This window comes from Pseudomonas sp. SWI7 (genome assembly GCF_006351945.1).
Classification (GTDB): domain Bacteria; phylum Pseudomonadota; class Gammaproteobacteria; order Pseudomonadales; family Pseudomonadaceae; genus Aquipseudomonas; species Aquipseudomonas fulva.
This window is the reverse complement of the sequence record NZ_CP040930.1, coordinates 3487353-3601035: the sequence shown is the minus strand read 5'-3', so window position 1 is coordinate 3601035 and position 113683 is coordinate 3487353. Positions and strand designations below refer to the sequence as shown.

98 protein-coding genes, 3 tRNA genes and 4 pseudogenes (2 of these 105 only partly in view) are annotated in these 113683 nt (G+C 61.5%); 41 read left to right on the top strand and 64 right to left on the bottom strand.

Annotation, left to right across the window (positions count from 1 at the left end; translation table 11 throughout):
* Positions 1–683, bottom strand: partial view of a dipeptidase gene (locus FH041_RS16495; RefSeq protein WP_104925694.1) — the start only. 1048 nt of this gene lie to the left of the window's left edge; only the first 683 of its 1731 coding nucleotides appear in the window; it begins with the start codon at positions 681–683; its stop codon lies off the left edge, out of view.
* Positions 684–838: 155 nt separating this feature from the next.
* Positions 839–915: transfer RNA gene (locus FH041_RS16490), tRNA-Arg, on the bottom strand.
* Between the two features lie 317 nt (positions 916–1232).
* Here FH041_RS16490 and gabD point away from each other — a divergent pair.
* Together gabD and gabT are read left to right on the top strand one after the other, a co-directional pair.
* Positions 1233–2675: an NADP-dependent succinate-semialdehyde dehydrogenase gene (gene gabD, locus FH041_RS16485; RefSeq protein ID WP_023535744.1), complete on the top strand. Its 1443-nt coding sequence runs from the start codon at positions 1233–1235 to the stop codon at positions 2673–2675.
* Between the two features lie 182 nt (positions 2676–2857).
* The gene (gene gabT, locus FH041_RS16480) at positions 2858–4135 is read left to right on the top strand and encodes a 4-aminobutyrate--2-oxoglutarate transaminase (protein WP_023535755.1); all 1278 of its coding nucleotides are present in this window, start codon (positions 2858–2860) and stop codon (positions 4133–4135) included.
* Positions 4136–4210: 75 nt separating this feature from the next.
* On the opposite strand, the gene FH041_RS16475 is transcribed toward gabT, so the two are convergent.
* Together FH041_RS16475 and desA are read right to left on the bottom strand one after the other, a co-directional pair.
* The gene (locus FH041_RS16475; protein WP_027914149.1) at positions 4211–5197 is read right to left on the bottom strand and encodes a sensor domain-containing diguanylate cyclase; all 987 of its coding nucleotides are present in this window, start codon (positions 5195–5197) and stop codon (positions 4211–4213) included.
* Between the two features lie 128 nt (positions 5198–5325).
* A complete protein-coding gene (gene desA / locus FH041_RS16470) occupies positions 5326–6510 on the bottom strand; it encodes a delta-9 fatty acid desaturase DesA (RefSeq protein ID WP_058604697.1) in 1185 nt (394 codons plus the stop codon).
* A 208-nt stretch (positions 6511–6718) separates the two neighbouring features.
* Here desA and dibA point away from each other — a divergent pair, with 208 nt between their 5' ends.
* Positions 6719–8614 carry a phosphodiesterase DibA gene (gene dibA / locus FH041_RS16465; RefSeq protein WP_104925695.1) on the top strand — a complete coding sequence of 632 codons (1896 nt, stop codon included), beginning with the start codon at positions 6719–6721 and terminating at the stop codon, positions 8612–8614.
* 38 nt (positions 8615–8652) lie between these two features.
* On the opposite strand, the gene FH041_RS16460 is transcribed toward dibA, so the two are convergent.
* The 9 genes from FH041_RS16460 to tcyJ all read right to left on the bottom strand — a co-directional run bounded on the left by FH041_RS16460 (position 8653) and on the right by tcyJ (position 17558).
* Positions 8653–9297 carry a methionine ABC transporter permease gene (locus tag FH041_RS16460; protein ID WP_027914146.1) on the bottom strand — a complete coding sequence of 215 codons (645 nt, stop codon included), beginning with the start codon at positions 9295–9297 and terminating at the stop codon, positions 8653–8655.
* A complete protein-coding gene (locus FH041_RS16455) occupies positions 9287–10393 on the bottom strand; it encodes a methionine ABC transporter ATP-binding protein (RefSeq protein WP_104925696.1) in 1107 nt (368 codons plus the stop codon). Before FH041_RS16455 ends, FH041_RS16460 begins: the two co-directional genes overlap by 11 nt.
* A 5-nt stretch (positions 10394–10398) precedes the next feature.
* Positions 10399–11196, bottom strand: coding sequence for a MetQ/NlpA family ABC transporter substrate-binding protein (locus FH041_RS16450; protein ID WP_027914144.1), 798 nt, complete (start codon positions 11194–11196; stop codon positions 10399–10401).
* On the bottom strand, positions 11189–12580 hold the full coding sequence (locus tag FH041_RS16445) for an LLM class flavin-dependent oxidoreductase (protein WP_049696781.1): 1392 nt from the start codon (positions 12578–12580) through the stop codon (positions 11189–11191). Before FH041_RS16445 ends, FH041_RS16450 begins: the two co-directional genes overlap by 8 nt.
* Positions 12580–13761 (bottom strand): SfnB family sulfur acquisition oxidoreductase, encoded by a 1182-nt coding sequence (locus FH041_RS16440; RefSeq protein WP_049696780.1) that lies wholly within the window; start codon positions 13759–13761, stop codon positions 12580–12582. The genes FH041_RS16445 and FH041_RS16440 overlap by 1 nt, the downstream gene beginning before the upstream one ends.
* Positions 13762–13810: 49 nt before the next feature.
* The gene (locus tag FH041_RS16435; protein WP_027914141.1) at positions 13811–15052 is read right to left on the bottom strand and encodes an SfnB family sulfur acquisition oxidoreductase; all 1242 of its coding nucleotides are present in this window, start codon (positions 15050–15052) and stop codon (positions 13811–13813) included.
* A gap of 285 nt (positions 15053–15337) precedes the next feature.
* Entirely contained in the window at positions 15338–16096 is a 759-nt protein-coding gene (gene tcyN, locus FH041_RS16430; protein ID WP_027914140.1) for an L-cystine ABC transporter ATP-binding protein TcyN, read from the bottom strand.
* A gap of 2 nt (positions 16097–16098) precedes the next feature.
* Positions 16099–16767: a cystine ABC transporter permease gene (tcyL, locus tag FH041_RS16425; protein ID WP_027914139.1), complete on the bottom strand. Its 669-nt coding sequence runs from the start codon at positions 16765–16767 to the stop codon at positions 16099–16101.
* The gene (gene tcyJ, locus FH041_RS16420) at positions 16764–17558 is read right to left on the bottom strand and encodes a cystine ABC transporter substrate-binding protein (protein ID WP_023535740.1); all 795 of its coding nucleotides are present in this window, start codon (positions 17556–17558) and stop codon (positions 16764–16766) included. The genes tcyL and tcyJ overlap by 4 nt, the downstream gene beginning before the upstream one ends.
* 274 nt (positions 17559–17832) lie before the next feature.
* Here tcyJ and epsC point away from each other — a divergent pair, with 274 nt between their 5' ends.
* Positions 17833–18765 carry a serine O-acetyltransferase EpsC gene (epsC, locus tag FH041_RS16415; protein WP_027914137.1) on the top strand — a complete coding sequence of 311 codons (933 nt, stop codon included), beginning with the start codon at positions 17833–17835 and terminating at the stop codon, positions 18763–18765.
* A 306-nt stretch (positions 18766–19071) separates the two neighbouring features.
* The gene (gene betT, locus FH041_RS16410; RefSeq protein WP_165919275.1) at positions 19072–21033 is read left to right on the top strand and encodes a choline transporter BetT; all 1962 of its coding nucleotides are present in this window, start codon (positions 19072–19074) and stop codon (positions 21031–21033) included.
* Between the two features lie 80 nt (positions 21034–21113).
* On the opposite strand, the gene tauD is transcribed toward betT, so the two are convergent.
* The 4 genes and pseudogenes from tauD to tauA all read right to left on the bottom strand — a co-directional run bounded on the left by tauD (position 21114) and on the right by tauA (position 24615).
* Positions 21114–21947, bottom strand: a complete 834-nt coding sequence (gene tauD, locus FH041_RS16405) for a taurine dioxygenase (protein ID WP_140174878.1) — start codon at positions 21945–21947, stop codon at positions 21114–21116.
* A 48-nt stretch (positions 21948–21995) separates the two neighbouring features.
* Positions 21996–22834 (bottom strand): annotated as a pseudogene (gene tauC, locus FH041_RS16400) (taurine ABC transporter permease TauC).
* Positions 22831–23616, bottom strand: a complete 786-nt coding sequence (gene tauB, locus FH041_RS16395; RefSeq protein WP_028688184.1) for a taurine ABC transporter ATP-binding subunit — start codon at positions 23614–23616, stop codon at positions 22831–22833. Before tauB ends, tauC begins: the two are co-directional and overlap by 4 nt.
* A gap of 27 nt (positions 23617–23643) precedes the next feature.
* Positions 23644–24615, bottom strand: a complete 972-nt coding sequence (gene tauA / locus FH041_RS16390; RefSeq protein ID WP_028688183.1) for a taurine ABC transporter substrate-binding protein — start codon at positions 24613–24615, stop codon at positions 23644–23646.
* A gap of 491 nt (positions 24616–25106) precedes the next feature.
* Here tauA and FH041_RS16385 point away from each other — a divergent pair, with 491 nt between their 5' ends.
* The 8 genes from FH041_RS16385 (at position 25107) to FH041_RS16350 (ending at position 32140) form a co-directional block, all read left to right on the top strand.
* Positions 25107–26441, top strand: a complete 1335-nt coding sequence (locus FH041_RS16385) for an OprD family porin (protein ID WP_027914131.1) — start codon at positions 25107–25109, stop codon at positions 26439–26441.
* 161 nt (positions 26442–26602) lie between these two features.
* Complete coding sequence (locus tag FH041_RS16380) at positions 26603–27244, top strand: peroxiredoxin (RefSeq protein ID WP_049696777.1); 642 nt, start codon at positions 26603–26605, stop codon at positions 27242–27244.
* A 180-nt stretch (positions 27245–27424) separates the two neighbouring features.
* On the top strand, positions 27425–28018 hold the full coding sequence (ssuE, locus tag FH041_RS16375; protein WP_023535782.1) for an NADPH-dependent FMN reductase: 594 nt from the start codon (positions 27425–27427) through the stop codon (positions 28016–28018).
* An 84-nt stretch (positions 28019–28102) separates the two neighbouring features.
* Positions 28103–29068, top strand: coding sequence for a sulfonate ABC transporter substrate-binding protein (locus tag FH041_RS16370; protein ID WP_027914129.1), 966 nt, complete (start codon positions 28103–28105; stop codon positions 29066–29068).
* A 57-nt stretch (positions 29069–29125) separates the two neighbouring features.
* Positions 29126–30274, top strand: a complete 1149-nt coding sequence (gene ssuD / locus FH041_RS16365) for an FMNH2-dependent alkanesulfonate monooxygenase (protein ID WP_027914128.1) — start codon at positions 29126–29128, stop codon at positions 30272–30274.
* 10 nt (positions 30275–30284) lie between these two features.
* Positions 30285–31082, top strand: coding sequence for an aliphatic sulfonate ABC transporter permease SsuC (gene ssuC, locus FH041_RS16360; protein WP_027914127.1), 798 nt, complete (start codon positions 30285–30287; stop codon positions 31080–31082).
* A complete protein-coding gene (gene ssuB, locus FH041_RS16355; RefSeq protein ID WP_140174876.1) occupies positions 31079–31891 on the top strand; it encodes an aliphatic sulfonates ABC transporter ATP-binding protein in 813 nt (270 codons plus the stop codon). Before ssuC ends, ssuB begins: the two co-directional genes overlap by 4 nt.
* 33 nt (positions 31892–31924) lie before the next feature.
* Entirely contained in the window at positions 31925–32140 is a 216-nt protein-coding gene (locus FH041_RS16350) for a molybdopterin-binding protein (protein WP_003255829.1), read from the top strand.
* Between the two features lie 27 nt (positions 32141–32167).
* Here the strand turns inward: FH041_RS16350 and FH041_RS16345 are convergent, their stop codons facing one another.
* From FH041_RS16345 to FH041_RS16330, 4 genes are all read right to left on the bottom strand, one after another.
* Positions 32168–32800 carry a TetR/AcrR family transcriptional regulator gene (locus FH041_RS16345; protein WP_027914125.1) on the bottom strand — a complete coding sequence of 211 codons (633 nt, stop codon included), beginning with the start codon at positions 32798–32800 and terminating at the stop codon, positions 32168–32170.
* On the bottom strand, positions 32800–34377 hold the full coding sequence (gene gshA / locus FH041_RS16340; RefSeq protein ID WP_219858127.1) for a glutamate--cysteine ligase: 1578 nt from the start codon (positions 34375–34377) through the stop codon (positions 32800–32802). Before gshA ends, FH041_RS16345 begins: the two co-directional genes overlap by 1 nt.
* Before the next feature lie 154 nt (positions 34378–34531).
* A complete protein-coding gene (locus tag FH041_RS16335) occupies positions 34532–34915 on the bottom strand; it encodes a PaaI family thioesterase (RefSeq protein WP_033694972.1) in 384 nt (127 codons plus the stop codon).
* Positions 34915–37239 carry a Tex family protein gene (locus FH041_RS16330; RefSeq protein ID WP_027914122.1) on the bottom strand — a complete coding sequence of 775 codons (2325 nt, stop codon included), beginning with the start codon at positions 37237–37239 and terminating at the stop codon, positions 34915–34917. The genes FH041_RS16335 and FH041_RS16330 overlap by 1 nt, the downstream gene beginning before the upstream one ends.
* 216 nt (positions 37240–37455) lie before the next feature.
* Between FH041_RS16330 and ompR the strand changes: the two genes are divergently transcribed.
* Positions 37456–38196, top strand: coding sequence for a two-component system response regulator OmpR (gene ompR, locus FH041_RS16325; protein ID WP_027914121.1), 741 nt, complete (start codon positions 37456–37458; stop codon positions 38194–38196).
* Between the two features lie 13 nt (positions 38197–38209).
* Positions 38210–39523 carry an ATP-binding protein gene (locus tag FH041_RS16320; protein WP_027914120.1) on the top strand — a complete coding sequence of 438 codons (1314 nt, stop codon included), beginning with the start codon at positions 38210–38212 and terminating at the stop codon, positions 39521–39523.
* A gap of 83 nt (positions 39524–39606) precedes the next feature.
* Here FH041_RS16320 and rimK read toward each other — a convergent pair whose 3' ends face one another.
* Entirely contained in the window at positions 39607–40512 is a 906-nt protein-coding gene (rimK, locus tag FH041_RS16315; RefSeq protein ID WP_027914119.1) for a 30S ribosomal protein S6--L-glutamate ligase, read from the bottom strand.
* Positions 40509–40925, bottom strand: coding sequence for an ATP-dependent zinc protease (locus FH041_RS16310; protein ID WP_230396037.1), 417 nt, complete (start codon positions 40923–40925; stop codon positions 40509–40511). The genes rimK and FH041_RS16310 overlap by 4 nt, the downstream gene beginning before the upstream one ends.
* 175 nt (positions 40926–41100) lie before the next feature.
* Here FH041_RS16310 and FH041_RS16305 point away from each other — a divergent pair, with 175 nt between their 5' ends.
* On the top strand, positions 41101–41502 hold the full coding sequence (locus tag FH041_RS16305) for an RNA-binding S4 domain-containing protein (protein WP_027914118.1): 402 nt from the start codon (positions 41101–41103) through the stop codon (positions 41500–41502).
* A 25-nt stretch (positions 41503–41527) separates the two neighbouring features.
* Here the strand turns inward: FH041_RS16305 and FH041_RS16300 are convergent, their stop codons facing one another.
* Complete coding sequence (locus FH041_RS16300) at positions 41528–42322, bottom strand: phosphatase PAP2 family protein (protein WP_027914117.1); 795 nt, start codon at positions 42320–42322, stop codon at positions 41528–41530.
* Between the two features lie 105 nt (positions 42323–42427).
* On the opposite strand from FH041_RS16300, the gene hslO reads away from it, so the two are divergent.
* The 3 genes from hslO to FH041_RS16280 all read left to right on the top strand — a co-directional run bounded on the left by hslO (position 42428) and on the right by FH041_RS16280 (position 45621).
* On the top strand, positions 42428–43327 hold the full coding sequence (gene hslO / locus FH041_RS16295) for an Hsp33 family molecular chaperone HslO (RefSeq protein WP_027914116.1): 900 nt from the start codon (positions 42428–42430) through the stop codon (positions 43325–43327).
* A gap of 179 nt (positions 43328–43506) precedes the next feature.
* Complete coding sequence (locus FH041_RS16285) at positions 43507–45048, top strand: phosphoenolpyruvate carboxykinase (RefSeq protein ID WP_023535742.1); 1542 nt, start codon at positions 43507–43509, stop codon at positions 45046–45048.
* A 135-nt stretch (positions 45049–45183) separates the two neighbouring features.
* On the top strand, positions 45184–45621 hold the full coding sequence (locus FH041_RS16280) for a thioesterase family protein (RefSeq protein WP_104925699.1): 438 nt from the start codon (positions 45184–45186) through the stop codon (positions 45619–45621).
* 229 nt (positions 45622–45850) lie between these two features.
* On the opposite strand, the gene FH041_RS16275 is transcribed toward FH041_RS16280, so the two are convergent.
* The 3 genes from FH041_RS16275 to fdhD form a co-directional block, all read right to left on the bottom strand.
* The gene (locus tag FH041_RS16275) at positions 45851–46330 is read right to left on the bottom strand and encodes a glycine zipper domain-containing protein (protein ID WP_027914113.1); all 480 of its coding nucleotides are present in this window, start codon (positions 46328–46330) and stop codon (positions 45851–45853) included.
* 195 nt (positions 46331–46525) lie between these two features.
* A complete protein-coding gene (locus FH041_RS16270; RefSeq protein ID WP_028688177.1) occupies positions 46526–48871 on the bottom strand; it encodes an FdhF/YdeP family oxidoreductase in 2346 nt (781 codons plus the stop codon).
* Between the two features lie 5 nt (positions 48872–48876).
* A complete protein-coding gene (gene fdhD, locus FH041_RS16265) occupies positions 48877–49707 on the bottom strand; it encodes a formate dehydrogenase accessory sulfurtransferase FdhD (protein ID WP_049696771.1) in 831 nt (276 codons plus the stop codon).
* A gap of 192 nt (positions 49708–49899) precedes the next feature.
* On the opposite strand from fdhD, the gene lysM reads away from it, so the two are divergent.
* A complete protein-coding gene (gene lysM, locus FH041_RS16260) occupies positions 49900–50340 on the top strand; it encodes a peptidoglycan-binding protein LysM (protein WP_027914110.1) in 441 nt (146 codons plus the stop codon).
* Positions 50341–50399: 59 nt separating this feature from the next.
* Here lysM and yrfG read toward each other — a convergent pair whose 3' ends face one another.
* On the bottom strand, positions 50400–51062 hold the full coding sequence (gene yrfG, locus FH041_RS16255; RefSeq protein WP_140174874.1) for a GMP/IMP nucleotidase: 663 nt from the start codon (positions 51060–51062) through the stop codon (positions 50400–50402).
* 63 nt (positions 51063–51125) lie between these two features.
* Between yrfG and nudE the strand changes: the two genes are divergently transcribed.
* The gene (gene nudE / locus FH041_RS16250) at positions 51126–51692 is read left to right on the top strand and encodes an ADP compounds hydrolase NudE (protein ID WP_023535727.1); all 567 of its coding nucleotides are present in this window, start codon (positions 51126–51128) and stop codon (positions 51690–51692) included.
* Complete coding sequence (cysQ, locus tag FH041_RS16245; protein WP_111475932.1) at positions 51689–52507, top strand: 3'(2'),5'-bisphosphate nucleotidase CysQ; 819 nt, start codon at positions 51689–51691, stop codon at positions 52505–52507. Before nudE ends, cysQ begins: the two co-directional genes overlap by 4 nt.
* Positions 52508–52639: 132 nt before the next feature.
* On the opposite strand, the gene FH041_RS16240 is transcribed toward cysQ, so the two are convergent.
* Genes FH041_RS16240 through rfbC form a run of 4 tightly spaced genes read right to left on the bottom strand, consistent with a single transcriptional unit; the run spans position 52640 to position 56897 of the window.
* Positions 52640–53095, bottom strand: coding sequence for a YiiD C-terminal domain-containing protein (locus tag FH041_RS16240; RefSeq protein ID WP_027914106.1), 456 nt, complete (start codon positions 53093–53095; stop codon positions 52640–52642).
* Positions 53095–54498 (bottom strand): sigma-54 dependent transcriptional regulator, encoded by a 1404-nt coding sequence (locus tag FH041_RS16235; protein WP_140174872.1) that lies wholly within the window; start codon positions 54496–54498, stop codon positions 53095–53097. The genes FH041_RS16240 and FH041_RS16235 overlap by 1 nt, the downstream gene beginning before the upstream one ends.
* On the bottom strand, positions 54495–56309 hold the full coding sequence (locus tag FH041_RS16230; RefSeq protein ID WP_140174870.1) for an ATP-binding protein: 1815 nt from the start codon (positions 56307–56309) through the stop codon (positions 54495–54497). The genes FH041_RS16235 and FH041_RS16230 overlap by 4 nt, the downstream gene beginning before the upstream one ends.
* Before the next feature lie 42 nt (positions 56310–56351).
* On the bottom strand, positions 56352–56897 hold the full coding sequence (rfbC, locus tag FH041_RS16225) for a dTDP-4-dehydrorhamnose 3,5-epimerase (RefSeq protein WP_023535751.1): 546 nt from the start codon (positions 56895–56897) through the stop codon (positions 56352–56354).
* A gap of 267 nt (positions 56898–57164) precedes the next feature.
* Between rfbC and aguA the strand changes: the two genes are divergently transcribed.
* Positions 57165–58271 (top strand): agmatine deiminase, encoded by a 1107-nt coding sequence (aguA, locus tag FH041_RS16220; protein WP_027914102.1) that lies wholly within the window; start codon positions 57165–57167, stop codon positions 58269–58271.
* A 449-nt stretch (positions 58272–58720) separates the two neighbouring features.
* Here the strand turns inward: aguA and FH041_RS16210 are convergent, their stop codons facing one another.
* Complete coding sequence (locus tag FH041_RS16210) at positions 58721–60823, bottom strand: TonB-dependent siderophore receptor (protein ID WP_140174868.1); 2103 nt, start codon at positions 60821–60823, stop codon at positions 58721–58723.
* A 459-nt stretch (positions 60824–61282) separates the two neighbouring features.
* On the opposite strand from FH041_RS16210, the gene FH041_RS16205 reads away from it, so the two are divergent.
* Positions 61283–62602: an OprD family porin gene (locus FH041_RS16205; RefSeq protein ID WP_059183459.1), complete on the top strand. Its 1320-nt coding sequence runs from the start codon at positions 61283–61285 to the stop codon at positions 62600–62602.
* 69 nt (positions 62603–62671) lie between these two features.
* Here FH041_RS16205 and FH041_RS16200 read toward each other — a convergent pair whose 3' ends face one another.
* Positions 62672–64039 (bottom strand): ATP-binding protein, encoded by a 1368-nt coding sequence (locus FH041_RS16200; RefSeq protein WP_140174866.1) that lies wholly within the window; start codon positions 64037–64039, stop codon positions 62672–62674.
* Position 64040: 1 nt separating this feature from the next.
* Entirely contained in the window at positions 64041–64763 is a 723-nt protein-coding gene (locus tag FH041_RS16195; RefSeq protein ID WP_027914099.1) for a response regulator, read from the bottom strand.
* 140 nt (positions 64764–64903) lie between these two features.
* Between FH041_RS16195 and FH041_RS16190 the strand changes: the two genes are divergently transcribed.
* Positions 64904–67201 (top strand): TonB-dependent siderophore receptor, encoded by a 2298-nt coding sequence (locus FH041_RS16190; RefSeq protein WP_028688169.1) that lies wholly within the window; start codon positions 64904–64906, stop codon positions 67199–67201.
* A gap of 72 nt (positions 67202–67273) precedes the next feature.
* On the opposite strand, the gene FH041_RS16185 is transcribed toward FH041_RS16190, so the two are convergent.
* A complete protein-coding gene (locus tag FH041_RS16185) occupies positions 67274–67480 on the bottom strand; it encodes a DUF3079 domain-containing protein (RefSeq protein ID WP_140174864.1) in 207 nt (68 codons plus the stop codon).
* A 337-nt stretch (positions 67481–67817) separates the two neighbouring features.
* Here FH041_RS16185 and FH041_RS16180 point away from each other — a divergent pair, with 337 nt between their 5' ends.
* The 4 genes from FH041_RS16180 to FH041_RS16165 all read left to right on the top strand — a co-directional run bounded on the left by FH041_RS16180 (position 67818) and on the right by FH041_RS16165 (position 70727).
* Complete coding sequence (locus FH041_RS16180) at positions 67818–68630, top strand: alpha/beta fold hydrolase (protein ID WP_140174862.1); 813 nt, start codon at positions 67818–67820, stop codon at positions 68628–68630.
* A complete protein-coding gene (locus FH041_RS16175; RefSeq protein WP_110607259.1) occupies positions 68623–69780 on the top strand; it encodes a HAMP domain-containing sensor histidine kinase in 1158 nt (385 codons plus the stop codon). Before FH041_RS16180 ends, FH041_RS16175 begins: the two co-directional genes overlap by 8 nt.
* Before the next feature lie 418 nt (positions 69781–70198).
* Complete coding sequence (locus tag FH041_RS16170) at positions 70199–70438, top strand: type II toxin-antitoxin system RelB/DinJ family antitoxin (RefSeq protein ID WP_028688166.1); 240 nt, start codon at positions 70199–70201, stop codon at positions 70436–70438.
* Positions 70428–70727 (top strand): type II toxin-antitoxin system RelE/ParE family toxin, encoded by a 300-nt coding sequence (locus FH041_RS16165; RefSeq protein ID WP_028688165.1) that lies wholly within the window; start codon positions 70428–70430, stop codon positions 70725–70727. Before FH041_RS16170 ends, FH041_RS16165 begins: the two co-directional genes overlap by 11 nt.
* A gap of 298 nt (positions 70728–71025) precedes the next feature.
* Here FH041_RS16165 and FH041_RS16160 read toward each other — a convergent pair whose 3' ends face one another.
* From FH041_RS16160 to FH041_RS16140, 5 genes and pseudogenes are all read right to left on the bottom strand, one after another.
* A complete protein-coding gene (locus FH041_RS16160; RefSeq protein ID WP_140175143.1) occupies positions 71026–71472 on the bottom strand; it encodes a type II toxin-antitoxin system HicB family antitoxin in 447 nt (148 codons plus the stop codon).
* A gap of 87 nt (positions 71473–71559) precedes the next feature.
* Positions 71560–71625, bottom strand: a pseudogene (locus FH041_RS23300) (type II toxin-antitoxin system HicA family toxin); the annotation flags it as partial.
* 702 nt (positions 71626–72327) lie between these two features.
* Positions 72328–72528 (bottom strand): annotated as a pseudogene (locus FH041_RS23025) (integrase); the annotation flags it as partial.
* Between the two features lie 408 nt (positions 72529–72936).
* Entirely contained in the window at positions 72937–74082 is a 1146-nt protein-coding gene (locus FH041_RS16145) for a PIN domain-containing protein (protein ID WP_140174860.1), read from the bottom strand.
* A gap of 108 nt (positions 74083–74190) precedes the next feature.
* Entirely contained in the window at positions 74191–74526 is a 336-nt protein-coding gene (locus FH041_RS16140) for a hypothetical protein (RefSeq protein ID WP_306674836.1), read from the bottom strand.
* On the opposite strand from FH041_RS16140, the pseudogene FH041_RS16135 reads away from it, so the two are divergent.
* Both FH041_RS16135 and FH041_RS16130 read left to right on the top strand, forming a co-directional pair.
* A pseudogene (locus FH041_RS16135) lies at positions 74519–74695 on the top strand (hypothetical protein); the annotation flags it as partial. The gene FH041_RS16140 and the pseudogene FH041_RS16135 sit on opposite strands and share 8 nt — an antisense overlap.
* Entirely contained in the window at positions 74695–75735 is a 1041-nt protein-coding gene (locus FH041_RS16130; protein ID WP_140174858.1) for a phage portal protein, read from the top strand. The pseudogene FH041_RS16135 and the gene FH041_RS16130, both read left to right, overlap by 1 nt.
* Before the next feature lie 80 nt (positions 75736–75815).
* On the opposite strand, the gene FH041_RS16125 is transcribed toward FH041_RS16130, so the two are convergent.
* From FH041_RS16125 to FH041_RS16105, 5 genes are all read right to left on the bottom strand, one after another.
* Positions 75816–77036: a HEPN/Toprim-associated domain-containing protein gene (locus FH041_RS16125; RefSeq protein WP_140174856.1), complete on the bottom strand. Its 1221-nt coding sequence runs from the start codon at positions 77034–77036 to the stop codon at positions 75816–75818.
* Between the two features lie 78 nt (positions 77037–77114).
* Positions 77115–77375: a hypothetical protein gene (locus tag FH041_RS16120; protein WP_140174854.1), complete on the bottom strand. Its 261-nt coding sequence runs from the start codon at positions 77373–77375 to the stop codon at positions 77115–77117.
* Positions 77376–77970: 595 nt separating this feature from the next.
* Positions 77971–78261, bottom strand: a complete 291-nt coding sequence (locus tag FH041_RS23295; protein WP_350025597.1) for a DUF4145 domain-containing protein — start codon at positions 78259–78261, stop codon at positions 77971–77973.
* A 388-nt stretch (positions 78262–78649) separates the two neighbouring features.
* Positions 78650–78725, bottom strand: a tRNA-Thr gene (locus FH041_RS16110).
* 98 nt (positions 78726–78823) lie between these two features.
* A complete protein-coding gene (locus FH041_RS16105) occupies positions 78824–79072 on the bottom strand; it encodes a hypothetical protein (RefSeq protein ID WP_023535804.1) in 249 nt (82 codons plus the stop codon).
* Between the two features lie 673 nt (positions 79073–79745).
* On the opposite strand from FH041_RS16105, the gene FH041_RS16100 reads away from it, so the two are divergent.
* Positions 79746–80021, top strand: coding sequence for a DUF3077 domain-containing protein (locus tag FH041_RS16100; RefSeq protein ID WP_027914094.1), 276 nt, complete (start codon positions 79746–79748; stop codon positions 80019–80021).
* Between the two features lie 421 nt (positions 80022–80442).
* Here FH041_RS16100 and FH041_RS16095 read toward each other — a convergent pair whose 3' ends face one another.
* The 5 genes from FH041_RS16095 to FH041_RS16075 all read right to left on the bottom strand — a co-directional run bounded on the left by FH041_RS16095 (position 80443) and on the right by FH041_RS16075 (position 84723).
* Complete coding sequence (locus FH041_RS16095) at positions 80443–81648, bottom strand: methyltransferase (RefSeq protein WP_140174850.1); 1206 nt, start codon at positions 81646–81648, stop codon at positions 80443–80445.
* Positions 81649–81749: 101 nt separating this feature from the next.
* Entirely contained in the window at positions 81750–82439 is a 690-nt protein-coding gene (locus FH041_RS16090) for an ABC transporter permease (protein WP_023535781.1), read from the bottom strand.
* On the bottom strand, positions 82436–83131 hold the full coding sequence (locus tag FH041_RS16085) for an ABC transporter permease (protein ID WP_023535794.1): 696 nt from the start codon (positions 83129–83131) through the stop codon (positions 82436–82438). Before FH041_RS16085 ends, FH041_RS16090 begins: the two co-directional genes overlap by 4 nt.
* A 54-nt stretch (positions 83132–83185) precedes the next feature.
* Positions 83186–83938, bottom strand: coding sequence for an ABC transporter substrate-binding protein (locus tag FH041_RS16080; RefSeq protein WP_128611008.1), 753 nt, complete (start codon positions 83936–83938; stop codon positions 83186–83188).
* 11 nt (positions 83939–83949) lie between these two features.
* On the bottom strand, positions 83950–84723 hold the full coding sequence (locus tag FH041_RS16075; RefSeq protein WP_023535748.1) for an ABC transporter ATP-binding protein: 774 nt from the start codon (positions 84721–84723) through the stop codon (positions 83950–83952).
* A 638-nt stretch (positions 84724–85361) separates the two neighbouring features.
* On the opposite strand from FH041_RS16075, the gene gabP reads away from it, so the two are divergent.
* A complete protein-coding gene (gene gabP / locus FH041_RS16070; RefSeq protein ID WP_023535725.1) occupies positions 85362–86747 on the top strand; it encodes a GABA permease in 1386 nt (461 codons plus the stop codon).
* Positions 86748–86890: 143 nt separating this feature from the next.
* Here gabP and FH041_RS16065 read toward each other — a convergent pair whose 3' ends face one another.
* From FH041_RS16065 to FH041_RS16040, 6 genes are all read right to left on the bottom strand, one after another.
* Complete coding sequence (locus FH041_RS16065; protein WP_027914092.1) at positions 86891–87334, bottom strand: hypothetical protein; 444 nt, start codon at positions 87332–87334, stop codon at positions 86891–86893.
* A gap of 87 nt (positions 87335–87421) precedes the next feature.
* On the bottom strand, positions 87422–88402 hold the full coding sequence (gene ppk2 / locus FH041_RS16060) for a polyphosphate kinase 2 (protein WP_028687282.1): 981 nt from the start codon (positions 88400–88402) through the stop codon (positions 87422–87424).
* A 224-nt stretch (positions 88403–88626) separates the two neighbouring features.
* Positions 88627–88702 (bottom strand) — tRNA-Phe (locus tag FH041_RS16055).
* Positions 88703–88793: 91 nt separating this feature from the next.
* Positions 88794–89066 carry an oxidative damage protection protein gene (locus FH041_RS16050; protein WP_027914090.1) on the bottom strand — a complete coding sequence of 91 codons (273 nt, stop codon included), beginning with the start codon at positions 89064–89066 and terminating at the stop codon, positions 88794–88796.
* The gene (gene mutY, locus FH041_RS16045; protein WP_027914089.1) at positions 89066–90130 is read right to left on the bottom strand and encodes an A/G-specific adenine glycosylase; all 1065 of its coding nucleotides are present in this window, start codon (positions 90128–90130) and stop codon (positions 89066–89068) included. Before mutY ends, FH041_RS16050 begins: the two co-directional genes overlap by 1 nt.
* The gene (locus FH041_RS16040) at positions 90127–92382 is read right to left on the bottom strand and encodes an AsmA family protein (RefSeq protein WP_049696744.1); all 2256 of its coding nucleotides are present in this window, start codon (positions 92380–92382) and stop codon (positions 90127–90129) included. The genes mutY and FH041_RS16040 overlap by 4 nt, the downstream gene beginning before the upstream one ends.
* A 285-nt stretch (positions 92383–92667) precedes the next feature.
* Between FH041_RS16040 and FH041_RS16035 the strand changes: the two genes are divergently transcribed.
* The 6 genes from FH041_RS16035 (at position 92668) to hisF (ending at position 97708) form a co-directional block, all read left to right on the top strand.
* On the top strand, positions 92668–94329 hold the full coding sequence (locus FH041_RS16035) for an OFA family MFS transporter (protein WP_049696743.1): 1662 nt from the start codon (positions 92668–92670) through the stop codon (positions 94327–94329).
* A 260-nt stretch (positions 94330–94589) separates the two neighbouring features.
* Complete coding sequence (gene hisB / locus FH041_RS16030) at positions 94590–95183, top strand: imidazoleglycerol-phosphate dehydratase HisB (RefSeq protein ID WP_023532883.1); 594 nt, start codon at positions 94590–94592, stop codon at positions 95181–95183.
* Entirely contained in the window at positions 95184–95822 is a 639-nt protein-coding gene (gene hisH, locus FH041_RS16025; RefSeq protein ID WP_028687279.1) for an imidazole glycerol phosphate synthase subunit HisH, read from the top strand. It begins immediately after the preceding gene.
* Positions 95823–96083: a DUF2164 domain-containing protein gene (locus tag FH041_RS16020; protein ID WP_027914086.1), complete on the top strand. Its 261-nt coding sequence runs from the start codon at positions 95823–95825 to the stop codon at positions 96081–96083.
* Between the two features lie 27 nt (positions 96084–96110).
* Positions 96111–96860, top strand: coding sequence for a 1-(5-phosphoribosyl)-5-[(5-phosphoribosylamino)methylideneamino]imidazole-4-carboxamide isomerase (hisA, locus tag FH041_RS16015; protein WP_023533011.1), 750 nt, complete (start codon positions 96111–96113; stop codon positions 96858–96860).
* Positions 96861–96937: 77 nt separating this feature from the next.
* A complete protein-coding gene (gene hisF / locus FH041_RS16010; RefSeq protein ID WP_027914085.1) occupies positions 96938–97708 on the top strand; it encodes an imidazole glycerol phosphate synthase subunit HisF in 771 nt (256 codons plus the stop codon).
* A 40-nt stretch (positions 97709–97748) separates the two neighbouring features.
* Here hisF and betA read toward each other — a convergent pair whose 3' ends face one another.
* The 3 genes from betA to betI all read right to left on the bottom strand — a co-directional run bounded on the left by betA (position 97749) and on the right by betI (position 101751).
* Positions 97749–99440: a choline dehydrogenase gene (gene betA, locus FH041_RS16005; protein ID WP_023532909.1), complete on the bottom strand. Its 1692-nt coding sequence runs from the start codon at positions 99438–99440 to the stop codon at positions 97749–97751.
* Positions 99441–99586: 146 nt separating this feature from the next.
* Positions 99587–101059, bottom strand: a complete 1473-nt coding sequence (gene betB, locus FH041_RS16000; RefSeq protein WP_023532870.1) for a betaine-aldehyde dehydrogenase — start codon at positions 101057–101059, stop codon at positions 99587–99589.
* A gap of 38 nt (positions 101060–101097) precedes the next feature.
* Complete coding sequence (gene betI, locus FH041_RS15995) at positions 101098–101751, bottom strand: transcriptional regulator BetI (protein WP_027914083.1); 654 nt, start codon at positions 101749–101751, stop codon at positions 101098–101100.
* Positions 101752–102304: 553 nt separating this feature from the next.
* On the opposite strand from betI, the gene FH041_RS15990 reads away from it, so the two are divergent.
* The gene (locus FH041_RS15990; RefSeq protein WP_373682152.1) at positions 102305–104230 is read left to right on the top strand and encodes a BCCT family transporter; all 1926 of its coding nucleotides are present in this window, start codon (positions 102305–102307) and stop codon (positions 104228–104230) included.
* Between the two features lie 184 nt (positions 104231–104414).
* Entirely contained in the window at positions 104415–108968 is a 4554-nt protein-coding gene (locus FH041_RS15985) for a dermonecrotic toxin domain-containing protein (RefSeq protein ID WP_140174848.1), read from the top strand.
* Between the two features lie 128 nt (positions 108969–109096).
* Here the strand turns inward: FH041_RS15985 and FH041_RS15980 are convergent, their stop codons facing one another.
* From FH041_RS15980 to gpmI, 4 genes are all read right to left on the bottom strand, one after another.
* Positions 109097–109864 carry a divergent polysaccharide deacetylase family protein gene (locus FH041_RS15980; protein WP_027914080.1) on the bottom strand — a complete coding sequence of 256 codons (768 nt, stop codon included), beginning with the start codon at positions 109862–109864 and terminating at the stop codon, positions 109097–109099.
* Between the two features lie 7 nt (positions 109865–109871).
* Positions 109872–111188 carry a S41 family peptidase gene (locus tag FH041_RS15975; protein WP_023533072.1) on the bottom strand — a complete coding sequence of 439 codons (1317 nt, stop codon included), beginning with the start codon at positions 111186–111188 and terminating at the stop codon, positions 109872–109874.
* A 76-nt stretch (positions 111189–111264) separates the two neighbouring features.
* A complete protein-coding gene (locus FH041_RS15970; RefSeq protein WP_028687277.1) occupies positions 111265–112566 on the bottom strand; it encodes a murein hydrolase activator EnvC in 1302 nt (433 codons plus the stop codon).
* 120 nt (positions 112567–112686) lie between these two features.
* Positions 112687–113683, bottom strand: the 3' portion of a protein-coding gene (gene gpmI / locus FH041_RS15965; RefSeq protein WP_027914078.1) for a 2,3-bisphosphoglycerate-independent phosphoglycerate mutase. 539 nt of this gene lie beyond the right edge of the window; the window shows 997 of its 1536 coding nt (coding positions 540–1536); the start codon falls outside the window, past its right edge — the gene reads right to left on this strand; it ends in the stop codon at positions 112687–112689.

Below are 113683 nucleotides of genomic sequence, written 5' to 3'. Positions count from 1 at the left end.
AGGTTTTCATCCTTGGCGACCTTCAGGGCATACAGCGCTACGACGATGCCATTCTTGTCGTCCTCGGTACCACGGCCGTACATGCGATCACCGACCAGGGTGACCTTGAACGGGTCCAGGCGCGTGCCGTCGGCCAGCTTCCAGTTTTCCGGTGTGACAGGGACCACGTCGGCATGGGCATGGATACCGACCACTTCCTTGCCGCTTCCCAGGGAGATTTCGTAGACACGGTTGTCGACGTTGCGAAAAGCCAGGCCAAACCCGTCGGCCAGTGCCTTGATCTTGTCGGCGATCTTCAGGAACTCGGGGTTTTCATGCTGAGGCGTGCCCTCGACGGTGACCGTGGGAATGGCCACCAGTTCGCGCAGGGTCTGGGTGGCAGCCTTGCCGTACTTGATGCGGGTGTAGAGCCCGAGCAGGCGATTGATCTCGTTCTGCTGCTCGGCGCCCAGCGGCTTACCGGCCAGGTAGGTGTCCAAGGTGGTGCCCAGGTCATCGGCCTGGGCCAGTTCGCTGCCTTTGAGCTTGCCGAGAAACTGCTTGAAGTCATGCGGATCGCTGCCGTCGAACGCCTTGACGATCGCCGCAGACTGCTGCTGGGTGAGGTTGGCCTGGGCAGGCAATGCGAACAAGCCGATGCTGGCTGCCAGCAGGGAAACAGAGGTGAGCTTTTTCAGATGCATGAGTGTACGCATTCCTTCGCCAATCATTGATGAGGCCCCGTCGTGCGGGAAGGCCTTCACGCTAACACCAATGACCTGTGGTACGGCAGTACCAGGCGTGTGACATGGCGCACAAACGAAAAAGCCCCAGGCGTTGGCCTGGGGCTTTTCATGTATGGCGCACTCGGCGGGATTCGAACCCACGACCCCTGCCTTCGGAGGGCAGTACTCTATCCAGCTGAGCTACGAGTGCAACGCGCACGCATGATACCTATCTCGTTCGTCTGCGTCCATCGCCTTGATCTGTAGCCCTTTTTACCAGTTGCCATGTTCGCCTCCATGGCGGTTCTGCCTGGGGCTACTCTTTCGGTTCGTGCTCGCCTTGGGTAGCCAGGGCCCATCACGCCCTACCAGCGAGCCGATTTCAGATAAGGTGTTCAACCGCTCGTTCTTTTTTTCGAACAGCCTATTGTCCAACACCCCAGCAGACGCTTAGCATTCGTTTGAGATTTCAAACGCTCGGAGCCCTGCGCTGGGCGCTTTCAACAATCAACAATTCGGGAAGCCGACATGCAGCTCAAAGACGCTCAGTTGTTCCGCCAGCAAGCCTTCATCAACGGTGAATGGCTGGATGCGGACAGCGGCCAGACTATCAATGTGACCAACCCTGCCACGGGCGAAGTCATTGGTACCGTGCCGAAGATGGGTACTGCGGAAACCCGCCGCGCCATCGAGGCAGCCGACAAGGCCCTGCCGGCCTGGCGTGCCCTGACCGCCAAGGAGCGCTCGACCAAGCTGCGTCGCTGGTTCGAACTGATGATCGAAAACCAGGACGACCTCGCTCGCCTGATGACCACCGAACAAGGCAAGCCGCTGGCCGAAGCCAAGGGCGAAATCGCCTATGCCGCCTCCTTCATCGAGTGGTTTGCCGAAGAAGCCAAGCGCGTCTATGGCGACACCATCCCAGGCCACCAGCCTGACAAGCGTCTGATCGTCATCAAGCAGCCGATTGGCGTCACCGCGGCCATCACCCCGTGGAACTTCCCAGCGGCCATGATCACCCGTAAAGCCGGGCCGGCCCTGGCTGCTGGCTGCACCATGGTGCTCAAGCCTGCCTCGCAAACCCCGTACTCCGCCCTGGCGCTGGTCGAACTGGCCAACCGTGCCGGTATTCCGGCAGGCGTGCTGAGCGTGGTTACCGGCAGCGCAGGCGAAGTCGGTGGCGAACTGACCGGCAACGCCCTGGTGCGCAAACTCTCCTTCACAGGCTCTACCGAAATCGGTCGCCAGCTGATGCAGGAATGCGCCAAGGACATCAAGAAAGTATCCCTGGAGCTGGGTGGTAACGCCCCGTTCATCGTGTTCGACGACGCCGACCTGGACAAGGCAGTCGAAGGCGCGATCATCTCCAAGTACCGTAACAACGGCCAGACCTGCGTCTGCGCCAACCGCATCTACGTGCAAGACGGCGTCTATGACGCGTTCGCGCAGAAGCTGGCCGCCGCTGTGGCCAAGCTCAAGATCGGTAACGGCCTCGAAGACGGCACCACCACTGGCCCGCTGATCGACGGCAAGGCCGTGGCCAAGGTGCAGGAGCACATCGAAGACGCGGTGAGCAAAGGCGCCAAGGTCCTGTCCGGCGGCAAGCTGATCGAAGGCAACTTCTTCGAGCCGACCATTCTGGTCGACGTGCCCAAGACCGCTGCCGTTGCCAAGGAAGAAACCTTTGGCCCGTTGGCGCCGCTGTTCCGCTTCAAAGACGAAGCCGAAGTCATCGCCATGTCCAACGACACCGAGTTCGGCCTGGCGTCCTACTTCTACGCCCGCGACATGAGCCGTGTGTTCCGTGTCGCCGAAGCGCTGGAATACGGCATGGTAGGCATCAACACCGGCCTGATTTCCAACGAAGTGGCGCCATTTGGCGGTATCAAGGCTTCTGGCCTGGGCCGCGAAGGCTCCAAGTACGGTATCGAGGATTACCTCGAAATCAAATACCTGTGCATCAGCGTCTGATCGCACGGTAAAGGCTTTACCTCTGCCAGCGGGGCGCGAGAGCGACGTCCCGCTGGCCTTTTTTACATTGCAGCACCTGGTGGCCAGGGCGTTCGCGGCAGTCGATCAACGAATACTGACTGCGGGCAACCCCAGCTACCCCCGAATAAAAGCGCCATGTTCAACGGCGCAATGAGGGCATTATGAGCAAGACCAACGAATCCTTGATGCAACGCCGTGTCGCCGCTGTCCCACGTGGCGTCGGCCAGATCCACCCGATTTTCGTTGAATCGGCCAAGAACTCCACCGTCATCGACGTCGAAGGCCGCGAACTGATCGACTTCGCTGGTGGTATCGCCGTGCTGAACACCGGCCACCTGCACCCAAAAGTGGTTGCAGCGGTGCAAGAGCAGCTCACCAAGGTCAGCCACACCTGCTTCCAGGTACTGGCGTATGAGCCCTACGTAGAGCTGTGCGAAAAGATCAACAAGCTGGTGCCAGGTGACTTCGACAAGAAGACCCTGCTGGTATCCACTGGCTCCGAAGCGGTCGAGAACGCCGTCAAGATCGCCCGTGCTGCAACCGGCCGCGCCGGCGTGATCGCCTTCACCGGCGGCTACCACGGCCGTACCATGATGACCCTGGGCCTGACTGGTAAAGTCGTGCCGTACTCTGCAGGCATGGGCCTGATGCCAGGTGGTGTCTTCCGTGCACTGTTCCCGAGCGAGCTGCACGGTGTCAGCGTCGACGATGCCATCGCTTCGGTCGAGCGCATCTTCAAGAACGACGCCGAGCCACGTGACATCGCCGCCATCATCCTCGAGCCCGTACAAGGCGAAGGCGGCTTCCTGCCAGCGCCAAAAGAGCTGATGAAGCGTCTGCGTGCCCTGTGTGACCAGCACGGTATCCTGCTGATCGCCGACGAAGTGCAGACCGGTGCAGGTCGTACTGGCACCTTCTTCGCCATGGAGCAGATGGGCGTTGCGCCTGACCTGACGACCTTCGCCAAGTCCATCGCCGGCGGCTTCCCGCTGGCCGGTGTGTGCGGCAAGGCCGAATACATGGACGCCATTGCACCGGGCGGTCTGGGCGGCACCTATGCCGGTTCGCCAATCGCCTGTGCTGCGGCCCTGGCCGTCATCGATGTCTTCGAAGAAGAGAACCTGCTGGACCGCAGCAAGGCCGTGGGCGAGCGCCTGACCGCCGGTCTGCGTGAGATCCAGCAGAAGCACCCGATCATCGGTGACGTGCGTGGCCTGGGTTCGATGATTGCCGTCGAAGTTTTCGAGAAAGGCACTCATACCCCTAACGCTGCAGCTGTCGCCCAAGTCGTTGCCAAGGCGCGCGACAAGGGTCTGATCCTGCTGTCCTGCGGTACCTACGGCAACGTCCTGCGTATTCTGGTGCCGCTGACCGCCGAAGACGCTCTGTTGGACAAGGGCCTGGCCATCATCGAAGAGTGCTTCGCTGAACTCGCTTGATGTAGCTGGCTTAAAAAAAACCCGCTTCGGCGGGTTTTTTCATGTCAGCAATTTACCGACGGTGGGCGCCGATGCTCATCCCTGAACGATCTGGTTCTTGCCCTGGCGCTTCGCTTGATACATGGCTGCGTCGGCACGGGCATACAAGCTGTTCAGGGTGTCGTCGTCCTCCATCAAACCCGTCAGGCCCTGGCTCACCGTCACGCTGTAGGTCTGGCCCTCCTGGCCGAAACTCAGCCGCTGCACCTCCCGCTGCAACCGTTCGGCGATCTGTTCTGCCACTTTGGCCGTGCAGCCTGGGAATACTGCGGCAAATTCTTCGCCCCCGATGCGGCCGAACAGATCACCTCGACGCAGTACCGTCCTGCCGCTGTGGGCAATGCGCTGCAGCACTTGGTCACCTTCCTGGTGGCCGTAGCTGTCATTGATGTTCTTGAAATCGTCGATGTCCAGAAGCAGGAAAGTCAGCGGTGTACCGTCCTCCCGTGCCTTGTCGAAGGCCTGCTTGGCACATTCGAAGAAGTGGCGGCGGTTACTGCTCTGGGTCAGGACATCGGTGGTGGCCAGACGCTGAAGCTCGCCTTCGAGGCGTTTCTTGTCGGTGATGTCTTCGGCGATGCCGACGATGGTCACCCGATCGCTACCTGGCTGCTGGCTGACGTAGCACTTGTCGCTCAGCCAGCGCAGCTCGCCATCGCCGTTGAGGATGCGGTATTCGCGGTGTTCCACGGAGCCTGTGGACAGTACCTGGGCCAGGCTCTGTTCGGCAAATTCAAGATCATCCGGATAGATGCTGTCGCGCCATACGTTGAAATCGGCCATGACCCGGCTGACAGGGCGACCAAAGATGCGCTCGAACGCAGGGCTTACGTACAGCACTTGCCGCGTTTCCCAATCGAAGGCCCACAGTACGGCGTTGACACTTTCAAGCAACGAACTGAATAGCTGCTCACGTTCGCTGAGTCGGGCGACTTCGCCTTGGGCATGCATCAGTGCCAGCAGGGTTTGGGCAGCGTCGGGGGGAGGAGTACCGGTCAGAATCTTGGGATTGTTCTTGGCCATGTGCACAGCGCGCGCTCGACGGGTAAAGGTGCGGCCACCTTCCGGCCGATGTGGGCAGTTCGAGTCGAAACAGAGGGTTGAAGTTCCTGAGCTTACGCCCCAGAACGGGGCGTATCGATCAACGGAGGTCAGGCAGCGGTCGGGCGCAGGGAATAGGTTTTCAACTGCGAAGCAAAGTCGCGCAGGGCGTGGATGCCACTGGTCTCGGCCTCGTGTACCCAATCCTTCATGGCGGCAAGCATGTCGTGGCCATTGGCGCTGGTCCGCGCCCAGATCTGCTGCAGGGCCAGGCGCTTCTCGTAAATGGTCTTCAATGCCTGGCTGTGCGCCAGCATGGACTCGATACGGACATGGTGGCGATCCTCCAGCAAGCTGGTTTCACGGGACAGCAGGCGTTTGGCGCGGCGGAAGTGGTGGCTGACCGAGGCATCGACGCGGTCCAGTTCCTGTTTGACCAGCGGGCCGATCACAAGCTTGCGGTACTGGGCCATGATCTGGAAGCGGTTGTTCAGGATGGCCATGGCGGTGTCCATGTCCAGGCTGGCCTTGCCGGCAACGCGGTGGGCGATGGGGGCCACGCGCTGGACCTTGGCCAGGCGCAGCAGGCAGAACAGGCGAATCCACGCCCAGCCCATGTCGAATTCCCAGCGCCTGACCGAAAGCTTGGCCGAGTTGGGGTAGGTGTGATGATTGTTGTGCAGCTCTTCGCCCCCAATGACGATGCCCCAAGGCACCAGGTTGGTCGCCGCGTCGCGGCATTCGAAATTGCGATAGCCCACGGCGTGGCCCAGGCCATTGACCACCCCGGCTGCCCAAAAGGGAATCCACATCATCTGCACGGCCCAGATCGTGATGCCGGCGGTGCCGAACAGCAGCAGGTCGATAAGCGCCATCAGCACGATACCGCCCAGCTTGTAGCGGGAGTAGAGGTTGCGTTCGACCCAGTCGTCCGGGCAGTTCTTGCCGTAGATGCGCAAGGTCTCGGGGTTGCGCGCCTCTTCGCGATAGAGCTCGGCCCCTTTGCGCAGCACCGTACTCAAGCCCTTGTAGACTGGGCTGTGCGGGTCGTCCGGGGTTTCGCACTTGGCGTGGTGCTTGCGATGGACAGCGGTCCATTCACGGGTGTTCTGCGCCGTGGTGAGCCACAGCCAGAAGCGGAAGAAATGCTTGAGCCCGGTGTTGAGCTCCAGCGCACGATGCGCGGAATAGCGATGCAGGTAGACCGTGACGCTGACAATGGTCACATGGGTCATCAACAAAGTGATGCCGACCAGTTGCCAGGCCGACAAGTCGAGCAGGCCGTTGTACCACATAGGCAGAGATACCCTCGAGATTCAGGGGAAAGGTGCGATTATCCCTGGGTCGGGAAATAAAACCAGTCAAAGCTGACCACGCCATGTTTCAGCCGGGCGTCGGTGCCCGGCATACCTTGATGCGCGGCCTTTGCGAAGCGCTAACCGCACGTCGGGCAGCAGAAGCTTTATAATCCCCCAACATTTTTCATGGGCAATTGCACCCGACATGTCTGTTTCCGTTCGCGACGCTTTGCGCATGGCAGCGCTTTATGTGGTGCTCTCGATCCTCTGGCTGGTGCTGGCCGAGGTGGTGCTGCAGAGCATGACTGATGACTCCCTGGCCCTGACCGTGGGGCGTCAGATCAACATCGTGGTCTGGGTGTTGCTCAGTGCCTTGCTGATCTATGTGTCACGCGTGCGGCTGTTGAACTTCATCGGCGCCGGTGCGCGCCTGCGCGGGGAGGACCGTGAGCGCCTGCGCATGGCCGCTGCGGTGTTCGACTGCACCCTGGAAGGCGTCCTTGTGACCGACCGGCAGGGGGTGATCGTGCACGTCAACCGCGCGTTCATGCGCATCACCGGCTATCAGCAGGATGAGGTCATTGGCCAGCGCCCCAGCAAATTCAAGTCGGGGCGTCATGGCGCCGCGTTCTACCAGCAAATCTACGCGGCCCTGACCGAGACGGGGGAGTGGAGCGGCGAGATCTGGAACCGCCGTAAAAGCGGTGAAATCTATCCTCAATGGCAAACCATCCGCGCCATTTGCGATGACGAAGGCGAACTGAGCCATTACGTGGCGGTATTCAGTGACATCAGTGCCATCAAGCATTCGGAGCAGGAGCTGGCCTATCTGGCCCACCATGATCCCCTGACCGACCTGCCCAATCGCCTGTTGTTCACCGACCGGGTCCAGCAGGCGTTGGCAGCGGCCCAGGCCAAGAAGCGCGGTTGTGCGCTGCTGCTTCTGGACCTCGATCATTTCCAAAGCATCAACGACGGGCTCGGCCATACGATTGGCGATCAGCTGCTCAAGCTGGTGGGCGTGCGCCTGGGTGAAGTCGTGAGCAGCGGGGTTACCCTGGCGCGCCTGGGCGGCGACGAGTTCGGCGTCCTGGCCGAGCACTGCCAGGATCTGGGGCAGGCAGCAAAACTGGCCCAGCGCATCATCGAACGCATGCGCGAGCCCTTCCTCTTCGAGGGTCATCGCCTGTTCATCAGTGTCAGCGCAGGCATCAGCCTGTTCCCAAGCGACGCCCTGAGTGCCGAGCAGTTGCTACGCAATGCCGATTCGGCGCTGTACAAGGCCAAGACCAACGGCCGCGCCTGTTATGCCCTGTACACCGAAGAGCTGACCGCGCACGCCCAGTTGCGTGTGGAAACGGCGGGAGAACTGCGCCGCGCCCTCGAGCAGGACGAGCTGCGCGTGTTCTACCAGCCCGTGCATGACCTGGCCTCGGGCAGTCAGGTGGGGGTCGAGGCACTGGTCCGCTGGCAGCATCCCCAGCGGGGCCTGGTGCCCCCCGGTGAGTTCATCCCGATTGCCGAACGCACCGGGCTGATTGCCGAAATCGATGCCTGGGTGCTACGCCAGGCGTGCCTGCAGATGGTGCGCTGGCAGCGAGAAGGCCGCCTCCTGGCATTCGTGGCCGTGAACATCTCGAGCCGGCTGTTTGGCCAGCATGAGCTGTACCGGCAGGTGGCCGATGTGCTGCACGAAACAGGCCTGGCGCCAGCGCTGCTTGAACTGGAGGTGACGGAAAGTGCGGTGATGGAAGATCCGGAAGTGGCCCTGGAGCAGCTTCACCGTCTGCGCGAGCTGGGTGTGACCTTGGCCATCGATGATTTCGGCACCGGCTATTCCTCGCTGTTACGCCTCAAGCGCATGCCCGTGCAAAAGCTCAAGATCGACCAGGGTTTCGTGGCCGGGCTGCCGTGCGATGAAGATGATGTCGCGATCGTGCGGGTAATCATCGCCCTGGCCCGCAGCATGGGCATGCAAGTGCATGCCGAAGGCATCGAGCAGCAGGAGCAGGCCAGCTTCCTGCTGCAGGAGCAGTGCCAGCTGGGGCAGGGCTATTGGTTCGGCCGGCCGGTCGCCGCAGAACACCTGCGCTGGGAATAAGGCCAGGGGCTGGCTTGGCGCCAGCCCGCACCCTGCGCTCATCGCTTGTTCAACCCTCGGGCCAGCCGGTCGCCACCCAGCTGGATCAGTGCCACCAGGGCCACTAGCATGGCGATCACCGTTAGCATGATCTGGCTGTCGAAGCGCTGGTACCCATAGCGGTAGGCGATGTCACCCAACCCTCCGGCACCGATGGCGCCTGCCATGGCGGATGAATTGATCAGCGTCACCAAGGTGATGGTGAAGCCGCCGACGATGCCCGGCAGGGCTTCTGGCAGCAGCACGTGCCAGACGATGTGCCAGCGTCGGCATCCCATGGCTTGGGCCGCCTCCACCAGGCCATGGTCGACCTCACGCAGGCTGACTTCGGCGATGCGAGCGAAAAAGGGCGTAGCTGCGATGGTAAGGGGCACGATGGCCGCCCAGACCCCATAGGTAGTGCCGACCACCCACCGCGTGAAGGGGATCAGGGCAACCATCAGGATCAGAAACGGCACCGAGCGGAACAGGTTGACGAAGGCGGCCAGCACCCTGTTGAGCAGCGGTGCTGCATAGATGCCGCCCCTGTCGCTGGTCACCAGCATGACGGCCATCGGTACGCCCACCAGCAAGGCGATCAGCGAAGAAACGCCGACCATCAACAGCGTGTCGAGCAAACCCTCCAGTAGACGATCAACCCACATGGCCCAGCACCTCCACGTCTTCGGCCCAGCGCCGAGTGCGCTCCAGGAGGCGGCTGGCGTCATGGGGCGAGTGCTGCACCGAAACGATCAGTTGCGCCAGTGTACGCGCGCCGATGGACTGCACACCCCCTTGCAGCAGCCGCACACGTCCGCCCAACTCGGCGAACAACGCCGTCAGATCGGGCTCGCCGAACGCTGTCAGCTTCAGCACGATAGCGCTGTCGGGGCTCGATGGGGCAGCCTTGATGTCCGCGGTCAGGGCTTCTGGCAACGTGGGTTGCAGCGGCGCCAGCAACGTGCGCGTAGTAGCGTGCCGCGCCGCGCCGAACACCTGCCAGACCTCTCCCTGCTCGACCAATTGGCCACGCTCCAGTACCGCAACCCGGTGGCAGGTGTCGCGCACCACGGCCATTTCATGGGTGATCAGCACGATGGTCAGGCCCAGGCGTTGGTTGATGTCGCGTAGCAGCCCCAGAATCGAGGCGGTCGTCTCCGGGTCCAGCGCCGAGGTCGCTTCGTCGCACAGCAGGATGCTTGGGTCGTGCACCAGGGCGCGGGCAATGCCCACGCGCTGCTTCTGGCCGCCGGACAGCTGCGCAGGATAGACGTCGTGCTTGTCCTCGAGGCCAACCAGTTGCAGCAGCTCGCGTACCTTGCGCTGGCGCTGCGCCTTGGCAACGCCGGCCACTTTCAGGGGCAGTTCGACGTTCTGCCACACGGTCTTGGCTGACATCAGGTTGAAGTGCTGGAAAATCATGCCGATGTTTCGGCGCAACGCCACCAGTGCCTCCTCGTCGTAGCGGGCAATGTCCGCCTGGTCGATCAGCACCCGGCCCTGCGTAGGCTGCTCCAACCGGTTGATGACGCGCAACAGCGAGGACTTACCCGCCCCGCTGCGGCCGATGATGCCGAAGATTTCACCGCGCCGGATGTTCAGGTCGATGCCTTGCAACGCCGGCTGGCTCTGACCTGGATACGTCTTGCCCAACCCGATGAACCGCACATGGGCTTGGCTGACGTCGGGGCGCAGGTTCACGTGTTCAGCCTGACGCGGTGGGGCAGGGGATTCGAGTGCTCGTGCAGTGGACTGGCTCATCGCTGTCACTCCCAACCGGCCTGGTAGAGCGTGCCATGAGCCTTGTCCAAGGCCGCGCGCACGGCCGGCGAGTGCTGGTAGATGTCGACGAACTTGGCCAGGCGAAGGTCATTCCTGCTCTGTGGGCGAATGACGAACTGAATCACGTATTCCTTGTTCTCCAGACCATCGAAAAGCAGGGCCGAGGTGGCGTCAAAACTGTTGGCCAGCCGAATGTAGGCGGGGTAGCCCTGCACCAGGTCCGCGTCGTCATACGCCCGTACCAACTGGACCGCTTCGACCTGAATGATCTTGAGCTTCTTCGGGTTGGCCGTGATGTCCTGTTCTGTGGCCTTGTAGCCCACGCCAGGTTTCAGCGTGATCAAGCCGGCCTTGGCCAGCAGTTGCAGGCCTCGCCCGCTGTTGATCGGGTCGTTGGCGATTGCGACGCTCGCCCCTTCGGGCAGGTCGGCGAAGCTTTTGTAGCGCTTGGAATACAGGCCCACGTTGTTGATGATGCCTGGGGCGTAGGGCACCAGATCGAAACCGGCAGCAGCCTTGGCGTTTTCCAGAAAGGGAATGTGCTGGAAGTAGTTCACGTCGATGTCGCCACTGTTGAGGCTGACATTGGGCGCTATCCAGTCGCTGAATTCGATGAGCTTCACCTCGAGCCCCTGCTTGTGCGCCTCTTCGACGGCGGCTTCCAGCGGGATGGCGAAGGCTGACGTGGTGCCGATCTTCAGCGGCTGATCGGCCAGGGCTGCGCTCGAGAAGCCCAAGGCAATAACGACGGCCGCAACGGGACGAATTAGTTTTTCAAGCATGGTGCAGGGCTCCGGTGAAAGCGGGGGCAGGCGCAAAGCGGTAGGCCGAGCCAGGATGGTCGGCTGGCAGGTAGGGATGGTCGGTTGCGAACAGCTTTTCGCGCAGCGTGCCGCCGGCGTAGGCGGTCTTGTAGCGGCCGCGCGCCTGTAGCTGCGGAATCACCAGGTCGATGAAGTCCTCGAAGCTTTCCGGTGTAACGGTGCGGGTCAGGTTGAAGCCGTCCAGGCCGGTTTCATCGGCCCACGCAATCAGCTCATCAGCCACTTGCGCGGGGTCGCCGATCAAGGTGACGTAGCGGCCACCCAAGGCGTGCTGTTGCAGCAGGCGACGTCGGGTCCAGGCGTTGTCCTGTAGCTGGCGGGTAGCCGACTGGATGGCGTTGCCTTGGCTAAAGGCAATCGGCTCGTCCAGATCAAAGGCCGCAAAGTCGATGCCAGTGGAGGCAGCGAAATGCGCGACGCCGGCTTCGGGGCTGGCATGGCGCAGGTATTCAGCGTGCTTGGCCAGGGCTTGTTGCTCGGTGGGCGCCACGATCACCGTGATGCCCATGAAGACCTTGACTGCCATTGGGTCGCGACCCGCAGCTCTGGCAGCGGCGCGCACCTTGTCCACCTGGGCGCGGGTTGAAGCCTTGTCCTGGCCGCTGATGAACACACACTCGGCATGGTTGCCCGCAAACGTCAGCCCGCGCGGCGAGCTGCCAGCCTGAAACAGCACCGGTGTCCGTTGTGGCGACGGTTCGCACAGGTGGTAGCCCTCGACATGGTAGAACTCCCCGTGGTGGCGAACCTTGCGCACTTTGTCGGGGCGCGCGTAGATGCGCTGGCCGCGGTCAGCCAGCACGGCATCGTCGGCCCAACTGCCCTCAAGCAGCTGGTACAGCACCTTGAGGTATTCATCGGCCTGGTCGTAGCGACGGTCATGCTCGGGCTGCTGGGTCAGGCCCATGGCGCGCGCAGCGCTGTCCAGATAACCGGTGACGATGTTCCAGCCGACTCGCCCATTGCTCAGGTGATCCAGGGTCGAGAGGCGGCGAGCGAAGAGATAAGGCGCTTCATACGTGAGGTTGGCCGTGAGGCCGAAACCGAGGTTGCGGGTAACGGCGGCCATGGCGGACACCAGCAGCAGAGGGTCGTTGACCGGCAACTGGATGGATTCCTTCAACGGCACCTCTAGCGACTGGCCGTAGACATCGTAGGTGCCGACGATGTCGGCAATGAACAATCCGTCGAACAGGCCCCGCTCCAGCAGGCGCGCCAGGTCGGTCCAGTATTCGAGGGTCTTGTACTGGGTCGAAGTATCGCGCGGGTGCGTCCACAGGCCATGGTTGATATGCCCCACGCAGTTCATGTTGAAGGCATTGAGCAGGATCTGCCGGGCCATCAGAGGGTCCCCCGGCGCGGTGGGTTTTGCTCGTTGAGGTAGTAGTTGCCGATGGCGTGGTACTTCCAGCGCACTGGGTCGTGCAATGTGTGCACCCGGGCATTGCGCCAGTGGCGGTCGAGGTTGTGTTCGGCCAGCGTGGCTTGACTGCCACCGAGCTCAAACAGCGTGGTGCCGGCGGACAGGGCGATTTCGGTGCTGATGGCCCGTGCCTCTGCCACGGCAATGGACGCTGCGGCTACGGTTTCGGCCGTGCTGTCGTCACGCGCGCTGTCTAGGTAATGGCCTGCGCGTTCGAGCAAGGCTTCGGCAGCGTGCAGGCGGATGGCGAGTTGGCCGAAGTGCTTGACGGTCAGCGGATCGTCGCTCGCCTGCTCGACGCCTGAATCCACCCATGGCCGGCTGCGGGTCCGCACGAAATGCAAGGCGTCCTCATAGGCTGCACGGGCGATGCCGGTATCGATGGCCGCATGAAGAATTTGCGCCAGCGGGCCTACCGGGGTAGGGCGCTCGAACACGCTCTGAAACGGTACGACGTCCTGTGCGCTGACAGGCACGTTATCGAACACCACCGAGCCGCTGCCGGTGGTGCGCTGGCCGAAGCCACTCCAGTCGTCGATCACTTGCAGGCCGGGGCTGTCGGCAGGCACGAATGCCAGGTGCTGGACGCCTTGGTCATCGACCACCGAGGTGGGTATGCGCTGGGCGTATAGCGCACCCGTGGCGTAGAACTTGCGGCCATTGATGCGAAAGCCTTCGCCTTCGCGGCTCAGCCGTGTGGTGCGGTCATTGGCTGTTTTGGTGCCCAGTTCTGCCAGGGCATTGCCAAACCGCCGACCTGCCAGCACCTCGGCGTACAGACGCTGCTGCTGCTCGGGCGTACCGTTTACTCGTAGCACTTCCAAGGCATAGAAATGGTTTTGCGGAATCTGCCCGAGCGAGCCGTCGGCCTGCGCGATGAGGGCGATGACCTTGGCCAGGGTGACGTTGGATACGCCCGCCCCGCCGTAGGCCTTGGGGACGCTGATACCCCACAGGCCCGAGCGTGTGAACAGCGCCAGCTCAGGGTGTGGCAGACGCCGTTCACGGTCGCGCGCCGCGCTGTCGGGGCGTAGCTGTCGGGCGATGTCCAAGGCAACGGCCAGGGCTTCGCCGTCGCTGGTAATGATGCGTGTGGTCATGGTGTGTCTCCGGTGCCCCGGGCCGCGCAGCGGCCCAGGAGGCTACCAATCAGATCCAGGAATGCCGCGCGGGCAGGGTGCCGTTGAGGTGGTACGCGCCAACCGCGTGGTATTTCCAGCGCACCGGGTCGTGCAGCGTGTGCACGCGTGCGTTGCGCCAGTGGCGGTCGAGGTTGAACTCGGCCAGGGTGGCGCGGCTGCCGGCGAGTTCGAACAGTTTCTCGCTGGCCTGCAGGGCAATCTCGGTGGTCAGTACCTTGGCCTCGGCCACCGCAATCGACGCGCGGGCGGCCGACTCGGCATCCACCGTGCCGGCGTTGACCTCGTCCAGCACCTGCCCGGCCCGGCGCAGCAGCGCCTCGGCGGCATGCAGTTCAAGCTTCAGGCGGCCGATGTCTGCAATGACATAGAGGTCGTCGCTGGCGCGGTCTACCTGGGCTTCGATCCAAGGGCGCGACTTTGTGCGCACGAAAGCAATGGCGTCATCGATGGCGGCCTCGGCAATGCCTGCGTCAATGGCCGCCTGGATGAGCTGCGAGGCGGCGCCCTGGGTATTGGGTACCTCCCGCTGGCGCCAGTTGTCGATGACCAGATCTGCTTCTACCGGAACGTCATCGAGCAGTACCGTGCCGCTGGCCGTGGTGCGCTGACCGAAACCCGACCAATCGTCGACGATGCGTAGCCCGGGTGTGCCGCGGCGCACGAAAGCCAGGCGCTGGCGACCTTCCTCATCCAGCGCCTTGACCGCCACCCAGTGGGCGAACAACGCCCCGGTGGAATAGAACTTCTCACCACTGATGCGATAGCCGTCACCTGCGCGGTCGATGCGTGCCTTGAGGGTAAGGGTGTCCTTGGTTCCGCGCTCCGGGCCCGCATTGCCGATGCGCCAGCCGTCCAACACGCTGCGAAACAGCACCGCCTGTTGCGCCGGCGTGGCTGTCAGACGCAGCAGTTGCAGCATGCCGAACTGGTTCTGCGGGATCTGCCCCAGTGCGGGGTCGGCAGCGCTGATCAGGCGGAACACTTCGGCCACGGTTTCAAACGATACCTCGGGGCCGCCGTAGGCCTTGGGAACGCTGATGCTTCCCAAGCCACTGCGGGTGAACAGTTCGATCTCGGCCCAGGGCAGTTCGCGTTGCTGATCCCGACGGGCAGCGTGTTCGCGCGCGACAGCGGCGACTTCACGCGCAGCCTGCAGCGCTTGGGCATCGCTGCGCAGGACCTTGGCTGGCAGCACGGGCGGTGCGCTGTCGAGCACGCTGCGGGGGGGAATAAGGGCTTGGCTGGACATCAGTGCCGCTCCTTGGCTGCACGCAATGCCCTGGCGTTATGCACTGGGGTGATGGTGATCCTGACCATTGCTGACCTCACATGTGGGTTATGCCGCTACAGCTGATCGCGACAGACGTATGCTGGTCCGGTGGTCCGGTATATATACCGTAAAGGTTTATAAAATATTTATGAACTAACGGTTTGGAATATATATAGAAGCGTGTCGCCTGCCACCAGGCGACATGGATTCAGGCGTGAGCTCAGTGACGGCTGTGCTTTTACAATGCGGGCTGGCTTTGCCGGCTTACTCAGAAGCAGCCGTGCCCAGAAACTTGCGCAGAAACTGCCGCGTGCGCTCCTGTTGCGGCGCCGCGAACAAGGCTTTGGCCTCACCTTGCTCCACGATCACACCCTTGTCGAAGAAGATGACCCGGTTGGCCACGTCGCGAGCGAAGCTCATTTCATGGGTAACGATGATCATGGTGCGTTTTTCTTCCGCCAGGCTGCGAATGGTCGCCAGTACCTCGCCTACCAGCTCCGGGTCCAGGGCCGAGGTGGGTTCATCGAACAGAATCACCTCCGGCTCCATGGCCAAGGCACGGGCAATGGCCACCCGCTGCTGCTGGCCCCCGGACAGGCGACGCGGGTAGGCGTCTTCCTTGCCTGCCAGGCCCACCTTGGCCAATAGACGCCGGCCAAGGTCCACCGCTTGGTCGCGCGGTGTTTTCTTGACGATCACCGGCCCTTCGATGACGTTCTCCAAGGCCGTGCGGTGGGGAAACAGGTTGAAGTTCTGGAACACGAAGCCTGCCTGTTGGCGCAGGCGACGTATCGCGCTGTGTTGCGGGCCGAGGGGCCGGTCGGCATCGATGCTGATGGCGCCGATCTTGATCTGCCCGGCATCGGGCGTTTCCAGCAGGTTCAAGCACCGCAGGAAGGTGGTCTTGCCCGACCCGCTAGGGCCGATGATCGCCACCACTTCACCTGGCTGCACCGTCACATCGATGCCATCGAGCACGGTCAGGCCCTTGAAGCGTTTGGTCAGGCCTTTGACTTCGATCATGCTCAGTGCTCCTGGTCGTGTTGGTTGACCCGCGCTTCCATGCGGTTCTGGAAGTGGGCCAGGATGCTGCACAGCACCCAGTAGACCACGGCCACTGCCACGTACATGGTGAACACCTCGAAGGTACGTGCCGTGATCAACTGGGCCTGACGGAACAGCTCCGGCACCTGGATGGTGGCGGCCAGCGCAGTGTCCTTGACCAGCGAGATGAAGCTGTTGCCCAACGGCGGCAACGCCGTGCGCAGCGCCTGGGGCAGGATCGCCCGGCGCATGGCCTGCACGCGGGTCATGCCGATGCTGGCTGCTGCTTCCCACTGCCCACGGTCGATGGAAGCGATCGCGGCGCGCAGGATCTCGCAGATGTAGGCGGCCATGTTCAATGACAGCCCGATCAGCGAGGCGGGGATCGGGTCGAGCTCGATACCGATCTGGGGCATGCCGAAGTAGATGACGAACAGCTGCACCAGTAGGGGCGTGCCACGGAAGAACGATACGTATATCCGTGCCAGCCAGTTGAGCGGCAGCACTTTGGACAAACGCATCAACGCCAGGGCAAAGCCCAGCACCAATCCGAAGAACATGCCCCCTACGCTGAGCAGCACGGTGTAACCCGCACCCTTGAGCAGAAAGGGTGCGGAGTCGGCGACCAGTTGCAGGCTTTCAGCGATCATCGGGTGACGTCAGCACCGAAGTACTTTTCGGACAGCTTGGTCAGCGTCCCGTCCGCCTTGAGCTTGTCGATGGCCTTGTTGATGGCGTCCAGCAGTTCAGGTTCGCCCTTGCGCATGGCAACCCCGCTCTCCAGTCGCGAGAACGCATCGCCCGCCAGTTGCGTATCCTTGGCTTTCTGCGCGTATTCAAGTGCAGCCAGGCGATCGATCAGGATGGCATCGATGCGGCCGTTGCGCAGGTCGGCAAACTTGCTGGGGTCGTCTTCATAGGTACGCACTTCGGCCTTGGGCACATCCTGTTTGACCCATTGCTCGTAGTTGGTACCCAGGCCTACACCGACTTTCTTGCCTGCCAGGTCCTGAGCGCCCTTGATGCCGAGCTGGTCAGCCTTCTTCTTCAGCACCAGCGCCTGGATACCCGAGACGGTATAGGGTTCGGAGAAATCGTATTTCTTCTTGCGCTCCTCGGAAATCGTGACCTGGTTGACGACGATGTCCAGCCGCTTGGATTCCAGCGCAGCCAGGATACCGTCCCATTTGGTCGGCTGGATCTTGGCCTTTACGCCGAGCTCCTTGGCCAGCAATTCGGACAGCTCCACTTCGAAGCCGGTCAGCTTGCCGTTTTCATCCTGGAAGCTGAAGGGTGGGTATGTGCCTTCAAGGCCGACGTTGATCACGCCTTTTTCCTGGATGGTCTTCAACTCTTCGCCGGCAAAGGCCTGGCCAAGCAGGCCTGTGCCCAGCAGCAGGGCCAGGCTGGCATTGAGTAGCGGTTTGGCGAACTTCGACATGTCTGAGCCCCGAGCGTGTTGTGAATGAAGTGATGGCGACTATAGGGTTGGATGCGCAGCGCAGGAAATAGTCAAAAATTATCGCACTTTGCCTATTTATGCGTTTGGAAATTGTCCATTGATCTTGAGGGTAGGCGAGGCTGGCATGGCTGTCATTGCCCTGGCGGTCCAATCCAGTGTCAGGAAAGAGGGTGAGGCCTGTTCCAGGGCGCTTGCCCGCAAAATGACGGCATCGACAATAGAACAGATAGCCTAGAAGGCAGGAGAACACACCGTGAGCGAACAACCCGCCTCCGGGCACTGGCAACTGCAGGGAATCGTGGCCGGCTTGCGCGGTGCCCGTGAGCAATGGCGCACCCGCAATGGCCGCAGCAGCGGCGAGCAAGGTGGCCGGGAGCTGCCCTCGCGCGAAGCGGTGCGACAGATCCTTGAACAGCTCTGCGGCGCGCTGTTTCCCATGCGCCTCGGGCCAGTGGACCTGCGCGAGGAGAGCGAGGATTTTTATGTCGGCCACACCCTGGACGCCGCGCTCAATGCGTTGTTGGTGCAGGCGCGCCTGGAACTGCGCTACGCCGCCCGGCAAGGCAAGGAGGACCTGGCGGGTGTCGACGCCCATGCCCTGAAGCTGATCCAGGGCTTTGCCGCAGCGCTGCCGGGCATGCGTGTACTGCTCGATACCGACGTGCTGGCGGCCTACCACGGCGACCCGGCGGCACGCAGTGTCGATGAAGTGCTGCTGTGCTATCCCGGCATCCTGGCGATCATCCATCACCGCCTGGCCCATCACCTGTACACGGCCGGGCTGCCACTGTTGGCACGAATCAGTTCTGAGCTGGCCCACTCGGCAACGGGTATCGATATCCATCCTGGGGCCCAGATCGGCCCAAGCTTCTTCATCGACCACGGTACCGGCGTGGTGATCGGCGAAACCGCGATCATCGGCGAGCGCGTGCGGATTTATCAGGCGGTGACCCTTGGCGCCAAGCGCTTCCCGAGCGATGAGTCCGGCACGTTGCACAAGGGCTTGGCCCGTCACCCGATCGTCGAAGATGACGTGGTGATCTATGCCGGCGCTACCGTACTGGGGCGTATCACCATCGGGCAGGGTTCCACCATCGGTGGCAACGTCTGGTTGACGCGCAGTGTGCCGCCGCACAGCAACATTACCCAGGCCAACCTGCAGCTCGATTGTCAGGACAAACAGTGATCCTGGACGGTGCCTTGGGTAGGCACCAGACCGTCACATGCCCCTTTGCAGCCAGGGGTCGACAGGGCAAGTAAGGCTGCCCAAACAGTACTTCCAGGGCATTACCAATCGGCGCTCCAATTAGCAATGAGGCTCAAACCATGTTTAACTTGAACGCTTGTTCAATTAAAAAAACGCTGGTCCGCTGCCGGTGTTCATCAGGAGGATTCCTTTGCTGAACCCGTTAATTATGCGTCTTTCGTCCTTTGACGAGGTGCACACGCCATGAGTGCACCGACCCCTTCGCTTGCCCCTGGCAAGATCCGCATGAACCCCCCGGTGTTCTATTTTGCGGCAAGTTTCATCCTCATCTTTGGCCTTGTGGTCATCATCAACCCGGAGAGTGCAGGCCAGTGGTTGCTGGCGGCGCAGAACTGGGCTGCCAACACGGTAGGCTGGTACTACATGCTGGCGATGACGCTGTATCTGGTCTTCGTGGTGGTCACCGCCGTATCCGGCTACGGCAAGATCAAGCTCGGTGCCGACCACGACGAACCCGAATTCAGCTACCTGTCATGGGCGGGCATGCTGTTCGCTGCGGGGATCAGCATCACGCTGTTCTTCTTCTGCGTCTCGGAACCGCTTACCCACATGCTGCAACCGCCCCAGGGTGAAGGGGGTACGGCTGAGGCGGGTCGGCAGGCGATGCAGATCCTGTTCCTGCATTGGGGCCTGCACGGTTGGGGCGTCTTTGCCTTCGTCGGCATGGCGCTGGCTTATTTCGCCTACCGGCACAACCTGCCGCTGGCCTTGCGCTCTGCGCTCTACCCGCTAATCGGCAAGCGCATCAACGGGCCTATCGGCTATGCGGTCGACGGCTTCGGCATCATCGCCACGGTATTCGGCCTGGGGGCCGACATGGGCTTTGGCGTGCTGCACCTCAACGCCGGCCTGGATTACCTGTTCGGCATCAGCCACAGCCAGTGGGTGCAGGTGGTGCTGATCACGCTGATGATGGGCGCGGCGGTAGCCGTGGCAGTAGCCGGTGTGGAAAAAGGCGTACGGGTGATGAGCGACATCAACCTGTTCCTGGCCTGTTCGCTTTTGCTCTTCGTGTTGTTCGCAGGCCCCACCCAGCACCTGTTCAATACCCTTATCCAGAACCTGGGTGACTATTTGGGTGCCTTGCCGCGCAAGAGCTTCGATGTCTATGCCTATGGCGATAACCGTGAGTGGCTGGGTGGCTGGACGGTGTTCTACTGGGCCTGGTGGATCGCGTGGGCGCCGTTCGTGGGCTTGTTCATCGCGCGCATCTCCCGTGGGCGGACCATTCGCGAGTTCGTCTTCGGTGTGCTGCTGATTCCGCTTGGCTTCACCCTGGCGTGGATGTCGATCTTCGGCAACAGCGCACTGGACCAGGTCATCAATCACGGCATGACCGCGCTGGGCCAGGCCGCGTTGGACAACCCGTCCATGAGCCTGTACCTGCTGCTGGAGACCTACCCGTGGAGCAAGGCGGTGATTGCCATGACGGTGTTCGTCAGCTTCGTGTTCTTCGTGACGTCGGCAGACTCCGGTACCGTGGTGCTGTCCACGCTGTCGGCGACCGGCGGCGATGCAGACGAGGACGGCCCGAACTGGCTGCGCATCTTCTGGGGCGCCATGACGGCACTGGTGACCAGTGCCTTGCTGTTCGCCGGCAGCATCGACTCGCTGAAGTCAGCGGTGGTGCTCACCTCGTTGCCCTTCTCGCTGATCCTGTTGTGCATGATGTGGGGGCTGCACAAGGCCTTCTACCTGGAGTCGCAGCGCCAGATCGCGCAGATGCATTCGCTGGCTCCCTTCGCCCAGTCACGCCGAGGCCGTGGGGGTTGGCGCCAGCGCTTGAGCCAGGCGGTGCATTTCCCTTCGCGGGACGAGGTGTACCGGTTCATGGACGATGTGGTGCGCCCGGCCATTGCCGATGTGCGTGAGGTGTTCGAGCAGAAAGGGCTGGTGCTGATCACCCAGGACGACCCGAGCCATGACAACGTCAGCTTGAAAGTCGGCCATGGCGATGAACAGCCGTTCATCTACCAGGTGCAGATGCGCGGTTACTTCACGCCCTCGTTCGCCCGTGGTGGCCTGGGTGCCCATGAGTTGAAGAACCGTCGCTATTACCGGGCGGAGGTCTACCTCAGCGAAGGCAGCCAGAATTACGACCTGGTGGGCTACAGCAAGGAACAGATCATCAACGACATCCTCGACCAGTACGAACGGCACATGCAGTTCCTGCATTTGGTGCGCTGATCGACCCGTCCTGGAAGGGCGAGCCTCATGGCTCGGCCTTCCAGGATCGCCCCGCCTCTCTCCGACTAAGCGCCTTCCGGCTAATAGGGCGCATCGCCCAGAATGGTTGCCCTGTGCATCACCCGCCGGTTCGGCCGGTAGTCGTCCACTGCGTAATGCTGGGGGACGCGGTTGTCCCAGAACGCTACGTCGTTTTCCTGCCAGCGCCAGCGGATCGTGAACTCTGGCCGGGTGGCATGAGCGAAAAGAAGCTTCAGCAGTGCCTCACTTTCCGATTCGCTCAATTCATTGATGCGCGTGGTGAACCCCTCATTGACGAACAGTGCCTGGCGCCCGCTGGCTGGATGCGTGCGTACCACCGGATGAGATAAGGGTGGGTTTTCACGCCGGGTCTGCTCCCAGCGCGCCAGATCCTGCGGAGTTGTGCCAAAGCGCTCCAACGGGAATGACTTGGTGAAGTCGTGGGTCGCCGTCAGCCCGACCAGCATCGCCTGCAGCGGCGCTGACAATCCCTCGAAAGCTGCAATGCCACTGGCCCACAGGGTATCGCCGCCATAGGCCGGCAAGTGCTTGGCACTGAGCACTGCGCCCAGGGCCGGTGTCGGCAGAAAGGTCACGTCGGTGTGCCAAACGGCGTTGTCACGGACGTCAGTGACCGCAGTATCGAGCACCAGCACCTGGGGCGTATCGGGTACGTTGGGGTAGATGGGGTGGATGTGCAGGTCGCCAAAGCGGGCGGCAAAACGCGCCTGCTGGGCGGGGGCGATGGGCTGGTCGCGGAAGAACAGCACCTGATGGCGAAGCAACGCGTGTTCTATGGCGTCGCGCACCTCGTCGCTGATGTCGCGGGCAAGGTCCACGCCGCCGATCTGTGCGCCCAGCGCCGGGCTGAGTGGGGTAATGGTCAGGCTCATGTCGGTCTCTTCAGGCAGGCGCCCTTGCGGGCGCACGAGCGGTAGGGTTCAGTGGCTTTGCCCGTGCCAGGGCACCAGTCGGCGTTGCAGCGCGCGTAGGCTCATCTCCAGCGCGAACGCGATCAGCGCGATCAGCAGGATGCCCAGCACCACCACATCGGTGACCAGAAATTGCGCGGCCGACTGCACCATGAAGCCAAGGCCGCTGGTGGCGGCGATCAGTTCGGCCGCTACCAGCGTCGACCAACCGACGCCCAGGCCAATCCGAATGCCTGTCAGAATGTCGGGCAGCGCACTGGGCAGGATCACGTGACGAATCAGCTGGGCCCTGGTCGCACCCAGCGATTGCGCGGCTCGCAGCTTGGCCGGGTCGGTGGTGCGCACGCCCGTGGCAGTGGCGATGGCGATGGGCGCGAAGATCGCCAAGTAGATCAGCAGCACCTTCGACAGCTCGCCGATCCCGCACCAGATGACGATCAGCGGCAAGTAGGCGAGCGGGGGATAGGCCGGTAGAACTCGATCAACGGGTCGAAGATGCCCCGTGCCACGCGGCTATAACCAATGGCGATACCTATCGGGATGGCCGTGAACACCGCGGCCAGCAGTGCTGTGCCGATACGCCCGAGACTGGCGCCAAGGTGCTGCCACAGGCTGGCATCCATGTAGCCCTGGGTGAGCAAGACCCAGGCTTTGGCCGTGATGTCAGCAGGCGAGGGCAGAAACAGGGGCTCGACCCACCCGGCAGCCGTGACCAACCACCAGGTCAGCACTAGGCTGGCCAGGGTCAATGCGCTGATCCAACGGGTGGGCAGCAAGCGAGCCCCGCTGGCGGCAGGTGCTGATTGAACAGTGGGCTCACTGGCCGCTGGTATATCAATGCTGCTCATGCGCGCTCCTGGGATTGACGGTGCGAAAAGACCCGGGCCAGCACATGCTCGCGCGCTTCGATGAAGCGCGGGTCGGACTTGATCGCCCGCGCCGGCTCGCCGTTGGCGTAACGCTGGCCGAAGTCCAATTGAAGCCGCTCGACGATGCGCCCTGGGCTGGGTGCGAGCAGCACCAACTCAGTGGCGAGAAACACGGCCTCCTCTATGTCATGGGTGATCAGGAACACAGGTTTGTCGGCGCGCTGCCAGATATCCAGCAGCAGCGTCTGCATGTGCTCGCGGGTGAACGCATCCAGGGCACCGAACGGTTCATCCATCAGCAGTACGCCAGGGTCGGCGGCCAATGCACGGGCCAGGCCCACGCGCTGCTTCTGGCCGCCTGAAAGCTGCCATATGCGCCGCTCGGCAAACTCTGCAAGGTCTACCAGGGCGAGCATCTCGCGGGCTCTGGCTTCACGTGCCGCGCGTGGCACGCCGGCCAGTTCCAGGCCGAAGGCGACATTGCCCAGCACGTTCTGCCAGGGCAGTAGGGCATCATCCTGAAAGACCACGCCACGCTCGGCCCCTGGCCCCTGCACGGGCACGCCGTCGAGCGTGATGCGTCCCGCGCTGGGGCTGACGAATCCTGCGATCAGGTTCAGCAACGAGGTCTTCCCGCTGCCCGAGGGCCCAAGCGCCACCAGCAACTGCCGCGGCCCTACGCTCAGGGTGATGTCGGCCAGCACCGGGCTCGCGGCACCAGGGTACTGTGCGCTGATGCGCTCCAGTTCGAGCAAGGCCATGTCAGGCTCCTGTCATTGTCTGCAAATTCAGTGGGGGAGGTACTGGGCACTGACGTAGGGGCTGTAGTCCGGCAGTACGGCCTCGACCTTGCCTTGCTGCTTGAGGAACGTGGCCGTGTCGGTCAGGGCCTGGGTAGTGGGCGCACCCAGGGCGCTGGCCTGGTCTGCGGCCAGCGGGTAGACGTTGCCTTGCAGCAACACCGGGATGTCCGAAGGCTTGGCGCCGGACAGCTTGGCCAACTTGGCGACGTTGTCCTGGTTCGCCAGCCAGGCTTGCGGGTCCTTTCGGTAGTCGGCATACGCCTGCAGGGTGACCTGCGCGAAGGCCCTGACCACGTCGGGGTGCTTGGATGCGAAGTCCTTGCGCACGATCCAGGCGTCGAAGGTGGGGGCCCCTGCCTTGCCCAGCTCGCCCGAGGTGATCAGCACCTTGCCGGTTTCCTTCGCCACGCCCAGCGCAGGATCCCAGACATAGGTGGCGTCGATGTCGCCACGTTTCCATGCCGCGATGATCGCGGGCGGTGCCAGGTTCACGATCTGCACCTTGGCAGGATCGATGTTCCAGTGCTTGAGTGCTGCCAGCAGGCTGTAGTGCCCGGTTGACACGAAGGGAACAGCGACTTTTTTGCCCACAAGATCCTGGGGTGTCTTGATTTCATCGCGCACCACCAGCGCTTCGCCGGCCCCGATCTGCGTGGCGATCAGGAACGTCTCGATCGGCAGCTTGCGCGTTGCGGCGGCTGCCAATGGGCTGGAGCCCAGATAACCAATCTGCACGTCCCCACTGGCAACGGCGGTGATCACATCGGCACCATTGTCGAACTTGCGCCAGTCGATACTGGCTTTGGTCGCCGTCTCGTAGTCGCCATCGACCTGCGACACCTTGGCAGGATCGACCGTCGTCTGATACGCCACTGTCAAGTCTGACGCCTGGGCCATCCAGCTGGCGCCAGCAAGGGCTAAGGTACTGAGAATTCGCAGGGTGCGGTGCGGGTTCATGGTGAGCTCTCATCGGGTAAAGGATGCATGAGCTAAGGCTAATTGATCTAAAAAACTAAAAATAAATAACTTTTAAGAATTAGCTTAGCGCGTGTTTGGCACCCTTGGTCGATGCTTGACCACGCGCAATGGCGAAATCAGCCGACGCTGCTAGGCTCAGCGTCCCTATAGATCCAATTGGAATGAGGTTATGAGCAAACGATTGCAAATAGCCGGGGGTTATGAGAAACCCACTTGCTACAACAAAATGCAGTAATGGTTCCTTACATATTCCTTAAAAGTCTTACCGATTCACAAAACAGTCATTTTGGATTTATAGGATTGTCATTATCCTGTAGCGCAGGTTGGCGCCTTAGACCAAAGTCGTGAAACGTTTAGAAATGATTGACTAAAGGGTCACGCTTTGGGACTAAATCGCCCATCCACGGTGAGCGGGGCAACAGACCCGGCCGCCTGAGATACACAAAAATTAGAACGTAGAGGAGCAAAGCATGTACAAGTCCAGCCTGGCCATGGCCGTGGCACTGGGTGTTCTCGCCCAACAAGCAGGTGCTGCCGGTTTCGTTGAAGACAGCAAGCTGTCGGTCAGCTCGCGCACCATGTACTTCAATGGCGACAACCGTGACGGCGGCGCCGACAACCGTGAATCGGGCCAGGGCTTCAAACTGGATTACCTGTCCGGTTTCACCCAGGGCACCGTTGGTTTCGGTGTAGACGCCCAGGCTCTGTGGGGCATCCACCTCGATGGCGGCCGTGGCAAACACCCTGACAACAGCAGCTTCTTCCCAAGCGATTCCGACGGCTCCGCCGTCAGCCAGTGGGCTCGCCTGGGTGCCAACGCCAAGGCCAAGTTCTCCAAGACTGAAGTCCATTACGGCAGCGCCCTGGCGCCTAACCTGCCGATCCTGGTCTCCAACGATGGCCGTCTGCTGCCGCAGACCTTCGAAGGTGGCACCCTCCAGTCGAAGGAAATCGACAACCTGACCATCAACGCCGGTCAGCTGACCCACGCCATGGGCCGCGCCTCGAGCAACCGCACCGGCCTGTCGGTCAACGGCGCCTTCCGTGACAGCAACAAGTTCCGCTATGGCGGCCTGGACTACAAGCTCACTCCAGACCTGACCCTGCAGTACTACTACTCGAACCTGGAAGACTTCTACAAGCAGCACTTCCTGGGCGCTACCCACGTCTTCAAGATCGCTGACGACCAGTCGTTCAAGACTGACCTGCGCTACTTCAACAGCAGCAGCGATGGCCGTAACGGTGACTCGGGCTACACCTTCAACAACAACGGCGGCTTTGCCAAGACGCCTGGCGAGGTCGACAACAAGACCTGGTCGGCAATGTTCACCTACACCCTGGGCGGTCACTCGCTCATGCTCGGTCACCAGCGCGTCAACGACGACGGTGGTTTCGTCTGGTTGAACCAGGGTAGCGTGCGCAAGGACGGTTCGCGTTCCTCGCTCGAAGGCGCCGGCGGCGCCAGCTTCTACCTGTTCACCGACAGCATGATCAACCAGTTCGCCAAGGCCGGTGAGAACACCACCTTCGGTCAATACGCCTATGACTTCGCGCGCCTCGGCGTACCGGGCCTGAAGGCTTCGGTTTCCTACCTCAAGGGTGAAGACGGCAAGAACGCCAGCGGCAATGGCCACTTCAGCGAGTGGGAACGTGACGCCCGGATCGACTACGTCATCCAGGAAGGCACGTTCAAAGGCCTGGGTGCGAGCCTGCGCCACGGTGTATACCGCGGCACCGGTGAAAGCTCGTTGGCCGATCAGGACCAGACTCGTTTCATCGTGAACTACACTTACAATTTCCTGTAAGCCGTAGCCACATTAAAGAGCCTCGCCTGATGCGAGGCTTTTTTGTGACCAAAATTTGTTATGCGTAAAAAGCATTAATAAAGCTTTATTTATTCTTTTTAAGGTTGAAGAAATTCAGGCACATTCATTCCACAGGCACCCCAGCACAGGAGCTGCATCCCATGAGCCTCAAACTCGGCGATATCGCCCCGGATTTCGAACAGGATTCCAGCGAAGGCAAGATCCGTTTCCACCAATGGCTGGGCGACAGCTGGGGCGTGCTGTTCTCGCACCCTGCCGACTTCACCCCGGTGTGCACCACCGAATTGGGGCTCACGGCCAAGCTCAAGGATGAATTTGCCAAGCGCGGAGTCAAGGCCATTGCACTGTCGGTCGACCCGGTCGACTCGCATCACCGCTGGATCGACGACATCAACGAAACCCAGCAGACTGTGGTCAACTTCCCGATCCTCGCCGACGCCGACCGCAAGGTGTCCGATCTGTACGACCTGATCCACCCAAATGCCAGCGATACCCTCACCGTACGCTCGCTGTTCATCATCGACCCGAACAAGAAAGTTCGCCTGACGATTACCTACCCCGCCAGTACCGGGCGAAACTTCAACGAAATCCTGCGGGTCATCGACTCGCTGCAATTGACCGATTCGCACAAGGTCGCCACGCCAGGCAACTGGCAAGACGGCGACGACGTGGTGATCGTTTCTTCGCTCAAGGACGAAGAAGAGATCCGGCAACGCTTTCCAAAAGGCTACAAGGCGGTCAAACCCTATCTGCGTCTGACGCCTCAACCGAACCGAGCGTGAATACTGTGTTGCATAGCGCTTAGCCAAGCAGGGATTTTCGGGCCGTTTCGACGGCCCTTTTTTTTGACAAAAAATTGGCCAGTAAATACCTAAATCGAATAAATAAAGAATTAAATATGATTTATAGATATATAAAGATGCTGATAATGTCGTCCTACCGTAACCCAAGGAAGCGCAGCAATGCTGGTCGTATCAATCGGTGGTAGCCCAAGTCCTCGCTCACGCTCAGGCGTGTTGCTCGAACGTTCGCGGCAGTGGCTCGAGCACCGTGGCGTTGAAGTCGTCACCCTGCAGGTGCGCGACTTTCCTGCCGAAGACTTGCTGCATGCCCGCTTCGACAGCCCGCACGTGCAGCACTTCCAACAGTTGGTGGCCCAGGCCGATGGCCTGATCGTTGCCACGCCGGTGTACAAAGCGTCGTTCGCCGGCGCGCTGAAAACCCTGCTTGACCTGCTGCCCGAGCGCGCATTGGCCAACCGGGTAGTACTGCCCATCGCAACGGGCGGCAGCATTGCCCACATGCTGGCCGTGGATTACGCCCTCAAGCCCGTGCTGTCGGCTCTCAAGGCCCAGGAGACCCTGCAAGGGATATTTGCCGACGACAGCCAGATCGCCTATGCCGAAGGCAATAAGCCGGCCCAGCTGGCGCCTGCCCTCGAAGAGCGGCTGCACGACTCGCTGGAAACCTTCCACCTGGCCCTGGCCAGGCGCCCGCGCCCGGTAGCACCCGGTGTGCTCAATGATCGCCTGATCAGTGCTCGCTGGAGCATCTGATCCGGCAAACCCGCTGTATCACCTTACTCGCCCGTCAACGAGGCAAGCAGGTGCAACCCGAACCCCATCGCACAGGAGAGCGCCATGCGCACAATCTTCTTGCGTCGTGGTCTGGTCGCCCTGTTTGCGGCGGCTGTGTCCCTCGGCGCCATCACCCAGGCACAGGCTGAAACCCTGCGCATCGGTTATCAGAAATACGGCACCCTGGTGCTGCTCAAGGCCAAGGGCACGCTGGAAAAGCGCCTGGCCGAGCAGGGCGTGCAGGTGCAGTGGACCGAGTTCCCCGGCGGCCCTCAGCTGCTCGAAGGGCTGAACGTCGGTTCTGTCGACTTCGGCGTGACTGGCGAAACGCCTCCGGTATTCGCACAGGCCGCCGGGGCCGACTTGCTGTACGTGGCCTACGAACCTCCCGCACCCCACAGTGAGGCCATCCTGGTGCCCAAAGACTCGCCGATCCAGTCGGTGCAGGCGCTCAAGGGCAAGAAGGTTGCCCTCAACAAGGGCTCCAACGTCCATTACCTGCTCGTACGGGCACTCGAAGACGCAGGCCTGAAGTACACCGATATTCAACCGGTCTACTTGCCCCCGGCCGATGCGCGCGCAGCGTTCGAGCGTGGCAGTGTCGATGCCTGGGTGATCTGGGACCCGTACCAGGCCGCCGCCGAGCAGCAGCTGCAAGCCCGCACCCTGCGTGACGGCCAGGGCCTGGTAGACAACCATCAGTTCTACCTGGCCACGCGCAGTTATGCGAATCAGCACCCGGCCGTCATCAATACCGTCATCGAACAGGTACGTGCGGTCGGTGAGTGGTCGCAGGCCAACCCGCAGGAAGTCACTGACCAGGTCGCTCCGCTGCTTGGGCTCACGCCGGACATCACCCTGACGTCCGTCAAGCGCCAAGGCTATGGCGCAGCGCCCTTGACGCCGGACGTAGTGGCGGCCCAGCAGAAAATCGCAGACACCTTCCAGACGCTCAAGCTCATACCCAAGCCGCTGCGCATCAAGGACGTGATCTGGACACCCCCGGCCAAGGTTGCCAGTGCACCTTGATTGATCTGCCCGTGCCGGGCCTTCCCCGGCTCAGCTATCCCTTAGGAGACAACTCCAATGAGCCTCAACATCTTCTGGTTCCTCCCCACGCACGGTGATGGCAAATACCTGGGCACCGCGCAAGGCGCCCGGGCGGTCGACCATGGCTACCTGCAGCAGATTGCCCAGGCGGCCGACCGCCTGGGGTTCGGCGGCGTGCTGATACCCACCGGGCGCTCCTGCGAGGATTCCTGGCTGGTGGCCGCCTCCCTGATTCCTGTTACCGAACGGCTGAAGTTCCTGGTAGCCCTGCGCCCTGGGATCATCTCGCCGACAGTCGCCGCGCGGCAGGCCGCCACGCTCGATCGCCTGTCCAATGGCCGGGCGCTGTTCAACCTGGTAACCGGTGGTGATCCGGATGAGTTGGCCGGTGACGGCCTGCACCTCAATCATCAGGAGCGCTACGAAGCGTCTGTCGAGTTCACCCGCATCTGGCGCAAGGTGCTTGAAGGCGAAGAAGTCGACTACGACGGCAAACACATCCAGGTCAAAGGCGCGAAGCTGCTGTACCCACCCATCCAGCAGCCTCGTCCACCGTTGTATTTCGGTGGTTCGTCCGAAGCCGCCCAAGACCTGGCTGCAGAGCAGGTCGAGCTGTACCTGACCTGGGGCGAACCGCCCAGCGCGGTGGCTGAAAAGATCGCCCAGGTGCGCGATAAGGCCGCTGCTCAAGGGCGCGAGGTGCGGTTTGGCATTCGTCTTCATGTGATCGTGCGCGAGACCAATGCGCAAGCGTGGGAAGCGGCTGAAAAACTGATATCCCATCTGGACGACGACACCATCGCTCGCGCCCAGGCATCGCTTGCCCGTTTCGACTCGGTAGGGCAGCAGCGCATGGCCGCGCTGCACAATGGCAGCCGCGACAAGCTCGAAGTCAGCCCCAACCTGTGGGCTGGGGTAGGCCTGGTTCGCGGAGGTGCAGGCACTGCGCTGGTGGGCGATGGCCCGACCGTCGCCGCACGGGTCAAGGAGTATGCCGCCCTGGGCATCGACACTTTCATCTTCTCCGGTTACCCGCACCTGGAAGAGTCATACCGGGTGGCCGAACTGTTGTTCCCGCACCTGGACGTACAACGGCCTCAGCCTGCCACCGGCGGCGGCTACGTGAGCCCGTTCGGCGAGATGGTTGCCAACGACATCTTGCCCAAGTCCGTGGCCCAGCGATGAGGGGTACTGTATGAGTCGCAAAGCCTCGAATACCGTGACAGAGCGCTTGGCGCCCTGGGCGCTGCCGGTACTGCTGCTGGCCGCGTGGCAACTGGCGGTCAGCGCTGGCTGGCTGTCAACCCGCATTCTGCCAGCGCCAAGCGCCGTACTGTCAGCCGGCGTCGACCTGGTACGCAGTGGAGAGATCTGGACGCACCTGGCCATCAGCGGCTGGCGTGCCGGGCTGGGCTTCGTGATCGGTGGCAGCATTGGCCTGGTGCTGGGCTTCATCACCGGGCTGTCCAACTGGGGCGAGCGCCTGCTCGACAGTTCGGTACAGATGATCCGTAACGTGCCGCACCTGGCCCTGATCCCGCTGGTGATCTTGTGGTTCGGCATCGACGAGTCGGCGAAGATCTTTCTGGTCGCGCTGGGCACGCTCTTCCCCATCTACCTGAATACCTACCACGGGATCCGCAATGTCGACCCGGCCCTGGTGGAAATGGCGCGCAGCTACGGGCTTTCGGGGTTCAGCCTGTTTCGCCAGGTGATCCTGCCCGGTGCCTTGCCTTCGATACTGGTGGGCGTGCGCTTCGCACTGGGCTTCATGTGGCTGACCTTGATCGTCGCCGAAACCATTTCGGCCAACGCCGGCATTGGCTACCTGGCGATGAACGCCCGGGAGTTCCTGCAGACCGATGTGGTGGTGCTGGCCATCGTGCTGTACGCCGTGCTCGGCAAGCTCGCCGACCTGGCTGCCCGTGGCCTGGAACGTGTGTGGCTGCGTTGGCATCCGGCTTATCAAGTTGCCAGGAAGGAGGGCGCATGACCGTGCTCAAGGACAATCCGCCACACCTGCTGCGTGGCATTCCATTGGCCGCCAAGGGCCTGCGTAAAACCTTCGGCTCGCGCGAGGTGCTAAAAGGCATCGACCTGCATGTCCCGGCCGGCCAGTTCGTCGCCATCGTCGGCCGTAGCGGTTGCGGCAAAAGTACCTTGCTGCGCCTGCTGGCTGGGCTCGACCAACCAACGGCAGGGCAACTGCTGGCAGGTGCTGCACCGCTGGACGAGGCACGGGAAGAAACCCGCCTGATGTTCCAGGACTCGCGGCTGCTGCCGTGGAAAAAGATCATCGACAATGTGGGGCTCGGCCTGTCCGGCGATTGGCGTGCCAGGGCGCTGGATGCGCTGGAGGCAGTGGGCCTGGCCGACCGCGCCAACGAATGGCCCGCAGCCCTCTCGGGCGGCCAGAAGCAGCGCGTTGCGCTTGCCCGCGCACTGATCCACCAACCGCGTCTGCTGCTGCTGGACGAACCGCTAGGTGCGCTGGATGCACTGACGCGCATCGAAATGCAGCAACTGATCGAGCGCCTGTGGGGCCAGCATGGTTTCACCGTGCTGCTGGTGACCCATGACGTCAGCGAAGCGGTTGCGGTGGCAGATCGGGTGATCCTGATCGAGGACGGCGAAGTCGGGCTCGACCTGACGGTCGACCTGCCACGGCCACGACCGCGCGGTTCGCACCGCCTGGCCGCGCTTGAAAGCCAAGTGCTCAACCGAGTCCTTTCTGCGCCGGGCACTGCGCCCGAGCCGGAGCCTGTTGCCCCCCTGCCCACGCAGTTGCGTTGGGCGCACTGAACCCCCAGAAGCCATCGAAAAGGAAACACTCCAATGACCATCAAAGCCATCAACGTCCGTAATCAGTTCAAAGGCACCGTCAAGGAAATCCTCGAAGGCCCGGTGCTGTCGGAAATCGACGTCCAGACCGCCTCGGGTATCGTCACATCAGTCATCACGACCCGCTCCGTACGTGAACTGGAACTGCAAGTGGGCAGCGAGGTGATTGCCTTCGTGAAGTCCACCGAGGTATCCATCGCCAAGCTGTGATCGAGCACGGGGCCGCCTTGCGGCTCCTCAGTGCGAACGCTTGACCAGAAAAGGTGGCAGGTACAAGCCCAGGTAGGCTTCGAATACCCGCTTGCCTTCTTCGGCCATGCGCGGGGTGATGGTCTCGTGCAATTGCATCGACCGGGCATACACCCGATCGCTCAATTCCATGGCCAAGGCGAACACATCCACATCCGCAGGCATCACCGGCAAGTGAAAGTGCTGGTCGAACAACCTGTGCATCAGGGCGCCGAGCTCCATGTCGTGCTGCCGGTCAGCCTGCATGACCTCGCTGAGGCCATGCTGCGCCAGGATCAACTGCCGCGCAGCGGCATCCTCGTTGTAGATATCCAGCATGCGTTGCTCGATCAACCGCGACAGCTCATGCCAGCGGGTGAGCATGCTGCTGTCGATCGGCGCGCCAAGCGCCTCGCGGAAAACCCTGTGTACATCGGCAGTCAGCGCTTCGAGCAGCGCAGGCACGCTGGCGAAGAAGTGGTAGACCGATGACGGCGGGATTTGCGCGCGCTCGGCCACGCTGTAGATCGACAGGCCAGCCACCCCGCCCTCGGCCAGGAGCTCGCGGGCAGCTGCCAGGATCGCTTCGATCCGGGCCTGGCTGCTGGCGCGTGGCTTGCGCGCTGGGATGCCGCGGGTCATCAGTTGCTGATTGCCAGGATACTGGCCTGGTAGGCGCCCACGAAGGTATCGAACTCGCCCACTTCTTCCTGTTCCAGCTGCGACTGTTTGGCCAGGGACTCGCGCGCCAGCGTTTCGAAGGCCTGCTGCTGGTCGGGGCTCAGGGGCTGCTCGCGCAGTGTCTGGGCGTGGAGACGGCTTTGTCGCAGCGAGAACGCGATGAAGCTCTCATCATGCTCGGTCATGCGCGCCAACACCTGGGCCGATGGGGTCAGCTCGGGGTCGTCGACCTTTGCCTGCTGGGCTTGCAGGGCCTTGGCGTGCTCATCCCCGCCCTGGGCCTGGTCGAGCAGGTCGGCCAATTGAGCGATCTGAGCAATCAGCTCGCTGGCCCAGTCCTTGAGCGGCACAGGCTGCCCATCACGCTGCAACTTCAGGCCTGGACGCCGGCCTTCTTTGACCACGCTCAGGAAATTGCTGGTGCACTGGCTGCATTCGTTGTTGTTGAGCTGTGGGCTGTCGTCCAGCGCGCAGAACAGCAAAAACGCATCGAGAAAGCGTGCTTCGGTGAGGTCGATGCCCACTGGCAGGAGCGGGTTGATGTCCAGGCAGCGCACCTCCACGTACTGCACGCCGCGCGAGGTGAGCGCCTGGATTGGACGTTCGCCGGAGTAGGTCACCCGCTTGGGACGGATGTTGGAGTAGTACTCGTTCTCGATTTGCAGAATGTTGGTGTTCAGCTGTACCCACTCGCCATCGACATGGGTACCGACCTCCACATAAGGTGGGTACGGCGTGCCTACCGCCTTGCGCAGGCTGTCGGTGTAGCTGGACAGGTTGTTGTAGCAGGGCGTCAGGCCCGCCTGGGCATTGCTCTGGTAGCCCAGGTCGCTCATGCGCAGGCTGGTGGCGTAGGGCAGGTAGAGGGTGTCGCCATCGAGCTCTTCGAGCTGGTGGGCGCGGCCCCGCAGAAAGCCCTTGTCCAAGGCGGGCGAAGCGCCGAACAGGTACATGAGCAGCCAGCTGTAGCGACGGAAATTGCGGATCAGGGCGATGTACGCGGCCGACTGATAATCCCGTTCGTTTTCAGTGCTGCCTTCGGCTTCGCGCAGCAATGGCCACAGGGCCTCGGGCAGCGAGAAGTTGTAATGGATGCCGGCAATGCACTGCATGGTGCGGCCGTAGCGCAGGGCCAGGCCCTTGCGATAGACATGCTTGAGCTTGCCGATGTTGGAAGTGCCGTACTCGGCGATGGGAATGTCTTCTTCAGCCGGCAGCGAACACGGCATCGACGGGCTCCAGAGGTACTCGTCGCCCAGCTTGGTGTAGACGAACCTGTGGATCTGCTCGAGGTTTTCCAGCACCGCAGCGGCGTCAGGCAGCGCCGGGGTGATGAATTCAAGCAATGATTCGGAGTAATCGGTGGTGATCTGTTCGTTGGTCAGCGCCGCTCCCAGTGCTTCGGGGTGCGGTGTCTGGGCCAGACGGCCACTGTCTGTCACGCGCAGGCATTCGCGCTCAATGCCGTGCAGACACTGCTTGAGCAAGGGGAGATTGGCGCCGAGCAAGCTCAGGCGGCGGTTGAGGAGTGTGCTCAAGATGTATTCCTTCACGCGTCAGTCGCCCCAATATGGGGGTAGAGATGACGGTCTACAAGGGTAGGGGGAAGGGAACGGGCGTTATCGCCTGGTTTACCGCGGCCCCAGCAGTGCGCGCGCACTGCCGAAGTTACCGCAGATAGTGCTTTGTGAGCTAGAGCGCGACGAAGGTTCCTTGCGCCTTGGCCACCAGCTTGTCGTCCTGGACTACGTCAGCGTCGACCACCAGCGTGCGTCTGCCTGCGTGCAGCACCCGAGCGGTGCACAGCACCTCGCCATCGCTGACGGCGCGCAGGTAGTTGATCTTGCATTCGAGGGTGACGCTCTGCTGGTCGAAGCCGTGGCTGGACGAGCAGGCCAGCCCCATGGTGATGTCCACCAGGCTGAAGATCGCCCCGCCATGAAGCTTCTGGCCACGGTTGCGCAGGTGCGGCGCCACCGCCAGGCTCACCTCGGCAACGCCCGCTTCCAGGCGTTGCAGGCTGCAGCCCAGCAATTGGCTGAAGGCGCTTTGCACGTACTCGGGTGCCACGTCCATCACTTCTTCTTCAACTGCTTGGCGTTGGCGAACAGGGCAGCCATGGCGTTGTTGGCCGGCGCTGCAGTGGCGGTCTCGCGCTGACGGGGCGCTGGCTGCTGACGGCCACCCCCCTGGCCACGTCCGCCACCCCGGTTGCCTTCGACCTTCTCGCCCGGCGTATCGCTCATGCGCATGGACAGGCCGACACGCTTGCGCGGGATGTCCACTTCCATGACCTTGACCTTGACCACATCGCCGGCCTTGACCGCTTCGCGTGGGTCTTTGACGAACTTTTCCGACAGCGCCGAGATATGCACCAGCCCATCCTGGTGCACGCCGATGTCCACGAAGGCGCCGAAATTGGTGACGTTGGTCACTACGCCTTCCAGGATCATCCCAGGCTCCAGGTCCTTGAGGTCCTCGACCCCGTCCTGGAAGGTGGCCGTCTTGAACTCCGGACGCGGGTCGCGGCCAGGCTTGTCCAGTTCCTGCAGGATGTCGGTCACCGTGGGCAGGCCGAAGGTTTCGTCGGTGAATTTCTTTGGGTCCAGGCGCTTGAGGAAGCTGCTGTCCCCGATCAGCGAGCGGATGTCCCGGTCGGTGTTGGCGGCGATGCGCTGCACCAGCGGGTAGGCCTCGGGGTGAACGGCAGACGCGTCCAGCGGGTTGTCGCCGTTCATCACGCGCAGGAAGCCTGCGGCCTGCTCGAAGGTTTTTTCACCCAGCCGGCTGACTTTCTTCAAGGCTGCACGGGTGGCGAACGGGCCATTGGCATCGCGATGGGCGACGATGTTCTGTGCCAGGGTCGTGTTCAACCCCGAAATACGCGTGAGCAGGGCGACCGACGCGGTGTTCACGTCTACGCCAACGGCGTTCACGCAGTCCTCGACGACGGCGTCGAGGCCGCGTGCCAGCTTCACTTGCGACACGTCATGCTGGTACTGGCCCACGCCGATGGACTTGGGATCGATCTTGACCAGCTCGGCCAGTGGATCCTGCAGACGACGGGCAATCGAGACCGCGCCACGGATCGACACATCCAGATCGGGGAATTCCCGGGCCGCCAGCTCCGATGCCGAGTACACCGAGGCGCCGGCTTCGGAGACCATGACCTTGGTGATCTTCAGGGCAGGGTACTGCTTGACCAGGTCAGCCACCAGCTTGTCGCTCTCGCGGCTGGCGGTGCCATTGCCGATGGCGATCAGCTCGACCGAATGCTTGGCGCACAGCGCAGCCATTACCGAGAGCGTGCGGTCCCATTCGTTCCTGGGTGCATGGGGATACACGGTGGTGTAGTCGAGCAGCTTGCCGGTGGCATCGACCACGGCGATCTTGCAGCCCGTGCGCAGGCCAGGGTCGAAGCCCAGCGTGGCGCGCGGGCCAGCGGGCGCTGCCAGCAGCAGGTCATGCAGGTTGTGGGCGAAGACGTTGATCGCCTCACCCTCGGCATTGTCGCGCAGTTCACCGAACAGGTCGGTCTCCAGGTGGGTGTAGAGCTTGACCTTCCAGGTCCAGCGCACCACTTCACCCAGCCATTTGTCGGCCGCGCGGCCACGGTTCTCGATGCCGACGTGCTCGCCGATCATCAGTTCGCACGGGTGCAGGGTACCCGGCAGCTCTTCGCCCACTTTCAGCGAAGCGCTGAGTACACCTTCGTTGCGCCCGCGGAAGATCGCCAGCGCGCGGTGCGACGGCGCGCTGCGCAGCAGTTCGTCATGGGCGAAGTAGTCGCGGAACTTGGCACCTTCTTCTTCCTTGCCGGGCACCACGCGTGCGCTGAGCACCGCTTCCTGCTTCAGGAAACTGCGCAGTTTGTCGAGCAGGGCTGCATCTTCGGCGAAACGCTCCATGAGGATGTACTTGGCCCCCTCCAGCGCAGCCTTGACGTCTGCCACGCCCTTGTCGGCGCTGACAAAGCGCGCCGCTTCGCTTTCCGGGACCAGGGACGGGTCGGCGAACAGGCTGTCGGCCAGCTCGCCCAGACCGGCTTCCAGGGCGATCTGGCCCTTGGTGCGGCGCTTTTGCTTATAGGGCAGGTAGAGGTCTTCGAGGCGCGTCTTGGTGTCGGCCAGCTTGATCTCGCGCGCCAGTTCCGGCGTCAGCTTGCCTTGCTCCTCGATGCTGGCAAGGATGCTGATGCGACGCTCGTCGAGCTCGCGTAAGTAGCGCAGGCGCTCTTCCAAATGGCGCAGCTGGGTGTCGTCCAGGCTACCGGTCACCTCTTTACGGTAACGGGCGATGAAAGGCACGGTAGAGCCTTCGTCCAACAGGCCCACGGCCGCCTCGACCTGTTGTGGGCGTACGCCCAGTTCCTCGGCGATACGGCTGTTGATGCTGTCCATGTAAACCACCTGACGTTCTTGAATACGGAGTCGCCGGTGGGCCTTTCGCCCGACGGCGCTGGATGAAAGCGGCGCATTATACCCATCGCAAACAGCTTGCGGTGATGGCCTGGCGCCAGTTGGAAGTGGCGTCCCGGGAAAAATCTGCTAACAATGCTCACGGCACGCGTTGTAGCGGCTACGCCATAATGCGCAGCGATACCAGAGGAGTAATTCATGACCGGCACGCCAACTACCGCTGAAGGTGAAAAAATTCTGATCGTCGATGACGATCCAGGGCTCAGCAGCCTGCTTGAACGTTTCTTCACCAGCAAGGGTTATCGTGCCCGCGCGGTCCCCAACACCGAGCAGATGGACCGCCTGCTCCAGCGTGAAGTGTTCAACCTGGTGGTGCTCGACCTGATGCTACCGGGCGAAGACGGCTTGTCCGCCTGCAAGCGCCTGCGCCAGCACAACAACCAGATTCCCATCATCATGCTCACGGCCAAGGGTGACGAGCTCAGCCGCATCAAGGGCCTGGAACTGGGCGCCGACGACTACCTCGGCAAGCCATTCAACCCCGACGAGCTGATGGCCCGGGTCAAGGCCGTGCTGCGCCGTCAGGCGCCTTCGGTACCCGGTGCGCCGGGCAGCGAGGACGAGTCGGTCACCTTCGGCGACTACGAGCTGTCCCTGGCCACCCGCGAACTCAAGCGTGGCAACGAAGTGCACATGCTCACCACGGGTGAATTCGCTGTGCTCAAGGCCCTGGTGATGCATGCCCGCGAACCGTTGACCCGCGACAAACTCATGAACCTGGCACGCGGGCGTGAATGGGATGCGCTGGAGCGCTCCATCGACGTACAGATCTCGCGCCTGCGCCGCATGATCGAACCAGACCCGTCCAAACCGCGCTACATCCAGACGGTATGGGGTGTGGGCTATGTGTTCGTACCGGACGGAAACGCCGGCAAATGACGCTGCTGCCTAGATGAAGACGCCGCTGTGGTTTCCGCAGAGTTTCTTCGCGCGCACCTTGTGGCTGGTGCTGATCGTCGTTCTGTTCTCCAAGGCGTTGACCCTGGTCTACCTGCTGATGAACGAGGACGTCTTGGTCGATCGCCAGTACAGCCACGGCGTGGCATTGACCTTGCGCGCCTATTGGGCGGCCGACGAAGAAAACCGTGACCAGATCGCCGAAGCGGCAGGCCTGATCCGGGTGACCGGTGCAGGCGTACCCGAGGGCGAGCAACACTGGCCCTATAGCGAGATTTACCAACGGCAGATGCAGGCCGAGCTTGGCGAGGACACCGAGGTACGGCTGCGTATCCATGCGCCGCCTGCCTTGTGGGTCAACGCGCCCAGCCTGGGCCCGGGCTGGTTGAAGGTGCCGTTGTACCCCCACCCGTTGCGCGGGCAGAAAATCTGGAACGTGCTGGGGTGGTTCCTGGCCATCGGCTTGCTGTCCACCGCATCGGCCTGGATATTCGTGCGTCAATTGAACCAGCCGCTCAAACGACTGGTGTTCGCCGCGCGCCAGCTTGGCCAGGGGCGCAGTGTGCGCCTGCCGGTCAGCGACACGCCCAGCGAAATGACCGAGGTGTACAAAGCCTTCAACCAGATGGCCGAAGACGTCGAGCAAGCCGGGCGCGAGCGCGAGTTGATGCTGGCCGGCGTGTCCCACGACTTGCGCACCCCGCTGACCCGGCTGCGGCTTTCACTGTCCCTGCTCGGCAGCGACAGTGAGCTGAGCGACGACATGGTGCGCGACATCGAAGACATGGACGCCATTCTCGACCAGTTCCTGGCGTTCATTCGCGACGGGCGTGACGAACCCCTCGAAGAAGTCGATCTTGCAGCGTTGGTGCGTGAAGTGGTTGCACCCTACAACCAGCCCGAGGAGCGTGTTCGGCTGTGCCTGGAGCCTATACCGCCGTTTCCAGTGCGCCGGGTATCGCTCAAGCGCATGCTGGGCAACCTGATTGGCAACGCCCTGCACCATGCGGGCAAGGGCGTCGAGGTTGCAGCCTATGTCTCGGGGGATGAAAGCGCCCCGTACGTGGTACTGAGCGTGCTTGATCGGGGGGCAGGGATCGACGAATCTGAGCTCGAGACCATCTTCAACCCGTTCATTCGGGGTGACCGTGCGCGAGGCGGCAAAGGCACCGGGCTGGGCCTGGCCATCGTCAAGCGAATTGCCGCCCAGCATGGCGGAAACGTCGAACTGCGCAATCGTTCCGGAGGCGGTATCGAAGCACGGGTACGGTTACCCTTGGGGTTGCTGTTGCCGCGCAACGCTGTCTGACCGCAAGCTTGGCCTGGCGTGCTTCCAAGGGGCGATCAGCCACCGAGGAAGCCGGCGGGCCTGGCAGGCGGCCAGCGGGGTGATCAGCCCTTGCCCTTGGTCCGGGTCTGGTTGGGCCCGCCGTTCTTCTCCAGGTGTTCGAAGATCATGCCGGCTACGTCCTTGCCGGTAGTCACCTCGATGCCCTCCAGCCCCGGTGACGAGTTCACCTCCATCACCAGTGGGCCGTGGTTGGAGCGCAGAATGTCGACCCCGGCCACGCTCAAGCCCATCACCTTGGCTGCACGGATGGCCGTCATGCGCTCTTCCGGGGTGATCTTGATCAGGCTGGCAACACCACCACGGTGCAGGTTGGAGCGGAACTCGCCCGGTTTGGCCTGGCGCTTCATCGAGGCGATCACCTTGTCACCCACCACAAAGCATCGGATATCGGCACCACCGGCTTCCTTGATGTACTCCTGCACCATGATGTTCTGCTTGAGCCCCATGAAGGCTTCGATCACCGATTCGGCCGCCTTGGTGGTTTCGCACAGCACCACGCCAATGCCCTGGGTGCCCTCGAGGACCTTGATCACCAGCGGGGCGCCGTGGACCATCTGGATCAGGTCCGGAATATCATCGGGCGAATGGGCAAAGCCGGTGACCGGCAGGCCAATGCCACGGCGCGACAGCAATTGCAGCGAGCGCAGCTTGTCGCGCGAGCGTGCGATGGCGACCGATTCGTTGAGCGGGTACACCCCCATCATTTCGAACTGGCGCAGCACAGCGCAGCCATAGAAAGTGACAGAGGCACCAATGCGCGGGATGACTGCATCGAACCCTTCCAGTGGCTTGCCGCGGTAGTGAATCTGCGGCTTGTGGCTGGCGATGTTCATGTAGGCCCGCAGGGTATCGATCACCACCATCTCGTGACCACGCTGGGTACCGGCTTCGACCAGGCGGCGGGTGGAATACAGACGCGGATTACGCGAAAGCACAGCGATCTTCATGCAGCACCTGTCAAGGTAGTGTGGGTGGCCGGAAAGGCAGGTTTGTCTTGTACGTACTTCAGGCCCGGATTGACGACCAACTGGCCGTGAATCAGGGCCTTGGAACCCAGCAACAGGCGGTAACGCATGCTCTTGCGGCAAGCCAGGGTAAATTCGACTGCCCATACCCTGTCACCCAACGCGAGCGTGGTGCGAATGACATAACGGGTTTGGGCGTGGCCATTGGAGCTTCGGATGGTTTTCATGCTCACCAGCGGCGCCTCGCAGCGGCGGTGACGCAATTGCACGATCGAACCCAGGTGCGCAGTGAATCGGACCCACGGCTGGCCATTGCGTTCGAAAGGTTCTATCTCGGTTGCATGCAGGCTGGAGGTGCTGGCGCCGGTGTCGATCTTGGCGCGTAGCCCTGCCACGCCCAGCTCGGGCAAGGCTACCCATTCCCGCAGGCCAATTACAGTCAGATGATCAAATGTCTTCACGAAACGCACCCAGCGGATGAGAGAGTGAACTGTAAGCATGGCGGGGAATTTTTGCATCCGATGCTTACGGTAGTACAGTTCCCCCAATCACGGAATTCGAGGTATCGGGATGGCACAGAAAGTCGAAGATGACGACAAGGTTCGCCTGGACAAGTGGTTGTGGGCAGCGCGTTTCTACAAGACGCGTGCGCTGGCCAAGGCGGCCATCGAAAGTGGCAAGGTGCATTGCCGTGGTGAGCGATGCAAACCGGGCAAGGAGCCGCGGGTGGGCGATGAATTCGTCCTGCGTACAGGCTTCGACGAGCGCACGGTGGTGGTAAAAGCGCTGTCGGCGGTGCGCCGCGGTGCGCCTGAAGCGCAGGCTTTGTATGAAGAAACCGAAGAAAGCGTGCGCCGGCGCGAGCAGGCTGCGGCGCTGCGCAAGGCCGGTGCCACCGGTGTCACCACCGATGGGCGGCCGACCAAGAAGCAGCGCCGCCAGATACATCAGTTGCACGGAAGCTTCGAGTAGCTGTGGCCGCATGGCGGCCCAGGCCTCAGCGCAACACGGCCATTCGGCCGACCAGCGGCAACCTGCCCAACAGCCTGAACAGCGGAGCGGTCCAGCGCACCAGCGCAGCACTGCTTCTGGCCGCCAGGGGCGTATACAGGCTCCAGCCCAGTGCCAGCACCGCCATCAACAGGCCGCCGATGTAGTCATCCTGGCCCCAGTGTGCGCCAGCGACCAGGCGTGGCAGCATGAACACCACAGCCAGCCCCCAGATCACCAGGTACTGCCCGACGCGGCGGCTGAAGACGCTCATGAACAACGCCCAGATGAGCAATACCGAGGCATGATCGCCCGGGAAGCTCTTGCTGGAACGGTCCTTCAGCTCCCAGGTTGCCTCCAGGTGTGGATAGTAGTCGCTCAGGTGAACGGCGCCATCGAGCATCATCGACGGGCTGTTGTGTTGCCAGCCGGCCGCGTCGACCCACTTGGAAAACAGTGCCCGAATCACCACTAAGAGCAGTAGCGTGACCAGAAAGCCGAAAAATGCCTGGCGAACCTGGGCAGCCTTGAACACCCAGTCGCCGCGGATCAGCGTGGCCAGCAGGATCAGGCCGACGACGATGTCGAACGGGCGCAGGCTGCCGACGGTCCAGATGTAGCGCCAGGCAGTATTTTCAGCCAGCGGTGCATTGAGGCTGTGGAACAGCCATTCGTCGAATGCCAGGCACAGCATCTGGCCAACAGGCCATAACCAGAAACACAGTAGTGCGATGGGCAGTAGCGTACAGGCTACCAATGGCCCCCAGGACCACCTCGCTTGGAACAGTGGTCGATTGTCCATAAGATACCTCGATCTCCTAACGGGAATGAGCGCCCGAAACGCTCGACGACGGGATTGCAAATCCCGGCAATTATCTTGTCATTATTTTCAGATAGCCAGACAACCATGAGCGATTTGCCAGATACAGATTTCACCCAACGTTTCATCTTCGACGAGCGCGATGTGCGCGGCGAGTGGGTGTCTCTCGATGACAGCTACGCTGCGGTTTTGGCGCGTCACGAGTACCCGGCGCCGGTCAAGACCTTGCTCGGCGAGCTGATGGCCGCCACCGCGCTGCTGGTCGGTGCCCTCAAGTTCGACGGCCTGCTGATCCTGCAGGCGCGCTCGGCAGGGCCTATCCCCTTGCTGATGGTCGAGTGCTCCGGGGACCGCGACATCCGTGGCATGGCCCGCTACGAGGCTGACCAGATTGCAGCCGATGCCACCCTGTCCGAGCTGATGCCAGGCGGGCACCTGACGCTGACCATCGATCCGGTCAGGGGCCAGCGCTACCAGGGCACTGTCGAACTAGACGGCGCCGACCTCTCGGAATGCTTCACCAACTACTTCGTGCAATCCCAACAGCTGAACACGCGTTTCTGGCTGCACGCCGAGGCCGGCAAGGCCCGTGGTCTGCTGCTTCAGCAACTGCCGCGTGACCGTCAGCCTGATGACGAGGAACGTGAGGACAGCTGGCAGCATGTAGTGGCCCTGGCCAAGACCCTCAAGCCGCAAGAGTGGGACGAAGCCAACGAAACCCTGCTTCACCGCCTGTACCACGAAGATGCCGTGCGGCTGTTCGACATTCAGCCTCTGCGCTTCAATTGCAGTTGCTCGCGCGAGCGTTCCGGCAATGCGCTGGTAAGCCTGGGCGAAGCCGATGCCAAGGCGCTGGTGGAGGAATGCGGCGGTACGGTGGAGATCGACTGCCAGTTCTGCAATGAGCGGTATTTCTTCGATGCCAGCGATGTCGCACAGCTCTTTGCGGGCGGCGGCACGGACTCTGCCTCAGAAACTCTTCACTGAAACGTTTCACTACAGGAGATTCTCCTGTCGAATTGCGCAAAAGCTCGGTTCTGACAGGAGGGGCCTACTTTTTTTGGGCGTTTCTGGCATAATCCGGCCACTTTTTTCGCTGTAGTAGTTTTTCTGAAACGACTACAAAACGTTTGGAGCACTCGGCCTCGGGCCGGATGGGGTATCTCATGACGCAAGCCAACAACACCGTGTACACCGACCTGAGCGTCGATGAGCTGGTAAAAGAAGCGCTGCAACGCGGTGAAGGTGTACTAGCCGACACGGGTGCACTGGTCGTGGAGACCGGCCACCGTACCGGCCGTTCCCCGGCTGACCGTTTCATCGTCGAAGAACCTTCCACTCAGGACGCCATCGCCTGGGGCCCGATCAACCGCAAGTTCCCGGCCGACAAGTTCGATGCCTTGTGGGACCGCGTCGAGGCGTTCAACAACGCCCAGGATCACTTCGTTTCCTACGTCCACGTAGGGGCGGCGGCCGAGCACTACCTGCCGGTCAAGATGACGACCCAGACGGCCTGGCAGAACCTGTTCGGTCGTTGCCTGTTCATCAACCCGGAGCAGTTCAACCCGGCTGGCCGTGGCGAATGGCAGATCCTCAACGTCGCCAACTTCGTCTGCGAGCCTGAGCGTGATGGCACCAACTCCGATGGTTGCGTGATCATCAACTTCGCCCAGAAGAAAGTGCTGATCGCTGGCATGCGTTACGCTGGCGAAATGAAAAAAGCCATGTTCTCGGTACAGAACTTCCTGCTGCCGGCTGCCGACGTACTGCCAATGCACTGCGCGGCCAACATCGGCGAAGAGGGTGATGTCACCCTGTTCTTCGGTCTGTCCGGCACCGGCAAGACTACGCTGTCGGCTGATGAGAGCCGTTACCTGATCGGTGACGACGAGCACGGTTGGGGTGAAGGTGTCGTCTTCAACATGGAAGGTGGCTGCTACGCCAAGTGCATCGACCTGTCCGAGAAGAACGAGCCGGTCATCTGGAAAGCCATCAAGCATGGCGCCGTGCTGGAAAACGTCGTGCTCGATGCCAACAAGCACGCCGACTACAGCGACGTCAGCCTGACCCAGAACAGCCGCGCCGCCTACCCGTTGGAGCACGTGGCCAAGCGCTCCGAGGCGAACCTGGGTGGCGAGCCGAACGCGGTCATCTTCCTGACCTGCGACCTGACTGGCGTACTGCCTCCCGTGTCGATCCTGAACAACGAGCAGGCGGCCTACCACTTCCTGTCCGGCTACACCGCGCTGGTCGGCTCCACCGAAATGGGCTCGGGCGGCGGCATCAAGTCGACCTTCTCCACCTGCTTCGGCGCGCCGTTCTTCCCGCGTCCTGCTGGTGAATACGCCGAGCTGCTGATCAAGCGCATCAACGGCTTCAACTCCAAGGTCTACCTGGTTAACACCGGCTGGACGGGCGGTGGCTACGGTGTGGGCAAGCGCTTCAGCATTCCGACCACCCGTGCCGTGATCGCTGCCATCCAGAGCGGCGCGTTGGTCGGTGCTGAAACCGAGCACCTGGACATCATCAACCTGGACGTACCGAAGTCGGTACCAGGCGTCGAGACTGACCTGCTCAACCCGCGCACCAACTGGGCTGACAAGGCTGCCTACGACGAAGCCGCCAAGGGCCTGGCCAACCTGTTCATCGAAAACTTCAAGAAGTTCGATGTGTCCGATGCCATCAAGGCTGCGGGTCCTCAGCTGTAAGCTGAGGCAGGTTGTAGTAAAAAAGCCGCCCTTCGAGGCGGCTTTTTGCTGGGAGCTTCAAAAAGGTTGGTTCGGTCAAACGGCTCATTTTCTGATTCACTGTGTCCATCCAATGTGAAACCGCGAGCCTGCCCGATGATCCAGCCTCCTCAGCGCACTGCCTTTTCTCACGTGCATCCGATCCTGACCCGCGCGCAAGACAACGACGTCAACGGCCATATCGCGGGCTCGACCGTGCATGCTTATTTCGAAACGGCCATTCAGGCCTTTTTGATTGAGCAAGCCGGACTGGATCTGCGCGACGGCGCATTGGCGGCGTTCGTGGTCAGCTCGGCGGCGGACTTCTATGCCCTGCCGGGCTTTCCGGACGTACTGGAGGTTGCGCTGGGTGTGACGCGTCTGGCTGGGAGCACCGTGGAATACCGGCTGGCGCTGTATCGTCCTGGTGAAGCCCAGGCTTGTGCGGCGGGTACGGTGGTGCAAGTGTTCATCGACCGAGCCAGTGGCCAGCCGGTTGCACTGCCGGCGCAGTTGGCGGCCAGGTTAGCGGCGCTTGCAGAGCAGGCCCCATGAAAAAACCCCGCCTCAAGGCGTAATGCTGTTCATTTAGGGCCGCTCCGCGACCCATCGCGGCACAAGGCCGCTCGCACAGTGACTGCGTGACGCTTGAGTTAGCGGGCTCACTGGGCATCGTGGGAGCGGCCTTTGTGCCGCGATGGGCCGTGAAACGGCCCCAACACGCTTAAGTGAACAGCATTACGCCTCAAGGCGGGGTCTTTGCGCAGCGGTTACCGCTGCCCCATCAAGGGTGGCGATGACGGCCGTGCTTGCGGTGGCCGTAATGGTGACCACGGTCCCAGTGACGGCGGTCGTCGTAGTCGCGGCGGTAGCGGCGATGGTCGCGGCGATCATCCTGATCAGCCTTGTTGCCCATGTAGTTGCCCAGGGCACCGCCTGCGCCGCCGCCAGCGGCTGCACCGATGTAGCTGCCGGTGGTGCCGCCAACGGTACGGCCCACCACGTTGCCGCCTGCTGCGCCCAGCGCACCGCCGATGGCCGCTTCGCCACGCTGACGTTTGTCGGCGCCCACCGCACTGCCGGCGGCGCCGCCCAGGCCTGCGCCTATGGCGCCGCCTGTGCTACCACCGATGGACTGGCCTACGACTGAGCCCAGTACCCCACCCAATGCGCCGCCAATGCCGGCCTCGGTGGAGCCGCCTGCCATGGCAACGCCGCTGAGCAAGCTGAAAGACAACAACAGAATCGAGGAGTACTTCTTCATTCAAGAGAGCCTCAGAGTGATGACGAGGCGAATGTGCTTCTATCTGCAGCCAGTGGCAACGAATATCCGACGAATTGCACGGGTTGTACACAATTCGTCAACTCATTGATTTATAAGTGAAACTTTGTCTTTTTTTTGCGGTCTTATGCTCTTGTGACCCAGCCCTGCTCCTGTATTGGACCAGGGCTTTTTCATTCAGAGTATTCGCCCGTCGTCCTCTGCGCGTTCCAGTTTGATCGCAATGAACTTGGACGTGGGTGTATGACTACCCTCGCCAATGCTCTCCAGCGGCACCAACGGGTTCACTTCTGGATAATAGGCCGCTGCCTGCCCTGCAGGTATGTCGAACGCCAGAAGAGTGAAGCCGCGCACGCGGCGTACATGCTCATCTCCCCACAGTGAAACGATGTCGACCTTCTGGCCAGGCTCAAAGCCCAGCCGAACAATGTCGGCTTCGTTGGCGAACAACACGTCGCGCTGGCCGCGTACGCCTCGGTAACGGTCATCCAGGCCATAGATGGTGGTGTTGTACTGATCGTGCGAGCGCATCGATTGCAGTACCAAGTCCGGCACCTGGCCGCTGTTACGTACACGCTCGTCGATCAGGGAGTCTGGCAGCAGGTTGGCCTTGAAGTTGGCGCGGCCATTGGCCGTGGCCCACTCGCGCCGGGCGGCGCTATTACCCAGATAGAACCCCCCAGGCTGGCGCATGCGCTGATTGAAATCAGCGAAGCCTGCAATAGTGTCGGCGATCAGGGCTCGAATGCGGTCGTAGTCGGCCACTAGCCATTGCCAGTCCACAGGGTGTTTGCCCAGGGTGGCTGCAGCGATGCCAGCGATGACCGCAGGTTCGGACCGCATCTGCCGGGACAGTGGCTTGAGCTGGCCGTTGGAGCCATGGACCATGCTGAACGAGTCTTCGACGGTGACCGCCTGAGGCCCGTCCGCTTGCATATCGATATCGGTGCGGCCCAGACATGGCAGAATAAGCGCCTGCTTGCCGTGAACCAGGTGGCTGCGGTTGAGCTTGGTGCTGATGTGCACGGTCAGTTCGCAGTTGCGCAGCGCCCGCGCGGTGCGCTCGGTGTCAGGTGTGGCCTGGGCGAAGTTGCCGCCTAGCCCGATGAACACCTTGGCGTGCCCCTGGAGCATGGCATGGATGGCTTCGACGGTGTTGTGCCCGTTCTTGCGCGGCACCGGGAAGCCGAAGCGCGCTTCGATGGCGTCGAGCAGGGCGGCAGGCGGACGCTCGTTGATACCCATGGTGCGGTCGCCCTGCACGTTGCTGTGACCGCGAACCGGGCACAATCCGGCCCCTGGCGCGCCGATGTTGCCGCGCAGCATTTGCAGGTTGACCAGTTCCTGGATGGTCGGCACCGAGTGACGGTGCTGGGTGATGCCCATGGCCCAGCACATGATCACGCGCTGGCTCCGGCAGTACATACGAGCGGCCAGTTCGATGTCTTCGAGTGCCAAGCCCGACTGCTGCTGGATATGCGCCCACGGCGTGGCATCGACCACCGCCAGGTAGTCGTCCAGGCCGTGCCCGTGCTCGGCGATGAAGGCGTGGTCGAAGACCGCCGGCTCGCCCTTGGCTTGCGCTTCACGCTCCCATTGCAGGGCGAACTTGGCCATGCCGCGCAGCATGGCCATGTCGCCACCCAGCGCCGGGCGGAAGAACGCGGTGTTGGTGGGGCGGTCGCTGTTGGTCAGCATCTCCAGCGGGTTTTGCGGGTGCTGGAAGCGTTCCAGACCACGCTCCTTGAGCGGGTTGATGCACACCACCTGCGCACCGCGTTTCACCGCATCGCGCAGCGGGTCCAGCATGCGAGGATGGTTGGTGCCCGGGTTCTGGCCCCAGACGAAGATGGCATCGGCGTGCTCGAAATCCTCGAACGTGACGGTGCCCTTGCCCACCCCGACGCTCTGCCCCAGCGCCACACCGCTGGCCTCGTGGCACATGTTCGAGCAGTCCGGAAAATTGTTGGTGCCGTAGGCGCGCACGAAGAGCTGGTACAGGTACGCCGCTTCGTTGCTGGCGCGCCCGGAGGTATAGAACTCGGCCTGGTCAGGGCTTGCGAGCTTGTTCAGCTCTCGGCCGATGAGGGCGAACGCGGCGTCCCAGCTGATGGGCTGGTAGCGATCACTGGCGGCGTCGTACACCATCGGTTCGGTCAGTCGGCCTTGGTACTCCAGCCAGTAGTCGCTTTGTTGCAACAACGAGGTAACGCTGTAGCGGGCGAAGAAGGCGGCGTCCACGCGGCGTTTGGTGGCTTCCCAGTTGACGGCCTTGGCGCCGTTTTCGCAGAACTTGACCATGCCGCTTTCGGGCGAGTCGCCCCAGGCGCAACCCGGGCAATCGAAGCCACCGTTCTGGTTGGTCTTGAGCAGGGCGCGGATGTTCTTCAGCGGGTTGTCGCTGCCAACCCAGGCTTTGGCCACGCTGCGCAGTGCACCCCAGCCGCCGGCAGGGCCGTGGTAGGGCTTGTAGCGAGGGGAAGAGGCTGGGGCGTTTTTCGGAATAGGCTGGTACGAGGTCACGGCTGTTACGACTCCGCCGCCGGGCTGTAGACCCGCGGTGCGCTGTGTTTGGGCAAATGAATGAGGTTGAGGTTGTGCCTGCGTGCCCATTGCAGGGCCAGGCCCGTTGGTGCCGACAGGCTGACCAGGGTCTGGATGCCGGCGCGCAGTACTTTCTGGATCAGTTCCAGGCTGCAACGGCTGGTGACGATGGCCAGGCCTCCGTCGCTGTCGATGCCCTGGCGCAGCAGTGCGCCAATGAGCTTGTCGAGGGCGTTGTGCCGGCCAATGTCTTCGCGGCCCAGCAGCAGTTCGCCATGGCGGTCCATGAACAAGGCCGCATGCACGGCGCCGCAGTGCTGGCCCAGCGGCTGGAAGGCGTCGATGCGCTGGCGCAGGCCGACCAGCCACTGTGCAGGCGGCAACGGGGCGCCGGGCAGCTTGGCCAGGTCCGGCAGCGCCTGCTCCAGGGCTTCGACGCCGCACAGGCCACAGCCGCTGGTGCCGGCCAGCTGGCGGCGTTGGTTCTTCAGGTTCCAGAAAGCGCGGCTGGAGATTTCCAGGTCCGCGTACATCGACGCGCCACTTCCCGACAGTTTGACGTCGTAGATTTCGGCGGTGCTTTCAACGATGCCGCTGCCCACACTAAAACCAACGGCAAAATCTTCCAGGTCGGTCGGGCTGACGAGCATGACGGCCTGGTTCAGGCCGTTGTACACGATCGCCAGGGCGACTTCTTCGGCCAGTGGCGTGCTGCCAGGCTGGCCATCGCCGAGCTGGACGTAATCATAGGTAGTGCTGGCGGCGGGCAGGGCTAACGGTAACGAGGCCGCACAGAACGGTGGCTTGCTGTTCATCCAGGCGTGCTCTTGATCGGCGATTGGGCGCCGGCTTACTGAGGCTACAAGCCTAGGCTTGCCCGCCGGCGACGTCTAATTGCTAGGGTCTATGCCGTGATAGACCGCGTCGATAGGTCGCAGTGCGATGACTGACTGAGTCATGGCCTAGACTTCACTGTCCAACGGTTTCACATCAACAAGGAGAGCGTCATGAGTCTATTCAGCTTTGTGAAGGAAGCAGGCGAGAAGTTGATCGATCTGCTAACCCCCGGCAATGCCAAGGCCGAGGAGCAGTTGAAAAAGCACGTTGAAAACGTCGGGTTGGGTAACCCCAACATCACCGCCACCGTGGAAGGCGACACAGTCACCCTCAAGGGCGAGGTAGCGAGCCAGGAAGAGAAAGAGAAGATCATTCTGGCAGCCGGCAACATTGAAGGTGTGGCCAGCGTCGACGATCAGATCACCGTCACCGGCCCAGTAGCCCAGGCTGCGCGCTTCGTGACCGTGGAGAAGGGCGATACCCTGAGCGCCATCTCCAAGCGGGTGTACGGCGATGCGAACAAGTACCAGAAGATCTTCGAGGCCAACAAGCCCATGCTGTCGGATCCGAACAAGATCTACCCGGGCCAGGTGTTGCGTATTCCCGAGTAACGGGTAAGCCTGTCTATAGGCTTGTCACCGCAACCCGCGCCCATGGCGCGGGTTTGCGTTCACAGTCCGTGCAGCAATTCCCGATAGTCCTCGACAGCTGCGAACTCTGCGGTATCCCGAGGCTGAGCCTGGCTGTCCGGCTGACGCACCGCCAGCAAGTGGCCCACGCCGAATTGCCGGGCACTGCGCAAGATGGGCAATGTGTCGTCGATGAACAGGCTGCGGGCAGGTTCAAAGCCGATATCGGCTTGCAAGGCATCCCAGAACTGCGGGCTTTCCTTGGGAAACCCATAGTCGTGGGAGCTGATCATGCGGTCGAAGTAGGATGCCAGTTCGATGCGCTCGAGTTTGAGCGACAGTGAATCGCGGTGTGCATTGGTGATCATGATTACCCGCTTGCCTGCCTGGCTGATCGCGGCCAGAAAGGTATCGGCATCGGGTCGCAAGGCGATCAGGTCGGCGATTTCGCGCTTGAGCTCGCGGATCGGCAAGCGCAGCTCACGGCTCCAGAAGTCCAGACAGTACCAGTTCAACGTGCCGGCGTTGCGCTCGAACAGCGGTTCGAGTTCCAGCTGCGCCATCGCCCGGCTCACGCCGTGCAGTTCTGCATAGCGCTGCGGCAGGTGCTCCAGCCAGAAGCGGTTGTCATAGTGCAGGTCGAGCAGTGTGCCATCCATGTCCAGCAGGACAGTGTCGATGGCGGACCAGGGAAGAACAGGCATGGGAAACTCTCGTTCGGTCGGCAAGCCACGGTATAGTAACCCGTTCACGCCAAGGAGCCCCCCATGCGCCAGAAACCTACCGTCCTCAGCCGCGAAATCGTCGCTAGCAGCCGCCTGTTCCGAGTCGAGGCCGTCGAGTTGCGGTTCAGCAACGGCGTGGAACGCACCTACGAGCGGCTGGTGGGCCGGGGTAACGGTTATGGCGCGGTGATGATCGTGGCCATGCTCGATGCCGAGCACGCGGTCCTGGTCGAAGAGTACTGCGGTGGAACTGACGAATATGAACTGTCCCTACCCAAGGGCCTGATCGAGCCCGGCGAGGACGTGCTGGCGGCAGCTGACCGAGAGCTCAAGGAAGAAGCCGGCTTTGGTGCACGGCAACTGGAGCACCTGACCGAGCTTTCCCTGTCTCCGGGCTACATGAGCCAGAAAATCCAGGTGGTGCTGGCCACCGACCTGTATGAGGAACGGTTGGAAGGCGATGAGCCGGAGCCGATGGGCGTGGACAAGGTCAACCTGCGGGAGCTGTCGGCCTTGGCCATGCACCCGCAGTTCAGCGAAGGTCGCGCGCTGGCTGCCTTGTACCTGGCCCGTGACCTGCTGATCCAGCGCGGGGTACTGGCACTATGAACGATCAGCAATTGATGCAGGGCGTGGTGGCGTTGGCGCTGTCGGCGGGCGAGGCGATCCTGCCGTTCTGGCGCGCCGATGTGGCCGTCGTCAACAAGGCCGACGACTCGCCCGTCACGGCTGCGGACCTGGCTGCACACCAGGTGATTGCAGAGGGCTTGCAGGCTCTGGCCCCGCACATTCCCGTTCTGTCCGAAGAAGACTGCGATATCCCACTGGTGGAGCGCCAGAAGTGGCGCCGTTGGTGGTTGGTCGACCCGCTCGACGGCACCAAGGAGTTCATTGCCGGCAGTGAGGAATTCACGGTCAACATTGCCTTGATCGATCAGGGCGAGGTGGTGTTCGGGGTGGTATCGATCCCCACTTCGGGGCGTTGCTATTTCGGCGGCCGGGCCCTGGGTGCCTGGCGAGCGGAGCGGGGTGAAACCGCGCAGGCCATCCAGGTGCGCGCCACCCCGCCTGCCGGGTCGCCTTTCACCGTGGTTGCCAGCCGCCGGCACTCCAGCCCTCGGCAAGAGGCTTTGCTGAACGGGTTGGGTGCTGCGGTGGGGCCGCTTGATTTGGTTTCGGTGGGCAGTTCGCTGAAGTTCTGCCTGCTGGCCGAAGGCAGCGCCGACTGCTACCCGCGTTTGGCGCCGACCTCCCAGTGGGACACGGCGGCTGCTCAGGGTGTGGTCGAAGGTGCCGGGGGCGAGGTGATCGAGGTCGACGGCCAACCCTTCCAGTATCCGGCGCGCGAATCGCTGCTCAATCCCTACTTCCTGGCCCTGCCGGCGGGGGCTGGTTGGCGAGAGGCCTTGCTTGCGCTTGTTTGATTCACGCGAGTAAGCGCGGCGTTGGGTGTTGAAAACTGCTCATCGTTTGAGGGCCGAAAGGGCCGCTAAGCGGCCTTAGATGCTCGCCTTCACACAAGACTGACAGTTGATCACTCGCGATCACCCCGCCGCTCACCTGTGCAACACATACTGCCCGCTGAACAGCACCGCCACTTCATCACTGCCCACGTTGCTCACTGCCGTTTCCAGCGTCAGCCGTGCCCGCCCACGCCGTTGGTACATTGTCAGGAACCGCGACCAGGCCTTCTCGTCCGGTGCAGCGCAACTGGCCACGGCGGCGCCGGTAACCGGCAGCGGATAGCTGATCTGCCCCTCTTGAATGACGATATGCCCATCATCGATGCCCAACTCCTGTAGCCGCAGGTGCAACCAGCCCCAGCCGGCCAGGACCGCGGCGCAATAGAGGCTGCCACCGAACATGGTGTTCTTGTGGTTGACGTTGGCGGCCAATGGCAGTTGCAGGCGCAGGGTATGCCCTTGCCAGTCCAGCACCTCCAGGCCCATCTCCCGGGTCAGTGGAATATCGCCGTGAAGCACTGTCTGCAGCGGGTGAATCGGCTTGCTCATCAACGGGTTTCCTCATGGTCGTCGTGGCCACCGCCACCGCCCTCGAAACTCAGGCCATGCTTGCGTAACTTGTCGTGCAGCGTCTTGCGTGGAACACCCAGCGCTTCGGCCAGGCTACGCAGCGAGCCATGAGGCTGGGCCAATTCGGCAGTGATCAACGAGCGCTCGAAGTGCTCCACTTGCTCGCTCAGGTTGCCGGTGACGGGGGCGGGCGCGTTGGTTGCAGGCGGCGCCTGGCCATCGAGTGCCAGCTCCAGCCCGAGGGCAAAGCGTTCGGCCGCGTTTTGCAGTTCGCGCACATTGCCCGGCCAGTCATGGCGCAACAGCAAGGCCCGTTGCGCAGGTTGCAGCGCGTGCGGCCCCAGGCCATGGCGCTGGCTGGCCGCATCGGCGAAATGCTGGAAGAGCATCAGGATGTCGTCGCCACGTTCGCGCAGCGGTGGAATACGCAAGGGCGCCACGTTCAAGCGGTAATACAAGTCCGCACGAAAACGGCCCTGATCGGCGGCCTGGCGCAGGTCTTCCTTGGTGGCGGCGATGATGCGGATATCCAGCGGTATCAGCTGATTGCCACCCAATCGCTCGACGACGCGCTCCTGCAGCATGCGCAACAGCTTTACCTGAACATCCAGGCTCATGCTTTCGATTTCATCAAGGAACAACGTCCCGCCATTGGCGAATTCGAACTTGCCAATGCGGCGTTTTTGCGCGCCCGTGAAGGCGCCAGGCTCATGACCAAACAGCTCGCTCTCGACCACCGATTCGGCCAAAGCGCCAGCGTTGATGGCCACGAAGGGCCCGTCCCGGCGGCTCGACAGGTCGTGCAGGGCGCGGGCGACCACTTCCTTGCCAGCCCCGGTCTCACCCAGGATCAATACGTCCGCTCGCGTGCCGGCCAGTGCGCCGATCTGCTCGCGCAGGCGCTGCATGGCCGCGGACTGGCCTACCAGGCGCGTGGCCAGTTGCTGGCGGTCGCTCAAAGCCATGCGCAGGCTACGGTTCTCCAGCACCAATTGGCGCAGTGCCAGGGCGCGGCGTACGCTGTCGAGCAGGGCGTCGCTGGCGAAGGGCTTTTCCAGGAAGTCATAGGCACCGGCGCGCATGGCTTGTACCGCCAGCGGGACATCGCCGTGCCCGGTGATCAACAGTACCGGCAGTTCGCTGTCCAGGCCATGCAGCTGCTCGAGCAGCTGCAGGCCGTCGATGCCCGGCATACGGATATCGCTGACGACAACCCCCGGCCAATCTGTTGGAATGCGCTCGGCCAGGCCGTGGGCATCGGCCAGTGCCACGACCTTGAGCCCGGCCAGGTCCAGCGTCTGGCTCAGGGCTTGGCGCAGGTGTGCGTCGTCGTCGATCAGGATCACCTGGGCGCGGCTGTCGATCAGTGTCTCGGGGCTCATGCCGAAGAATCCTCTGAATTGGGCAAGGTGGCACCCGGCGGGGCTACACGCATTTTCAAGGTCAGCACCGCACCGCCCTCGGGGTGGTTGGCCAGCAACAGTTCTCCCCCCAGGGTGCGCATCAGGCTGTCACAGATGGCCAGGCCCAAGCCCAGCCCCTGGGTGCGGGTCTTGGTGGTGAAAAAGGGCTCTCTGGCATGCTCCAGTGCCTGACGGGTGAAACCGGGGCCGTTGTCGCGAATGGAGAGATAAACGCAATCGTCCTGCTGCTCTGCACTTATCCACAACCGGCGCGGGTTGGCCTTCTCGGTCAGCGCGTCCAGGGCATTGGCCAGCAAGTTGCCCAATACCTGACGCAGGCGGGTTTCGCCCGCCTGTACCCAAAGCGTCGCTTCAGGCAGGTCGCGCACCAGCTCCACCGCCATTGCCCGGCGACGTTTGGCGAGCAGGGCCAGGGCATCGTCCAGGGCCGGTTGCAGGGCTACGCTTTCCGGCGCGTGGCGGTCACGGCGGGCAAAGGCGCGCAGGTGGGCAATGATCGAGGCCATGCGCCCGGTCAGTTCGCCGATCAGTTTCAGGTTGCCGCGCGCGTCCTCGGTACGTTGATGGTCCAACAGGATCTCGGCGTTTTCCGCATAGCTGCGAATGGCTGCCAGGGGCTGGTTGAGCTCATGGCTGATACTCGCCGACATGGTGCCCAGCACCGACAGCTTGCCTGCCTGCACCAGTTCGTCCTGAGCCCTCACGGCCTCCTGCTGGGCATTTTCGCGTTCGAGCACGGCGCTTTTGAGGCGCGCGTTGAGCCCTTCGAGGTCGGCGGTGCGCTCGGCCACGCGCTGTTCGAGCTGCTGACGACCACGGGCCTCGAAGTCGATGCGGTCCATATAATGACGGCGCCGCTGCATCACCAGGCCAGTCAGCAGCACGATGACCAGCAGAGCGCCGGCACCGATGGCCGTAACCGTCTGCGCGGCGCGGTCCACCAGGATGCGCGGGGCAAGGATGCTGACCTGCCAGCCGGTCTCTGGAATGGCCCGGGTCTGGGTGATCCAGGCATCGTCACTGATCACCAGCGGCTGGGGTGCCTGGGTCGGGTACGGCTGGATGGCGATGATGGCCTGGCGCTCGGCCGCGGTCAGCGGACGGGTGGCGCGAAAACGCCACTCCGGGCGTGACGTGAGGATGACCACGCCGTTGTGATCGGTCAGCAGCAGTTGCTCGGGCGTGCGGCCCCACAAGGTCTCGGTATGATCGAGGTCGACCTTCACCACCAGCACACCGACGATGCGTTCGCCGTCGCGCACGGCGGCGGCAAAGAAATACCCCCGCTTTGCAGACGTGGTGCCCTGGCCGAAGAAACGACCGAGGTGCCCGGCCATGGCTTCGTTGAAGTAAGGGCGAAATGCGAAGTTACGCCCCACGAAGCTGTCGTGTTTGTCCCAGTTGGACGCCGCCAAGGTGTTGCCGCTGACGTCCATGAGGTACATCACCTCGGCGCCGGTCTGCTGCACGATGTTTTTCAGCAGGCGGTTGGCATTGGTGACCGCCTCCAGGCGGAACGGATCGGCCAGCACCCCGCGCAAGGCCGGCAAATCGCCAAGGATCTGCGGCAAGGTTTCATAGCGGTGCAGCGTCCCCAGCAGGTTGGCGACATAGAGGTCGAGGGTCTGCCGGTTCTGCGAGGCCAGTTCTTGCCGGTAATAGCGCTCGGCCAGGTGATGCAGCGGCCATAGCAGCGGCACCAGGCACAGCGCCAGTAAGGCCAGGCTGCGCCAACGGGGGCGGCGAGGAGGGGTGTTCTTGGCGATCATCACATCATTGCGTCAGAAAAGTCTGATGCAATTATGCGCTAGTTAAGGCAGCACTTGTGCTTCTGCCCACGACACGCCCACCTTGTCCTTGTCTGACAGCACAGGCGGCTGTTGCAGGCCCCAGTCAATGGCCAGCGTCGGGTCGTCCCAGCGGATGCAGCGGTCAGCCTGGGGATTGTAGTAGTCGGTGGTCTTGTACAGAAACTCCGCCGAATCGCCCATCACCGCAAAGCCATGGGCAAAGCCTGCCGGGATCCACAACTGACGATGGTTTTCCGCCGACAGGTGCACCGCCACCCACTGACCGAATGTTGGCGAGTGCCTGCGCACGTCCACGGCCACATCGCGGATCTCGCCCTGTACCACGCGCACCAGCTTGCCTTGGGTATTGGCCACCTGATAATGCAGCCCACGCAGCACGCCCCGGCCGGAGCGCGAGTGGTTGTCCTGGACGAACTCGACCTCGGCGCCGGTCAGCCGGGCAAACTCGCGGGCGTTGAAAGACTCGAAAAAAAAACCTCGGCTGTCGCCGAAGACCTTGGGTTCGATGATCAGCACTTCGGGGAGGGCAGTGGGTATCACGTTCATCGGGAAACACTCTGCAGGCTATGCGTTATGACCCTAGCTGGCAGACGCGTGCTTGTCCTGTCCAGAAGAGCGCCCGACAACGGTCTGAACACTGCTAGGGTTAGGTTGCGCACGACGAGCGTCACGTATTTGCCGATTATTATCGAAATATAATCCGTATATTATGCGCCTGCTCGAACGCTATTCTGTTTAAAGATGGATTTATATCGGTTATAAACGCTTTTTACGCCCACACCCTTCCGGGCAGGGCCATGACAGAGGTCAACGATGAAAACCCTCACTTCCACGCCACGTGCCGATGGTTTCCACATGCCCGCCGAATGGGCCCCGCAAACCCAGGTCTGGATGGTCTGGCCAGAGCGGCCGGATAACTGGCGACTGGGCGGTAAGCCGGCGCAGGCGGCCCATGTCACCTTGGCCAAGGCGATCGCGCGCTTCGAGCCGGTCACCGTGGGCGTCTCGGCGGGCCAGTATGAAAACGCGCGTCGCCTGCTGGACCAGCCCAATATCCGGGTCGTTGAACTGGGCAGCGACGATGCCTGGGTGCGTGACACCGGCCCCACCTTCGTGGTCAACGACAACGGCGAAGTGCGTGGCGTGGACTGGGATTTCAACGCCTGGGGTGGCTTCGAGGGTGGACTGTATGCACCGTGGAACCGGGACGAGGCATTGGCTGGCAAGGTGCTGGAGATGGAGCGCTGCCAGCGTTATCGCACCGAAGGGTTCGTGCTCGAAGGCGGCTCGATCCATGTGGACGGCGAAGGCACGGTGATCACCACCGAAGAGTGCCTGTTGAACCACAACCGTAATCCGCACCTGAACCGCGAGCAGATCGAAACCGTGCTGCGCGACAACCTCGCGGTCGATACCGTGGTGTGGCTGCCGGACGGCCTGTACAACGACGAGACCGATGGCCATGTCGACAACTTCTGCTGTTACGTGCGCCCTGGCGAAGTGTTACTGGCCTGGACAGATGACGTGAACGACCCCAACTACGCGCGCTGCCACGCGGCCATGGAAGTGCTGCAGACCACCCGCGACGCCAAGGGGCGGGCCTTCGTCGTGCACAAGATGCCGATTCCCGGGCCGCTGTACGCCACCGAAGAAGAATGTGCCGGCGTCGACCAGGTGTCGGGCAGCCAGGAGCGTGACCCTTCGGTGCGTCTGGCAGGCTCGTACGTCAACTTCCTGATCGTTAACGGCGGCATCATCGCGCCGAGCTTCGACGACCCGGCCGATGCCGAGGCCAAGGCCATACTGTCGAGCATATTCCCTGATCACGAGGTGGTGATGATCCCTGGACGGGAATTGCTGTTGGGTGGCGGTAACATCCATTGCCTGACCCAGCAGCAGCCGGCGCCTGTGCACCGTTGATGGTTCGTGGCGCGTGGTGAGGACGCGCACGCGCACAACCGCCCAGCGACGCCTGGCACCTGCAGTGGCATAGCTTTTGTATTGTTTTTCAAGCAGATAGCCTGATGTAACCGGGTTACCTGCTTGTAACACTACTTGCGTAGGTTAGCTGCTCACGGGCCAGGAGTACGTGTAGAAATGAATGCAGCAAGTGAGTCGGCATTGCGCCCATTGGCAATAGACCAAGCATCGCTCGAGCGTTTGGCGACGTGGTTGAAGCACCATGGAAGCAGCAGGGTCAGGACGACCGACCCACGACGGCTACTTGCCGGGCGCTACCCTGAAGGACTGATCAGCGAGGCGGAGTTTCATGCGTTGATGGCGGTGTGGCGTTAGCCGCGACCCAACGTTGCTCAAACCCTGTACCACACTGGCAGGGGCAGCCCCGCAAAGGCTGCCCCTGCTGACGTTCAGAAGCTGTAGGTGCCTGTGACGACCAGGCTGCGGGGGTCGCCGACCTGGATCTGCGCTGCACTGGTCGCCGAACTGTAGTATGTCCGGTCGGCAATGTTGCTCAGCGCCGCCCGCACATCCCACGCCTGGGTGCGGTACCCGGCCAGCGCATCCCAGCGGCCATAACCTGGCAGCACCGTGGTGTTCTGGTTGTCGGCATACCGCTGACCGACCAGCGTCAGGCCTGTTTCGGCGTACCAGCCCAGTTCTGGCTTCCAGGTGACGAACAGGCTGGCGTTACGCTTGGCCACGTCATTGATCCGGTTACCTTGCTGGCCGTTGTTGTCCTTGACGATGGTGGCATCCTGCAAGCCAACCCCGCCGCGCACGTACCAGTTGCCGATCACATTGCCCGTGGCGGTCAACTCAATGCCGCGCGAGCGCTGAAGGCCGCTGAGCAAGGTGATTTCCGGATTAAGCGGGTCGCGGGTACGACGGTTGTAAAGCTCCAGTTCATAGACCGCCAGGGTGGTGGTCAGGCGCTGGTCGAACCAGTCGCTCTTCACGCCAACTTCCTTTTGCCGGGTCAGCTCGGGTGCCGTCTCGTTGCTGTTGCCCGGGGCGCCCGGCGTGATGCCGATCAGGCCACCGCCTACCGGCGAGAAGGTCTTGCTCCATGATGCGTAGAACGAGTGATCCTGCCACGGGGTGTACACGATCCCTATGCGAGGGCTGGTGGTCCGGCTGCTCTGTTTTTCGGACAGGCTGCGCACCTTGTTGGTGGTCTCCACGTCGAATTCATCGAAGCGCACGCCTGCCAGCAGCTGCCATTGATCGTTCAGGCGAAGCTGGTCTTGCAGGTACAAGCCACGGCTTTGCACCACGGTGTGGTTGTTGCTGGACATCACCATGCGACCGTCGTGCTGCTTGCTCCGGTCAGGGTCGTACAGGTCCAGCGGCGGCACGGGCCGCCCGCCGGCGTTTGCCGCAGCCGCGGTATACAAGGTAGGGTCGCGGCGTTGGCTGCCGAACTCCAGGCCCAGCAACAGCGTGTGCCCCAGGCCTAGTGTGTCAAAGGTGCCTTCGGCTTCCAGGGTGTTGAACAGGTTGCGGGTGTTCAGGTCCTGCTGCCAGCGCTGACGCGTCACCGTGCCATTGCTGGGGTTATAGGCGGTGGGGTAGGTGTTGTCGAATTCGCTGTCGAGCTTGAACAGGCTCAGGGTGTGACGCAGTTGCCACGCATCGTTGAGCTCGTAGTTCAGGCGTGAGCGCAAGGACTGCGCCCGATCATCGATGAAGTCACGCTGTGTATCGCCGTAGGTCGTGCTGCGGCTGACGTTCGCCGGGCGGCCATCGACGCCGGGGATACCGCGGTCCGGCGTGCGGTTGAAGCGGCTGTACTCGTATTGCACCAGCCAGTTCAGCTGCGGCGTGACCTGCCAGCTGACCGAGGGTGCGAACAGCTGGCGGCTACCGTCGATACCGTCACGGAAGCTGTTGTTGTCCTGGTTACCCATGTTCAGGCGCAGGCTGACCGTGTCGCTGGGGTCTGCGCTCAGGTCGGCATACAGGCTGCGCAGATCCTCGCTGGCTGCCCGTGCCTCCAGGGTAGAGCGACGGCCTGCCTCGGGCGCCTTGCTGATGCGGTTGACGATACCCCCCTGGCCGCCCCGCCCATACAGCACGGCCGCCGGGCCTTTGAGTAGATCGACCCGTTCGATGCTGTGCAGGTCGCGGATGTACTGGCTGTCATCGCGCACGCCGTCCAGATAGAAGTCATTGCCGGCTTCGAAGCCGCGAATGCGTACGCTGTCGAAGCGCGTGTCGGCACCACTGCTGACGTTGGGGATACCCTCGAGCGCTTTGCCCAGCGTGTCGCTGCCGTAGTCCAGCACCTGCGACGTCTTTACCGTATCCACCGCCTGCGGCACGGAGCGCACGGCAGTGGCGGTTCGAGTCGCGGTACCGACCTCACGCACCCGCGGGTTGTCTTTTTCCCGCTCGCTTTCGGCGGTGACGGACAGCTCAGGTAGGGTGGTGGTGGCAGCGCTTGTGGGGCTGGCAGCCAGCAGGCATGAAATGGAGAGCGTGATAGGAGCGAGGCGAGAAGGGGCAAGCATGGCGCACGTTCGACCGAGCAATAATGAAGGTGCGAATGATAATGGGTGCTATTTACTAATGCTCGCCTATTCTGAACCCTGGATTTTTACGTTTGTATCACTTTGTAACTAATTACGAAGGCCTGCCAAGGGAACTTGTCGCCTTGATCAGGATGAGTTTTCCATATCAAGAAGGAATATCCTCCTACAGCTTTAGTTCTAAAGAAAATGCCTCATGAGCGCTCGGTTTTTAGTTATATCAACCTGAATTTCACGTTTTTTTGACATTTGTAATCGCACGCCGCTAGGATTCGGCCACGCCTGCTGGCCAATCCGTTTGGCCATGCTGTTGCCAGGCCGGCCGCGTTTACCGGCAAAGGGGCTTTTGGCAGAACCTGCATAGCGTCGAACCTACGAAGGGGCGTTGGTTCATGGCGTCATTACGCAGCGCGTTTTCGATCAAGAAATAAGGAAAATAACATGTTGAATACCAGGATCAGCCTGGTCGCCCTGGCGATGATCGCCGCGACCCAGGCCCAGGCCAATGACCAGGCCGCCAGCAACGGCTTCATCGAGGACAGCCACGCCAACGTCCTTCTGCGCAACGCCTACATCAACCGTGACAAGAAGCACGGCACCGATGACCAGATCGAGTGGGGCCAGGCATTCATCGGTAACTTCTCGTCCGGCTTCACCCAGGGCACCGTCGGGGTCGGCGTCGATGCATTCGGCCTGTACGCCTTGCGCCTGGACGGCGGCAAGGGCCACAACGGTGGTGGCGGCGTCGACTTCTTCAAGCCGCACGACACCACCAACGCCGATGGCAATGCCCGTTCGCCGCACAACCTGGCCCGTGCCGGTGCCGCCGTGAAGTTCCGCATTTCCAACACCGTGCTCAAGTACGGTGACCAGATGCCCGCCCTGCCAGTGCTCCAGTACGACGATGCGCGCCTGCTGCCGGAAAGCTTCACCGGCACCCTGATCACCTCCAAGGAAATCGAAGGCCTGGAACTGAACGCCGGTCGCTTCACCCAGGAAGCGCGCAAGAGCGCCGAACGTCGCGATGGCGGTGGTCTGAAGTCGATCAACGTGTTGGGCGGTAGCTACAAGTTCAACGACAACTTCACCGCGTCGCTGTACACCGCCGACACCGAAGACGTGATGAAGAAGCACTACCTGGGCTTGAACTACGTCTACGCCATTGCCGAGAACCAGTCCCTGACCCTGGACTTCAACGGCTACAAGTCGAACATCGACAACAAGTACGTGCGTGAAGCGGGCCTGAACGGCGACTCGAACACCATCTGGAGCCTGGCCGCCACCTACGCCTACGGCGCCCACTCGTTCACCCTCGCTCACCAGCGCAGCACTGGCAGCACCGGCTACAACTACGGCTGGTACCAGAACCAGGGCGGCGTGGGTGACGGTGGCTCGACCATCTTCCTGGCCAACTCCTACTGGTCCGACTTCAATGCCGAGGACGAGCGTTCCTGGCAGCTGGGCTATGGCCTGGACTTCGGTGCCTACGGCATCCCTGGCCTGACCTACAAACTGGCCTACGTGGTGGGTGACAACATCAACACCCGCAATGTCGCCAACCCACAGGGCTTCGGCGAAGGCAAGGAGCGCGAGATCTTCAACCAGATCCGCTACGTGGTACAGGAAGGCCCTGCCAAGGACCTGTCGGTCAAGCTGCGCAGCTCGTTCCTGCGTACCAACAATGCCGTGCGCCAGAACGGTTACAACGACGACGGCAACGAAGTCCGCGTATTCGTCGAGTACCCGATCAGCATCTTCTGATCCGGTCACCCACGCAGGCCACCTTCGCACCGCGTGCGCCGCTGGCCTGAGCCTACGGGCTGCCCGTCTCTAGACAGGCAGCTCAAGGGTCACGCGCAACCCGCTCCCCTCACGGTTGCGCACCCGCAATGCCCCCCCATGGCTGGTCATGATTCGCTCGACGATACTCAGCCCCAGCCCATACCCGCCGGATGCCTGGTTACGCGAGCTCTCGCCCCGTACGAACGGTTCGGTGACGGTCGCCAGCAGGTGCGGCGCAATGCCTGGGCCTCGATCCTCGACGTGAACCAGCACCCGTGCCCCTACGCGCTCCACCGACACACTCACCTGACTGGCATAACGCAATGCATTGACCAGCAGGTTTTGCAGGCAACGCTGCACCATCAGGGCATCGACGCTCACCACGCCGCCATGGCCGTGCACGGGTATGGGTTCGTCGGCAGTGGCCAGCTCGGCGCACTGGCGTATCACCAGGCGATCCATGTCGACCGGTTGCAGGTTTTGCTGTTCGCCCGCACGCAGGTAGTCCAGCACCTGGCCGATCATGTCGTCCATCTGGGCGATGTTCTGCCGCAAGCGCTGCCGGTGTTCGTCGTCGGGCATGCGTTCCAGGCGTAGGCGCATGCGCGTCAGCGGGGTGCGCAGGTCATGGGAGACAGCAGCGAGAAAGTAAGCCTTGTCGTTGACCATGGCGATCAGACGCTGCTGCATGGCGTTGAAGGCTTGCGCGGCCTGACGAACCTCATCGGGACCATCGAGCGCCAGCGGCGGTTGTTGCAGGTTGCTGCCCAGCGCCAGCGCCGCATCCGCCAGGCGGCGTAGCGGACGCAGGCACAGGCGCACGGCAATCAGGCATACCACCAGCACGGCGACAATGCGCAACGCGTACACCCGCAGCAGGTAGTCACTGATCAGCAGCCAGGCGGATTCACCGCTCCAGCCCTGCAGTTCCTGCCCGTCGATAGTCAGCCAATGCCCGTCTGCCAACGGCACCGCAAACTGAAGATGGGCCTGGGCTGTGCGCAGCCCGAACAGGCTGCGCCAGACGATCGGCTGGCCCAGTTCGTCGGTCAACTGCACCTTCATCAAGCGCACCTGCGGCTCATGGCCAAGCTCGTATTTCAGTGCCTGATGAAGCAGCAACTCGACCCGTTTGCGCCCGCGCCGTTCGTCCTGCTGCAGTACGGGCAGCTGCTCGGCGCAGCGCAACTGGTAATGGGCCGGCACCTTGAGCACGCCGGCATGACAGCTGGCCTGCTGGATCAGCGGTGCACTGCGCGCCGCAATCAAGCGCACGGGGGCTTCGAACACCTGGGCGAAGCGCACATCGAACCAGATGCTGCTGGACATCAACTGAATGGCCAGGGTGCCGCCCACCATGATCAGCATCAGCTGCCCGAACAGCGTGCGCGGCCACAGTCGGCGAGCCCAGCGCATGTCAGGCCGTGGCCTGGGTCTGAGCAATACTCAGCAGATAACCTTCGTTGCGGATGGTGAGGATCTGCGCCACATCGCCAGGCGCATGGCGCAGATGCTGGCGCAGGCGGCTGACGCACATGTCGACCGAGCGATCGTCCGGCAGGTGGTCGCGGCTGAAGGCACTACGTGTCAACTGGTCGCGAGACACCACACGGTTGTTGGCTTCGAGCAGTTCGCGCAGCACCCGGTAATCGGAGCGCGGCAAGGTCAAGGTCTGCCCGTCGGGGCGGGTCAGCAGGCGCTTGATATGTTCCAGGCGAAAACCTGCAAAGACATGGGCTTGGACCTGGGTTGGCTCCTGTACGGCAGCCTCCAGCCGATGGGGCCTGCGCAGCACGGCCTTGATCCTGGCAATGAGTTCCCGGGGTTCGAAAGGCTTTGCCAGGTAATCGTCGGCCCCTACTTCCAGGCCAATGATGCGGTCCAGTGCACTGCCCTTGGCCGACAGCATGATCACCGCCAACCCCGGCAGGGCCTGCAACTGACGGCACAGGCTCAGGCCATCTTCACCGGGCAGCATCAGGTCCAGCACCACAAGGTCCACCTTTTGCCGCGCCAGGTGCTCGTGCATCTGCTTGCCGTCGGCCGCCGCCAGTACGACGTAGCCTGCATCGGTCAGGTAATCGCACAGCAGCTCGCGAATCTCGTCGTCGTCATCAACAACCAGCAGGGTTGTGCTCATCTGAAAAAACACCTGTGAGGCGGGCGTCGTCAACGCCCGTTACGTTGCATTACATCCCCGTACATGTCGGGTGTAGAGCCCGGAGGACTGATCCCTAGAATCCTAACAAAAAATCATCTGCAAATACGAAGCCTTCCCAAATGAATCCCTCAAGCATCGCCAACACCTTCACCGCGTTCACCTGTGGCGGCACCCGCCTCAAGCCAATTGCCTTCTTCGTCGGCCTCGCCATCAGCGGTGGTGTCATGGCCGCCGACAGCGCACCTCTGGTGCTCGATGCCACGCAAATCGAAGACAGTGCCCTGCTGCCCCAGGACGATGCCGGCCAGCTGGGCTACACCGTCGAACGCACGCGCAGCTCCACCGGCCTGGCGCTGACCCCACGGCAAACGCCACAGTCGGTCACCACCATCACCCGCCAGCAGATGGATGACCGCGCCATCCACAGCATCGAGCAGGCGCTGGAAACCACCCCCGGGGTGACCGCCAGCAAAGCCGAAGTGGGCGGACGCACCGATTACCGCGCCCGTGGCTACTCCATCACCAACTGGAAAATCGACGGCCTGCAGGCACCCGGCGCGTCCGACTTCAGCGGTAGCGGCAACGCCCTGAACATGGACCTGTACGAGCGCATCGACATCGTGCGCGGTGCCAACGGCCTGCTCGGCGGAACCGGTGATCCGTCCGCCACCATCGACCTGATTCGCAAGGCGCCCACTCGCACCTTCGGCGGCAGCGCCTATGCCACCTACGGCAGTTGGGACAAACGCCGCCTGGGCGCCGACCTGAACCTGCCGCTGTCCGAAGACGGCCGCCTGCGCTCGCGTTTCGTGGTGACCCAGCAGGACGCCAACTCGTTCCGCGACTACCAGTCCGACCGTTCACGCGCGGCCCTGGCCAACTTCGAGTTCGACCTGGACGACGCCACCACCCTAGGTGCCGGCTATCAGTACGAGTACAACAAGGTGGTGGGCGGTGGCTGGGGCGCGAACATCCCCATCTGGTACCGCGACGGCAGCAAGACCGACCTGCCACGCAGCTCCAACCTGGTACCAAGCTGGAGCTTTGGCGAGTACACCACCCGCACCGCCTTCGGCTCGCTGGTGCACCGCTTCGACAACGACTGGTCGCTGGACCTGAAGGCATCCCAGAGCACGACCGATGCCCTCAACCACCGAGGCCTGGGCAAGGTCAACTCGGCAGGGCGTGGCCGGTTCGGCGGCTACTGGAATCAGGACGGCAGCGGCGCGGTGCTCAACGGCCTGCACAGCTCGAGCGACACCACCCAGCAGTCGGCGCAGATCGACCTGTCCGGCCCGTTCCAGTTATTCGGCCGTACGCACCAGGCCATGGTCGGCTACAACGACAGCCGTAGCGTGCAGTGGTCCCCGGAATACCGCTGCAGCATGGTCGGTGGCGGCAAGGCCACCGATCCAGTGGTGGGCTGCTTGTTCCGCGCCAACAATGGCCTGCCCATCAGCGACTGGCGCAATGGCGTGGACGGGGACTATGCCATGCTGGCTTCGCAGACCGGCAAGCACAGCAAGACCACCACCCGCCTGCAAGGCATGTACGCCGCGACCCGCCTGAGCATCACCGACCCACTGTCGGTGATCCTGGGCGTGCGCACCACTGACTACTCGGCCATCACCCGCAGCGTGGATGCCGTGCGCACCAGCCAGGAAGAAAACGGCGTTGTGACTCCCTACCTGGGCGCGGTCTACGACCTCAACGACACCTACTCGCTGTACGCCAGCTACACCGACATCTTCAACCCGCAAACCCAGGAAACCAGTGCCGGCAGCCGGGTCGAGCCGATCCGTGGGCAAAGCTACGAGACGGGTATCAAAGGTGCCTGGTTCGACGGTCGCCTGAACGCCTCTGCGGCGTACTTCCGCACCAAGCAGGAAAACAAGGCCGTGCTGGACGGCGGCCTGTCGACCCCGACCGGTGGCGATGCCTACAAAGCAGGCTCAGGCCAGGAAACCGACGGTATCGACCTGGAAATCGCCGGCGCCCTCACCCCGGACTGGAACGTGTACGCCGGCTACACCTACCTGCACTTCCGCCGCGTTGACAGCGACGGGCGCAGCGACCCTTCGCACCTGTTCAAGGCCTCCACCACCTACCACCTCAGCGGCCCACTCGACCGCCTGACGGTCGGCGCCGGCGTTACCGCGCAGTCCAATATCCGCGCCCTTTCCAGCCCGGCGGGCCAGCCCGTCAACGGCGTGAGCAGTGGTGCCACCGACGTGAACTGGTCCGGCTACGCCATCTGGAACGCCATGGCCAAGTACCAGGTGACCGACGACACCAGCGTGACCCTCAATGCCAACAACCTCTTCGACAAGCACTACTACACCCGCTACGGGTTCTATGCAGGGGCCGTTTACGGTGACCCGCGCAGCTTGTCGCTGACCGTCAACACCACCTTCTGATCCACGTTGCAAGGACGAACACCTCACCAGCACCCGGCGGGTGAGGTGGTTCATGCAGGGCTGAGGGCGCGGTCAGAGGATGGGGGGCTTCGCGTTATCCACAGCGGGCGGCTCGAACCTGTCATCGAAGCTGTCCCAGCCCTCGCCGAACAGCTCCATCGGGTGCATGGTCCGGTCGGCACCATTGCCGCATGCCAGCGCCTTGGCTGGGCAATACAGATCGCAGCCCCAGCAAATGCGCTCGGGGTGGCTGGGGTGCTTCGGGAATTTCTTGGCCATGAGGTGCCTCCGGCAGGCGGTACATGACCTGAGCCTAACCTTCGCAGCGCTATTCGAGTTGACCGAAGTCAAACACCAGCCAATGGCATCCTGATCATCGCCTGACCGTCTGTCCCCAGAAAATTGGCAGAAACTTCTACGTCGCTTGCCTATATAGCGTAATGTGGGCGTCCCGATCCGTGAACTGTTACAGCACAAGACCCCACTAAGTCATTAGCGGGGCGATGACGCGTCGCTCAACGGCACCTTTCTGTAGGGCTTCCCTCAACTATTCTCAGCAAGGACTTGAACGGATCGTGACAGCTCAGCATGACGTTGAACGGTATTGGGGAGAGGTATGACCCTGCAAAAACGTAACAACGTCCAGGTTGCCGGAGCCGGTGACGTGACCCTCGTTCTGTCCCATGGTTTCGGCTGCGACCAATCCATGTGGCGGCTGCTGCTCCCGCACTTTCTCGAACGCTTCCGGGTCGTGACCTACGACTTGGTCGGGGCGGGGCACTCGGACCTGAGTGCCTACAAGCACGACAAGTACTCCACGCTGTGGGGCTACGCGAGCGATCTCAACGAAATCATCGACGAATACGCCCAAGGCCCGGTCATCGTGGTCGCCCACTCGGTCAGCGCCATGATCACTGCCCTGGCCGAGCGCCAGCGGCCAGGCCGCCTGATGGGGCTGGTCATGGTGGGCGGCTCGCCCTGTTACGTCGACGACGAGGCGTACACCGGCGGCTTCACCCCCGATGAAGTGCACGACCTGCTGACCACCCTCGACGAAAACTACCTGGGTTGGTCCAGCTCCATGGCCCCCGTGCTGATGGGGACCCCCGGCCAGCCGGCCCTGGAGCAGGAACTGGCCAGCAGTTTCAGCCGCACCGACGCCCAGATCGCCCGGCACTTCGCCCGCGTGATCTTCCTGTCCGACCACCGCAAGGACGTGACAGGCCTGCAGCTGCCCACCCTGATCGTGCAATGCACCGGGGACCCCGTCGTGCCTTTAGCGGTAGGCAACTACCTGCACGCCGTCATGCCCAGCAGCCGGCTGAGCATCATCGAGAATATGGGCCATTACCCCCAGCTGAGCGCGTCAGGCGCTTGTGCGGCCGCGATGGACCAATTCTTCACCCACCTTGGCCTCGACCATGGATAACACGGCGCTGCTGTCCACCCAGGCCTTCTTCGAGCACGCACCCTGTGCCCTGGTGGTGATGGCGCCCGACGGCACCCTGGTGCGCTGCAACCAGACACTGGCCGACTGGCTGGGATACGACAGCGCCACCCTGCACGCGATGAGCTTCGACCAACTGCTGCCCGCCGACGGCCGCGTGTTCCTGCTGACCCACTGGGGCCCACTGCTGAACATGCAGGGGTCGATCTCCGAAGTGAAGATCGCCCTGCGCCACCGCGACGGCCGCAAGCTGCCCATGCTGCTCAGCGGCGTGCGCCGCGAAAGCGATGACGGCATTCGTTACCATCTGGCGCTGTTCAGCGCGCTCGAGAGCACCAGCAGTGGCAAGGCTGCCCTGGAAGCCATGCAACGCGCCGAAGAAATGCTGGCGCAGAAGATAGAAGCCGAAAGCGCCCTGCAGCGCGCCCAGGCTGAACTCGCCGCCGCCTACCAGGAAGTCCAGCGCCGTGCCGTCTTCTCCGAACAGATGGTCGCCATTGCCAGCCACGACCTGAAGAACCCCCTGACCGCCATCCAGATGGCCGCGTCCATGCTCAAGCGCGATCTACCAAGCGACCGTGCTCGGCGCTTGTTGGCGGGCATCGATACCTCGACCGAGCGCGCGCTGCGCATGATCGTCGACCTGCTCGACTTCGCCTCGGTCAGGCTCGGCCCCGGCATGACCATCCGCCGCGAGCCAGTGGACCTGGTGCGTGCCGTGGATTATTCGGTGAGCGAGCTGAAGGTGGCCTTCCCTGATGCACAGATTCGGCATTACGCCCGCGGTTGGCGCGTGGTGCAGGTCGACCCGGATCGGTTGCAGCAGTTGATGGGTAACCTGGTGGCCAACGCTGTCGCCTATGGCGACCTTCGCTATCCCATTACCGTGACCACGGATTTCTCGGATGACGGGGCGGTGGTGACTGTGCATAACCATGGTGCTGCAATCGATGACGCGCTGCTGCCCACGTTGTTCGAGCCGATGACCCGAGGCAGCGATTGCCAGGACACGGTCCGGTCGGTGGGGCTGGGGTTGTTCATCGTGAAGAAGATCGCCGAGGCGCATGGAGGGAGTGTGAATATGTGCTCTGATGGGGTGTTGGGCACACGGTTTGAGGTTTGGTTGGGGTGAGGGGCCTTGGGCAGGTGCGCTCAATTCACCGGGAATCCTAACCCGTATCTTGCGTAAGCGCCGTCCCATACGAGCAACCCCCCCAACACCGCATCCGGAACCGAGCGAATCCCAGTGTGGGAGCGGCCTCGCGCCGCGATGGGCTGCACAGCAGCCCCAGCAATCCCGAACCTACACAAAAAATCTCCGGGATGACCGGCAAGCTCGATACCTTGCCGTCCGAGCAGATAAGTCACGTGGCTGAATCTGAGTAAACTTTTAGGCGTATTCCAGCCCCAGCTCTGAAATTCTGGCTATCGAAAAAACGACTCAGCCTGCAACGCATAGGCTTCTGTCAGCTTGTCTCCCCACGCCACTTGCCATGAGCTAAGAATTAAGTCACTGTAAAGACCATTGTCATTACAGCGAGCAAGCCATCATGGCCTCCATCAACGTCCGCATCGACGACGATCTCAAAACCCGAGCCTACCGTGAGCTCGAGCGCTTGGGCGTGACGCCCTCGGAGCTCATGCGTCAGGCATTACAGTACGTGGCCGAGCGTGGACAGCTACCGTTCAGGCCTGTGCTCATGACGGATGAGGATGAAACGCTGCTGGCGACCGTCCGCGAGCGCCTTGCCGACCCTCAGCGAGTGAAGGTTTCTCTGGATGACCTATAGCCTTGAGTTCGATGCGAGAGCGCTGAAGGAATGGCAGAAGCTTGGGGATACGATCCGGCAACAACTCAAGAAAAAACTCGCCTCGGTTTTGCTAAATCCCAGAGTCGAAGCGAACCGGCTACACAGCTTGCCGGATTGCTACAAGATCAAGCTGCGCAGTAGCGGCTACCGATTGGTCTATCAGGTGATCGATCAGGAGGTTGTTGTATTTGTGGTAGCTATCGATAAGCGCGAACGAGAGCAGGCTTATCACAAGGCAGCCGAGCGAGTCTTGAGTAAAACGTCATGACGAAAAAGCCCGCCGGAAGGCGTAATGCTGTTCATTTAGGGCCGCTTCGCGACCCATCGCGGTACAAGGCCGCTCACACATTGACTGCGTGACGCTTCAGTTAGCGGACTCATTGGGCATTGTGGGGCCTCGCGCGGCGATGGGCTGCACTGCAGCCCCAACAAGGCGTTTCGGAAGTTCGATTAATACCCCGTGAGCTCTCAAGTTTCGCAAAGTTGGTTCAGTGCTTCACTTGCGTTTCTTGCCCGTATACCTAGTCATTATTAGGGCGCCCTGGGGCGCCCTTAATGTTTTCAAGTCATACTGTCTTTCTGGTTTTTAAAGCGTCTATACCTTCGTTTAAGTTTTTCGCCAGCTCATGCAGTGCCGCCGCGGCTAAAAATCCTGATCTGGACGCATAAGCGCTATCTTCTTTCACGCGATCATCTATGCGTTTTAGGAGACCTTCTGGTAAAGACGCGTTAAAGCGAACCGACTTCCCATAGTAGGGGGTAACGTCAAATTCTACGAATGCCCAGATGCCATCAGCATAAGCTGGGTCCTTCCTATGAAGCTCGATGTTTTGAGGTTGCGGCAGAGGCTCTCCATCTTCTACCAACCCTTCAAAGTGCATCTCTAACGCCAGTTGGACTTCGCTCAATGCTTCATCGATCGTTTCGCCAGCAGAGAAGCAGCCCGGTACGTCTGGAACTGTCACTCCGTAGTCGGAGTCTTCATCTTTATGCAAAACAACTGGGTATTTCATTTTAAACATCCCTCCGAAAAAGTTCGGCGATTCGATTTCACTATTGCTAACAGCAAGCTTACGATCTTCCAGCAAGTGTAAAGCCGGTCAGAGACCGGCTTGCTTCCAGATGTTTCGAAGCGTCCCGATTGCCACATCTTTATTCGGATGAGGAACCGTAACCCGCCCCTTCTTGGTTGGATGCTTGAACTGCTGGTGGCTCCCATCAGTCCCTTAGACTCTGACCCAACCGTCATCCTTCAGCCGCTTGATGATGTCTCGGCTGTGCACGGGTACCTCCTCAAAGCTTGCCGCGGTTGTGTGTATACTACACAACGATTCAGAGGATTGTACACACTAGTACACAATATCTAAGATCCGACAACCCAACGCTTGTTCCCCAGAGCAGGGGGATGAGCTCACATCGACCGTATTTGCATACGCTTCACCTCCGTTTGCTAATCCTCGCCCCACCGTATCCTGCCTAGAATGCTGAGCGTTATCAGGGGTGGCCCCTGCGACCTGTGGGGGATGTCCTCTAGTCTGTGGCTGGCGGCTCCTGACGTCGTGGAGCGAGGGCATCTCATGATCTGGCCCCTTGAAGCCGTTAAAGGTGGGCGGGTAGAGGCTGCATTGGCTGACGAGACCAGTGCTGCGAGATCCTGAGTTGGATGAAATGCAGCAATGCGATGACCGGGGCATGCCCGACTGTTAGTCAGGTGCACCCCATTCCTTGGTCTGCGGCACCATTCCCTACATCGCTGCTGCTAGAGCCATTGGCGTCTGTCACGCCTATGTCAGGAGTGAAGTTGCCGCAAAACCAAATGCGATAAGGGCTGCAGCACTGTCAAGAGCGCCCGGCTCTTCCCATTGAAAGAGACGGATCACTGGATAACTGCTTAGGGCAGTCAGGCCTTCTCGGCCATCGGGTTTCACGTACCTGAGCCGCCCGCCCTTGCGGCCGTTGGATTGCACAAGCAGGTCAAGACCGCCCCCATCGAAGAGCTTGTACTCGCGCTTTCTGGGCTTTGCCGTGCGACAGGGGGTACCGGTAGGCGGGGCAGTTTTGCGGGCCACAAGGATAGTCTTCGATATCGAAACGGACCTCTACGCTTAAAACTACCCTTATTAGCGCTGGCCACGCTCGAAATTCGACGGAACGCCAAAACGAAAAAACCTGCCATAAGGCGGGTTTTCTGGGGGTTCCAGAGATTTTGAAAGACTTCTCTGGAACCTTAGATGGTGCCGGCACCAGGAATTGAACCCGGGACCTACTGATTACAAGAACCCTGCTCACAGTACGTAAATCAATAGGTTACGTCGTTTTCTGGTACGTGCAGGGAGTGCTGAATCCCATATAGCATAGGGTTTCTCATCGCACTGGTACGTGGCAGGTCAGGCTTCCTGACGGATGCGCAGCCGGAAATGGTGTGACGATGGTGTGACGGTAGAGTCGTGTCGTAACGCCGACTGCAGTTTGAGCGGTTAATATCCGAGGTCTGGTTCCAGATCAACCGGGTCGCACTCGTACAGGCCTTTGGCAATTTCGATTTCAATATCCCAGTCTTCTGGCTGGCTGCCTTCTACCTCTACATTAGAACAGTTGAGAAACACCTCAACTTCAATGGAGCTTTCAATTGGCACCACCTCAGCGTCTAGCGAAACCTCCTCTCGGTCGATTGAGTCCCAAACGAAGTATTCCACATCGAGATGAAGCTCAACGTTAACGGTGATGTTCAATCCGATGACCCAACTCCGTTTATCATCACCTGCCCATACCTCTGTTGTGTCGATATCGTAAGACTCTAATTTTTTGTCGTAAACGACCGCCTCAACTCTCGCGACTGTGCTACTTGTTACGTCGCTAGTGCACCATTCGGATTCCGCTACATGATCAACGAGTGCGTCGTGGAGTTTATCGCGTAGCGAAGAGCTGTCATCTTGAACTGCTTCGGATACCCGTTTTTCGATTTCCTTAGCATATGCGTCTGTAGCTACGAACAGAGTAGCTAACTCCTCGATCGACCTCACACAGTACAGATAATCGGAATCGTCCGCGAACTTGCTCCAGCCATCATCAGCGGAAGCGATTAACCCCATTGTACTGTTGTTCCTAGCGAAGTCTTCAAGGATGAGCAAGGAGGTGGCATCAGGGAACTCAGATTTTTTTGCCTTACGTTCCGCAAATGGAGGACGTGATTTAAAATAGAGCTGAAATAATCGGTCCGCCAGAAGATTCCCATCAATTGGTAAAATAGCGCCCTGGCAAGTTTGTGCGTAGTCTGCGATCTGTTGATAGAAGTGTTTTGATGCAGTTGCTTCGACTGATAGCTTCTCGAAATCTTCATCAATGGCCAGCATTTCAATTGAGGCTAAGCGTTTCAGGTCATTGGAAGAGCTTTTTAGTTTCTGGGCGGCCTCCCTAACTTTGTCCATGCGATGCGAAACAATTTCTTGCGCTACAACTTCAGGCAGTTGTAAGGACATCGTGTCAGGGAGCTGCATGGGGAGGAGCTTTAACGCTCCGACATTAAAGTTGTAACCTGCTGCTTGAACGAGATCTGTATCGAGGGAGAAGAATGATACGTCGCCCTCCCATAGCTGCGCTGCTGTTGGGTTGCCTTTGGGCATAGAACCGTCCTTGTAAAAGTTCGCAGGTTTGATAATGGTGTCGTGACTGTTTGACCTAAGCATGGGGGGGAGCTTGATTGGCAGTCAAGCTCCAGAAGGAAGTGAGAACTAATCGGCTGACGGGGATACGCGGGAGAGGCTGAAGTCGTAGATGTCGAGCATGGCTTCGTCGCGGTGGCCGCTGGCGTCTTGCTTCTGTTTGCGGTCGCCGGGCGTGTCTGTGATGCCGCGGCGCTTGAGGTCGTGCAAAGCGAAGCGCTGCTCCTCGGTGATGACGCCGTCCTTGATCGCCCTGGTGATGAAGCGCTGCCAGGTGCTGTCCAGGCTGCTCTTCTGCAACTGCCCGCCGTGGGCCGCCACGATAATGAAGCGGCGCTCGGCCAACGCTGGAATAGGGTAGGACTGGCTGGCCCATGTACGACGGCTGTACGACTTGGCGCTCATGGCCATCCGTAAGACCGTCACCCCAGGCGGTCGCCAATTCACATACACCGCAGGCCGCAACGAGGCCACCGGACACGCCGACCTGGCCTGGGCACTTTTCCACGCGCTCCACAACGAGCCGCTCGAAGGCCAGACCGCAAAAAGTACACGCATCATGGAGATTTTCTGATGGGCAATATCGATCAGGCAGGCGTCGCGTCGTCCGCTGGGGAGCTGCTGGCCAACCCCGGTGCCCGGGCCGAAGCGTTCACGTTCGGCGACCCGACACCGGTCCCGGACGGGCGTAAAATCTTGGATTACCTGGAGTGTTACGACAATGGCCGCTGGTTTGAGCCGCCGGTTTCGCTGGACGGTCTGGCCCGGTCCTCGGAGGCCAGCGTCTATTTGCAGTCTGGCCTGATCTTCAAGCGCAATGCCCTGGCTCGGACGTTCAAACCCCACAAGCTGCTGAGCCGTCAGGCCTTTGAACAAATCGTCATGGACCTTGGTTGGTCGGGGAACCTTTACCTGGAGAAGCGCGACAACATGCTGCGCGACACCCTCGGCCTTCGTCCATGCTTGGCTAAGTACATGCGTCGTGGGTCCGATCTTCAGACCTACTACCAGGCGCGCGGCTGGCGGGACGACCACGAATTTCGTGTGGGCAGCATCTGCCATCTGCGCGTAGCTGACATCAATCAGGAAGTGTACAGCCTGCCCGAGTGGTTACCCGCTCTACAGGCCGCATTGTTGAACGAGTCGGCCACATTGTTCCGACGCAAGTATTACCAGAACGGCAGCCACGCAGGGTTCATTCTCTACATGACAGACGCCGCTCAGAACGAGGACTTCGTCGACGATCTGCGCAAGGCGACGAAGAGCAGCAAAGGGCCGGGCAACTTCCGCAACCTATTTATGTACGCGCCCAACGGTAAGAAGGACGGCATTCAGCTGATACCCATCAGTGAGGTGGCTGCGAAAGATGACTTCGGCGCGATCAAGAACATTAGCCGCGACGACCAGCTCGCCATGCTGCGCATACCGCCCCAGCTCATGGGTGTGGTCCCCCAGAACGCGGGCGGCTTCGGCTCGGTCCGGGATGCAGCCGAGGTTTGGGCTATCAACGAGCTGGAGCCTGAGCAGGCCCGGCTTCTACAAATCAACGAATGGCTGGGTGAAGAGGTAGTCCAATTTCGGGCATATGAGTTGCCGGTTGGCTCTGAGGCTTAATAAACCTATGATCTAGCAAGACGGGGGGATGATTCGCTCCCTGTTAAAGCAAATATTTTTGTGGTGGATTTTCAACCTGGCTAGTCATCGTCATCATCAAGTAACCCATCCTTTATTTGCTTGTCAATTTTCACAACCGCTGCATTTACTGTTCCGATTAGTTTTTTTAAATCTTCTGACGTGATGATTACGTTGACGCCGTGAACAGTCTTTCCATTACGGTGCACTATGTCATGTCGCTTTAAAATGGCAGCCTTTAGATCGGCCATATGCTCACTTGGGAGATGTGTATCAAGCACGGCTTTGTAAAGGCCTGCTGTTTTGTCAAGATTGTGGAACGTCATCGTGTCGATTGCTTGGATGATCTCGTTGTTGAGATTTTCCAACCTTCGAAATATATCTTGTAGAGAAATTTTTTCTTTGAATGTTTCATTTGACTCCACAAACCGACGACGTACTGCGGCACGAGTCACGATCTGCTTTTTCATTGTGTCAGACAAGTAAGTCTCAAAAGCAGTAATAATATTGGAATATAAAAGCCTTGCTAAGGTTGAATTTCCTGGAGATAAAGCCATCAAGGACTGAGTATCGGTGACAGCGCTAATGAAGATGTCGTAAAAGTTAGTGAATTCTTTTTGATACTCTGTCAGGTCCTCAAACGCATCGGTCCAGCCGCCTCCCACAACGTCAGTGGCATCGAGAACGCACTCTGTACCTTCGGGCATTATCTCAAGCATTGCCACAGCCATGCTCTCTAAGGTTTGGCAGGGAAACCCGCAGTCGTGGAATGCCTCCGTATCCCAGAACAGGTTATCGTTGAACATGAGACATAGGAGTGGATCAGTATACTCCTTCTCGCGCTCTTTCCATCGCCAGGAAGTTATACCTTCCTGTACTATGATTTTAAGACGGTCTAGCCAATCCGTAAGAGTAGCTGATTCAAGAAGAGCAATGATTTCGGCCTGTTTTCTTTCCCATTCTCCAAAAGTTAGGGTAAGTTCGCGAACGCCTTTAACTCTTCTGCCTATAGTTTCTTGGAATTCATGTTCTAAGCTTTCGTAGTTGAATCCATCAAGCTCCAATCGTCTACGGATCACCGGCCCGGGGGCCACATAAAGAAAGTCGGTTTCTAGCTCTTCCAGTTCGCTAGGGTCCGCTTCACACCATATTAATGTATTCCGTTGGGATTTGGATCTGGTCCGAATGGTTCGGTCTGTTTTTCGAAAGTACCATTGATAAAGATAGTTTTTTGTTGAGAGTATAGGATAACCGCCTATCGTGATTTGCGAATAGCTACCCATCTAGACCGCCATTTGTATAGTTTCTTTAAGTTTGATTATAGATTTTAATGCGCAAATAGATCGCCTGTCGACCCTAATTTAATTTGGGTCAGTCAAGAATTTAAAATTCGGCGTGAACTTAAAGTTGTAGACCTTTTTCCCCTTAACAAGCTTTCCATCTCGAATATACAAAGGTGTATCCCAACGGTTCACATGGAAGCGTCGGTCCTCTACATGGATAACGCCGAACACCTCTCCACCCGGATCCATCGGTTGCACGCGACCTTCCTGCACCTCCACGCAGAATGTCCACCCGTCCCCTCCAATCAGCCGGTAGATCCCATTTTCAATCACCATCATCCATCCCTGCGTGAGCTGCCTTGCGTTGAATATACACCCAGCGCGCGCGCTCGTCCCCCCGCCACGCCTGCGGGCTAAACGTGCCGGAATTTCCGCACCCCTGCGCAGTTGCTTAGCCGGCCTGGCTATTGAGCTGCTGGGAAGAATTGGTGCGCTTGGTCTTCTGCGAATCCCTGCACCCACGCGGTGTTTCGACGGCGCAGTGCTGATCCTGAAGCGTTTTTTTGCAGGGCTATGGGGTGGTCTAGAAAAAGGAGTAACAAGCGTAACCGTGGGGGATGGCTAGTGCTGGAGGCCCCGCATTTACTGGGCTTCGCTGGTTACAAAGAGAGGTAATAGAAAGGTAATGGGAAATGTAATTCTTCTCTAAGTCCTTGATTTTTAAAGGGTTTGATGCATGGAAAATATCACTCAAAGAAAGAGTAATCTAATTACTTTTAGGTTACTTAAAAATTACTTTCTGGATTTGAGCCGAGGCCGCGAAATTCGAGGGCTGCGAGAGAGAAAATGGTCAGGATTACCTAGGTTACTCTTTTATGTGGCGCCTCCCTACTTTTGGAAGGCGACCTTAAAGGCGCGGGCATGAGCGCGCGCATTACTTGCTTTCGGATCTGCCGCGCGCAACGCGGCTGGGCAGTACAAAAAGGAACTGGGCAAGTGCCTGGACAAATTCCACAGATTTACGTGCATCGGCCTCATTGGGTAGGTCAGCCTGTTCGTCAGCGTGCCGCTGGTCGTTGGCTTCTAGTCGTACTTCATGCGCCCAGGCCGCCATCTCAGCAGTGATGAGGTGCTGCGCTTGAGCTTCTCCAATCCTTTTGTACAAGCTGCCGTCTTTTAACCCGATTTCCTTCAGCATTGCGTCCACCGAGGAAGCGGCAAGCATGGTCGCGCCCGCTGGGGCGTGGATCGACGAGATTGCCTGCTGCAAAAACTGCCTAGCTCGCTGGGGGACCGAATTGTCTACCTTTTCGCTTGAGGGCCAGATATTAGTGATAGGCCTTAGGCCGGAGGGATTCCAAGGCGAGACAGTTAAGATGCAGCCACCGCATGTCTCGCATCCGTAGACCACCCAATACCTGCGGTTGGACTGGTCACTGGCCCAGGTGTCAGCAGCTGTACGCCGGCCGAGGTTCGGACGAGCGACGTTGCAGTGGGGGCAACGGCCTAGCTGAAGATGCGCATCCTGTTCCATGGAAAGCCCTCTTGGTACGTGCGTTGGTACGTGGAGAACAAAAAAAAGGCCTGCATTGACTGCAGGCCTTTGATTTATATGGTGCCGGCACCAGGAATCGAACCCGGGACCTACTGATTACAAGTCAGTTGCTCTACCAGCTGAGCTATACCGGCAATGGGGCGTCATTATAACGATCGTTTGGCGTGTGTAAACCACTTCCTTGCGATTGTTTGAAAATGACCTAACTCACCGACCCAAAAGGGAAATTTTCTTACCAGCCGCGGTGGAGGGTGGTGACGTTTGGTTCGGTCTTGCCGGGGTTGAAGAACAGCTTGTCGTTGTCGCAACCGCGCTTGCGGCAGGTGTTGTCGGCGCGCAGGGGTAGGCCTCGGTCGCCGCCCAGCTGCATGCCGGGGTGGTTCCAGCCGAGGTTGCCGGGGGCGGGGTGCGAGGGGCCGCTGGCGCAGGCGGTAAGGGCCAGGGCGAAGGCGAGCAGGGCGAGGGGCTTGGCTTGGGTCACGAGAGTCAGGTCCGTTGTCGAATCTGGCGCAACGCCAGATGGCCGCAGGGCTGGCAGGCAGCGCGCGACGTCACTTTTTAATGATTTGGGGGGCGCATGATACACGGTTGTGGGGGCGGGGATTAGGGGTGGGATGTTGCGGGGAGTGTGCGGTGGGTCATGGAATTGGAAGTTGAGTGGGTTTTTGGGGGAGGCGGGGGTGTGTGGGGCTGTGGATATGGGGTTTGGGGTGGAGTTACTGGGGCCGCTTTGCGGCCCATCGCGGCGCGAGGCCGCTCCCACACCGGGATACGTTGGGCTGGAGTTTTGTGTTTGATTGATGGTACGGGATGAGTGGTTTGTAGTCTGAGGGCCTTGGTTTTGTAGGAAATGTCTGGACTCTTCTGCTGGAGGCTTCTGCAAATTTACGTATCGGACGTATCCTACGCGCTCTGCCGAAGTATCGCCGTTGTCTGGGAAATACCTCACGGATACCTTTGCCCCGTCGCTCTGGCGACCGGGTGTGAGAACCCGACTTCGAATAAGCGCTACCTGCAATGGTGGCCGTGCGCGGGCAGGCTTTGGTCTGGCCGGGGTTCCTTATTCACTCGGTTTCTCACCCTGCGTACGGCTGCCACCCTATCCGTGAGAAGGTCTGCGTGGCGGCTCCTGTTTTCGAATAAGGAACCAAGCCATGGACACGAGCAATTCGGACCCTATCACCACCGCAGGCGTAGAAACCTTCCTCCAGGCCGGCACCCCGCCCGTAAACCTCCTTCGCGTACAGCCCGGCATCCCGGTGGATGCTGCGTACGAGCACGTCTCCATCCTGATGGGTTACATCAAGCACCTGGTGCGTGAGGGGGACATGGAGGATGACCACAAGCTGCTCGGTGCGGCGGATTACCTCTGTGACATGGCCAACGCCTTGCTGAATGACATCGAAATCGCCAAAGGCAAACGCCACTAGCCAACCAGAACCTTGGCGGCATGGATGACAAGGGGCCAGGGTGCCAAGCGGATAGACAAACCGTTCTCAGGCACCCGCCCAATGCTTTCATCACTGCTCAAGGAAAACAGACTTCGGAATTTCAAAGCCACACGCGAGTACTGAAGCATTCACAGTTCCGGCATGGCAGCTCGATCCCCTACGCACCAAACGTCTCTGAAATCAACAAAAAATCGCCCCTGAAAAATTGCTTATGCACAAGCGGCATCGAATGCTTGTGCCAATGGCATAACCCCGCCCGCAATAAACCAAATTTGCGCAAATGCCTGTTTTTGCTGGTCTTGAACGTCATTTTGGAATAAGCCAATCCGTCCGAATGGCCCCGTACACCAACAGGTAACCCCAAGCTTGTTCACAGACTTATCCACAGGCTTTTCTGCGGCTATCTGTCGCGCTCGGCGAGGATCATCAGGTTGCGTGGGGTGAGGGCATAGTCGCAAAACACGCCCAAACGTACGTCATAGCCCTGTTCGGTCAGAAAAAGGGCACGATCCAGTGCCAGCCAGAGTTCGAGTGGGCGGCGGAAGAGGTTGCGCAGGCGTTCGAGGTTGCGTACCTGCGCCAGGCGATTCCATCCTGCCGATTCCAACGCCGCCCAATCGATATCACCATCCAGGTCCAGTTGCTTGAGCGCAGCCAGGTCACGGCAATACTGCTCGAAGGGCTTGGCCAACCAGGCCACCGGCAGCGATGGCGTGGGCAGGTACTGGTCGGTCTGGCGCTGCTGGCGTTGCAGCAGGTCGAAACCCAGGCGGCGGGCCATGGACGTGTCGCGCTGGCGGCGTACGCGGGCACCGGCGGTGACGGTTTCGCTCAAGGGCAGGCCAAGGTCATCCAGCGACAGGTGCAAGGCCGAGGCGCGGGCAGCTGTGGATAACGCTTGGTACTGGGCGGTGGCAATGCGGTTGTAACAGCATGGGGCCACGGCCAGTTGTGGGCAATGTTGCTGGCTGGCCAGGCGCAGCAGCTGGACATGCAGGTCGCCGCAGGCGTGCAGGGCGACCACGCTGGTGTCTGCATCCAGATGCTCGGCGCTCCCAGGGGCCATCACGTCCTGATGGATGTGTTGCACGGGCAAATGGTGATGGGCACTGAGCGCCTCCCCGGCAGCCACCAGCGCCGTGTCGTACTCCAGGCAGGTCAGGCGCTGGCCGGGGTGCAGCAAACGCCGGCCCAGGTGGCCTTTGCCCGAGCACCAGTCCAGCCAGTGGCGCGAGGGCGCGCGGAAGGCGAGGTGACTGGCGAAGGCTTCGATCTGCTGCCATTTGCGGCCGGGTACATTGACGTCAAGCCGGTGAGCGGCGGCGGGGAGCGCACAGGTGGGCAGGGCACCCAGCGCGCTGAGCGCCTGGGCGGCATCAGCCAACTGTGGATAAGGTGCGGGCAGTGCGTGTGGGTCGATGTCACCTTCGGCCTCGGCCAGGCTGCTTTGACGCAGATGCCGCGCAAGTTCCGGGTAGGTGCTTTCCCAATCCAGGTGCAGATGGGTGAACGGCCTGGGTTTCCACAGCGCCTGATGCTCGGTCAAAAACCGGTCAAGCGCCTGAAAGCGTTCGAGCAAAAGGTGGCTGTGGAGGGAGGTAGGCATTGGGAGCGCTGTCGATAAAGGGTGGTCAGGCCTTGCTGCCGGCTGAACCCGCTTTCACCCAGCCGGGTAAAACGGGCCAACCGGCTGCAGCCGGTAACGGATCAGCGCCCTTGGCAGGCGTCCACGCGCAACCAGCGCTCCAGCAGCTTGAAGCCCTGCACCAGCATGAACGAGATCAGCAAGTAGAACAGGCCAGCGGCAAAGAAGATCTCCACCGGCAAGTACGTGCGGGCAATGATGGTTCGCGCCATGCCGGTCAGTTCCAGCAGGGTGACCGTACTGGCCAGCGCGCTAGCCTTGAGCATCAGGATCACTTCGTTGCTGTAGGCCGGCAGGCCGATGCGGGCAGCCCGGGGCAGCATGATGTAGACCAGCGTCTTGGCCCGGGACATGCCCAGTGCCCGCGCAGCCTCGATCTCACCCTTGGGAATGGACTGCAAGGCGCCGCGCAGGATTTCGGCGATGTAGGCGGCGGTGTGCAGGGTCATGGTCAGCACGGTGCACCAGAACGGGTCGCGCAGGTACGGCCATAGCGCGCTGGCGCGCACGGCGTCGAACTGGGCCAGGCCGTAGTACACCAGAAACAGCTGCACCAACAGCGGGGTGCCGCGGAAGAAGAAGATGTAACTGAACGGCACGGCGCGCACGTACCAGTGCCGCGAAGAGCGGGCGATACCCAGCGGGATGGCCAGGATCAAGCCGGCCACCACCGCGATGGCCACCAGCTCCAGGGTCAGGGTGGCGCCCTGGGCCAGGCGCGGCAGCCACTTGATGATCACTTCCCAGTTCATTGTTCGGCCCTCGCGAAGCCGCGAGCGGCGCGTTGTTCCAGGAAATGCATGCCGGTCATGGCAATGACGGTCAGGCTGAGGTAGATGCAGGCCGCCACCATGTAGAAGGTGAACGGCTCCTTGGTCACGGTCACGCCAATCTGGGCATGGCGCATGATTTCTTCAAGGCCGATCACCGACACCAGCGCGGTGTCCTTCATCAGGATCATGAACAGGTTGCCCAGGCCGGGCAGGGCGATGCGCCACATCTGCGGCAGGATGATCCGCGACAGGATGCGGCCCTTGGACATGCCCAGCGCCAGCCCGGCTTCGCGGTGGCCTTTGGGGATGGCCAGGATGGCGCCCCGGAACACCTCGGTGGCGTAGGCGCCAAAACACAGGCCCAGGGCAATGACGCCTGCGGCAAAGGCGCTGAGCTCAAGGCCTGGCATGTGCAGGGCTTCGCCCAGGGCGTTCATCAGGCCCACGGTGCCAAAGTAGATCAGCAGCACCCACAGCAGTTCGGGAATACCCCGTACCAGGGTCGAGTAGAAACCGCCAAGCCACTGCAAGGGCTTGAGCGGGGAAGTCTTGGCCAGGGCGCCGAGCAGGCCCAGCACCAGCCCTAACAGCAAGGCGCACAGCGCCAGTTTTACGGTCATCAGGGTGCCGGCCATCATGGCCGGACCGAATCCGTGCAAGTCGATATTCATGGGCAGGTCATTCTAGGGAGAGGCGCGCCACCGGGGCGCGCCAATCGGGGCGGATCATTCGATGCTGAACGGGAAGTACTTGTCGTTGATCTTCTTGTACGTACCGTCGGCCTTGATTTCGGCCAGGGCCTTGTTCAGGTCGTCGCGCAGCTTGGTGTCACCCTTGCGCACGGCGATACCGATCTTGTCGCTGTCCATCACTGGCTCGCCCTTGAACTCGTAGTTCATGCCGTCCTTGCTCTTGAGCCACTCGTACTGCACGTACTTGTCAGCCAGGATACCGTCGATACGGCCGGAAACCAGGTCCAGGTAGGCGTTTTCCTGGGTGTCGTACAGCTTGATGTCCACATCGCTGTAGTTGTCTTCCAGGTAGGTGCCGGCCAGGGTGGCGCGCTGGGTGCCGATGACCTTGCCCTTGAGCGAGTCCTTGTCAGTCTTGAAGTCGACGTTCTTCGGTGCGATGAACTGCAGCTTGTTGGAGTAGTACGGGTCGGTGAAGTCCACCGCCTGCTTGCGCTCGTCGGTGATCGACAGCGACGAGACCAGGAAGTCGAACTTCTTGGCGTTCAGGGCCGGAATGATGCCGTCCCAGTCGGAGGTGACGACCGAGCACTCGACCTTCATCTTGGCGCACAAGGCATCACCAATGTCCTTGTCGAAACCGACGACATTACCGCTGGCGTCCTTGTTGTTGAACGGTGGGTAGGCGGCTTCGATACCCATGCGCAGTTTTTCCGCGGCCATGGCATTGGCCGACATGACCAGGGTGGCAGCGGCTGCCAGGAGAAACTTCTTGTAGGTGTGCATGTATTGCTCCGTTAGCGGTGGCTGGACATGAATTGCTTGCAACGCGCCGAGGTCGGGTTCTCGAAGACCTGCTGCGGCGATCCCTGCTCTTCGACCAGGCCCTGGTGCAGGAAGACCACTTCACTGGACACCTGGCGGGCAAAGTTCATCTCGTGCGTCACCAGCAGCATGGTACGGCCTTCTTCGGCCAATGCGCGGATAACGTTAAGCACTTCCTGGACCATTTCCGGATCGAGGGCCGAGGTGGGCTCGTCGAACAGGATGACCTTGGGCTTCATGGCCAGGGTACGGGCAATGGCGGCGCGCTGCTGCTGGCCACCGGACAGCTGGGCGGGGTAGCTGTGACGCTTGTCGTAGATCCCCACCTTGTTGAGCAGCGCCTCGGCTGCCTCGACGGCCTCGGCCTTGCTTTGGCCAAGTACGCGGCGTGGGGCCTCGATGATGTTGTCGAGGATCGACATGTGCGGCCACAGGTTGAAGTTCTGGAAGACGAAGCCGATTTCGCTGCGCAGTCGGTTGATCTGGCGGTTGTCGGCAGCCATCAGGTCGCCGTTCTTTGCGGCCTTGAGCTTGAGGGCTTCACCGGCCACGAGGATTTCGCCCTGGTGCGGGTTTTCCAGCAGGTTGATGCAGCGCAGCAGGGTGGACTTGCCGGAGCCGGACGACCCCAGAATGGAGATCACGTCACCGTCGCGTGCGGTCAGCGAAATGCCCTTGAGAATTTCCTGCTCGCCATAACGTTTGTGCAGGTTGCGGATTTCCAGCGCGGGCGTGGCCTGAGCCATGTGCGGTCCTCATGTGTTCGGGTGCGTTCCCAGCTGTTGGCGGCCTTCCTGGCGTGCGCCAAGCTAGCATAGCGGCATTATGACGGCCAACAGGGTCGCCGGGCACTCTGGGCATTGGTGGGGCAGTTTGTCGCATCGTTGCAGCGCAACGTCGCGCAGATGTCCACAAGGGAGGTTACCCGGCACCAGAGCCATGATGAAAAAAGGCGCGATGGTGCCAGTTTTGACGGTCTCAGGGAAGCGCTTTCGGACCATGTGCCCGTCAAACCTGACTGTCCGGGCAGCCTGTCGAGGCGGCCCGGTGCAGCCTTTTTTACCCCCGCCGCGGTCCAGGGTTGTACCGAAGGGTTGCGCCCTGTTTGCCTTGTGATGGTGCGCAGGTGTTACCGAGGGGCACCTTTGGTGCATTTGTAAGTGAGTATTTCGGTAATGAGCGCTTTTGATGGCTAATCGGCCATTTAATGGCCCTTTTTGCCGTGGCCCCCGCCGTTGTTGGCTTCGGGCGTGGTCTTGTCGAGTGCGAGTAGCACATGGCGCGGTTATTGCCAGTGTCCAATCAATGGTTGCCGCTGTGCATGCTCCAGACGCGAGCCGTGCTTGCGCAACCGATGTGATCTACTCCTTGCAAAGGTAGTTTTATGAGCGGCAACAATTCCAATGACCTCGCTCAGGGGCTTAAACAACGGCATGTGACCATGCTGTCCATTGCTGGCGTCATCGGCGCAGGCCTGTTCGTCGGTTCCGGACACGCCATTGCAGCGGCGGGCCCGGCGGTACTGCTGGCTTATGCCGCCGCCGGTACGCTGGTGGTGCTGGTCATGCGCATGCTTGGTGAAATGGCGGTGGCTTCGCCCGACACCGGTTCGTTCTCCACCTACGCCGACCGTGCCATCGGGCGCTGGGCCGGCTTCACCATCGGCTGGCTGTACTGGTGGTTCTGGGTGTTGGTGATTCCACTTGAGGCCAACGCCGCTGCAGCCATCCTGCATGCCTGGTTCCCGGCCGTTGACCTGTGGGCGTTCTCCCTGCTGATCACCTTGGCACTGACCGTGACCAACCTGTTCAGCGTGAAGAACTACGGTGAGTTCGAGTTCTGGTTCGCCCTGCTCAAGGTGCTGGCCATCATCGCGTTCATCGTGGTCGGTTGTGTGGCCATGTTCGGCCTGGTACCCAACAGCCAGGTCAGCGGTGCCAGCCACCTGTTCGATACCCAAGGCTTCATGCCAAACGGCCTCGGCGCCGTGCTGGCTGCCATGCTGACGACCATGTTCTCGTTCATGGGCACCGAGATCGTCACCATCGCCGCTGCCGAGTCCAAGGACCCGGGCAAGCAGATCAGCCGTGCCACCAACTCAGTGATCTGGCGTATCTGCCTGTTCTACCTGGTGTCGATCTTCCTGGTCGTGGCGCTGGTGCCATGGAATGACCCGGCGTTGGCCGAAGTCGGTTCCTACCAGACCGTGCTCAGCCGCATCGGTGTACCCAACGCCAAGCTGATCGTCGATATCGTGGTACTGATCGCCGTGACCAGCTGCCTGAACTCGGCGCTGTACACGTCCTCGCGCATGTTGTTCTCGCTGAGCAAGCGTGGCGATGCCCCGGCCATGGCCCAACGCACCACCAAGGCGGCTACCCCTTACGTGGCGGTGCTGCTGTCCACTGCGGCGGCGTTCCTGTGCGTCTTCGCCAACTTCCTTGCGCCAGCCCAGGTCTTCGAGTTCCTGCTGGCAAGCTCCGGCGCCATCGCGTTGCTGGTGTACCTGGTGATTGCCGTTTCGCAACTGCGCATGCGTGCCAAGCGCGAGGCCAGTGGTGAGCAGATCGCGTTCAAGATGTGGCTGTTCCCAGGGCTGACCTGGGCGACCATCGCCTTCATCGTGGCGGTACTGGGCGTAATGGCACTGCGTGAGGACCACCGCATCGAGATCATCGCGACGGCACTGCTGAGCATCGCCGTGGTGGCTGCGGGGCTGCTGGTGCACCGCAAGCGCGAAGCCGGTGGACGGGCAGCGGTGGCCAAGTAAGGCCGCCACTCCATTTGCCTGCGTGCAGGGCCGGCCATCGCGGCCGGTCCAGCGCCTCGGCAAGGCCGCTCACGCAGGTATTCGGTCGTCTTTAGGAGCGGGGCAAGTCGGCTGTTTCCAAGCCGTCAGCCCGGCCACCCTAATCAACCAAACTGCTTCTGCTGTTGCTGCTGCTTGGCTACCAGCTCGGACGCAGCCAGGTAAGCCTCCTGGAACTCATCGCTTTCCAGCCACGCCATGGTCGTGTCTTCGTCCGCGCCATCGAGCCATGCACGGTAGGCGTTGAATACCATCACGATATAGTCGGTCGCGTGTTCTTCCTTGTGGCCCTTGAGCACCAGGGCCAGCAGCGGGTCAACCAGGAACACCGAGATCATCGGCACCAGGCCGCCTTCCTGGGCTTCCTTCATCTTCTTGAACAACGGGTCGTAACTGGCCGACGCCATGGCCTTGTCGAACACCTGCTCGACGCTGGCGCTATCGCCTGCGCTGGCCTTCACGGCCTGGCCGCTGCGCACCATGCGGTTCTGCTTGGCCTTGGTGGCGGCGCGCTTGGCGCGTTTTTGTTGCTTGCTGGAGGTGGCCATGGGCAATCCTTGGGTGGGGCTTGAAAGTGCGCGTATTGAAGCGCAGTTGCCCGCGAAACCCAAGTGCCATGCACGCAGCGCCGGCTGTCAGCTGGCGATCGCGTCGTCCTCCTCGAACCCGCGCGATGCCCGCCCGACCAGCAGTGGGTCCGGCGCGTAGGCCACGCTCAAGTCCTTGTCCGGGTAGTCCAGCGAATGCAGGAAGTGGCGGATGCAGTTGATGCGCGCACGCTTCTTGTCATCGGACTTGATCACCGTCCACGGCGCGTCGGCGGTGTCGGTGTGGAAGAACATGGCTTCCTTGGCGGCGGTGTAGTCGTCCCACTTGTCCAGAGACTTGATGTCGATGGGCGACAGTTTCCAGTGCTTGAGGGGGTCGTCCCGGCGCGAGATGAAGCGGCGCAGTTGTTCCTCGCGGTTCACCGAAAACCAGTACTTGAACAGCAGTATGCCGCTGTTGCACAGCATCCGCTCAAGGTCCGGCGCCTGGCGCATGAACTCCAGGTATTGAAGGGGGGAGCAGAAATCCATCACCTTCTCGACGCCCGCGCGGTTGTACCAGGAGCGGTCGAAGAACACCATTTCCCCCGCCGTGGGCAGGTGCTGCACATAGCGCTGGAAATACCACTGGCCTTTCTCTTGTTCCGACGGCTTTTCCAGCGCAACGATGCGAGCGCCCCGGGGGTTCAGGTGCTCCATGAACCGCTTGATGGTCCCTCCCTTGCCTGCAGCGTCACGCCCTTCGAACAGAATCACCACCCGCTGGCCGGTTTCTTTCACCCAGCTTTGCACCTTGAGCAACTCGATCTGCAGGGCGTGCTTGGCCCTTTCGTACTCTTGTCGACGCAGGCGCTGCGGGTAAGGGTAGCCGGATGGCAAGCGCGCCGATGTGCTGTCTTCGCTGCTGCCCTTGGGAGCGCTGGCCACTTCAAGTGCGGTCGGTGCCTGGCTGATCGCGGTGATGGCCGGTTCGGGTTTGCGCGGGCGGGGGCGGCGAGTGCGGGGCTTGGCCGTGGGGGTAGCCTTCTTGGGGGGTGGGGAAGTCTGGAGAGGGGCGTCGTCGCTCATGGAGGTCCTTGCAAGGTGGTTCGAATGTTCACCTTGAATGCTAAGGACCACAGGGCGCTGGCTCTTTGATGTTGATCAACCCGGCCGGGATGAGTGCTGCTGACCGAAGGCTACCCACGACGAAGGGCGACCCACCAGCACTTTTCGACAGGCAACAAAAAACCCGCACTGGGCGGGTTTCTTGTGTCGCTTCGGGTGACTTTGCAACCACCAGAAGCTGAAGGTGGTGCCCAGAGACGGAGTCGAACCGCCGACACGAGGATTTTCAATCCTCTGCTCTACCGACTGAGCTATCTGGGCGACGAGGTGAATTAAATAGACTTTCAGACCGCTCGTCAACGACTTTTTGAAAAAAATATTAAATTAATTCCGTCGCTTACGTGCCCCCGGGTCATTGCGAGGGCGGTACGTAGCCTTCTGCCTGAGCGTATTCTTCGCCAGCGAAAAACTTGTCCATCTCGGCCTGGAGGAATTTGCGGTCCTCGCCATTCATCATGTTCAGGCGCTTTTCGTTGATCAGCATGGTCTGGTGCTTCTGCCAGTCGGCCCAGGCCTTCTGCGAGATGTGGTCGAAGATGTCCTGGCCCTTGGCCCCTGGATAGGGTGGGCGGTCCAGGCCGGGCAGTTCTTCGTTGTACTTGCGGCACATCACGGTGCGGGTCATCAGGCATCTCCTGCAATCAGTTCGTCGGCTGCGCGTTTGAGCAGCTTCTTCACCGGGGCGGCCAGGCCCAGGCGCGGTGGGGTGGCCAGGTTATACCAGAGCCAGTCGGCCTCGACCATGTGCTCGCCAACCGGGTCGACGTGCACCAGCCAAGGCTCGATGGCCAGCTGGAAGTGGCTGAAGGTGTGGGTCAGGTTGTCCAGGGCGCGGCTGCGGCCCAGGCGCAGGCCGTGCTGGTCGGCCAAGTCGTCGAGCTGGGCGATGTCGTCGAGCTCCGGCAAGCTCCACAGCCCGCCCCACAGGCCACTGGACGGGCGACGGTACAGCAGGATGGCGCCGTCGTCGTTGGCCAGCAGCGGCATCAGCGTGCGCCGCTGGGGCAGCGCCTTGCGCGGCTTGGGCTCGGGGTAGCGGGTTTCTTCGCCGTGCAAGTGCGCCTCGCAGCCGCGCCGGACCGGGCAGAGCAGGCAGGTGGGCTTGCTGCGGGTGCAGAGCGTCGCGCCCAGGTCCATCATCGCCTGGGTGTAGTGGTTGGCACGAACCATGGGCGTGAAACGCTCGGCAGTGGCCCACAGCTGGTTGGCTACCTTCGGCTCACCCGGGTAACCGGCCTGGGCGGTGAAGCGCGCCAGGACTCGTTTGACGTTACCGTCCAGGATCGGCGCACGGATGCCCATGCTGATGCTGGCGATGGCCCCGGCTGTGGAGCGGCCGATGCCGGGCAGCTCGGTGAGCTGCTCGACGCTGCGCGGAAACACCCCGCCATGCTGCTCGACCACGATGCGTGCAGCCTTCTGCAGGTTGCGGGCGCGGGTGTAGTAGCCCAGGCCCGTCCACAAGTGCAGCACCTCGTCCTCGGGCGCCTCGGCCAGCGCTTGCACGGTCGGCAGCGCATGCATGAAGCGGTCGAAATAGTTCAGCACGGTGCTGACCTGGGTCTGTTGCAGCATGATTTCAGACACCCACACCCGGTACGGGTTGATGCCCTGTTGCCAGGGCAGATCGTGCCGGCCGTGCGTGTCGTACCACTCCAGCACAGCGCTGGAAAACTGCTCGGGTGTCATCGCTTGAACAGCCCCTTGAGCGCGTCTTTGAGTTCCGGGCTCACTTTGTCTCCGAGTTTTTCATCGAGTTTTTCGTCGATCTTGTCTTTGAGGCGGTTGCCTGCGAGTTTGGCGGCGACCTTGCCCATGCCGTCCTTGTCCAGACGGCAGGCCTTGGCGCCCAGCTCCAGCGGGCCACGGCAGCGCAGCGGCACTTCCACGCCCACGTAGCGCTCGTTGACCTGGCAGGCCGGGTCGGGCATGGCCCGCTGATCGCCCTCGACGATAACACCCACGTTGTAGTCCATGCCCAGTACCCGCAGGTCCACGTCACCATGGCCGTTGACGGTCAGGCCTGGAATTCGCACCTTGAGGTCAGGGTTGCTGGCCACGCCATTGCGAATCACCACGCTGCCACGCAGCGCCTGGAACGGGGTGTCCTTGCCGCGCGGCTCGCCGCTGAGCGACTTGCGGTTGAGCGTGGCAATGGCCTGGCACAGCTGTTGTTCGAGGTTGGCGTTGACCAGCACACCGTCATTGATGGTGAAGTTGGCCGTGCCGTTGAGCGTGTCCACCAGCGCTTTCTGGCTGTTGCCGGTGGCGGTCAGGTCGCTGGACAGGGTCAGCAAACCCTTGACCGGCGGCGTCTTGTCCTTGTCGTCGGTCTTGATGAAATGCTCGACGGGTACTCGCTGGATGCGGGTGTTGACCCCCAGCTGTGGCACGGCGGGGCGCACGTCGACCGTACCCTTGGCCTCGAACGTGCCGTTGTACAGGTCACCGCGCAAGGTTTGCAGGGTCAGTAGCCCACCCTGGCCATTGGCCGTCAGGCGGGCGTTGCCGATGGGCAGCTTGTCCAGCGTCAGCGAACCGAAGCTCAGGTCTGCCTGCAGGTCGAGGGCGCGCAGACGGTCCACCGGCAGCAGTTTGTCAGTGCTCCAGGCGCCCTGGGTGGGGGCGTCGGGCAGGGGTGTGCTGCCTGCACCGGCCACGGCACTGGCTTCTTGCTGCTGTACCTGGGCCTTGCGCGCAGCAGTGGCGCCCTTGGCCTCTTCGCTCTTGGCCGGCAGGTACCGGTCTGCATCGAAGCTGTCGCCCTTCAGTTGCAGGCGCAGGGCTTGCTTGGCGAAATCTTCAACCGCCACGCGTCCGGTGAAGGTGCTGCTGTCCAGTTTCACCGACAGGTCTTCCAGGGCGATGCTGGCAGGCGTGCCTTGCAGGCGCGTGACCAGCTCGAGCTTGCCGAATGCAGCCGGGTCCTGAGTGGCGGGCAGCGGGTGGCCGATACCGTCCAGGAAGGTACGCAGGTCGAACTGGGCAATGGACAGGCCGCCACTTAGCTGCGGCGTCTTGTCCAGCTCGCGCAGGTTGAGTTCGCCCAGGGCGCGCAGCTGGTTGGCCGACAGTTTCAGGCCGTTCCATGACGCCACGTTGGCGGCCTGGTCGAGCAGCAACTGGCCCTGGGCGGCGAAGGTTACGGTCTTGCCGCCAGTGGGCTCTCCAGAGGTTTCGCCCGACAGGCGCATGTCTTCGAAGCTGTAGCGCTTGAGCGCACGATCCAGACGCAGCTCGCCGGCCACTTCGGTGCGCGCCTTGATGTTGGGCTGGCTGGCGCTGATGAATGCGCTGGCCTTGAGTGGAATAGTGGCGCCTTCGTGTACCGCGCCGGTGCTGAGTTGAATGCTTTCGGCGTTGTAGCTGACGCCGCTGCGTGCGTCGGTGTACTGCACGCGTGCGTTGTTCACGGTCAGGCTGTCGATATCGAGCTTGACCGGTCGGTCTGCGTTGGCAGTGCCGGAGCGCTGATCGGTGGTTTCGGGGCCTTGCGCATTGCCTGGTGCAGGGGTTTCGCCCTCGGCCGACGCAGGCAAAGGCTTGCCGATGTCCTCCCAGTTGCCATGCCCTTGTTCGTCACGGGTCAGGATCAGGTTCAGCCCTTCGACGCGCACATCACTCATCTGCACCTCGCGGCGCAGCAGCGGCAGCACCCGCACCGACAGGCCCAGCATCTGCAAGTCGGCAAACGGCGCCTTGGGCGCATTCAAGGTGGCGATGCTGGCGTCATGCAGCTCAAGCCCCAGCCATGGGAACAGGCTCCAGCCAATGTCGCCGTTGAGAGTCAGCTCCACGTGAGCCTTGTCGCGCGCCAGCTGGCGAATCTCGTCTTTGTAGTCGTTGGGATCGAACAGGTGGGTCAGGGCAAAGCCCAGCGCCACGATGATCAGCAACAACCCGAGAAGCCCTAGGCCCAGGATTTTGCCGAACGCTTTCATGGGCGAGTCCTTAACTATCGGAATGTGAATTCAAGCGCGAGAGTATAGCGCCGCAGCGGCCGTCCCTGCTGATTCGGCTGGATATACCGGCCATTTCCCACGTGCTCAGTAGATGCTACGGCTTTCGACAGCGGTGATCTTGGCAGTTCAGAAAGATCGGCTACAGCGCGTTACCGTTTCAGCCGAACTAAAATAGGCGATATCAGATTGCTTTCATGTGATCGGATACTGCTACCCTTGCGCCGCTTTGCCTGCCTCCACAACTTATAAAAAAGGATCATCCCCATGAGCCGCACCATGACGGCGGATGCCTTGGCCAGTGCGCCAGGCTTCCTCTCCAAGGAACGCATCATCGCCCGGCCGGGCTTCAACCGCTGGCTGGTGCCTCCGGCTGCTTTGGCCATCCACCTGTGCATCGGCATGGCCTATGGCTTTTCGGTGTTCTGGCTGCCGTTGTCTCAAGCTTTGGGCATTACGGCGCCAGTGGCATGCGCGCCAGACATGAGCTTCGTCGCCCGATTGTTCAGCGCCGAGTGCGACTGGCCCATTTCGATGCTCAGCTGGATCTATACCCTGTTCTTCGTCTTCCTCGGCTGTTCGGCCGCCGTGCTGGGCGGCTGGCTGGAACACGCCGGCCCGCGCAAGGCCGGGCTGGTCTCGGCGCTGTGCTGGTGTGGCGGCATGCTGATCTCCGCCATCGGGGTGAAAACCCATCAGCTGTGGCTGATGTGGTTAGGTTCCGGCGTGATTGGCGGTATTGGCTTGGGCCTGGGGTACATTTCGCCCGTGTCCACCCTGATCAAGTGGTTCCCGGACAAGCGCGGCATGGCCACCGGCATGGCCATCATGGGCTTCGGCGGCGGTGCAATGGTGGGTGCACCGTTGGCCACGGCGCTGATGGGTCATTTTGGCAGCGCGCAAGAGGTGGGCGTGTGGCAGAGCTTCGTGGTCATGGCCGCGATCTACTTCGTGTTCATGACGGCCGGCGCCTTGGCCTATCGCATTCCGCCCACCGGCTGGAAGCCTGAAGGCTGGACCGCGCCGGCCAAGAAGGCGGGCAACGGCATGGTCACCGATCGCCATGTGCACGTCAGCGTAGCCTGGAAAACCCCACAGTTCGTCCTGGTCTGGCTGGTGCTGTGCCTGAACGTGTCGGCCGGTATCGGCATTCTCGGCATGGCCTCGCCGCTGTTGCAGGAAGTGTTCGCTGGCAAGTTGCTGGGCAATGAACTCACCTTCAGCCAGCTCAATGCCGCGCAATTGGCGCAGATTGCCGCCATCGCGGCGGGCTTTACCGGCTTGTTGAGCCTGTTCAACATCGGCGGGCGGTTCTTCTGGGCGTCGTTCTCCGACTACATCGGGCGCAAGAATACCTACTTCGCCTTCTTCGCCTTGGGCGTTGGCCTGTACAGCCTGATCCCGAACATGGGTCACCTGGGCAACGTGGCGCTGTTCGTGGCGGCGTTCTGCATCATCCTGTCGATGTATGGCGGTGGCTTCTCCACGGTACCCGCCTACCTGGCCGACCTGTTCGGCACACAGATGGTTGGCGCCATCCACGGGCGTCTGTTGACAGCCTGGGCGGCCGCCGGGGTGCTGGGGCCTGTGTTGATCACCTACCTGCGCGAATCTCAATTGGCGGCTGGCGTTGAACGTGCGGCAGCGTACGACATGACCCTGTACATCCTCGCCGGCCTGTTGGTGCTGGGCTTCATCTGCAACGTGCTGATCCGCCCGGTGGCCGACAAGTACTTCATGTCCGATGCGCAACTGGCCGCCGAACGTGCGTTGAGCCACGACAAGGGCGCTGACGGCGCGCGGTCCCTCGAGTGGAAGGCTGCGCCTGGCAGCCTGCCGCTGGTGCTGTTGGCCTGGGCCGTGGTGGTGGTGCCGTTGGCCTGGGGCGTCTGGGTGACCCTGCAGAAGACCGCCGTATTGTTCCACTGATCCGGGCTGGTCGAAGCCTTGCCACGGGGCCGTCGCGCCTGGCTCCGTGGCGTCGATGCTACCAGCACGTGCGACAGGGCCGCGTTGAGTGGCGGCCCTTCGGATACCCCACAAGCGATCCCCTGCTCCTGGTTGTATAGACCTGTAGTGGTATTCGAGCCCGTCATTGCTGGGCTTGCCATCTATCTTGCGCGTTCCAAGCAGCGGCCATCTGCGCCTATAATGCAGCCCTTTCGCCTAATGATTTTGCGGAGCTGGTGATGGTCGAACGTAAGGCTTCCGTCGAGCGCAATACCCTGGAAACCCAGGTCAAGTGCTCGATCAACCTCGATGGCAGTGGCAAGGCCCGATTCGATATCGGCGTGCCGTTCCTTGAACACATGCTGGACCAGATCGCTCGCCATGGGCTGATCGATCTGGATATCGAGTGCAAGGGTGACCTGCATATCGACGATCACCATACCGTCGAGGACGTCGGTATCACCCTGGGCATGGCGTTTGCCCAGGCCATCGGCGACAAGAAAGGCATCTTCCGTTATGGCCACGCCTACGTGCCGCTGGACGAAGCGCTGTCACGCGTGGTCATCGACTTCTCCGGCCGCCCTGGCTTGCAGATGCATGTGCCTTACACCCGTGCCAGCGTAGGCGGCTTCGACGTCGACCTGTTCCAGGAATTCTTCCAGGGCTTCGTCAACCACGCCCTGGTCACCCTGCACATCGACAACCTGCGTGGGCACAACACCCACCACCAGATCGAGACCGTGTTCAAGGCCTTCGGCCGCGCACTGCGCATGGCTGTTACCCTCGACGAGCGCATGGCCGGGCAGATGCCGTCCACCAAAGGGTGCCTGTAAATGCAGACGGTAGCGGTAATCGACTATGGCATGGGCAACCTGCACTCGGTAGCCAAGGCGCTCGAGCACGTCGGCGCCGGCAAGGTACTGGTCACCAGCGATGCAGCGGTGATCCGCGAAGCGGACCGGGTGGTGTTCCCAGGCGTTGGCGCCATTCGCGACTGCATGGCCGAAATTCGCCGCCTGGGCTTTGACAGCCTGGTGCGTGAAGTGAGCCAGGATCGCCCGTTTCTGGGCATCTGCGTGGGCATGCAGGCACTGCTTGAGCACAGCGAAGAAAACGACGGCGTCGACTGCATCGGCCTGTTCCCGGGCCAGGTGCGCTTCTTCGGCAAAGGCCTGCAAGAAGAGGGCGAGCACCTGAAGGTGCCGCACATGGGCTGGAACGAAGTCAGCCAGAGCGTCGACCACCCCCTGTGGCACGACATCAGCGACCGGGCGCGTTTCTATTTCGTGCACAGCTACTACATTGCCGCCGGCAAACCCACCCAGGTGGTCGGGCGCGGTCACTACGGCGTCGACTTCGCCGCGGCGCTGGCTGATGGTTCGCGCTTCGCGGTCCAGTTCCACCCGGAGAAGAGCCATACCCATGGCCTGCAGCTGCTGCAGAACTTCGTGGCCTGGGACGGGCGCTGGTAAATGAGCCGTTCGAAGACCAAGGCGCCGATCCTCACGTTGGCCCCCGAGCAGGAGCGTGAAGCGCTCGATACGCTCAAGCGCTTTCTCGAAGACCGTTTCGAGCTGGAGCTGGGGTCGTTCGAAGTCGCCGAGGTACTCGAACTGTTCACCCATCACATTGCACCCCATTACTACAACAGGGCGATCGCCGATGTTCAGCTGCACCTCAAGGAGCGGTTCGAGAGCATCGAAAGCGATCTGTGGGCGCTCGAGAAGCCCTGAAACCCCAAGAACGGACAGGTTCCCAAGATGCTGATTATCCCCGCTATCGATCTGAAGGACGGTGCCTGCGTGCGTCTGCGCCAGGGCCGTATGGAAGATTCCACGGTATTTTCCGATGACCCGGTGAGCATGGCCGCCAAGTGGGTCGAGGGCGGCTGCCGTCGCCTGCACCTGGTCGACCTCAACGGTGCCTTCGAAGGCCAGCCGGTCAACGGTGAAGTGGTCACCGCCATCGCCAAGCGCTACCCGACCCTGCCGATCCAGATCGGTGGCGGCATTCGCTCGCTGGAAACCATCGAGCACTACGTCAAGGCTGGCGTCAGCTACGTGATCATCGGCACCAAGGCGGTGAAGCAGCCTGAATTCGTGGCCGAGGCCTGCAAGGCCTTCCCCGGCAAGGTCATCGTCGGCCTGGACGCCAAGGACGGTTTCGTCGCCACCGACGGCTGGGCTGAGGTGAGCACGGTGCAGGTCATTGACCTGGCCAAGCGCTTCGAGGCCGATGGCGTCTCGGCGATCGTCTACACCGACATCGCCAAGGACGGCATGATGCAGGGCTGCAACGTGCCCTTCACCAAGGCCCTGGCAGAAGCCACGTCGATACCGGTAATCGCCTCGGGCGGCATTCACAACCTGGGCGACATCAAGGCACTGCTACAGGCCAATGCGCCTGGCATCATTGGCGCCATCACCGGCCGTGCCATCTATGAGGGCACCCTCGACGTCGCCGAGGCCCAGGCCTTCTGTGACACCTACCCGAGCATTGGCCAGCGCTAAGCATCTGCGGCAAGGGGCCCGTTCGGTGCGTATCCCTTGCCGCCCCAAGCTTGCAGTTGCTTCCCAGGAGCCCTCTCATGGCTTTAGCTAAACGCATCATCCCTTGCCTGGACGTGGACAACGGCCGTGTGGTCAAGGGCGTCAAGTTCGAGAACATCCGCGATGCCGGTGACCCGGTTGAAATCGCCCGGCGCTACAACGAGCAGGGTGCGGACGAAATCACGTTCCTCGATATCACGGCCAGCGTTGACGGCCGCGACACCACGCTGCACACCGTCGAGCGCATGGCCAGCCAGGTCTTCATCCCGCTGACCGTCGGTGGTGGCGTGCGTACCGTGCAGGACATCCGCAACCTGCTCAATGCCGGTGCCGACAAGGTGTCGATCAATACTGCCGCCGTGTTCAACCCGGAATTCGTGGGCGAGGCCGCCGATCGTTTCGGCTCGCAGTGCATTGTCGTGGCCATCGATGCCAAGCAGGTATCCGGCCCTGGCGAAACGCCGCGCTGGGAAATCTTCACCCACGGCGGACGCAAGCCGACCGGTTTGGACGCGGTAGAGTGGGCCAAGAAGATGGAAGGCCTGGGCGCGGGCGAGATCCTGCTGACCAGCATGGACCAGGATGGCATGAAGAACGGGTTCGACCTGGGCGTGACCCGTGCCATCAGCGATGCGTTGAGCATCCCGGTGATCGCCTCGGGCGGGGTGGGTAACCTTCAACACCTGGCCGATGGCATCTTGCAAGGGCATGCCAGTGCCGTGTTGGCTGCCAGCATCTTCCATTTTGGGGAGTACACGGTGCCTGAGGCCAAGGCCTATATGGCAGCGCGCGGAATCGTCGTTCGCTGACCCGAAAAAAAAGGGGCTGCCAGGCAGCCCCTTTTGCTGATCAGCCCTGCTTCACTTCGCGCATGGGCTTGCCTTTGACCGGCGCGTCGTTGGCCACGTAGTACTTGGCAGTGCTGCGCGGCAACGGCTTGCGACCACGGATCTTGTCCGAGATTTTCTCGGCAATCATGATGGTGGTGGCGTTGAGGTTGCCGGTGATGATGATCGGCATGATCGACGCATCCACTACACGCAGGCCCTGCATGCCATGCACGCGGCCTTCGCCATCGACCACCGCCATGTCGTCGGTACCCATCTTGCACGAGCAGGATGGGTGGTAGGCGGTTTCGGCGTGCTCCCGGATGAATTTGTCCAGCTCTTCATCGGTCTGCACATGCGCGCCTGGGCTGATTTCGCGACCGCGGTACGGGTCCAGCGCCGGCTGGGCCATGATTTCGCGGGTCAGGCGAATACCGTCACGGAATTCTTCCCAGTCCTGCTCGGTGGCCATGTAGTTGAACAGGATGCTCGGATGCTGGCGTGGGTCCTTGGACTTGACCTGCACGCGGCCGCGGCTAGGCGAGCGCATCGAGCCCATGTGCGCCTGGAAGCCATGTTCCTTGACGCCCTTGGAGCCGTTGTAATTGATGGCAACCGGCAGGAAGTGGTACTGGATGTTCGGCCATTTGAATTCAGGGCGCGAGCGAATGAAACCGCCGGCCTCGAACTGGTTGCTGGCCCCGATGCCGGTACCGTTGAACAGCCACTCCGCGCCGATGGCCGGCTGGTTCCACCACAGCAGCGATGGGTACAGCGATACGGGCTGGGTGCACGCGTACTGAAGGTACAGTTCCAGGTGATCCTGCAGGTTTTCGCCAACCCCTGGCAGGTCGTGAACGACCGGGATGTCCAGGCTTTCGAGCAGGGCGCGCGGGCCTACACCGGAGCGCTGCAGCAGTTGCGGCGTGGCGATGGCGCCGGAGCTGACGATCACTTCCTTGCGCGCACGTGCTTCGACGCGCTCTTCGCTGTCGCCCACCAGGTAGCTCACACCAATGGCGCGCTTACCGTCGAACAGTACGCGGTCGCTCAGGGCGTGAGTCACGATGGTCAGGTTGGGGCGTTTCTTGGCCTGGTCCAGGTAACCGCGGGCAGTGCTGGAGCGGCGGCCATTCTTGGTCACCGAACGGTCCATCGGGCCGAAGCCTTCTTGCTGGTAGCCGTTGAGGTCTTCGGTGCGCGGGTAGCCGGCCTGTACGCCAGCTTCGACCATGGCGTTGAACAGCGGGTTGTTACCCGCCTTGGGCGTGGCCACGCTCAACGGGCCGTCGCCACCGTGATAGTCGTTGGGGCCGATGTCGCGGGTTTCGGCCTTGCGGAAGTACGGCAGGCAGTCCAGGTAGGCCCAGTCTTCCAGGCCTGGCAGCTCAGCCCAGCCATCGAAGTCCAGGGCGTTGCCGCGGATGTAGCACATGCCGTTGATCAGCGAGGAGCCACCCAGGCCCTTGCCACGGCCACATTCCATGCGGCGGCCGTCCATGTGCGGCTCCGGGTCGGTCTCGTAGGCCCAGTTGTAGCGACGGCCTTGCAGCGGGAAGGCCAGGGCGGCTGGCATCTGGGTGCGGAAGTCGAAGCGATAGTCAGGGCCGCCCGCTTCGAGCAGCAGTACGGTGGTGCCTGCGTCTTCGGTAAGGCGAGTAGCCAGGGTGTTACCGGCAGAGCCGGCACCAACGATGATGTAATCGTATTCCATGGGGAAGCTTCCTCCGGAAGCAGTTGCGCGTCTGGCGCTGCACCTGGGTGCAGCCTGGCCTCACGCGCAAATGGATGAGTGCTGCAAGGGCCGGTCGGTCAACGACCGGCGCTGTCCTGCAGCATGGGCTGGCGTGCTACGGGCGGTCAGAAGACCGACGCGTAGTCGCCCAGCTCGACCTGTACCGACTTGATGCGGGTGTATTGGGCCAGCGAGCTGATGCCGTTCTCGCGACCAACGCCCGATTGCTTGTAGCCACCCACCGGCATTTCGGCTGCGGACTCGCCCCAGGCGTTGATCCAGCAAATGCCCGCTTCAAGCTGGTGGATGATGCGGTGGGCACGGTTCAGGTCGTTGGTGCACACGCCGGCTGCCAGGCCGTATTCGGTGTCGTTGGCGCGGCGGATCACTTCTTCCTCGGTCTCGTAGCTGAGGATGCTCATGACCGGGCCGAAAATCTCTTCCTTGACGATGGTCATGTCGTCGCGGCAATCGGTGAACACGGTCGGGGCCACGAAGGCACCCTTGCCGAAGTCGCCTTCGGTCAGGCGCTCGCCGCCACACAGTACGCGAGCACCTTCTTCCTTGCCCTTGGCGATGTAGCCCAGCACGCTTTCCATGTGCTGGAAGCTGACCAGCGGGCCGAAGTTGGTGTTTTCATCTTCCGGGTTGCCGGCACGGATGCGCGCCACGCGCTCGAGAATCTTGGCTTCGAAAGCGGCCTTGTGCTCGGCTGGGATGAACACGCGGGTACCGTTGGTGCACACCTGGCCCGAGCTGTAGAAGTTGGCCATCATGGCGATGTCGGCGGCCTTGTCCAGGTCGGCGTCGGCGCAGATGATCAGCGGCGACTTGCCGCCCAGCTCCATGGTCACTTCCTTGAGCGAGGAGCTCGAGGCGCTGGCCATGACCTTCTTGCCGGTGGTGGTGCCGCCGGTGAAGGAGATCTTCTCGATGCGCGGGTGCTCGGTCAGCCAGCTACCGACTTCGCGGCCGCTGCCGGTCAGTACGTTGAACACGCCGTCCGGCAGGCCGGCCTCGGTGTAGATCTCGGCCAGCTTGAGGGTGGTCAGCGAAGTGACTTCCGACGGCTTGAAGATCATCGCGTTGCCGGCAGCCAGGGCCGGTGCGGATTTCCACAGGGCGATCTGGATCGGGTAGTTCCAGGCACCGATACCTGCGGTCACGCCCAGCGGTTCGCGGCGGGTGTAGACGAAGGACGATTCGCGCAGCGGAATCTGCTCGCCTTCGATGGCAGGTACCAAGCCTGCGTAGTATTCCAGTACGTCGGCGCCGGTGACGATGTCGACGTAGCGTGTTTCGGAGTAGGACTTGCCGGTGTCCAGGGTTTCCAGCATGGCCAGCTCGTCGTTGCGTTCGCGCAAGATGTCCACGGCGCGGCGCAGGATGCGCGAGCGCTGCATGGCGGTCATGGCCGCCCACACTTTCTGGCCGCGCTCGGCGCTTTCGACAGCCTTCTCGACGTCAGCTTCGGTGGCGCGTTGCACGTGGGCAAGCACTTCGCCGGTAGCCGGGTTGATGGCTTCGAAGGTGGCATCAGTGCCAGCGTCGACATAACCGCCATCGATGTAGAGTTTTTGCGTTCCGAAACGGGCCATAGTGTCCTCGCAAGTGCAATGTGTGAGTAGGCCGGGCGTCACGCTCCTGCCGTGCTGGCAGAGGCCGTGCGCCGTTTTTCAGCAGCGGGGTCGGTGCCCAGTGTGTGCTGCTTGGCCAGTTGTAGATCCATGTATTCGTAAGCGATCCGTATCGCCTGGTCAGTGTCGAAGGCATCCCCCGACAAGGCGCCACGCAGCCACAGGCCGTCGATCAGGGCCGCCAGCCCGCGGGCTGCCTTGCGTGCATGGTAAAGCGGCAGCACGCGGCGAAACTGGCAACACAGATTGGAGTACAAACGGTGGTCATTGATCCGTTGCAATCTGTGCAGATCGGGCTGGTGCATGCTGGAAGCCCAGAAAGCCAACCAGGTTTTCATCGCCGGGCCATTCACCTGGCTGGCATCGAAGTTGCCCTCGATGATCACTTTCAGGTGGGCGCGCGGCGCATTGTCCGTCAACGCCTGGCGGCGCGCTCGCACGCCTTCGTTGAGCATGCTCATGATGTAGCCCATCGTCGCTGCGATCAGGCCGTTCTTGTCCCGAAAGTAGTGACTGATGATGCCGTTCGACACGCCGGCCAAACGGGCAATGAGCGCAATGCTGGCGTCCCCCAGACCGACCTGATCGACCGCCTGTAGCGTGGCTTCGATCAACTGCTGACGGCGGATGGGTTGCATACCGACCTTGGGCATCTTGCTTTCTCCTCAGGTCTGCCAGCAGACGACAAGCGTCTGACTCGGCGAAGACCAGTCTATTTTGTTTTGATTGAACGTTCAATCAATAAAGAATAAGCTCTGCGACAATTTGTGCCATTGACAGCCCATGTGGCGGCGCCAGCGGCATCGATTAAAACCTTAGGAAATCGCGCAAACCCAGGGCCGGCAAGGCTTGTACGGGGGCGATCGATAAAGGACGCAGACGCCGTCGCAGCGTGAACAACCTGCGACATGCCTCAGGATCGGGCGATATCCCTGTGACCAATGCGCGCATGTGCAACCCTGCGCAGCAGTTTGAAGCGGTGGTAACGGCGTATGTGTTGCAGCGGATCGGTTCGAAACCGCGATTCCCAGGGTGCTTTTATAACACCTGATGCAGTGGGGGTATTCCACCAAATGCTCAGGAAGACCGATTAGCCTCCACTGCCGTTCTGCCCGGAGCCTTCTTGCAATGAGTTCTGCCTCACTAACCAAACCCCCCGCCGAGAGGGTACGGGTCAACCGCGTGGTGTTCTACACCTCGGCGCTGATGATCCTCGTTCTGACTGCCTTGCTTATCGCTGTTCCTGAAACTGCCGGCCGCGTACTGGGCGTCGCCCAGCAGTGGCTGACGCGCAGTTTCGGCTGGTACTACATGCTGGTGATCTGCGGCTACTTGCTGTTCGTCATCTACCTGGCGTTTTCCGACTACGGCAAGCTCAAGCTGGGCGGCAAGGAAGATCAGCCTGACTTCAGCTATGGCGCCTGGGCCGGCATGCTGTTCTCGTCGGGCATCGGTATTTCGCTGTTGTACTTCGGCGCATCCGAGCCACTGGATCACTATTTCAATCCGCCCGAAGGCACGCCGGCCAGCCTGGAAGCGGCGCGTCAGGGCCTGCAACTGACGTTCCTGCACTGGGGCCTGCACGGCTGGGCGATCTACGCCCTGGTGGGCTTGGCCGTGGGGTACTTCGCCTACCGTCACAACCAGCCGCTGGCACTGCGCTCGGCACTCTATCCACTGGTAGGCGAGCGCTGGGTCAAGGGCGCTGCCGGCAACGCTGTGGATATCTTCGGCATGTTCGTGACCCTGCTGGGCCTGGTCACCAACCTCGGGATCGGCTCGATGCAGGTCGCATCGGGGCTCGAATACCTGTTCGGCATGGACCACAGCAAGACCAACCTGCTGGTAGTGATCCTGGTAATGGCTGGCGTTGCCACGGTGGCGGCGGTCTCGGGTGTGGAAAACGGCATCCGCCGCCTGTCCAACCTGAACATCGCGCTGTTCAGCGGGCTGCTGATCTTCGTACTGCTGGGCGGCCAGACCCTGCACCTGCTCAACGGCTTCGTGCAGAACGTGGGCGACTACCTCAACGGCATCGTGCTGAAAACCTTCGACCTTTATGTGTATGAGGGTGAGTCGGGCAAGTCAGAGCGCTGGTTGGGCCTGTGGACAGTGTTCTATTGGGCCTGGTGGATTTCCTGGGGCCCGTTCGTGGGCATGTTCATTGCCCGGATCTCCAAGGGCCGTACCGTGCGCCAGCTGGTCAGCGGTGTGCTGTTGATCCCGCTGGGCTTCACCCTGGCGTGGCTGTCGATCTTCGGCAACACAGCCTTGGACCTGGTGATCAACCATGGCGCCGTCGAACTGGGCAAGACCGCCCTCGAGCAGCCGTCCATGTCGATCTACCAGCTGCTGGAATATTTCCCGGCCGCGAAGATCGTGATCGGCGTGGCCGTGTTCGTGGGCTTCGTCCTGTTCCTGACCCCAGCGGATTCCGGTGCAGTCATGATGGCCAACCTGTCGTGCAAAGGCGGCAAGGTCGACGAGGACGCCCCGCACTGGATGGTGGTGTTCTGGTCGGTGATCATCACCCTGGTCACCATCGGCCTGTTGTTCGCCGGCAACTTCGAAGCCATGCAGACCATGGTGGTACTGGCAGGCCTGCCGTTCTCGGTGGTGCTGGTGCTGTTCATGTTCGGCTTGTACAAGGCCATGCGGCAGGACGTGGCCATGGAGCAGGAGCGGGCCGAACTGGCCGCACGTGGCCGTCGAGGCTTCAGTGAGCGCCTGACCCAGCTCGAACTGCAACCGACCCAGGCTGTGGTGCAGCGCTTCATGGACAAGCAGGTCAGCCCTGCGCTGAAGGATGCTGCGGCTCAGTTGCAAACCCAGGGCTTCGACGTCGAGACCCGGGTCGGCCAATCGCGCAACATGATGGGCCTGCGGGTGATGATGGAAGAAGGTAACCCCTTCGTCTATGAAGTCAGCCTCGACGGCTACATGGCTGCACCGACAGAAGCCCCGGTCGAAGGTGAGCCCGAGGTACGGCAACGCTTCTACCGTGCCGAAGTGTATTTGCACGACGGTAGCCAGGAGTATGACCTGATGGGCTTTGCGCCTGAACAGATCGTGCGCGATGTACTGGACCAGTTCGAGAGCCATCGGCAAGTGTTGGGGCGGGTATACAGCTGACGCTTGGTCCTGGCCTAGCAATATGTACGGCCGATGACCACACGTGCGTGGCTACGGTGGGTCTCCCGATTCAAGGAGGCCCACCATGCCCACCGCTCGAGCCGCTTCATACGACCTCAAAGCCCAGGTCAACGCGCAATTTTCAAGCAGGCCTACATTACGGCAAGTAGCCAGCCGGCAGATCATGGGTCTGCTGATCGAGCACTACCCCCTGATCGCCGTCCATCGCCCCACGCTCAAGGATGCCAACCAGCTGAGCCTGGTCAGAGCTAACCCCGATGGGCAAAGCGTATCGACCCTTCCGCTCGTGGACGAGATCCTCAAGGCAAAGCTGCACAACCGGGTGCTGGACTTCGCGCCAGTGGCCAATTTCAACCAGTATCTGCTGCTCGACGGCAAACATTTCTTCGCCATCCCAGATCCGTTCGAGACAGCAGAGGGCGATCAAATCGATCTCTTCGCTCTGCAACCTGCCTTCGAAGACCTGCTGCTTTTACTGGATGGCTACTTCAACGCGGCGCAGGTCGAGTACTGGCGTGCTGTCGGCAGCATGGGGGTCAGCCGTGACCGCTGGCTGCAACTGGTCTTGAAGACGGCGCTGCTGCACAACCTGTCACTTCAAGGCTTGAGCGCTCGGCAGCAGGCATGTTTGCGTGGACTCTTGGGCAGCCCCAGTGAGCGGCCGACGGTGTTCATGGTGGAGATGACCCGCCCCTATCAGAACACCACCGTTAGCCGATTCCTGCCCGATCTTATCGTGCAAGGGCAGTGGGATGAGGGTGAGACAGTGCTGTGGTGCAAACCGTCCGGCGTGGTCTGGGCGTTCGACACGCTGGATGAGTTCGCGCAGGCCCTGCAGCAGGAATATCCCGGCCTTGTGGACGAGCTAGAGATGGCCTGGCATCGGCATGAGCTTGAAGGGGATCCCTTTGCGCAGCAAACGGCCATGATGCAGGAACTCATGCTGGGGCAAGTGAACGACCTGTACAAGGCGCCATTGACCGACGTCACGCAGTTGGAAAACGCCTACTTTGCATTGAGCGATCCTGCGCAATGGTTCATCGAAGGTTATGTCGACCCGTCCGATTTCAAGAAAGCGCCGGTTGGTGTATTTCGGGTGGCAGCAGCCGATAGCTTCGCTTGCCAGAGCGCCTTTTTCGAAATTGCCCTGGCCCAGGCCGACTCGGACGGGGAAGGGGCACTGTCCGGGATTCTCGATCTTCACAGCTACACCAGTCAGCAATTGCGAAAGCAGCTGTTGCAGGACCATCCGGTTGATGCCAATTACTTTCCCGATGATGTGCTTCTGGAATTGAGCACTGCCTACGGGGTTCCTGGCGGGGCAGGTACAGGCGCCGGCGACGGCGTTGTGGAAAAGCGCACTATCACGTTGACGGAGTTTGCCATTGGTAACCTGAGTTCGCTCGGGCAAGCGACCATCACCGCCATCGGCCACCGTGAAGATCAGCTGATCATGGATTGGTTGACCGTTGATTACCTCAAGCAGCTTGTCTGGCGAGTGGATATCGGTGCTACTTACCCAGCGTATGTGGTCACCCATCTCGACGACGCGCAGCGCCAACCTGAGCGGGTCAAACGCTTCGCAGGAGAATGGCGAAGCGCATTGCTCAATAGCGCCTTGCTGGCGAAATTGACGCAACAGTTGAGCGAAATCGGCCTGCAGGCTATTTCCGATTATTGCGGCGGTAGGCTGGACGCAGCGCAGCCGGCCAGCACACTGATGCCGTTCGCATTGCGACGTGCGCCGGACAGTGAGCAATACGATCGGGTGCATGGCATGTATGTCCTGGTCAATCAAACCCCAGGGACCGTTGTGCTGTACAGGCCCCTCTACGGCGGGAAGGCCGTGCTGGAATTCACCAGTACGGACGCTTTGATGGCTCAGGTGCGCGACGATGCTGAGCTGCAGACCAGCATCCTTGACTGGCTCACGCCTGAAGTGCGCCCGGTCTACGACCACGGCGGCTTCAGCGAGCCTCATCTGGGGCATTCGATCATCGATACCTCGATCTTGCCCGGGCGTGTAGCGCCTGCTCAGTTCTGGGCCAAGCCTTGGTTGGATGCTGTCGATCTCAAGCTGTACAGAGCCAACCGCGATTTGCTGGTCGATTTGGCCGAGCGCAGCTCGGTTTCCAACGCAGAAAGCCAGTGGGCGATTCTCACTCAAGGTGCCTGGTTGCTGTTCGATGTCGCTTCTATGGTGGTAACAGGGCCCGTCGGCGCCATAGCCTGGATGGTCCAAACGCTCAATGCCGCGGCGGCCGACGAAAAAGCCATCCGAGAAGGTACGGCGTTCGAGCGCTCGGCTGCCATTGTGGATATCGTGCTCAACCTGGTAATGGCACTGGGGCATGTGTTCGGACCAAAAACTGCCGCCAAGCCGGTAGAGTTACCCGATGCCTTACGCCCTTCAACGTTGGCGCCGGGGTCGACACTCCCAGTGCTGGCCGATGCCGATATGCCCACGCAAGGCAAAGTCTACCTTCCTGGGCCGGTCACCAAGCCGCAGGCGATCATGGATTTCTCCTTCTCTGGTGGGGAAGGGTTCAATGCCTTGCCGGTCGAAATGCGCAGCAAGGTCTTGGGGTTGCGCGTGCAGATCGATCTGGAAGAGCACTCGCCCGCTTCCAGCGGGGAGGCCGCAGGTCTTTACACGGTCGATGGGCAGCGCTACGCAAAAATGCTGATGGGCACCTTTGCTGTATCGGTTGATACCGAAGGTGTGCGGATCGTTGATGCGCAGGGCCAGCCTGGCCCGTGGTTGAGGTATGTGGGGGGAGCGTGGCGTATCGACTCGGGCCAACGCTTGCTCGGCGGTATGCCCAAGAGCCGTCTTCAGCTTGTGCGCGAAGAGAACATGCGCCGCGAAGAGAGCATGCGTGAAGAGGATGCGCGCTTGACGTATGCGCGCGAAACATTGGCCGAGACCTATGACCGACATGCTTCGGAAGTGGATAAGACCACCGAAAAACTTGAGGAACTCGAGCGAGTCGAAACGCCCGATGCACAGCAGCTGGAAATGATCAGTCTACTGCGCCAAGTCAGAAGGAGGCAGCGCCAGTATGTGTGCAAAGACCTGGACGCACTCATCAAACACGACAGCGAGCACGACGCTCTGCTCATGTCGGGCGGATCGGTAAGACCTTCCAGTCAGCTCGTCTCGACCACGGTAGCGTATCAACGCAGTATTATCCGACGTGGCCTGTTGAGGTCCTGCGAGATGTATTACAACTTGCTGGCGGATATGATCAATGAGGAGTCCATAGACGCTCAGCTTGAGGAAATCGCAGTCCTCCCTACCACTGAGCAGGAGCAGCAACGCTACAAGCAATTGACCGCCTCGCTCGAACGCGTGACGCAGTGGGCCAAAGACATGCTGGCCTTGGCCGCTAAACTTGATCCTCTACTTGAGAGCACCCGAGCCGACAATGACATTGTGTTCCAGGACGAGGATGGCAAGAGCGAAAACAAGCATCTTGAACTGACCAGAATCATTCAACAGCGCCAATTGAACGCCATTGATCTTGAGTTTCGACTGCTTGAAGACCTTGGCGAACTGTCAGTTGATCGTCTCCGGGGCGCCTCTGAAAAGCAGATCAACGAGTACAACGAAATGTTGGTTGGAAAGGCACTCAAGAGTGCGGGCAGTGCACATGGTGAATTGGCTGGCAGTAGCCTGTCTGGCGAAGAGCGAGTCGCTGTGCTCAATGACGTGATCGATGCGTACGAAGAGACCATTGGCATGGCGCAATACCTGGCCGGCGCCAAACCTGAAGCTATCCGGCTCGATAAGCTCCAGCAGTATCTGGAAGAGCTACGCCGGTTGAAGCTGTTGGCCAACGAGGAAATGCAGGCCAATCTTCGTGAGGTCGAGCAGACCAAGACCTCTGCACCACGCGCTCCCGTCTATGCGCCGCGCGGCGGTGTGCGTCGAATGGTCAGGACCCAGCAGGGACGTAACGTTGTGGGTGTCGAGAGCGTCGACGACGCAGGCCTGCCCGTGGTGCAGCAAGTGGACAGTCATGCGAAGGTGTTGCGAACCTTTCGCCGGCAGAATAGCCAGTGGCAAGAGGTCGAGCCCTTAGGCACGACCGAACATTCGCCTGGCCCTGCCATAAGGCTAAGCGAACTACGCCGACAAGCGCAGAAGCTGATCGATGGCGTTGATGCCACGGTTGCGATGGCAAAGAAATTTTTCGCCAAGAATGAGCCCCTGGGATTGACCACGATTGTCGACCAGCACGTCAAAGACCTCGAAAGCAATCTGGCGCTTTTGCCCCGAACGGATGCCGAGAGTGCGTTGAGAGGGCGAATCGAGCATGCAATCACCGAGCTCGAAGACCATCGTCAGGAGCTGCTCAAAACGTATTACCTGACCTGCAAGACCCCTACCTTGAACGCGCTCAAGTTCCTTCACGGACTGGGTGAGATCAGCATTAGTCAAGCCGATCGCAGGGTGCCGTTGGGGGCAAACGATTACTTGGACACCTACGAGATCAAACGGGCGTCAGGCAAGCCTATCTGGGAGGCTCACTTTCACTACCCCGCCGTCGACACGCCGGATCGAGAATTTTCTCGAGGGCATCTGAAATTGTGGGAGCAGCGCAGGCTTGGGCATCAAGCCGTGTTGCGGGCCGCGAAGAAACAGGAAGTGCTCTCCATCTACCGTGGCCAGCTACGCAAAGGCGATGTCGAGGGCATCATTCCATTCGAGTAACGCTGTTGACTGTGATGGCCTGTGCTCTGCTCGCCGCCCGGGGGGCAGGGTCCAGACGTCACCGACGTGCCTGCGCTGGCATGAAGGCACGCGCTCGACTCGCTTCGCAGGCCCGCACGCGACGCTGCTCAACGATTGCTGTAACGGCCTTGCTTGCCGTGGGCGGGCATGGCCAGGTTGCTCCGTTCGGCAATCATCTGTTGCAGGTTGATCAGCTTCACACCCTGTCGCGCGAGGGTGGGTAGCTCGCGCTCCAGCACTTCGAGGGTTTGTGGATACGGGTGGCCAATCAGCACCGCTGACCCCTGCTTGCGCGCCAGGGCGATGCCTTGGTGCAGTTGGCGCGTGATTGCCTCTGGCGTGCGCTCGTCATCCAGAAACACATCCCTGGACACGTTCGCCGTACCCTGTGCCTGAGCTTGTGCCGCGGCCACGGTCGCGGCGCTAGTGCGGCTGTCGACGAAGAACAGGTCGCGTCGCTGTAGCTCGCCCATCAACCAGGTCATGGCGTCGCGTTGTGCAGTCATACGGCTGCCCATGTGGTTGTTCACACCAGCGGCATAAGGCACCTTGGCCAGGGCTGCATCAAGACGCCTGGCAAGCTCGGCCAGCGGCACGCCGGGGTGCCAGGCATAGGGCCCGGTGGCCGGGTCCATGGGCATGTGCAGGATGACGGTTTTACCCGCCTTGTGCGCTTGGCGGGCGAAGTCGGTGGCATGCGGGGTGTCAGGCATGATGGCCATGGTCACCGGCCCCGGCAGCGCCAGGGTTCGGCTGTCGCGTTCGGGGCTCTGACCCAGGTCATCGATGATGATGCTCATGTACGCCTGGCCGGTGGGCGCTGCGTGCGCCACGCCCGCCACCAGCCCGATCAGCAGATACAGCAAATAACGCATGGGTGGCTCAGCTGCCTTTGGTGATGTTCAGGCCCTTGAGCAGACTCAGGGCCTGGCTCAGCTGGAAGTCGTTGTCCTGGGGCCGCTCCTTGCGCTTGCTGCTGCCTGTGGGGCGGTCGGCGCCACCATTGCCGTTGCCCAGGTGCCCTTGCAGGTCGGCTTCCTTGAAGTTGTCGTTGTCCGCTTCGGCCGTAAGCTTGGCCTGGCGGACCTCGATGTCCGGCACGATACCCTGGGCCTGGATGGAGCGACCGTTGGGGGTGAAGTACAGGGCAGTGGTCAGTTTCAGCGCACGGTCGTTGGCCAGTGGCAGCACTGTCTGGACCGAGCCCTTGCCAAAACTGTCGGTGCCCATCAGCACGCCGCGCTTCTGGTCCTGCAAGGCGCCCGCGACGATTTCCGAGGCCGAGGCACTGCCGCCGTTGATCAACACCACCAGTGGCACACCTTCGCTGGCATCGGCGGGGTCAGCCGAGAAGCGCAGCTCGGAATTGGCGATCCGCCCTTTGGTGTACACGATCAAGCCCTTGGTCAGGAAATGGTCAGCCACTTCCACCGCCGACTGCAACACGCCCCCCGGGTTGTTGCGCAGGTCCAGGATCACGCCACGCAGCTTCTTGCCGTTGTCCTTGCGCAGCTTGGCCAAGGCCTTGCCCACTTCGTCGCCGGTCTTGACCTGGAACTGGGTGATGCGGATGTAGCCGTAGTCGTTCTCAAGCAGCTGGCTCTTGACGCTCTTGACCTGAATGACTGCACGGGCCAGCGTCACATCGAACGGCGTACCCCCGTCGCGCACCAGCGTCAGGGTGATCTTGTCGCCCACCTTGCCGCGCATCTTGTCCACGGCTTCGGTCATGGTCTGGCCACGTGTCGGTGCGCCGTTGATCTTGACGATCAGGTCCCCCGCCTGGACACCTGCCTTGGACGCCGGCGTGTCATCGATGGGCGAGACGACCTTGATGAAGCCGTCTTCCTGGCCGACTTCTATGCCCAGACCGCCAAATTCACCACTGGTACTTTCCTGAAGCTCCTGGAAATCTTCAGGGCCCAGGTAGGCCGAGTGGGGATCAAGGTTGCTGAGCATGCCCTTGATGGCGTTTTCCAGCAGGGTCTTGTCATCGACAGGCTCGACATAGGCCGCCTTGATGCGGTCCATGACTTCAGCGAAAGTGCGCAGCTCTTCAAGCGGCAGCGGCGCCTTGGCCGTTACCTCTGTGGCCGGCACGGCTGCCGCCTTGGTCGGCTCTGCGGCAACGGCCAGGGGTGCGCCGACCGCCAGGGCGATGGACAGGGCCAGCTGGGTAAGACGGGGCGAGTGCAGCATGTCGAACGAACTCCTGATCCTGTAGACGCTCCCTTCGGAGCATGGGCACAGCACACGCTGCGCCACATAAGTTTGACTAGCCGCGGCACCACTGGGAGGGGTCGGAAGGCCGGCCCTGCTGGCGGATGGCGAAATACAGACCGGCAGCCTCCTGGCCACCACTGTCGCCGACTGTCGAAATGGCTTCGCCTGCCTTGACGACGTCACCGGCGCTCTTGAGCAGGCTCTGGTTATGGCCATACAGGCTCAGGTAACCATTGCCATGGTCGAGAATGACCAGAAGACCGGCGCCACGCAACCAGTCGGCGAACACCACACGGCCTCCATGGACAGCCCGCACCTGGGTACCGGGGTTGGCACTGATCATCACCCCGTCCCACTTGGCGCGTGAATCACCGCCGCGGGCATCCCCGAAGCGTGCCAGCAATCGACCATTGACTGGCCATGGAAGTTTTCCGCGGGAAGCAGAAAATGCACCGCCATAACTGGCACCGTCGCTCGAAACCATGGGCCCGAGGGTCGCGCGGGCCTTGCGAGGTGGCTCGACCGGCTCGGGTGCCTTGTCACGGGCGGCGGCGGCGAGGGCCTCTTGCTGGCGGCGTTTTTCCGCTTCCTGCTGGGCCAGCAGTGCGCGTTGACGAGCCTGCTCGGCTTCACGCGCCTGGCGGGCCAGGGTTTCCTCGATGGTCTTGAGCACCTTGGAGAGGTCGGCCTGGTCCTGCTCGCGGGCGCGCAACTTCTGGTCGCGGTCTTTCACATCGCCGTTGAGTTTGGCCAGCACCTCGCGGCGCTTGCCCCGTTCGACTTCCAGCGCCTGACGGCGGGTGTCGAGGTCGGCGCGCTGGGCCAGCAATTGCGCTTGTTGACTGCCGATGTCGCGTTCCACACCGGCCAGTTGGCGCAAGGTGTCATTGAAGGCGCGCAGTTGCTCCAGGCGTGCCTTGCTGAGGTAATCGTAGTAGGTGAGCGTTCGCGCAAATTTTTCGGGGTTCTGCTGGTTGAGCAGCAGCTTGAGGTATTCCTCACGGCCGTTCTGATAGGCCGAACGGGCCTGAATGGCGATCAGCCGCTGTTGTTCAACGCGGGCGCTCTGGAGTTTTTTTTTCTCGGTATCAAGGCGCTCCAGCTCGCCTTCGGTCTTTTTTAGTTGCTGCTGCAGGGCCTCCACCTGCTTTTCCAGGTTGCCGATGTCGGTTTCGGTGGCCTTTAGGTCTTTCTGCACACCTGCCTTTTCTTCCTGGAGCTTGCCCAAGGTTTTCTTGAGTTCGGCGATGTCCTGGCGGGTGGCGTCCAGTTGCTGCTGGGTCTGTGCGCGCTCATCGGCGAACGCCGGGGTGAGCAGGCAAGACAAGGCGAGAAGGATCAGGGCGCGAAGCATGGGTTTGGCATACCGGGGATGGAGACTGGCCTAGTATGAATGAGCGGCAGGCTGCACGCTACACGCCACAGGAAGGGGCCGTGAACCGGCACGTGCTTCGTGTGGCGTGTGGCATGACCGTCAGGCGTCGATCAGGATGGAAGTGCCTGTCATCTCGGCAGGCTTCTCCAGCCCCAGCAGCTTGAGCATGGTCGGTGCCACGTCTGCCAGCACGCCGCCTTCGCGGACCTTGAGGTTGCGCTTGCCTACATAGATGAACGGTACTGGCTCGGTGGTGTGCGCGGTGTGCGCCTGGCCGGTGGATTCGTCTTCCATTTGCTCGACGTTGCCATGGTCGGCCGTGATGAGCGCTTCGCCGCCGACCTTTTCAAGCGCCGCGACGATGCGGCCCATGCAACCATCCAGGGCCTCGACGGCCTTGACTGCCGCATCGAACACACCGGTATGGCCAACCATGTCACCGTTCGCGTAGTTCACCACGATCACGTCGTGGCGCTGCTGCTCGATGGCTTCGACGATACGGTCGGTGACCTCGGGCGCGCTCATTTCCGGCTGCAGGTCATAGGTGGCGACCTTGGGCGATGGGATGAGGATGCGCTCTTCGCCTTCGAATGGCTCTTCGCGCCCGCCCGAGAAGAAGAAGGTGACATGCGCGTACTTTTCGGTCTCGGCGATGCGCAGTTGGGTCTTGCCGTTGTTCGCCAGGTATTCGCCCAGTACGTTGTGCAGGCTGGCCGGCGCGAAGGCGGCCGGCGCCGGGATCTTGGCCGAGTATTGGGTCAGGCCGATGTACGCCGCCACTTTCGGCAGGCGCGCGCGCGGGAACTCGTTGAAGTCAGGCTCGACGAACACGCGCGACAACTCGCGGGCGCGGTCGGCGCGGAAGTTCATGAAGATCACCGCATCGCCATCTTCGACCTTGACGGGCTCGCCGATGCGCGTGGCCTTGACAAACTCATCGCTCTCATCGCGGGCGTAGGCTGCTTCAAGGCCGGCCAGGGCAGTATCGGCAGTGTATTGCGCGTCACTGTCGACGATCAGGTTGTAAGCGGCGCTCACCCGGTCCCAGCGGTTGTCGCGGTCCATGGCGAAGTAGCGGCCGATGAGGCTGGCGATG

Bases quoted from the DNA above. Each gene is read 5' to 3' on its own strand.
- gabD (WP_023535744.1), top strand. From the start codon at position 1,233: ATGCAGCTCAAAGACGCTCAGTTGTTCCGCCAGCAAGCCTTCATCAAC.
- gabT (WP_023535755.1), top strand. From the start codon at position 2,858: ATGAGCAAGACCAACGAATCCTTGATGCAACGCCGTGTCGCCGCTGTC.
- FH041_RS16475 (WP_027914149.1), bottom strand. From the start codon at position 5,197: ATGGCCAAGAACAATCCCAAGATTCTGACCGGTACTCCTCCCCCCGAC.
- desA (WP_058604697.1), bottom strand. From the start codon at position 6,510: ATGTGGTACAACGGCCTGCTCGACTTGTCGGCCTGGCAACTGGTCGGC.
- dibA (WP_104925695.1), top strand. From the start codon at position 6,719: ATGTCTGTTTCCGTTCGCGACGCTTTGCGCATGGCAGCGCTTTATGTG.
- FH041_RS16460 (WP_027914146.1), bottom strand. From the start codon at position 9,297: ATGTGGGTTGATCGTCTACTGGAGGGTTTGCTCGACACGCTGTTGATG.
- FH041_RS16455 (WP_104925696.1), bottom strand. From the start codon at position 10,393: ATGAGCCAGTCCACTGCACGAGCACTCGAATCCCCTGCCCCACCGCGT.
- FH041_RS16450 (WP_027914144.1), bottom strand. From the start codon at position 11,196: ATGCTTGAAAAACTAATTCGTCCCGTTGCGGCCGTCGTTATTGCCTTG.
- FH041_RS16445 (WP_049696781.1), bottom strand. From the start codon at position 12,580: ATGGCCCGGCAGATCCTGCTCAATGCCTTCAACATGAACTGCGTGGGG.
- FH041_RS16440 (WP_049696780.1), bottom strand. From the start codon at position 13,761: ATGACCACACGCATCATTACCAGCGACGGCGAAGCCCTGGCCGTTGCC.
- FH041_RS16435 (WP_027914141.1), bottom strand. From the start codon at position 15,052: ATGTCCAGCCAAGCCCTTATTCCCCCCCGCAGCGTGCTCGACAGCGCA.
- tcyN (WP_027914140.1), bottom strand. From the start codon at position 16,096: ATGATCGAAGTCAAAGGCCTGACCAAACGCTTCAAGGGCCTGACCGTG.
- tcyL (WP_027914139.1), bottom strand. From the start codon at position 16,767: ATGATCGCTGAAAGCCTGCAACTGGTCGCCGACTCCGCACCCTTTCTG.
- tcyJ (WP_023535740.1), bottom strand. From the start codon at position 17,558: ATGTCGAAGTTCGCCAAACCGCTACTCAATGCCAGCCTGGCCCTGCTG.
- betT (WP_165919275.1), top strand. From the start codon at position 19,072: ATGAACCCCCCGGTGTTCTATTTTGCGGCAAGTTTCATCCTCATCTTT.
- tauD (WP_140174878.1), bottom strand. From the start codon at position 21,947: ATGAGCCTGACCATTACCCCACTCAGCCCGGCGCTGGGCGCACAGATC.
- tauB (WP_028688184.1), bottom strand. From the start codon at position 23,616: ATGGCCTTGCTCGAACTGGAGCGCATCAGCGCACAGTACCCTGGTGCC.
- tauA (WP_028688183.1), bottom strand. From the start codon at position 24,615: ATGAACCCGCACCGCACCCTGCGAATTCTCAGTACCTTAGCCCTTGCT.
- FH041_RS16385 (WP_027914131.1), top strand. From the start codon at position 25,107: ATGTACAAGTCCAGCCTGGCCATGGCCGTGGCACTGGGTGTTCTCGCC.
- FH041_RS16380 (WP_049696777.1), top strand. From the start codon at position 26,603: ATGAGCCTCAAACTCGGCGATATCGCCCCGGATTTCGAACAGGATTCC.
- ssuE (WP_023535782.1), top strand. From the start codon at position 27,425: ATGCTGGTCGTATCAATCGGTGGTAGCCCAAGTCCTCGCTCACGCTCA.
- FH041_RS16370 (WP_027914129.1), top strand. From the start codon at position 28,103: ATGCGCACAATCTTCTTGCGTCGTGGTCTGGTCGCCCTGTTTGCGGCG.
- ssuD (WP_027914128.1), top strand. From the start codon at position 29,126: ATGAGCCTCAACATCTTCTGGTTCCTCCCCACGCACGGTGATGGCAAA.
- ssuC (WP_027914127.1), top strand. From the start codon at position 30,285: ATGAGTCGCAAAGCCTCGAATACCGTGACAGAGCGCTTGGCGCCCTGG.
- ssuB (WP_140174876.1), top strand. From the start codon at position 31,079: ATGACCGTGCTCAAGGACAATCCGCCACACCTGCTGCGTGGCATTCCA.
- FH041_RS16350 (WP_003255829.1), top strand. From the start codon at position 31,925: ATGACCATCAAAGCCATCAACGTCCGTAATCAGTTCAAAGGCACCGTC.
- FH041_RS16345 (WP_027914125.1), bottom strand. From the start codon at position 32,800: ATGACCCGCGGCATCCCAGCGCGCAAGCCACGCGCCAGCAGCCAGGCC.
- FH041_RS16335 (WP_033694972.1), bottom strand. From the start codon at position 34,915: ATGGACGTGGCACCCGAGTACGTGCAAAGCGCCTTCAGCCAATTGCTG.
- FH041_RS16330 (WP_027914122.1), bottom strand. From the start codon at position 37,239: ATGGACAGCATCAACAGCCGTATCGCCGAGGAACTGGGCGTACGCCCA.
- ompR (WP_027914121.1), top strand. From the start codon at position 37,456: ATGACCGGCACGCCAACTACCGCTGAAGGTGAAAAAATTCTGATCGTC.
- FH041_RS16320 (WP_027914120.1), top strand. From the start codon at position 38,210: ATGAAGACGCCGCTGTGGTTTCCGCAGAGTTTCTTCGCGCGCACCTTG.
- rimK (WP_027914119.1), bottom strand. From the start codon at position 40,512: ATGAAGATCGCTGTGCTTTCGCGTAATCCGCGTCTGTATTCCACCCGC.
- FH041_RS16305 (WP_027914118.1), top strand. From the start codon at position 41,101: ATGGCACAGAAAGTCGAAGATGACGACAAGGTTCGCCTGGACAAGTGG.
- FH041_RS16300 (WP_027914117.1), bottom strand. From the start codon at position 42,322: ATGGACAATCGACCACTGTTCCAAGCGAGGTGGTCCTGGGGGCCATTG.
- hslO (WP_027914116.1), top strand. From the start codon at position 42,428: ATGAGCGATTTGCCAGATACAGATTTCACCCAACGTTTCATCTTCGAC.
- FH041_RS16285 (WP_023535742.1), top strand. From the start codon at position 43,507: ATGACGCAAGCCAACAACACCGTGTACACCGACCTGAGCGTCGATGAG.
- FH041_RS16280 (WP_104925699.1), top strand. From the start codon at position 45,184: ATGATCCAGCCTCCTCAGCGCACTGCCTTTTCTCACGTGCATCCGATC.
- FH041_RS16275 (WP_027914113.1), bottom strand. From the start codon at position 46,330: ATGAAGAAGTACTCCTCGATTCTGTTGTTGTCTTTCAGCTTGCTCAGC.
- fdhD (WP_049696771.1), bottom strand. From the start codon at position 49,707: ATGAACAGCAAGCCACCGTTCTGTGCGGCCTCGTTACCGTTAGCCCTG.
- lysM (WP_027914110.1), top strand. From the start codon at position 49,900: ATGAGTCTATTCAGCTTTGTGAAGGAAGCAGGCGAGAAGTTGATCGAT.
- yrfG (WP_140174874.1), bottom strand. From the start codon at position 51,062: ATGCCTGTTCTTCCCTGGTCCGCCATCGACACTGTCCTGCTGGACATG.
- nudE (WP_023535727.1), top strand. From the start codon at position 51,126: ATGCGCCAGAAACCTACCGTCCTCAGCCGCGAAATCGTCGCTAGCAGC.
- cysQ (WP_111475932.1), top strand. From the start codon at position 51,689: ATGAACGATCAGCAATTGATGCAGGGCGTGGTGGCGTTGGCGCTGTCG.
- FH041_RS16240 (WP_027914106.1), bottom strand. From the start codon at position 53,095: ATGAGCAAGCCGATTCACCCGCTGCAGACAGTGCTTCACGGCGATATT.
- FH041_RS16235 (WP_140174872.1), bottom strand. From the start codon at position 54,498: ATGAGCCCCGAGACACTGATCGACAGCCGCGCCCAGGTGATCCTGATC.
- FH041_RS16230 (WP_140174870.1), bottom strand. From the start codon at position 56,309: ATGATCGCCAAGAACACCCCTCCTCGCCGCCCCCGTTGGCGCAGCCTG.
- rfbC (WP_023535751.1), bottom strand. From the start codon at position 56,897: ATGAACGTGATACCCACTGCCCTCCCCGAAGTGCTGATCATCGAACCC.
- aguA (WP_027914102.1), top strand. From the start codon at position 57,165: ATGAAAACCCTCACTTCCACGCCACGTGCCGATGGTTTCCACATGCCC.
- FH041_RS16210 (WP_140174868.1), bottom strand. From the start codon at position 60,823: ATGCTTGCCCCTTCTCGCCTCGCTCCTATCACGCTCTCCATTTCATGC.
- FH041_RS16205 (WP_059183459.1), top strand. From the start codon at position 61,283: ATGTTGAATACCAGGATCAGCCTGGTCGCCCTGGCGATGATCGCCGCG.
- FH041_RS16200 (WP_140174866.1), bottom strand. From the start codon at position 64,039: ATGCGCTGGGCTCGCCGACTGTGGCCGCGCACGCTGTTCGGGCAGCTG.
- FH041_RS16195 (WP_027914099.1), bottom strand. From the start codon at position 64,763: ATGAGCACAACCCTGCTGGTTGTTGATGACGACGACGAGATTCGCGAG.
- FH041_RS16190 (WP_028688169.1), top strand. From the start codon at position 64,904: ATGAATCCCTCAAGCATCGCCAACACCTTCACCGCGTTCACCTGTGGC.
- FH041_RS16185 (WP_140174864.1), bottom strand. From the start codon at position 67,480: ATGGCCAAGAAATTCCCGAAGCACCCCAGCCACCCCGAGCGCATTTGC.
- FH041_RS16180 (WP_140174862.1), top strand. From the start codon at position 67,818: ATGACCCTGCAAAAACGTAACAACGTCCAGGTTGCCGGAGCCGGTGAC.
- FH041_RS16175 (WP_110607259.1), top strand. From the start codon at position 68,623: ATGGATAACACGGCGCTGCTGTCCACCCAGGCCTTCTTCGAGCACGCA.
- FH041_RS16170 (WP_028688166.1), top strand. From the start codon at position 70,199: ATGGCCTCCATCAACGTCCGCATCGACGACGATCTCAAAACCCGAGCC.
- FH041_RS16165 (WP_028688165.1), top strand. From the start codon at position 70,428: ATGACCTATAGCCTTGAGTTCGATGCGAGAGCGCTGAAGGAATGGCAG.
- FH041_RS16160 (WP_140175143.1), bottom strand. From the start codon at position 71,472: ATGAAATACCCAGTTGTTTTGCATAAAGATGAAGACTCCGACTACGGA.
- FH041_RS16145 (WP_140174860.1), bottom strand. From the start codon at position 74,082: ATGCCCAAAGGCAACCCAACAGCAGCGCAGCTATGGGAGGGCGACGTA.
- FH041_RS16140 (WP_306674836.1), bottom strand. From the start codon at position 74,526: ATGAGCGCCAAGTCGTACAGCCGTCGTACATGGGCCAGCCAGTCCTAC.
- FH041_RS16130 (WP_140174858.1), top strand. From the start codon at position 74,695: ATGGGCAATATCGATCAGGCAGGCGTCGCGTCGTCCGCTGGGGAGCTG.
- FH041_RS16125 (WP_140174856.1), bottom strand. From the start codon at position 77,036: ATGGGTAGCTATTCGCAAATCACGATAGGCGGTTATCCTATACTCTCA.
- FH041_RS16120 (WP_140174854.1), bottom strand. From the start codon at position 77,375: ATGATGGTGATTGAAAATGGGATCTACCGGCTGATTGGAGGGGACGGG.
- FH041_RS23295 (WP_350025597.1), bottom strand. From the start codon at position 78,261: ATGCTTGCCGCTTCCTCGGTGGACGCAATGCTGAAGGAAATCGGGTTA.
- FH041_RS16100 (WP_027914094.1), top strand. From the start codon at position 79,746: ATGGACACGAGCAATTCGGACCCTATCACCACCGCAGGCGTAGAAACC.
- FH041_RS16095 (WP_140174850.1), bottom strand. From the start codon at position 81,648: ATGCCTACCTCCCTCCACAGCCACCTTTTGCTCGAACGCTTTCAGGCG.
- FH041_RS16090 (WP_023535781.1), bottom strand. From the start codon at position 82,439: ATGAACTGGGAAGTGATCATCAAGTGGCTGCCGCGCCTGGCCCAGGGC.
- FH041_RS16085 (WP_023535794.1), bottom strand. From the start codon at position 83,131: ATGAATATCGACTTGCACGGATTCGGTCCGGCCATGATGGCCGGCACC.
- FH041_RS16080 (WP_128611008.1), bottom strand. From the start codon at position 83,938: ATGCACACCTACAAGAAGTTTCTCCTGGCAGCCGCTGCCACCCTGGTC.
- FH041_RS16075 (WP_023535748.1), bottom strand. From the start codon at position 84,723: ATGGCTCAGGCCACGCCCGCGCTGGAAATCCGCAACCTGCACAAACGT.
- gabP (WP_023535725.1), top strand. From the start codon at position 85,362: ATGAGCGGCAACAATTCCAATGACCTCGCTCAGGGGCTTAAACAACGG.
- FH041_RS16065 (WP_027914092.1), bottom strand. From the start codon at position 87,334: ATGGCCACCTCCAGCAAGCAACAAAAACGCGCCAAGCGCGCCGCCACC.
- ppk2 (WP_028687282.1), bottom strand. From the start codon at position 88,402: ATGAGCGACGACGCCCCTCTCCAGACTTCCCCACCCCCCAAGAAGGCT.
- FH041_RS16050 (WP_027914090.1), bottom strand. From the start codon at position 89,066: ATGACCCGCACCGTGATGTGCCGCAAGTACAACGAAGAACTGCCCGGC.
- mutY (WP_027914089.1), bottom strand. From the start codon at position 90,130: ATGACACCCGAGCAGTTTTCCAGCGCTGTGCTGGAGTGGTACGACACG.
- FH041_RS16040 (WP_049696744.1), bottom strand. From the start codon at position 92,382: ATGAAAGCGTTCGGCAAAATCCTGGGCCTAGGGCTTCTCGGGTTGTTG.
- FH041_RS16035 (WP_049696743.1), top strand. From the start codon at position 92,668: ATGAGCCGCACCATGACGGCGGATGCCTTGGCCAGTGCGCCAGGCTTC.
- hisB (WP_023532883.1), top strand. From the start codon at position 94,590: ATGGTCGAACGTAAGGCTTCCGTCGAGCGCAATACCCTGGAAACCCAG.
- hisH (WP_028687279.1), top strand. From the start codon at position 95,184: ATGCAGACGGTAGCGGTAATCGACTATGGCATGGGCAACCTGCACTCG.
- FH041_RS16020 (WP_027914086.1), top strand. From the start codon at position 95,823: ATGAGCCGTTCGAAGACCAAGGCGCCGATCCTCACGTTGGCCCCCGAG.
- hisA (WP_023533011.1), top strand. From the start codon at position 96,111: ATGCTGATTATCCCCGCTATCGATCTGAAGGACGGTGCCTGCGTGCGT.
- hisF (WP_027914085.1), top strand. From the start codon at position 96,938: ATGGCTTTAGCTAAACGCATCATCCCTTGCCTGGACGTGGACAACGGC.
- betA (WP_023532909.1), bottom strand. From the start codon at position 99,440: ATGGAATACGATTACATCATCGTTGGTGCCGGCTCTGCCGGTAACACC.
- betB (WP_023532870.1), bottom strand. From the start codon at position 101,059: ATGGCCCGTTTCGGAACGCAAAAACTCTACATCGATGGCGGTTATGTC.
- betI (WP_027914083.1), bottom strand. From the start codon at position 101,751: ATGCCCAAGGTCGGTATGCAACCCATCCGCCGTCAGCAGTTGATCGAA.
- FH041_RS15990 (WP_373682152.1), top strand. From the start codon at position 102,305: ATGATCCTCGTTCTGACTGCCTTGCTTATCGCTGTTCCTGAAACTGCC.
- FH041_RS15985 (WP_140174848.1), top strand. From the start codon at position 104,415: ATGGGTCTGCTGATCGAGCACTACCCCCTGATCGCCGTCCATCGCCCC.
- FH041_RS15980 (WP_027914080.1), bottom strand. From the start codon at position 109,864: ATGCGTTATTTGCTGTATCTGCTGATCGGGCTGGTGGCGGGCGTGGCG.
- FH041_RS15975 (WP_023533072.1), bottom strand. From the start codon at position 111,188: ATGCTGCACTCGCCCCGTCTTACCCAGCTGGCCCTGTCCATCGCCCTG.
- FH041_RS15970 (WP_028687277.1), bottom strand. From the start codon at position 112,566: ATGCTTCGCGCCCTGATCCTTCTCGCCTTGTCTTGCCTGCTCACCCCG.